Source organism: Phenylobacterium sp. FG114 (assembly GCF_057809855.1).
Window position 1 is genome coordinate 1 of record NZ_JBMDKU010000005.1, and the last position, 110,657, is coordinate 110,657.

113 protein-coding genes and 1 other RNA gene (1 of these 114 running past the window's edge) are annotated in these 110,657 nt (G+C 68.9%); 68 read left to right on the forward strand and 46 right to left on the reverse strand.

The window, feature by feature from the left end; translation table 11 throughout:
• From ACODSY_RS09415 to ACODSY_RS09430, 4 genes are all read right to left on the reverse strand, one after another.
• A partial coding sequence (locus ACODSY_RS09415) for a MotE family protein (protein ID WP_488951463.1) occupies positions 1-893 on the reverse strand: 893 nt, incomplete at its 3' end.
• Complete coding sequence (locus ACODSY_RS09420; protein WP_488951464.1) at positions 890-1,474, reverse strand: DUF6468 domain-containing protein; 585 nt, start codon at positions 1,472-1,474, stop codon at positions 890-892. The genes ACODSY_RS09415 and ACODSY_RS09420, both read right to left, overlap by 4 nt.
• Positions 1,471-2,562 (reverse strand): flagellar motor switch protein FliM, encoded by a 1,092-nt coding sequence (gene fliM / locus ACODSY_RS09425; protein WP_488951465.1) that lies wholly within the window; start codon positions 2,560-2,562, stop codon positions 1,471-1,473. The genes ACODSY_RS09420 and fliM overlap by 4 nt, the downstream gene beginning before the upstream one ends.
• Before the next feature lie 29 nt (positions 2,563-2,591).
• On the reverse strand, positions 2,592-3,212 hold the full coding sequence (locus ACODSY_RS09430) for a flagellar basal body-associated FliL family protein (protein ID WP_488951466.1): 621 nt from the start codon (positions 3,210-3,212) through the stop codon (positions 2,592-2,594).
• 217 nt (positions 3,213-3,429) lie between these two features.
• On the opposite strand from ACODSY_RS09430, the gene flgF reads away from it, so the two are divergent.
• From flgF to ACODSY_RS09465, 7 genes are read left to right on the forward strand one after another with little or no spacing between them, the layout of a single operon-like run.
• A complete protein-coding gene (flgF, locus tag ACODSY_RS09435) occupies positions 3,430-4,167 on the forward strand; it encodes a flagellar basal-body rod protein FlgF (protein WP_488951467.1) in 738 nt (245 codons plus the stop codon).
• Between the two features lie 30 nt (positions 4,168-4,197).
• A complete protein-coding gene (gene flgG / locus ACODSY_RS09440; protein ID WP_488951468.1) occupies positions 4,198-4,986 on the forward strand; it encodes a flagellar basal-body rod protein FlgG in 789 nt (262 codons plus the stop codon).
• Positions 4,987-4,990: 4 nt separating this feature from the next.
• Positions 4,991-5,740, forward strand: coding sequence for a flagellar basal body P-ring formation chaperone FlgA (gene flgA, locus ACODSY_RS09445; protein ID WP_488951469.1), 750 nt, complete (start codon positions 4,991-4,993; stop codon positions 5,738-5,740).
• Positions 5,741-5,751: 11 nt separating this feature from the next.
• Positions 5,752-6,492, forward strand: coding sequence for a flagellar basal body L-ring protein FlgH (gene flgH, locus ACODSY_RS09450; protein WP_488951470.1), 741 nt, complete (start codon positions 5,752-5,754; stop codon positions 6,490-6,492).
• Positions 6,493-6,519: 27 nt separating this feature from the next.
• Positions 6,520-6,945 (forward strand): hypothetical protein, encoded by a 426-nt coding sequence (locus ACODSY_RS09455; RefSeq protein WP_488951471.1) that lies wholly within the window; start codon positions 6,520-6,522, stop codon positions 6,943-6,945.
• Positions 6,946-7,003: 58 nt separating this feature from the next.
• Positions 7,004-8,239: a hypothetical protein gene (locus tag ACODSY_RS09460; RefSeq protein WP_488951472.1), complete on the forward strand. Its 1,236-nt coding sequence runs from the start codon at positions 7,004-7,006 to the stop codon at positions 8,237-8,239.
• Positions 8,240-8,270: 31 nt separating this feature from the next.
• A complete protein-coding gene (locus tag ACODSY_RS09465) occupies positions 8,271-10,295 on the forward strand; it encodes a YgiQ family radical SAM protein (protein WP_488951473.1) in 2,025 nt (674 codons plus the stop codon).
• 34 nt (positions 10,296-10,329) lie between these two features.
• On the opposite strand, the gene ACODSY_RS09470 is transcribed toward ACODSY_RS09465, so the two are convergent.
• From ACODSY_RS09470 to ACODSY_RS09505, 8 genes are all read right to left on the reverse strand, one after another.
• Entirely contained in the window at positions 10,330-11,040 is a 711-nt protein-coding gene (locus tag ACODSY_RS09470) for a tetratricopeptide repeat protein (RefSeq protein ID WP_488951474.1), read from the reverse strand.
• Between the two features lie 45 nt (positions 11,041-11,085).
• Positions 11,086-11,595, reverse strand: a complete 510-nt coding sequence (locus tag ACODSY_RS09475) for a hypothetical protein (protein ID WP_488951475.1) — start codon at positions 11,593-11,595, stop codon at positions 11,086-11,088.
• 46 nt (positions 11,596-11,641) lie between these two features.
• Positions 11,642-12,994: an RsmB/NOP family class I SAM-dependent RNA methyltransferase gene (locus ACODSY_RS09480; protein ID WP_488951476.1), complete on the reverse strand. Its 1,353-nt coding sequence runs from the start codon at positions 12,992-12,994 to the stop codon at positions 11,642-11,644.
• A 19-nt stretch (positions 12,995-13,013) separates the two neighbouring features.
• Positions 13,014-14,930 (reverse strand): 1-deoxy-D-xylulose-5-phosphate synthase, encoded by a 1,917-nt coding sequence (gene dxs / locus ACODSY_RS09485; protein ID WP_488951477.1) that lies wholly within the window; start codon positions 14,928-14,930, stop codon positions 13,014-13,016.
• 17 nt (positions 14,931-14,947) lie between these two features.
• The gene (locus ACODSY_RS09490; RefSeq protein ID WP_488951849.1) at positions 14,948-15,829 is read right to left on the reverse strand and encodes a polyprenyl synthetase family protein; all 882 of its coding nucleotides are present in this window, start codon (positions 15,827-15,829) and stop codon (positions 14,948-14,950) included.
• Positions 15,826-16,068 (reverse strand): exodeoxyribonuclease VII small subunit, encoded by a 243-nt coding sequence (locus ACODSY_RS09495; RefSeq protein ID WP_488951478.1) that lies wholly within the window; start codon positions 16,066-16,068, stop codon positions 15,826-15,828. The genes ACODSY_RS09490 and ACODSY_RS09495 overlap by 4 nt, the downstream gene beginning before the upstream one ends.
• 66 nt (positions 16,069-16,134) lie before the next feature.
• Positions 16,135-16,746, reverse strand: coding sequence for a histidine phosphatase family protein (locus tag ACODSY_RS09500; protein WP_488951479.1), 612 nt, complete (start codon positions 16,744-16,746; stop codon positions 16,135-16,137).
• A gap of 30 nt (positions 16,747-16,776) precedes the next feature.
• Positions 16,777-17,703 (reverse strand): histone deacetylase family protein, encoded by a 927-nt coding sequence (locus tag ACODSY_RS09505; protein ID WP_488951480.1) that lies wholly within the window; start codon positions 17,701-17,703, stop codon positions 16,777-16,779.
• Positions 17,704-17,748: 45 nt separating this feature from the next.
• Between ACODSY_RS09505 and ACODSY_RS09510 the strand changes: the two genes are divergently transcribed.
• Positions 17,749-18,321 carry a GNAT family N-acetyltransferase gene (locus ACODSY_RS09510; RefSeq protein WP_488951481.1) on the forward strand — a complete coding sequence of 191 codons (573 nt, stop codon included), beginning with the start codon at positions 17,749-17,751 and terminating at the stop codon, positions 18,319-18,321.
• 122 nt (positions 18,322-18,443) lie between these two features.
• On the forward strand, positions 18,444-18,938 hold the full coding sequence (locus ACODSY_RS09515) for a recombinase family protein (protein ID WP_488951482.1): 495 nt from the start codon (positions 18,444-18,446) through the stop codon (positions 18,936-18,938).
• A 48-nt stretch (positions 18,939-18,986) separates the two neighbouring features.
• Here the strand turns inward: ACODSY_RS09515 and ACODSY_RS09520 are convergent, their stop codons facing one another.
• Positions 18,987-19,880 carry a LysR family transcriptional regulator gene (locus ACODSY_RS09520; protein ID WP_488951483.1) on the reverse strand — a complete coding sequence of 298 codons (894 nt, stop codon included), beginning with the start codon at positions 19,878-19,880 and terminating at the stop codon, positions 18,987-18,989.
• A gap of 95 nt (positions 19,881-19,975) precedes the next feature.
• On the opposite strand from ACODSY_RS09520, the gene ACODSY_RS09525 reads away from it, so the two are divergent.
• Positions 19,976-20,968 (forward strand): aldo/keto reductase, encoded by a 993-nt coding sequence (locus tag ACODSY_RS09525; RefSeq protein ID WP_488951484.1) that lies wholly within the window; start codon positions 19,976-19,978, stop codon positions 20,966-20,968.
• Between the two features lie 74 nt (positions 20,969-21,042).
• Here ACODSY_RS09525 and ACODSY_RS09530 read toward each other — a convergent pair whose 3' ends face one another.
• The 3 genes from ACODSY_RS09530 to ACODSY_RS09540 all read right to left on the reverse strand — a co-directional run bounded on the left by ACODSY_RS09530 (position 21,043) and on the right by ACODSY_RS09540 (position 24,293).
• On the reverse strand, positions 21,043-21,489 hold the full coding sequence (locus ACODSY_RS09530) for a hypothetical protein (RefSeq protein WP_488951485.1): 447 nt from the start codon (positions 21,487-21,489) through the stop codon (positions 21,043-21,045).
• A complete protein-coding gene (locus tag ACODSY_RS09535; protein WP_488951486.1) occupies positions 21,486-22,835 on the reverse strand; it encodes a hypothetical protein in 1,350 nt (449 codons plus the stop codon). The genes ACODSY_RS09530 and ACODSY_RS09535 overlap by 4 nt, the downstream gene beginning before the upstream one ends.
• A gap of 186 nt (positions 22,836-23,021) precedes the next feature.
• Positions 23,022-24,293, reverse strand: coding sequence for a PepSY-associated TM helix domain-containing protein (locus tag ACODSY_RS09540; RefSeq protein ID WP_488951487.1), 1,272 nt, complete (start codon positions 24,291-24,293; stop codon positions 23,022-23,024).
• 507 nt (positions 24,294-24,800) lie between these two features.
• Here ACODSY_RS09540 and ACODSY_RS09545 point away from each other — a divergent pair.
• From ACODSY_RS09545 to ACODSY_RS09555, 3 genes are read left to right on the forward strand one after another with little or no spacing between them, the layout of a single operon-like run.
• Positions 24,801-25,979: a vWA domain-containing protein gene (locus tag ACODSY_RS09545; protein ID WP_488951488.1), complete on the forward strand. Its 1,179-nt coding sequence runs from the start codon at positions 24,801-24,803 to the stop codon at positions 25,977-25,979.
• A 43-nt stretch (positions 25,980-26,022) separates the two neighbouring features.
• Entirely contained in the window at positions 26,023-26,682 is a 660-nt protein-coding gene (locus ACODSY_RS09550) for a TetR/AcrR family transcriptional regulator (RefSeq protein WP_488951489.1), read from the forward strand.
• Entirely contained in the window at positions 26,683-27,846 is a 1,164-nt protein-coding gene (locus ACODSY_RS09555; protein ID WP_488951490.1) for an MFS transporter, read from the forward strand. It abuts the gene before it with no gap.
• A 19-nt stretch (positions 27,847-27,865) separates the two neighbouring features.
• Here the strand turns inward: ACODSY_RS09555 and ACODSY_RS09560 are convergent, their stop codons facing one another.
• Together ACODSY_RS09560 and ACODSY_RS09565 are read right to left on the reverse strand one after the other, a co-directional pair.
• Positions 27,866-29,302 carry a UdgX family uracil-DNA binding protein gene (locus ACODSY_RS09560; protein ID WP_488951491.1) on the reverse strand — a complete coding sequence of 479 codons (1,437 nt, stop codon included), beginning with the start codon at positions 29,300-29,302 and terminating at the stop codon, positions 27,866-27,868.
• Positions 29,302-30,525, reverse strand: coding sequence for a putative DNA modification/repair radical SAM protein (locus ACODSY_RS09565; protein WP_488951492.1), 1,224 nt, complete (start codon positions 30,523-30,525; stop codon positions 29,302-29,304). Before ACODSY_RS09565 ends, ACODSY_RS09560 begins: the two co-directional genes overlap by 1 nt.
• A 375-nt stretch (positions 30,526-30,900) precedes the next feature.
• On the opposite strand from ACODSY_RS09565, the gene ACODSY_RS09570 reads away from it, so the two are divergent.
• The 7 genes from ACODSY_RS09570 (at position 30,901) to ACODSY_RS09600 (ending at position 36,979) form a co-directional block, all read left to right on the forward strand.
• Positions 30,901-31,263, forward strand: a complete 363-nt coding sequence (locus ACODSY_RS09570; protein ID WP_488951493.1) for a GntR family transcriptional regulator — start codon at positions 30,901-30,903, stop codon at positions 31,261-31,263.
• A gap of 4 nt (positions 31,264-31,267) precedes the next feature.
• A complete protein-coding gene (locus ACODSY_RS09575; protein ID WP_488951494.1) occupies positions 31,268-32,119 on the forward strand; it encodes an ABC transporter ATP-binding protein in 852 nt (283 codons plus the stop codon).
• Complete coding sequence (locus ACODSY_RS09580) at positions 32,116-33,012, forward strand: hypothetical protein (RefSeq protein ID WP_488951495.1); 897 nt, start codon at positions 32,116-32,118, stop codon at positions 33,010-33,012. Before ACODSY_RS09575 ends, ACODSY_RS09580 begins: the two co-directional genes overlap by 4 nt.
• Before the next feature lie 27 nt (positions 33,013-33,039).
• Entirely contained in the window at positions 33,040-33,885 is an 846-nt protein-coding gene (locus tag ACODSY_RS09585) for a DUF2306 domain-containing protein (RefSeq protein ID WP_488951496.1), read from the forward strand.
• 11 nt (positions 33,886-33,896) lie between these two features.
• Complete coding sequence (locus ACODSY_RS09590) at positions 33,897-34,613, forward strand: DUF2306 domain-containing protein (RefSeq protein WP_488951497.1); 717 nt, start codon at positions 33,897-33,899, stop codon at positions 34,611-34,613.
• Positions 34,614-34,671: 58 nt separating this feature from the next.
• Positions 34,672-36,198 carry a M20/M25/M40 family metallo-hydrolase gene (locus ACODSY_RS09595; RefSeq protein ID WP_488951498.1) on the forward strand — a complete coding sequence of 509 codons (1,527 nt, stop codon included), beginning with the start codon at positions 34,672-34,674 and terminating at the stop codon, positions 36,196-36,198.
• Positions 36,199-36,367: 169 nt separating this feature from the next.
• Positions 36,368-36,979 (forward strand): PEPxxWA-CTERM sorting domain-containing protein, encoded by a 612-nt coding sequence (locus tag ACODSY_RS09600; protein ID WP_488951499.1) that lies wholly within the window; start codon positions 36,368-36,370, stop codon positions 36,977-36,979.
• Here ACODSY_RS09600 and ACODSY_RS09605 read toward each other — a convergent pair.
• The gene (locus ACODSY_RS09605) at positions 36,959-37,921 is read right to left on the reverse strand and encodes an AraC family transcriptional regulator (protein ID WP_488951500.1); all 963 of its coding nucleotides are present in this window, start codon (positions 37,919-37,921) and stop codon (positions 36,959-36,961) included. The genes ACODSY_RS09600 and ACODSY_RS09605 overlap by 21 nt on opposite strands.
• 278 nt (positions 37,922-38,199) lie before the next feature.
• Between ACODSY_RS09605 and ACODSY_RS09610 the strand changes: the two genes are divergently transcribed.
• On the forward strand, positions 38,200-39,330 hold the full coding sequence (locus ACODSY_RS09610; RefSeq protein WP_488951501.1) for a hypothetical protein: 1,131 nt from the start codon (positions 38,200-38,202) through the stop codon (positions 39,328-39,330).
• Positions 39,331-39,454: 124 nt separating this feature from the next.
• On the opposite strand, the gene ACODSY_RS09615 is transcribed toward ACODSY_RS09610, so the two are convergent.
• Positions 39,455-41,047 carry a phytoene desaturase family protein gene (locus ACODSY_RS09615; RefSeq protein WP_488951502.1) on the reverse strand — a complete coding sequence of 531 codons (1,593 nt, stop codon included), beginning with the start codon at positions 41,045-41,047 and terminating at the stop codon, positions 39,455-39,457.
• 74 nt (positions 41,048-41,121) lie between these two features.
• Between ACODSY_RS09615 and ACODSY_RS09620 the strand changes: the two genes are divergently transcribed.
• The 3 genes from ACODSY_RS09620 to ACODSY_RS09630 are packed head-to-tail and all read left to right on the forward strand — an operon-like array spanning position 41,122 to position 42,839.
• Complete coding sequence (locus ACODSY_RS09620) at positions 41,122-42,000, forward strand: transglutaminase family protein (protein ID WP_488951503.1); 879 nt, start codon at positions 41,122-41,124, stop codon at positions 41,998-42,000.
• Positions 42,001-42,034: 34 nt separating this feature from the next.
• Positions 42,035-42,181, forward strand: a complete 147-nt coding sequence (locus tag ACODSY_RS09625) for a hypothetical protein (protein ID WP_488951504.1) — start codon at positions 42,035-42,037, stop codon at positions 42,179-42,181.
• A gap of 55 nt (positions 42,182-42,236) precedes the next feature.
• Complete coding sequence (locus ACODSY_RS09630) at positions 42,237-42,839, forward strand: DUF6134 family protein (RefSeq protein ID WP_488951505.1); 603 nt, start codon at positions 42,237-42,239, stop codon at positions 42,837-42,839.
• A gap of 12 nt (positions 42,840-42,851) precedes the next feature.
• Here the strand turns inward: ACODSY_RS09630 and ACODSY_RS09635 are convergent, their stop codons facing one another.
• The 3 genes from ACODSY_RS09635 to ACODSY_RS09645 all read right to left on the reverse strand — a co-directional run bounded on the left by ACODSY_RS09635 (position 42,852) and on the right by ACODSY_RS09645 (position 47,053).
• Entirely contained in the window at positions 42,852-44,204 is a 1,353-nt protein-coding gene (locus ACODSY_RS09635) for a spinster family MFS transporter (protein ID WP_488951506.1), read from the reverse strand.
• Entirely contained in the window at positions 44,205-46,409 is a 2,205-nt protein-coding gene (locus tag ACODSY_RS09640; RefSeq protein ID WP_488951507.1) for a TonB-dependent receptor, read from the reverse strand.
• Positions 46,410-46,594: 185 nt separating this feature from the next.
• On the reverse strand, positions 46,595-47,053 hold the full coding sequence (locus ACODSY_RS09645; protein WP_488951508.1) for a MarR family winged helix-turn-helix transcriptional regulator: 459 nt from the start codon (positions 47,051-47,053) through the stop codon (positions 46,595-46,597).
• A 171-nt stretch (positions 47,054-47,224) separates the two neighbouring features.
• On the opposite strand from ACODSY_RS09645, the gene ACODSY_RS09650 reads away from it, so the two are divergent.
• From ACODSY_RS09650 to ACODSY_RS09695, 10 genes are all read left to right on the forward strand, one after another.
• Complete coding sequence (locus tag ACODSY_RS09650; protein ID WP_488951509.1) at positions 47,225-47,749, forward strand: VOC family protein; 525 nt, start codon at positions 47,225-47,227, stop codon at positions 47,747-47,749.
• Between the two features lie 148 nt (positions 47,750-47,897).
• Positions 47,898-49,049, forward strand: coding sequence for a hypothetical protein (locus ACODSY_RS09655; RefSeq protein ID WP_488951510.1), 1,152 nt, complete (start codon positions 47,898-47,900; stop codon positions 49,047-49,049).
• Positions 49,050-49,212: 163 nt separating this feature from the next.
• Positions 49,213-50,547, forward strand: a complete 1,335-nt coding sequence (locus ACODSY_RS09660) for an MFS transporter (RefSeq protein ID WP_488951511.1) — start codon at positions 49,213-49,215, stop codon at positions 50,545-50,547.
• Between the two features lie 89 nt (positions 50,548-50,636).
• Positions 50,637-52,139 (forward strand): ATPase domain-containing protein, encoded by a 1,503-nt coding sequence (locus ACODSY_RS09665; protein ID WP_488951512.1) that lies wholly within the window; start codon positions 50,637-50,639, stop codon positions 52,137-52,139.
• The gene (locus ACODSY_RS09670) at positions 52,136-53,299 is read left to right on the forward strand and encodes a sensor histidine kinase (RefSeq protein ID WP_488951513.1); all 1,164 of its coding nucleotides are present in this window, start codon (positions 52,136-52,138) and stop codon (positions 53,297-53,299) included. The genes ACODSY_RS09665 and ACODSY_RS09670 overlap by 4 nt, the downstream gene beginning before the upstream one ends.
• A gap of 219 nt (positions 53,300-53,518) precedes the next feature.
• Positions 53,519-54,088, forward strand: a complete 570-nt coding sequence (locus ACODSY_RS09675) for a GNAT family N-acetyltransferase (RefSeq protein ID WP_488951514.1) — start codon at positions 53,519-53,521, stop codon at positions 54,086-54,088.
• Positions 54,089-54,276: 188 nt separating this feature from the next.
• Positions 54,277-55,575, forward strand: coding sequence for an ammonium transporter (locus ACODSY_RS09680; protein WP_488951515.1), 1,299 nt, complete (start codon positions 54,277-54,279; stop codon positions 55,573-55,575).
• A gap of 39 nt (positions 55,576-55,614) precedes the next feature.
• Entirely contained in the window at positions 55,615-56,382 is a 768-nt protein-coding gene (locus ACODSY_RS09685) for a prolipoprotein diacylglyceryl transferase family protein (protein WP_488951516.1), read from the forward strand.
• Complete coding sequence (locus ACODSY_RS09690; protein ID WP_488951517.1) at positions 56,330-57,727, forward strand: radical SAM protein; 1,398 nt, start codon at positions 56,330-56,332, stop codon at positions 57,725-57,727. The genes ACODSY_RS09685 and ACODSY_RS09690 overlap by 53 nt, the downstream gene beginning before the upstream one ends.
• Positions 57,724-58,026 carry a hypothetical protein gene (locus ACODSY_RS09695; RefSeq protein WP_488951518.1) on the forward strand — a complete coding sequence of 101 codons (303 nt, stop codon included), beginning with the start codon at positions 57,724-57,726 and terminating at the stop codon, positions 58,024-58,026. Before ACODSY_RS09690 ends, ACODSY_RS09695 begins: the two co-directional genes overlap by 4 nt.
• Here the strand turns inward: ACODSY_RS09695 and ACODSY_RS09700 are convergent.
• From ACODSY_RS09700 to ACODSY_RS09710, 3 genes are read right to left on the reverse strand one after another with little or no spacing between them, the layout of a single operon-like run.
• Positions 58,023-59,099 carry a Glu/Leu/Phe/Val dehydrogenase dimerization domain-containing protein gene (locus tag ACODSY_RS09700; protein WP_488951519.1) on the reverse strand — a complete coding sequence of 359 codons (1,077 nt, stop codon included), beginning with the start codon at positions 59,097-59,099 and terminating at the stop codon, positions 58,023-58,025. The two genes, ACODSY_RS09695 and ACODSY_RS09700, sit on opposite strands and share 4 nt — an antisense overlap.
• A 60-nt stretch (positions 59,100-59,159) precedes the next feature.
• Entirely contained in the window at positions 59,160-60,188 is a 1,029-nt protein-coding gene (locus ACODSY_RS09705) for an alpha/beta fold hydrolase (protein WP_488951520.1), read from the reverse strand.
• A 51-nt stretch (positions 60,189-60,239) separates the two neighbouring features.
• On the reverse strand, positions 60,240-60,497 hold the full coding sequence (locus ACODSY_RS09710; protein ID WP_488951521.1) for a DUF3253 domain-containing protein: 258 nt from the start codon (positions 60,495-60,497) through the stop codon (positions 60,240-60,242).
• A 199-nt stretch (positions 60,498-60,696) separates the two neighbouring features.
• Between ACODSY_RS09710 and ACODSY_RS09715 the strand changes: the two genes are divergently transcribed.
• Positions 60,697-61,380, forward strand: a complete 684-nt coding sequence (locus ACODSY_RS09715) for a DUF642 domain-containing protein (RefSeq protein WP_488951522.1) — start codon at positions 60,697-60,699, stop codon at positions 61,378-61,380.
• Between the two features lie 60 nt (positions 61,381-61,440).
• Here the strand turns inward: ACODSY_RS09715 and ACODSY_RS09720 are convergent, their stop codons facing one another.
• The 3 genes from ACODSY_RS09720 to pcaF are packed head-to-tail and all read right to left on the reverse strand — an operon-like array spanning position 61,441 to position 64,466.
• Positions 61,441-62,589 carry an acyl-CoA dehydrogenase family protein gene (locus ACODSY_RS09720; RefSeq protein WP_488951523.1) on the reverse strand — a complete coding sequence of 383 codons (1,149 nt, stop codon included), beginning with the start codon at positions 62,587-62,589 and terminating at the stop codon, positions 61,441-61,443.
• A gap of 27 nt (positions 62,590-62,616) precedes the next feature.
• Positions 62,617-63,252 (reverse strand): hypothetical protein, encoded by a 636-nt coding sequence (locus tag ACODSY_RS09725; protein WP_488951524.1) that lies wholly within the window; start codon positions 63,250-63,252, stop codon positions 62,617-62,619.
• Between the two features lie 5 nt (positions 63,253-63,257).
• The gene (pcaF, locus tag ACODSY_RS09730; RefSeq protein ID WP_488951525.1) at positions 63,258-64,466 is read right to left on the reverse strand and encodes a 3-oxoadipyl-CoA thiolase; all 1,209 of its coding nucleotides are present in this window, start codon (positions 64,464-64,466) and stop codon (positions 63,258-63,260) included.
• Positions 64,467-64,616: 150 nt separating this feature from the next.
• Here pcaF and ACODSY_RS09735 point away from each other — a divergent pair, with 150 nt between their 5' ends.
• The 4 genes from ACODSY_RS09735 to ACODSY_RS09750 all read left to right on the forward strand — a co-directional run bounded on the left by ACODSY_RS09735 (position 64,617) and on the right by ACODSY_RS09750 (position 66,580).
• Positions 64,617-65,090, forward strand: a complete 474-nt coding sequence (locus ACODSY_RS09735; protein WP_488951526.1) for a PaaI family thioesterase — start codon at positions 64,617-64,619, stop codon at positions 65,088-65,090.
• 16 nt (positions 65,091-65,106) lie between these two features.
• Entirely contained in the window at positions 65,107-65,577 is a 471-nt protein-coding gene (locus tag ACODSY_RS09740; RefSeq protein ID WP_488951527.1) for a GFA family protein, read from the forward strand.
• 73 nt (positions 65,578-65,650) lie between these two features.
• Positions 65,651-66,079, forward strand: coding sequence for a DUF2147 domain-containing protein (locus ACODSY_RS09745; RefSeq protein ID WP_488951528.1), 429 nt, complete (start codon positions 65,651-65,653; stop codon positions 66,077-66,079).
• A gap of 51 nt (positions 66,080-66,130) precedes the next feature.
• The gene (locus ACODSY_RS09750) at positions 66,131-66,580 is read left to right on the forward strand and encodes a GNAT family N-acetyltransferase (RefSeq protein WP_488951529.1); all 450 of its coding nucleotides are present in this window, start codon (positions 66,131-66,133) and stop codon (positions 66,578-66,580) included.
• 29 nt (positions 66,581-66,609) lie between these two features.
• Here ACODSY_RS09750 and ACODSY_RS09755 read toward each other — a convergent pair whose 3' ends face one another.
• Genes ACODSY_RS09755 through ACODSY_RS09765 form a run of 3 tightly spaced genes read right to left on the reverse strand, consistent with a single transcriptional unit; the run spans position 66,610 to position 68,314 of the window.
• Positions 66,610-66,867 carry a hypothetical protein gene (locus ACODSY_RS09755; RefSeq protein ID WP_488951530.1) on the reverse strand — a complete coding sequence of 86 codons (258 nt, stop codon included), beginning with the start codon at positions 66,865-66,867 and terminating at the stop codon, positions 66,610-66,612.
• Entirely contained in the window at positions 66,867-67,679 is an 813-nt protein-coding gene (locus ACODSY_RS09760; RefSeq protein ID WP_488951531.1) for a hypothetical protein, read from the reverse strand. The genes ACODSY_RS09755 and ACODSY_RS09760 overlap by 1 nt, the downstream gene beginning before the upstream one ends.
• Positions 67,679-68,314 carry a glutathione S-transferase family protein gene (locus tag ACODSY_RS09765; protein ID WP_488951532.1) on the reverse strand — a complete coding sequence of 212 codons (636 nt, stop codon included), beginning with the start codon at positions 68,312-68,314 and terminating at the stop codon, positions 67,679-67,681. Before ACODSY_RS09765 ends, ACODSY_RS09760 begins: the two co-directional genes overlap by 1 nt.
• A 122-nt stretch (positions 68,315-68,436) precedes the next feature.
• Here ACODSY_RS09765 and ACODSY_RS09770 point away from each other — a divergent pair, with 122 nt between their 5' ends.
• A complete protein-coding gene (locus ACODSY_RS09770; protein WP_488951533.1) occupies positions 68,437-69,198 on the forward strand; it encodes a class I SAM-dependent methyltransferase in 762 nt (253 codons plus the stop codon).
• Here ACODSY_RS09770 and ACODSY_RS09775 read toward each other — a convergent pair.
• Positions 69,195-70,475, reverse strand: coding sequence for a NupC/NupG family nucleoside CNT transporter (locus tag ACODSY_RS09775; RefSeq protein WP_488951534.1), 1,281 nt, complete (start codon positions 70,473-70,475; stop codon positions 69,195-69,197). The genes ACODSY_RS09770 and ACODSY_RS09775 overlap by 4 nt on opposite strands.
• A gap of 99 nt (positions 70,476-70,574) precedes the next feature.
• Positions 70,575-71,567 carry an aldo/keto reductase gene (locus ACODSY_RS09780; RefSeq protein ID WP_488951535.1) on the reverse strand — a complete coding sequence of 331 codons (993 nt, stop codon included), beginning with the start codon at positions 71,565-71,567 and terminating at the stop codon, positions 70,575-70,577.
• Positions 71,568-71,667: 100 nt separating this feature from the next.
• On the opposite strand from ACODSY_RS09780, the gene ACODSY_RS09785 reads away from it, so the two are divergent.
• Complete coding sequence (locus tag ACODSY_RS09785) at positions 71,668-72,576, forward strand: LysR family transcriptional regulator (RefSeq protein WP_488951536.1); 909 nt, start codon at positions 71,668-71,670, stop codon at positions 72,574-72,576.
• Here ACODSY_RS09785 and ACODSY_RS09790 read toward each other — a convergent pair.
• Positions 72,573-73,286 carry a hypothetical protein gene (locus ACODSY_RS09790; protein WP_488951537.1) on the reverse strand — a complete coding sequence of 238 codons (714 nt, stop codon included), beginning with the start codon at positions 73,284-73,286 and terminating at the stop codon, positions 72,573-72,575. The two genes, ACODSY_RS09785 and ACODSY_RS09790, sit on opposite strands and share 4 nt — an antisense overlap.
• A gap of 357 nt (positions 73,287-73,643) precedes the next feature.
• Between ACODSY_RS09790 and ACODSY_RS09795 the strand changes: the two genes are divergently transcribed.
• The 7 genes from ACODSY_RS09795 (at position 73,644) to ACODSY_RS09825 (ending at position 82,466) form a co-directional block, all read left to right on the forward strand.
• On the forward strand, positions 73,644-74,786 hold the full coding sequence (locus ACODSY_RS09795; protein ID WP_488951538.1) for an ABC transporter permease: 1,143 nt from the start codon (positions 73,644-73,646) through the stop codon (positions 74,784-74,786).
• On the forward strand, positions 74,783-75,541 hold the full coding sequence (locus tag ACODSY_RS09800) for an ABC transporter ATP-binding protein (protein ID WP_488951539.1): 759 nt from the start codon (positions 74,783-74,785) through the stop codon (positions 75,539-75,541). The genes ACODSY_RS09795 and ACODSY_RS09800 overlap by 4 nt, the downstream gene beginning before the upstream one ends.
• A 5-nt stretch (positions 75,542-75,546) precedes the next feature.
• The gene (locus tag ACODSY_RS09805) at positions 75,547-76,518 is read left to right on the forward strand and encodes an efflux RND transporter periplasmic adaptor subunit (RefSeq protein WP_488951540.1); all 972 of its coding nucleotides are present in this window, start codon (positions 75,547-75,549) and stop codon (positions 76,516-76,518) included.
• A 125-nt stretch (positions 76,519-76,643) separates the two neighbouring features.
• Complete coding sequence (locus tag ACODSY_RS09810; RefSeq protein ID WP_488951541.1) at positions 76,644-78,401, forward strand: ATP-binding protein; 1,758 nt, start codon at positions 76,644-76,646, stop codon at positions 78,399-78,401.
• 87 nt (positions 78,402-78,488) lie between these two features.
• Complete coding sequence (locus tag ACODSY_RS09815) at positions 78,489-79,394, forward strand: SDR family NAD(P)-dependent oxidoreductase (protein WP_488951542.1); 906 nt, start codon at positions 78,489-78,491, stop codon at positions 79,392-79,394.
• Between the two features lie 205 nt (positions 79,395-79,599).
• Positions 79,600-80,982: an MFS transporter gene (locus tag ACODSY_RS09820; RefSeq protein WP_488951543.1), complete on the forward strand. Its 1,383-nt coding sequence runs from the start codon at positions 79,600-79,602 to the stop codon at positions 80,980-80,982.
• A 65-nt stretch (positions 80,983-81,047) separates the two neighbouring features.
• Positions 81,048-82,466 carry an MFS transporter gene (locus ACODSY_RS09825; RefSeq protein WP_488951544.1) on the forward strand — a complete coding sequence of 473 codons (1,419 nt, stop codon included), beginning with the start codon at positions 81,048-81,050 and terminating at the stop codon, positions 82,464-82,466.
• On the opposite strand, the gene ACODSY_RS09830 is transcribed toward ACODSY_RS09825, so the two are convergent.
• On the reverse strand, positions 82,463-83,605 hold the full coding sequence (locus ACODSY_RS09830; protein ID WP_488951545.1) for an Mrp/NBP35 family ATP-binding protein: 1,143 nt from the start codon (positions 83,603-83,605) through the stop codon (positions 82,463-82,465). The two genes, ACODSY_RS09825 and ACODSY_RS09830, sit on opposite strands and share 4 nt — an antisense overlap.
• Before the next feature lie 84 nt (positions 83,606-83,689).
• Here ACODSY_RS09830 and hflK point away from each other — a divergent pair, with 84 nt between their 5' ends.
• From hflK to ACODSY_RS09845, 3 genes are all read left to right on the forward strand, one after another.
• On the forward strand, positions 83,690-84,892 hold the full coding sequence (gene hflK, locus ACODSY_RS09835) for an FtsH protease activity modulator HflK (protein WP_488951546.1): 1,203 nt from the start codon (positions 83,690-83,692) through the stop codon (positions 84,890-84,892).
• Positions 84,889-85,779, forward strand: a complete 891-nt coding sequence (gene hflC, locus ACODSY_RS09840; RefSeq protein ID WP_488951547.1) for a protease modulator HflC — start codon at positions 84,889-84,891, stop codon at positions 85,777-85,779. The genes hflK and hflC overlap by 4 nt, the downstream gene beginning before the upstream one ends.
• Before the next feature lie 96 nt (positions 85,780-85,875).
• A complete protein-coding gene (locus ACODSY_RS09845; protein WP_488951548.1) occupies positions 85,876-86,223 on the forward strand; it encodes a UrcA family protein in 348 nt (115 codons plus the stop codon).
• 47 nt (positions 86,224-86,270) lie between these two features.
• Here ACODSY_RS09845 and ACODSY_RS09850 read toward each other — a convergent pair whose 3' ends face one another.
• Together ACODSY_RS09850 and serB are read right to left on the reverse strand one after the other, a co-directional pair.
• Positions 86,271-86,933: an HAD family hydrolase gene (locus ACODSY_RS09850; protein WP_488951549.1), complete on the reverse strand. Its 663-nt coding sequence runs from the start codon at positions 86,931-86,933 to the stop codon at positions 86,271-86,273.
• A complete protein-coding gene (gene serB / locus ACODSY_RS09855) occupies positions 86,933-87,835 on the reverse strand; it encodes a phosphoserine phosphatase SerB (RefSeq protein ID WP_488951550.1) in 903 nt (300 codons plus the stop codon). Before serB ends, ACODSY_RS09850 begins: the two co-directional genes overlap by 1 nt.
• On the opposite strand from serB, the gene miaA reads away from it, so the two are divergent.
• The 3 genes from miaA to ACODSY_RS09870 all read left to right on the forward strand — a co-directional run bounded on the left by miaA (position 87,822) and on the right by ACODSY_RS09870 (position 91,135).
• The gene (gene miaA, locus ACODSY_RS09860; protein ID WP_488951551.1) at positions 87,822-88,751 is read left to right on the forward strand and encodes a tRNA (adenosine(37)-N6)-dimethylallyltransferase MiaA; all 930 of its coding nucleotides are present in this window, start codon (positions 87,822-87,824) and stop codon (positions 88,749-88,751) included. The two genes, serB and miaA, sit on opposite strands and share 14 nt — an antisense overlap.
• A gap of 183 nt (positions 88,752-88,934) precedes the next feature.
• A complete protein-coding gene (locus ACODSY_RS09865; RefSeq protein WP_488951552.1) occupies positions 88,935-90,725 on the forward strand; it encodes an acetolactate synthase 3 large subunit in 1,791 nt (596 codons plus the stop codon).
• Between the two features lie 2 nt (positions 90,726-90,727).
• The gene (locus ACODSY_RS09870; protein WP_488951553.1) at positions 90,728-91,135 is read left to right on the forward strand and encodes a GFA family protein; all 408 of its coding nucleotides are present in this window, start codon (positions 90,728-90,730) and stop codon (positions 91,133-91,135) included.
• A gap of 15 nt (positions 91,136-91,150) precedes the next feature.
• Here ACODSY_RS09870 and ACODSY_RS09875 read toward each other — a convergent pair whose 3' ends face one another.
• Together ACODSY_RS09875 and ACODSY_RS09880 are read right to left on the reverse strand one after the other, a co-directional pair.
• Entirely contained in the window at positions 91,151-93,304 is a 2,154-nt protein-coding gene (locus ACODSY_RS09875; RefSeq protein WP_488951554.1) for a histidine kinase dimerization/phosphoacceptor domain -containing protein, read from the reverse strand.
• Complete coding sequence (locus tag ACODSY_RS09880; RefSeq protein WP_488951555.1) at positions 93,297-93,866, reverse strand: biliverdin-producing heme oxygenase; 570 nt, start codon at positions 93,864-93,866, stop codon at positions 93,297-93,299. The genes ACODSY_RS09875 and ACODSY_RS09880 overlap by 8 nt, the downstream gene beginning before the upstream one ends.
• A 104-nt stretch (positions 93,867-93,970) precedes the next feature.
• Between ACODSY_RS09880 and ybaK the strand changes: the two genes are divergently transcribed.
• Complete coding sequence (ybaK, locus tag ACODSY_RS09885; protein ID WP_488951556.1) at positions 93,971-94,441, forward strand: Cys-tRNA(Pro) deacylase; 471 nt, start codon at positions 93,971-93,973, stop codon at positions 94,439-94,441.
• Here the strand turns inward: ybaK and ACODSY_RS09890 are convergent.
• The 5 genes from ACODSY_RS09890 to ACODSY_RS09910 all read right to left on the reverse strand — a co-directional run bounded on the left by ACODSY_RS09890 (position 94,438) and on the right by ACODSY_RS09910 (position 97,472).
• Complete coding sequence (locus tag ACODSY_RS09890; RefSeq protein WP_488951557.1) at positions 94,438-94,767, reverse strand: DUF6665 family protein; 330 nt, start codon at positions 94,765-94,767, stop codon at positions 94,438-94,440. The genes ybaK and ACODSY_RS09890 overlap by 4 nt on opposite strands.
• A gap of 87 nt (positions 94,768-94,854) precedes the next feature.
• Complete coding sequence (locus tag ACODSY_RS09895; protein WP_488951558.1) at positions 94,855-95,376, reverse strand: DUF1993 domain-containing protein; 522 nt, start codon at positions 95,374-95,376, stop codon at positions 94,855-94,857.
• A gap of 66 nt (positions 95,377-95,442) precedes the next feature.
• Positions 95,443-95,757, reverse strand: coding sequence for a DUF6665 family protein (locus ACODSY_RS09900; RefSeq protein WP_488951559.1), 315 nt, complete (start codon positions 95,755-95,757; stop codon positions 95,443-95,445).
• A gap of 60 nt (positions 95,758-95,817) precedes the next feature.
• Positions 95,818-96,837, reverse strand: a complete 1,020-nt coding sequence (locus tag ACODSY_RS09905) for a hypothetical protein (protein WP_488951560.1) — start codon at positions 96,835-96,837, stop codon at positions 95,818-95,820.
• A gap of 281 nt (positions 96,838-97,118) precedes the next feature.
• The gene (locus ACODSY_RS09910) at positions 97,119-97,472 is read right to left on the reverse strand and encodes a SnoaL-like domain-containing protein (protein ID WP_488951561.1); all 354 of its coding nucleotides are present in this window, start codon (positions 97,470-97,472) and stop codon (positions 97,119-97,121) included.
• Between the two features lie 124 nt (positions 97,473-97,596).
• Between ACODSY_RS09910 and ilvN the strand changes: the two genes are divergently transcribed.
• A complete protein-coding gene (gene ilvN, locus ACODSY_RS09915; RefSeq protein WP_488951562.1) occupies positions 97,597-98,145 on the forward strand; it encodes an acetolactate synthase small subunit in 549 nt (182 codons plus the stop codon).
• Between the two features lie 40 nt (positions 98,146-98,185).
• A complete protein-coding gene (locus ACODSY_RS09920; protein ID WP_488951563.1) occupies positions 98,186-99,220 on the forward strand; it encodes a hypothetical protein in 1,035 nt (344 codons plus the stop codon).
• On the opposite strand, the gene ACODSY_RS09925 is transcribed toward ACODSY_RS09920, so the two are convergent.
• The gene (locus ACODSY_RS09925; RefSeq protein ID WP_488951564.1) at positions 99,114-99,728 is read right to left on the reverse strand and encodes an inner membrane-spanning protein YciB; all 615 of its coding nucleotides are present in this window, start codon (positions 99,726-99,728) and stop codon (positions 99,114-99,116) included. The two genes, ACODSY_RS09920 and ACODSY_RS09925, sit on opposite strands and share 107 nt — an antisense overlap.
• Before the next feature lie 144 nt (positions 99,729-99,872).
• Here ACODSY_RS09925 and ssrA point away from each other — a divergent pair.
• From ssrA to flhA, 11 genes are all read left to right on the forward strand, one after another.
• Positions 99,873-100,251: a transfer-messenger RNA gene (gene ssrA, locus ACODSY_RS09930) on the forward strand.
• Positions 100,252-100,504: 253 nt separating this feature from the next.
• Positions 100,505-100,969 (forward strand): SspB family protein, encoded by a 465-nt coding sequence (locus tag ACODSY_RS09935; protein WP_488951850.1) that lies wholly within the window; start codon positions 100,505-100,507, stop codon positions 100,967-100,969.
• Between the two features lie 4 nt (positions 100,970-100,973).
• Positions 100,974-101,459 carry a PaaI family thioesterase gene (locus ACODSY_RS09940; RefSeq protein ID WP_488951565.1) on the forward strand — a complete coding sequence of 162 codons (486 nt, stop codon included), beginning with the start codon at positions 100,974-100,976 and terminating at the stop codon, positions 101,457-101,459.
• 9 nt (positions 101,460-101,468) lie between these two features.
• Positions 101,469-102,236: a C13 family peptidase gene (locus ACODSY_RS09945; protein WP_488951566.1), complete on the forward strand. Its 768-nt coding sequence runs from the start codon at positions 101,469-101,471 to the stop codon at positions 102,234-102,236.
• Positions 102,237-102,322: 86 nt separating this feature from the next.
• Positions 102,323-104,434 carry a serine hydrolase domain-containing protein gene (locus ACODSY_RS09950; RefSeq protein ID WP_488951567.1) on the forward strand — a complete coding sequence of 704 codons (2,112 nt, stop codon included), beginning with the start codon at positions 102,323-102,325 and terminating at the stop codon, positions 104,432-104,434.
• Between the two features lie 146 nt (positions 104,435-104,580).
• A complete protein-coding gene (gene fliF, locus ACODSY_RS09955) occupies positions 104,581-106,242 on the forward strand; it encodes a flagellar basal-body MS-ring/collar protein FliF (RefSeq protein ID WP_488951568.1) in 1,662 nt (553 codons plus the stop codon).
• A complete protein-coding gene (gene fliG, locus ACODSY_RS09960; RefSeq protein ID WP_488951569.1) occupies positions 106,242-107,276 on the forward strand; it encodes a flagellar motor switch protein FliG in 1,035 nt (344 codons plus the stop codon). The genes fliF and fliG overlap by 1 nt, the downstream gene beginning before the upstream one ends.
• Positions 107,276-107,923 (forward strand): FliH/SctL family protein, encoded by a 648-nt coding sequence (locus ACODSY_RS09965; protein WP_488951570.1) that lies wholly within the window; start codon positions 107,276-107,278, stop codon positions 107,921-107,923. The genes fliG and ACODSY_RS09965 overlap by 1 nt, the downstream gene beginning before the upstream one ends.
• 4 nt (positions 107,924-107,927) lie before the next feature.
• Positions 107,928-108,269, forward strand: coding sequence for a flagellar motor switch protein FliN (gene fliN, locus ACODSY_RS09970; RefSeq protein WP_488951571.1), 342 nt, complete (start codon positions 107,928-107,930; stop codon positions 108,267-108,269).
• A gap of 28 nt (positions 108,270-108,297) precedes the next feature.
• Positions 108,298-109,665 carry a sigma-54-dependent transcriptional regulator FlbD gene (flbD, locus tag ACODSY_RS09975; RefSeq protein ID WP_488951572.1) on the forward strand — a complete coding sequence of 456 codons (1,368 nt, stop codon included), beginning with the start codon at positions 108,298-108,300 and terminating at the stop codon, positions 109,663-109,665.
• 147 nt (positions 109,666-109,812) lie between these two features.
• Positions 109,813-110,657 carry the 5' end (the start) of a flagellar biosynthesis protein FlhA gene (flhA, locus tag ACODSY_RS09980; RefSeq protein WP_488951573.1) on the forward strand. 1,249 nt of this gene lie beyond the right edge of the window, so 845 of the gene's 2,094 nt are visible here — the first part of the coding sequence; the start codon lies at positions 109,813-109,815; its stop codon lies beyond the right edge, outside the window.

Consider the following 110,657-nt stretch of genomic DNA (forward strand, 5'->3'; position numbering starts at 1 on the left):
GCGGCGGCCGGCGGCGCGGCGGCGGGCGTGGCGGGCGGTTTTGCGGCCGCCTGCTGGGCCGGCGGGGCCTTCTTGCGCGGCGGAGCCTTCTTCGGCGGCGTGGCGGCGGCCTGCTTCTTCGGCGCGGCCTCGGTCTGCGGCGCGGGAGCCTGCTCTGCGGTGGCGACCTTCTCGGCGGCGGCCTTGGCCTCGGAGAAGCGGCGGGCCAGCTTCTCGGTCAGCTCCTTGGCCTGAGCGGCCGGCATCTGGGCGACGATGGCCGAGAGCGAGCGCTCCTTCATCTTGGCCGCGATCGGGATGCGGACGTTGTCGTCCAGCGCGGCCAGGCGCGGCGCGGCGTCCTTGGCCTTCATGCCCTCAAACACCTTCACCAGCCGGTCGATCTCGGCGGCTTCCTTGGCGTTGGACTGCGTCAGCAGGCCGTTCACCTCGGCCTTCAGGCCGTTCAGCGCCTTGATCTTGGCGTCCAGCTTGGCCTCGGCCGCGGCCATCAGAGCCAGCTGCGTGTTCAGGTCGTTTTCGCGGGCGTCGAGCTGGCCGCGGCGCGCGCCCAGGCTCTGCAGCACCTGCAGCTCGGCTGGCGACAGGCCCGCCTGCTTGGCCAACTCGGCGGCGGTCGGCGCGCAGACGGCTTTCGGCGCGATCGCGGCGGCGGGCAGCGCGAGGGCGGCGTCGGTCGCCGACGCGGCGGCGTCCTTGGCGTCCTTCCCGGCCTCGGACTTATCCGCCTTGGCGGGCTTCTCGGCCTTGCCGCCCTTGGTCGCCTCCTCGGCGAACGCCTGGGCGCCGGTGAGCAGGCCTTGGAGGTCCTTCGCGCCCGTCAGGGCGTTGACGGCCAGGACGCCGCCGATGGCGACGCCGACCAGCGGCAGGATGCGGGGAACGGATTTCAACGGCGCGCTCCCGAAAAGCGATCTTGGGCGAAGCGGTCGAGCGGGGCGGGCGCGTCCTCGAACAGGTCGTCGTCGACCATCGAGGCGATGCGGCGGCCCGGCAGCGGGGCGCGGCCGACCAGCGGTTCCGGCGCGGGAGCCACACGCTCGTCGTCGATCATGCCCTCGGCCTGCAACCGCGAGCGGGCCATGGCCAGGAGCTTGCCGAGGCGGTCTTCCGTCGTGCCCTCGCGAGCAGGCGGGACGACCGACGGCATCGGGCGCGGCGCGCGCTCGGCGGCCACGGCGCGGGGCAGTTCCGGCGCCGAGCTCACCAGCTTCTCCAGCTTGGCGGCCAGGGCGCGGCCCTTCTCGATGCGGTCCGACAGGAGGTCGGTGGCCTCGTCGGTGGCGGCGCGCAGGTCGGCCAGGCCCTGTTCGGCGCGGACCGCCGCCAGGTTCAGCTCGCGCACGGCGATCTCGAAGCCCGCGTGGCTGTCCTTCAGCGCCTTCAGGCGGCGGTTCAGGCGAATGCCCACGACCATGGCGGCGACCAGCAGGCCGGCCAGCAGCAGGTTCATGCCGACGGCGATGATGCTCATGAGATCCTCTGGACGGCTTGGCGCGCGGCGGGTGAAAGCGGGGCTTCCACGCGCACGGCGATGTGGGCGTTGCGGCGGCCCATGCGGCCGCGGGTGAGTGGGATGGACCCGGCCCGCAGCTCGATCAGGCTGTCGGGCGTGGCGTTCAGCATCAGGGTGTCGCCGACCTTGAGGTCGAGCACGCGCTTCAGGCTGATCTGCTGTTCGTCGAGCACGGCGCGGACGTCCATGTTGGTCGTCCAGAGCTCGGTGGCGAGGTGGCTTTCCCAGATGTTGTCGCGGCCGAACTTCTCACCCATGAACTGCTGCAGCAGCATTTTCCGGATAGGCTCGAGCGTCGCGTAGGGCAGCAGCAGCTCGATGCGGCCGCCGCGGTCTTCCATGTCGATCCGCAGCTTCACCAGGATCGCGGCGTTGGCCGGCCGGGCGATGGCGGCGAAGCGCGGGTTGGTCTCCAGGCGGTCCAGGGTGAAGTTGACCGGGGTCAGCGGCTCGAACGCCTCCTTGGCGTCGGCCAGCACCACCTCGACCATCCGCTGCACCAGCACGCGTTCGATGGTGGTGTACGGCCGGCCCTCGATGCGCATCGCCGCGGTGCCGCGCCGGCCGCCCAGCAGCACGTCCACGATCGAGTAGATGAGGTTCGAGTCGACCGTCAGCAGGCCGTAGTTGTTCAGCTCCTCGGCGCGGAACACCGAGAGTATGGCCGGCAGCGGGATCGAGTTCAGGTAGTCGCCGAACCGGATCGAGCTGATGTTGTCGAGGCTGACCTCGACGTTGTCCGAGGTGAAGTTCCGCAGGGAGGTGGTCATCAACCGCACCAGGCGGTCGAAGACGATCTCCAGCATCGGCAGGCGCTCGTAGCTGACCAGCGCCGAATTGATGATCGCGCGGATGCCCGTGCGTTCCGAGATCTCGTCGTCCGACAGGTCGAAGCCCAGCAGGCTGTCGATCTCGTCCTGGTTCAGGATCCGCTCGGCCGAGTTGGCCTCGGCCGCCGCGGCCGCGGCCCAGTCGGTCTCGCCGCTGGCGTCCGCCTCGAAGGAGGTCGCCTCGGTCTCGGTGGTGTTTTCGGTTTCGTCGGCCATGGCTCTGGGATGCAACTCGCGCGCGGGCGCTAGTTGATCAGCATCTCCTCGATCAGGACGGCGTTGGCCTTACCCGGCGCGATCACCAGGTTCACGCGGCGCAGGATCTCCATGCGCAACTGGTAGCTGCCCTGGCTTCCGGACAGGTCCTCGGGGCGCAGCTCGCGCAGGAAGGTCTGAAACATGTCCTGCAGCCTCGGCATGTTCGGGTCGAGCTCTTCGACCATGCTCTCGTCGGGCAGTTCCAAGGTGAGCTTGAGCTTCAGGAAGGTCGGCCGGCCGTCGGCGGTCTGCATGTTCACGACCACATCGGGCATCGTGTAGAAGACCACGCCGTCAGGGCCCTCCCGGACGACCGCAGCGCCCTTCTCGCCCTCCTTGCCTTCCTTCTTCTTCTCGTCCTTCTTCTTGTCTTTCTTCTTGTCCTTGGCCTCTTTGCCGTGCTCGCCGGCGGCCGCCTCGGGCTTCGGCTTCAGGAACATGAACGCGGCCGTGCCGCCGCCGCCCAGCACCACGAGGGCGCCGACGCCGCCGATGATCAGCAGCTTGAGCGGCAGCTTCTTCTTGCCGGAGGCTTCGCCCTCGGCGCCTTCGGCGCCCTCAGGCGCTTCCGCCTCGGCCTCCTTCGGCTTTTTTTCCTTCTTCGCCACGCGCGCGCTTCCTTGGATGTCCGCGACCCAACGAATGGCGGTCTTTGGTTAAGAAGCGGTTTTTAACACCTCTTAACGGGCTCGATTCCTGCCCGGCAGTTTCGGCCGCGCGGCCGGCGTTAACTTTCTTGTTCTTTGATTTCATTGGCGTTTCAAACTGGCACGGAGGTTGCATCCCGAAGAGCCAGAAAGTCGCAGCCCGCCAAGGCCCGGATTAATGGACAACACCCTCTACGTCGGCCTGTCTCGCCAGATGGTGCTTCGTCGCGAGATGGACATCATCGCGAACAACATCGCCAACGTCGACACCACCGGCTTCAAGGTGGAGTCGCTGATGCAGAAGACCGATCCGGGCGAGCCGGCCCGGACGATCCCCGGCCCGCGCCCGGTGAAGTTCGTCGCCGCCGACGCGGTGGCCCGCGATTTCGGCCAGGGCGCGCTCAACAAGACCGGCGCCTCGCTGGACATGGCCATCGAGGGCGAGGGCCTGTTCCAGGTGCAGACCCCGAACGGCCCGCGCTTCACCCGCGACGGCCGCTTCACCACCGATCCCGCCGGCCGCCTCGTCACCCAGCAGGGCTTCCCCGTCCTGAGCGACGGCGGTGGCGAGATCGTCATCGACGCGGAGAAGGGCGAAGTTTCCATCGGCGCCGACGGCACGATGAGCCAGGGCAACGAGCTGGTCGGCAAGGTCGGCATGTTCTCGTTCGCCAACCAGTCCGCCCTGGAGAAGGCGGGCGACAACAGCTTCCGCAACAGCTCGAATCTGCAGCCGCAGCCCGCCGAGACGGCCAAGCTGCGCCAGGGCTTCCTCGAGAACTCCAACGTCAAGCCGGTCCTGGAGATCACCCGCATGGTCGAGGTGAGCCGGGCCTACGAATCCACCGCCCGCATGATCGACAACGCGGCCGACCTCTCGCGACGCTCCGTCGAGCGCCTGGGTCGCACGCAGTAGTCGCCGGGCAACTTAGAAGGATAACCAACGATGCAAGCGCTCCGCACCGCCGCCACCGGGATGGCCGCCCAGCAGCTCAACGTGGAAGTCATCTCCCACAACATCGCCAACATGAACACGGTCGGGTTCAAGCGCGAACGGGCCGAGTTCCAGGACCTGCTCTACCAGACGTTCCAGGCGGCCGGCGTCCAGTCGTCCGACCAGGGCACCATCGTCCCCACGGGCGTGCAGGTCGGCGCCGGCGTGAAGGCCAGCGCGGTCTACCGCGTCGGCACCCAGGGCACGATGACCAAGACCGACAACCAGTACGACGTGGCCATCAATGGCCGCGGCTACCTGCAGGTCCTGATGCCCTCGGGTGAGAACGCCTACACCCGCGCCGGCAATCTGGCGGTCAACGACCAGGGACAGCTCGTCACCCAGGACGGCTACCAGATCCAACCGGCCATCACGATCCCGCAGGACGCCGTCTCGGTCTCGATCTCCAAGTCAGGCCAGGTCGAGGTCCAGCAGGCGGGCCAGACCGGCACCAACGTCGTCGGCGTCATCGAGCTCGCCACCTTCGTCAACGACGGCGGCCTCGAGGCCCTGGGCGGCAACCTCCTGAAGGAAACCGCGGCGTCGGGGGCCCCCACCACCGGCACGCCCGGCTCGGTCGGCATCGGCACCCTGCAGCAGGGCTACACCGAGGCCTCCAACGTCGACGCGGTCGCCGAAATCTCGGCCCTGATCGTCGCCCAGCGCGCCTACGAGATGAACTCCAAGGTCATCTCCACGGCCGACAACATGCTCGCCACCGCCAACCAGCTGAAGTCGTAAGCCGATGAAAGCGTTCGTGTTGCTGGCGGCGCTGGCCGCCGCCTCCCCCGCCCTGGCCGCCACCCCGGTGACGCTGAAGCCCAACGCTTTCGACGCCGACGGCGTGGTCACCCTGGGCGACATCTTCAACGGCGCGGGCGCCGCAGCCGGCACACCGATCGCCGCCCGCACGGGTTCGAGCGTGATGCTGAACGCCGCCGCCGTCCGCGGCGCGGCCTACCGCGCCGGCCTCGACTGGCCGAACGCCGAGGGCCTGCGGCAGATCGTGATCAGCGGCGCGGCGTCCGGAAGCGCGACGGCCGGCCCGGCAACTGTTGCCGCCCGCGGCAATGTAGACGTGCTGACCTGGGCCCGCTCGATCAACGCCGGCGAGATCGTGCAGCCGTCCGACCTCGTCTGGGGCAAGGTCGCCGCCGCCCCCGCGGACGCGCCGGCCGACGCCGACGCCATCATCGGTCTGGCCGCCAGACGCCCCCTCCGCGCCGGCGCCGCCGTCGCCAGCCGCGACGTCTCGGCTCCGCTGGTGATCAAGGCAAACGAGATCGTAACCCTGACCTACGACAACCAGGGTGTCTCCCTCGCCCTTCAGGCCAAGGCCCTGTCCAGCGGCGCGGTGGGCGAGACCATCAACGTGCAGAACGTCACGTCGAAGAAGACCGTCCAGGCCGTGGTCACCGGACCGGGCCAGGCAGCGGTCGGACCCGCGGCGGAACAGCTGAAGCTGAACCGCTCCACACGTTACGCCTCGCGTTGAAGGAAGCTCACATGCGCCTGCGCCTCGTCGCCCTCGCCGTCCTGCTGGCCCCGCTGGCCGCCTGCTCCACCGTCTCCGAGGCGGTGAGGGGTCCGGAGCTGGCCCCCGTCGGCTACCCGGCCGCCCTGGTCCCGCGCGAACAGGCCGTCATGCCGCTGGTCTCGGCCCGCGAGCCCGGCCCGCAGCCGGCCAGCGCCAACTCGCTGTGGCGCACCGGCGCCCGCGCTTTCTTCAACGATCAGCGCGCCAGCCGCGTCGGCGACATCGTCACCGTCAACATCGACATCGACGACAGCGCCAAGACCACCAACGCCACCAACAGCTCGCGCACCTCGGGCGCCACGGCCGGCGTGCCGCACCTGCTGGGCCTGGAATCCACCCTGGGCAAGATCCTGCCCGGCGGCTTCGACCCGGCCAACGCCATCGAGACCAGCTCGACCACCTCCAACGCCGGCGCGGGCCAGGTGAACCGCTCCGAGAAGATCAGCCTGACCATCGCCGCGGTGGTCACCGGCATCCTGCCCAACGGCAACATGATGATCCAGGGGACCCAGGAGGTGCGCACCAACACCGACCTGCGCCAGCTCACGGTGGCCGGCATCGTGCGACCCGAGGACATCTCCTCGGCCAACACCATCCGCCACACCCAGATCGCGGAGGCCCGCATCAGCTACGGCGGCCGCGGCGACATCAGCCGGGTCCAGAAGACCCCGGCCGGCCAGTCGCTGCTGGAACGCTTCTCGCCGTTCTGAGCCTTGCGCCGGCTTCTGATCACCAGCTTGACCGCAGCCGTCCTCCTGGGCGGCTGCATGTCGTTTGGGCCGGCCGAACCCGCCTTCGCCTGGCGGCCCGACGACACCGACGAGGCCGCGCGCCTGGTCCTGGCCGGGCCGGCAAAGGTGACGCTCTCCTGCCAGCGCGCCTCGGGCGCCGTCGACCTCGCCCTGGTCGGCCGCCGCGCTGACGGCGCCATGATCGAGCTCCACGCCGGCGAGACCTGGAATCGCTACCTCGGCGCCGGCGTCACCACCGACGGCCCTGACGCCCCGCTCCAGATCCAGGTCCGTCTCAACGCCGCCGACCCCGTCCTCGCCCGCTTCGCCGACACCGGCGAACTCACCCTGGTCCAGGGCGAGGTGACGATCCCCACCGCGGGTTCCTTCGCCCGGGCCCACGACTTCCTCGCCCTCTGCCGCGCGCCTTAGCGCCCCTTCCCTCCCGGGACCGCCCCGTCATAATCGCCGGGAGCTGGGGAGACTTGCGATGCGTATCGTGGCGGCGGCGATCATGGCCTTGGCGATGGCGGGGGCCGGCGGGCCGGCGCACGCGGCCGACCCGCCCGCCCGGCCGGGACCGCAGGAGGCCAACGGCTACACCCGCTACGAGCTGCTGGCGCCCGGGTCCGGTCGCTTCCGCATCCTCTACGACATCACCGCGATCCGGCCCGGCGCGACGGCCTTCTTCAACCCCATCCGCAAGGGCTCCATCGCCACCGACGAGAGCGTCACCGACCGGGCGACCGGCGCGCCGCTCAAATTCCGCGTGGTCTCGGGCGAGGAGGCCAGGACCACGGGCCTGCCGGACGCCGACCCTGCCTCGGACTACATCCGGGTCGAATTGGCCCGTCCCGTTCCCGCCGGAGGCGGCGAGGCCCGCATGCTGATCGACAAGACCTATGAGGACGCGAAGAGCTATTTCGTCGAGGGCCAGGAACTGGTCTTCGACCGGCCGCTGGGCATCAAGCGCAACGCCGTCGTCCTGCCGCCGGGCTACGTGCTCGTCGCCTGCAACTACCCCTCCCAGGTGGCGCAGGAGCCCGACGGCCGCATCCGCATCAGTTTCCTGAACATCACGCCCGCGCAGGCGCCGCTGAAGCTGCGCGCCGCGCCCGGCAAGATCGGCTCGGGCCCCTCCAGCGTGGAGGCCCGCCGCCTAGCCGAGCGGGCGATCCAGACGCGCGACATCGTCTACTTTCTGCAGCCGCCCGAGACCCACGCCTTCGACCTCTACCACGACTACACCGAGACCCGCGCCGGCGTGGGGCGGTACGTCAACGTCGTGCGGCCGGGCAGCACCGCCACCAATCCCTCGGCGCAGAACCTCGACACGGGCGAGGCGATCCCCGCGCGGCGGCTCAAGGGCGCCGCCATCACCGCGGCCGGCGTCACCGACCCTGGCTTGGAGACCGTGACCGCCGAGAGCGAGGTCGTGGTGTTCGACTTCACGCCGCTGAAGGCCGGCCAGTCGATCCGCCTGCGCATGCGCGAGACCTATACTGACCCCGGCCGCTACCGCCTGGCCGGCGACGAACTGGTGTTCGACCGCACCTTCGGTCGCCCCGCCAACGCCGTGGTGCTGCCCAAGGGGTGGGCGCTCACCAACTCGACCGTACCCGCCGTCGTCACCCGCCTGGAGGACGGCCGCATCCGCCTCGACCTGCAGAACCCGCGCAACGACGAGCTGCAAGTGGTGATCACGGCGCGGCGTTTGGCCGGTTGAATTCAGGGCCTCGCAACCCTATTCCCTTCGGATGGACAATCAGGCCCCCGCTGAAACGCCCCTGATTTCCAGGGTTTGCCGCAAGACGGGCGCCGGCGGCGCCGCGCCGTTCCTACCGATGAGCCGGGCCGAGATGGACGCGCTCGGCTGGGACGCCTGCGATATCGTCCTGGTGACCGGCGACGCCTATGTCGACCATCCCAGCTTCGGCATGGCGATCATCGGACGCCTGCTGGAGGCCCAGGGCTTCCGCGTCGGCATCATTTCGCAACCGGATTGGCAGTCCGCCGAGCCTTTCAAGGCGCTGGGCAAGCCGCGCCTGTTCTTCGGCGTCACCGGCGGCAACATGGACTCCATGGTCAACCGCTACACGTCGGATCGCCGCATCCGCAGCGACGACGCCTATACGCCGGGCGGCGAAGGCGGGAAGCGGCCCGACCGCTGCACGCTCGTCTATTCGCAGCGCTGCCGCGAAGCCTACAAGGACGTCCCCATCATCCTGGGCGGCATCGAGGCGTCGCTGCGCCGGATCGCCCATTTCGACTACTGGTCCGAGAAGATCCGCCGCTCGGTGCTGGCCGACGCCAAGGCCGACCTGCTGCTCTATGGCAACGCCGAGCGCGCCGTGGTCGAGGTGGCCAACCGGATCGCCGCCGGCGAGGCGCCGCGCGACCTCGACGACGTCCGAGGCGTGGCGCTGTTCCGCAAGGTCCCCGCGCACTACACCGAGCTCCCGGCCGACGACCTCGACTCCGCCGACGAGGGCGCCGCGCGCAAGCCCGGCGATGTGGTCGTGCGCCTGCCCTCCTACGAGCAGGTCGAGCAGGACAGCGAAGCCTACGCGCGCGCCTCGCGCGTGCTGCATCGCGAGAGCAATCCCGGCAACGCGCGCCCTCTCGTCCAAAGGCATGGCGACCGCGACCTGTGGCTGAACCCGCCGCCCATCCCGCTCACCACCGAGGAGATGGACGCGGTCTACGACCTGCCCTACGCGCGGGCGCCGCACCCATCGTACGGCGACGCCAAGATCCCCGCGTGGGACATGATCCGGTTCTCTGTGACCATCATGCGCGGCTGCTTCGGCGGCTGCACCTTCTGCTCGATCACCGAGCACGAGGGCCGGATCATCCAGAGCCGCTCGGAAGCCTCGATCCTGCAGGAGATCGAGCAGATCCGCGACAAGACGCCGGGCTTCACCGGGGTGATCTCCGACATCGGCGGCCCCACCGCCAACATGTACCGGATGGCCTGCAAGGACCCGAAGATCGAGAAGGCCTGCCGCCTGCCCTCGTGCGTGTTCCCGGACATCTGCCCGAACCTCAACACCAGCCACGACGACCTCATCCGCCTCTATCGCAAGGTGCGCGAGGTGAAGGGGGTCAAGAAGGCGCTGGTGGCCTCCGGCGTGCGCTACGACCTGGCGGTGAAGAGCCCCGAATACGTCGAGGAACTGGTCACCCACCACGTCGGCGGCCTGCTCAAGATCGCGCCCGAGCACACTGAGGAAGGCCCCCTCGACAAGATGATGAAGCCGGGGATCGGGACCTACGATCGCTTTAAGGAGATGTTCGACGCCGCCGCCCAGAAGGCCGGCAAGAAGTACCACCTGATCCCGTACTTCATCGCCGCCCACCCGGGCACGACCGACGAGGACATGATGAACCTCGCGATCTGGCTGAAGAAGAACAACTTCCGCGCCGATCAGGTGCAGACCTTCCTGCCCTCGCCGATGGCCACGGCCACGGCCATGTACCACTCCGGCGTCAACCCGCTGAAGGGCGTGCGCCACGGCGCCAGCGAGAAGGTCGAGACGGTGAAGGGCCTGCGTCAGCGCCGCCTGCACAAGGCCTTCCTGCGCTACCACGACCCCGAGAACTGGCCCGTCCTGCGCGAGGCGCTGAAGGCCATGGGCCGCGCCGACCTGATCGGCCCCAGACCGGATCAGCTCATCCCGGCGCACCAGCCGGGCGGGGGCGGCAGGCCTTCCGGCACGGCGCGGCCGAAGCGCCACCCAGGGACCAAATTCACGACGAAGGGCGTGCCGCTGAGAAAGTAGGCGGCGGTGCCACGGCCGCTTTCGAGCGTGGCAGCTAGTAACTCAGGCCGAGGCGCCTATAGCGTGCGCGGGTCCCGCGCTCGATTTTCAATGCCGCGATGAGGTCCTCTTGCGCCGCTGAGCTGCCTTGCTGAGCCTTGATCCAGCCGCGAGTGAAATAGGCGTCGGCCGATGTCTTGTCGGCAGCGACCGCAGCTTCCGCGTCGGCAAGCGCGCCGGAAGCATCGCCTAGCCGCTGACGAGCCAGAGCACGTGTACTCAGCTGGTCGGCTGAGGGATCCATGCGAACCGCCCTATCGCAGTCGGCCATCCGGGCGGACACCTGATTGTCGTGAATCGCTGCGATGAAGCAGCGGACACTCCAGACGTCCGCCGATGTTGGGTCTGCGCGTTCGGCGCGGTCTAACGAGCGGTAGGCAGCGTTGTCATCCCCCATATGGCTCTGAACCAGCGCGAGCCCCACCAAAGCCGAGACATCCTTCGGCCTTTTTCGAAGGACGGCCTGGTAGTCAGCGAGCGCGGCCGGCAGATCCCCGGCGCGTCGGCGTAGGTACGCGCGCTGATGTTGCGCGTCCGGCATCCTTGGGTCCAACTCGATCGAGCGGTCCAAGTAGCGCAGCGCTTCGTCCTCGCGGTCGAGTTCGCTCAAGATGAGGGAAATGTTGAACGCAATGACCGGCGAGCGCGGGTCAAGCCGCTCGGCGAGACGATAGCTTTCAAGCGCGGCCGCGACGTCGCCCTTCAACTGCTGCGAGACACCACGCGTGACATACGGCGGTGAGAATGTCGGCTAGGCCTTGATCGCGAGGTCGGCCTCCGCGACCGCCTCGTCGTAGCGCTTCAGGTCCTGCATGATGCGCGAGCGGGTGTAGTGCCCGTCGTAAGTCAGGCCATATGGCAGCGCCTTGTCGATCTCCTCGAGCGCGATGTCGTATTGTTTGAGGCGGCGCGAGATCGAGGCCCTCACTTCGTACCCGCCTGGCTCGGTCAGCCGCAGCGCGGTCGAAGCCTGCGCAGCCTGCCAAGCGCCCTTGTAGTCGGCTGCTTCGATAAGCGCCCAGCCCAACGCGGCTTGCAGGCGCGCCGCCTCCGGCGGACTTGGCTTAGCAGCCAGCAACCGCCGACACGCCGCGACGGCTTCCTTGGCCTTGACCGGGTTTGCGTACATTGGCGTGCCGATGCGAACGAATGCGCACGTGTCGGGATCAGTGACGCGCGCTGACTGGGCCGGCCAGGCAATTGCTAGGCTCAGGAAGACACCGGCGACCGCACCCACGCCGAATCCGTTTGCCACGTTCATGCTGCTCGCCCCCACGTGCGCAACAATGCACGGTCCGCAACCGGCGTCATCTGCTGCCAATGTGATCTTCCGGGCAGCATGGTTCAGGCGGCGGTTGCGCCACCCCGCGCCGCATCACCGCCGCGAAGAACCCATCCGTGCCGTGCCGCGCGGGCGTCAGGGACAGGTAGTCCGGGTGCGCCGACTCCGTCAGCTGCGGCGCGGCTTCGCTCAGCGGGACGACGCGAAAGTCCAAATGCGTCGCAAGGAAGGCCTCCACCTGCGCCTCGTTCTCCTCGGGCAGCAGCGAGCAGGTCGCGTAGACCAGCCGCCCGCCTGGCTTCACCAGCCGCGCGGCGCTGTCGAGGATGCCGGCCTGAAGCGGCAACAGGGCCTCGAAGCCGGCGTGTTCGGCGCGCCAGCGGGCGTCGGGATTGCGCCGCCAGGTGCCGGTCCCGCTGCACGGCACGTCGACCAGCACGCGGTCGAAGCCGCCCTTGTGGCGCTTCACCCACTTGTCCCGCTCGCTGCTCAGCAGCCGGGTCTGGATGTTGTGCAGGCCCGCGCGGCGGAAGCGTTCGGCGCCGCGCTTAAGCCGGTTCTCCAGCACGTCGCAGGCGATGACGACGCCCTTGTTCGCCATCTGCGCGGCGATCGCCAGCGTCTTGCCGCCGGCGCCGGCGCAGAAGTCGACCACCCGCTCGCCGGGCCTGGCGTCGACGAGCATGGCGACCAGCTGCGAGCCCTCGTCCTGGATCTCGGCCTCGCCGGTCTTCAGCATCGGCAAGCGGGCCAGATTGGGCCGCTCGTGGACGCGGATGCCCAGGGGCGCCATGCGGCACGCCTCGGCCGGAAGTCGCAGGCTTCGCAGCGCACCCAACATGGTCTCGCGGTCGCTCCTGAGCGGATTGACGCGCAGGTCGAGCGGAGGCGGCGTCAGCATCGCGGCCATCTCGCGCTCGAAGTCGCCCCCGAACCGGCGGCGCAACACCGCCAGCGCCCATTCGGGACACTCGCTGCGCACCTCCTCGGGCATGGCGGGGTGATCGATCGAGCCGCCCTGAAGGCGTTTCAGCAGGCCGCGCTCGTCCTCGTCCAGGGCGGCCGGTGCGAACCGACCGCCGCTGAAGAGCCGTTGGATCTGTTCGCGGGTCTTCCCTTCGCCGAGCGCCAGCCACGCCAACAGCCGGTTTCGGGGAGTGTCGGGGCGACCGTGCTTCGCCAGGTGCCAGCCCAGCCGGGCGTGGTGGCGCAGCAGCGCATAGAACAGGTCGAAGATCGCCGCGCGGTCTTGCTCGCGAAGGTCACGGCGCGTCCGGAACCAGGCCGAGATCGCGGCGTCGGCCGGACGCTGGGCCCTTTCGGCCTCGTCGACCAGTTCGAGGGTGGCCTGCAGGCAGGCGGCGGTCGTCAAGCTCACCATTCGGACAGGCCTGGCGTCAGGCCCGCCGCCCCTTCGCAGACGCATTGTCGACGCCCAGGGCGCCCAGCGCCGTGCGGACAATGCCGTCGGCGTCCAGGCCGGCCAGGGCATACATGGCCTCGGGCTTGTCGTGGTCCTGGAAGATGTCGGGCAGGGTGAGCGTGCGCACCTTCAGGCCGCGGTCCAGCGCGCCTTGCTCGGCCAGGGCGTGCAGGACGAAGGCGCCGAAGCCGCCGACCGAGCCCTCCTCCACGGTGATCAGCGCCTCGTGCTCGCGGGCCAGCCGCAGCAGCAGGTCGAGGTCCAGCGGCTTGGCGAAGCGCGCGTCGGCGACGGTGGCCGAGAGGCCACGGGCGGCGAGCTGGTCGGCGGCCTTTAGGGCCTCGCCCAGCCGCGTGCCGAACGACAGGATGGCCACGGCCGTCCCCTCGCGAATGATGCGGCCCTTGCCGATCTCCAGCGGGGCGGCCAGCAGCGGGATCTGGGCTCCCACGCCCTCTCCCCGCGGATAGCGGAACGCAGAGGGGCGGTCGTCGATGGCCACGGCGGTGGCCACGGCATGGGCCAGTTCGGCCTCGTCGGACGGCGCCATCAGCACCATGCCCGGCAGGGCGCCCAGGTAGCCGATGTCGAAAGAACCGGCGTGCGTCGCCCCGTCGGCGCCGACCAGCCCCGCACGGTCGATGGCGAAGCGGACCGGCAGGCCCTGGATCGCCACGTCGTGCACTACCTGGTCGTAGCCGCGCTGCAGGAAGGTCGAATAGATCGTGCAGAACGGCTTCATGCCGTCGGCGGCCAGGCCGGCGGCGAAGGTCACCGCATGCTGCTCGGCGATGCCCACGTCGAACGTGCGCTCGGGGAATTTCTGGCCGAACAGGTCCAGGCCGGTGCCCGACGGCATGGCTGCGGTGATCGCCACGATCTTCGGGTCGCGCTCGGCGTGCTTGATCAGCTCCTGGGCGTAGACCTTGGTGTACTGCGGCGCGGCGCTGGCGCCCTTGGCCTGCTGGCCGGTGACCACGTCGAACTTGACCACGCCGTGGTACTTGTCGGCCGCGTTCTCGGCGGGGCCGTAGCCCTTGCCCTTCTGCGTGACCACGTGGACCAGGACCGGCTTGTCCTCGATCCGCCGCGCGTTCTGCAGCACGTGGACCAGGGCGTCCATGTCGTGCCCGTCGATCGGCCCGACATAGTAGAAGCCCAGCTCTTCGAAGAACGTCCCGCCCGTCACCATGCCGCGGGCGTATTCCTCGGCCTTGCGGGCGGCCTCACGCATCGGGCGCGGGAAGGCCTTGGAGACCGCCTTGCCCAGGTTGCGCAGCGACTGGTAGCCGCCGCCTGAGACCAGCCTGGCGAAATAGGCGCTCATCCCGCCCACCGGGGGCGCGATCGACATGTCGTTGTCGTTGAGGATGACGGTGAGCTGCTTGCTGGTGGCGCAGGCGTTGTTCATGGCCTCATAGGCCATGCCGGCGCTCATCGAGCCGTCGCCGATGACCGCCACCACCTTGTTGTCGCGCCCCTCGGCGTCGCGCGCCGCGGCGAAGCCCAAGGCCGCGCTGATCGAGGTGGCCGCATGGGCCGCGCCGAACGGGTCGTATTCGCTCTCCGAGCGCTTGGTGAAGCCCGAAAGGCCGCCACCCTGGCGCAGGGTGCGGATGCGGTCGCGACGGCCGGTCAGGATCTTGTGCGGATAGGCCTGGTGGCCCACGTCCCAGATCAAGATGTCCTCGGGCGTCTCGAAGACGTGGTGCAGCGCCACGGTCAGCTCGACCACGCCCAGACCGGCGCCCAGGTGCCCGCCGGTCTGCGACACCGCGTCGATCGTCTCGGCGCGCAGTTCGTCCGCCAGCTGCTTCAGCTGCGGGATCGAGAGGCTCCGGGTATCGGCGGGCGAGGAGACTGTGTCGAGCAGAGGGGTTTCAGGCGGCAACGCGGGCAGTCCTCGAACTATTGGCGGCGCTCTAGCACGAAATCGACGCTGGCCCGCAGGAATTCGGCCCGGGCGCCGAACGCATCCAGGTGGGATTTCGTCTGGGTTTTCAGCAGACCCAGGCGCTCTTTCGCCGCATCCACGCCCAGCAGGGTGACGAAGGTGGTCTTGCCGGCCTGGGCGTCCTTGCCCACCGCCTTGCCCATCTCGCCGGCGTCGCCCTCGGCGTCCAGCAGGTCGTCCACGATCTGGTAGGCCAGGCCCAGGTCGTGGGCGAAGGCCATCAGGGCGTGGCGCTCGCCGTCCTGCGCGCGGGCGATCACCAGCGGCAGCTCGAAGGCGCAGGCGATCAGCGCCCCGGTCTTCAGCCGCTGCATGCGCGCGACCCCGCCCAGGTCCTCGCGCACGCCAAGCATGTCGATCATCTGGCCGCCCACCATGCCCCGCGCGCCGGCCGCCAGCGCCAGCCGCGTCACCAGCTCGGCGCGGACGTTGCCGTCGGGATGGGTGTCGGGATGCGCCAGGATCTCGAAGGCGGCGGCCTGCAGCGCGTCGCCCGCCAGGACGGCGGTCATCTCGTCATAGGCCACGTGGACGGTCGGCTGGCCGCGCCGCATGTCGTCGTCGTCCATGCAGGGCAGGTCGTCATGCACCAGGCTGTAGGCGTGGATGCACTCCAGTGCGCAGGCCGAGCGCAGCACATACCGCTCGTCCAGGTCGAACATCCGCCCGGTCTCGAGGGCGAAGAAGGTCCGCAGCCGCTTGCCCGAGCCCAGGGCCGCGTAGCGCATCGCCTCGGTCAGCCGGCTCTCGGGCCCCTCGCCGCGCGGCAGCAGTTCGTCCAGCGCCACGGTGACGAGGTCCGCGGCCTCGGCCACGCGTCGCGCCAGCTCCATCAGCTGAACTCGGCCGGTTCCGTGGCGGGCGCGCCGCCGGCGCCCATCACGATCTTTTCCACCCGCAGCCGCGCCGCCTCCAGCCGCGTCTCGCAGTGCGCCTTCAGCGCCGCGCCGCGCTCGTACATGCGGATCGAATCCTCGAGCGGCGCCTGCCCCGACTCCAGCCGCGAGACGATCTGCTCGAGCTCCGCCAGCGCGGTCTCGAAGGTCATGGCGGCGATGTCGGCGGGTTCGGACATGGTTCGATCTTTAGTGGCGACGAACCGCGGAATCCACCCTCCCCATGACGGGGCGGGAAAACGGCCTTAGCCCCGCTCGAACCGCCGCATGGACCAGTACTTGTAGCCTTCGCTCTCCACGAGCCTCCAGCCCAGCTTCTTCAGCGACCGGCCGATCAGGTGGTTGAAGAAGCCGTGCGCCAGCACGACCACGTTCTCGCCGCCGGCCGCCAGACCGATCAGCAGGGCCGCGGCCTTGTCGGCCCGCGCCTCGGCCTCGGCGCGGCTCTCCTCGCCCGCGTGGTGGTTGAAGAACCACCACCAGACGCGCGCCACGAACCCCCAGATCCGCGGCGACAGTCGGAACCACGAGGGAAAATTGGGCGGCGGCAGCGGCGCCTCGATCAGGATCTCATGGTGCGGGAACTCGCGCTCGCCCACCATGGTCCGGGCGCTCTCGATGGCGCGCCGCCGCGTCGACGAGACCAGCGCCCCGCAGCCCTCCACGAAGTCGCGCAGGCGATCCGGCGGCGTCTGGCCGGGCAGGATGCCGCCGATCTCGTAGCTGGCCCAGAAGGTCCGGTACTCGGCCGCCGTCAGCATCACCTTGCGCGACAGCGCCGGCTCGCCGTGGCGCGCCAGGATGATGGCGCCGTGGCGCAGAGCTGCGGATTTTGAGGGCGCGGACTGGTCGCTCACGTCGCTGGCCATCGATCCCGGGAACGCACCCTACCCCTGCCCAAGGGCCCTGACGTGCGCGAGCGCCGAACGGCCCAGAGCTTCGAGGTCGTAACCGCCCTCGAGCGAGGACACAACCCGACCCTTGCTATGCAGGTTGGCCACCGAGGCGATGGCGCGGGTGGCCCAGGCGAAGTCGGCCTCCTCCAGGCTCTGGCCCGCGCCGCCGATCGGGTCGCGCCGGTGGGCGTCGAATCCGGCCGAGACCAGGATCAGGTCCGGGCCGAAGGCGTCCACCTTTTCCATCAGCCCCTCGAAGGCGCGGCGCCACACCTCCACCGGCGCCCCCTCGGGCGAGACCGCGTTGACGATATTGTCCGGCGCCGGCTGATCCGGATGTCCCGTGCCCGGCCACATCGGCCACTGTTGGATCGAGGCGAAGAAGGTGTCGGGCCGCCCGCCCAGCGCCGCCTGGGTGCCGTTGCCGTGGTGGATGTCGAAGTCCACCACCGCCACCCGGCGCAGCCCCGCCTGCTGCGCCGCCAGCGCCGCCACCGCCACGTTGGAGAAGATGCAGAAGCCCATCGGCAGGCCCGGCTCGGCGTGATGCCCCGGCGGCCGCACCGCGCAGAACGCCCGCTCGGCCTGCCCGGCCGCCACGTCGCGCACCGCCTGCACCGTAGCCCCCGCCGCCCGGCGCGCCGCCAGCAGGCTGCCGCCCGACATGTAGGTGTCGGAGTCCAGGATCCTGAGGCCGCCTTCCGCCGGGGCCGCGCGCTCGATCATCGCCACATAGCCGGCGTCGTGGGCCAACCGCAGGTCGGCCTCCGCCACCACCGGCGCCTCGTGCGGCTCCAGGTCGAGGCCGGAGTCCTCCAGCGCGTCCAGCACCGCGCGCAGCCGCTCGGGACGCTCGGGGTGGCCCTCGCCCGGATGGTGGCCGAACATGTCGCGATGGGTGTAGAGCGCGATGGTCATGGTTCATCCTAGCGCAACTTCCCGCTTCGCCCATCCGGCCGCCGCATGACCGCCCCCCTGATCCGCCGGGCCACGCCCACCGACGCGCACACGCTCGCCGAGTTGGGCGCCCGCACCTTCTGCGAGACCTTCGCGCACCTCTACGACCCCGAAGACCTGCGCGTCTTCCTGGCCGAGGCCTACGACCTGGACCGCACCCGCGCCGACCTGGCCGATCCCGCCAAGGCCTCCTGGCTCGTGGAGGCCGACGGCCTGGCCATCGGCTACGCCACGGCCGGCCCGTGCGGCCTGCCGCATGCGCAGGTCACGCCCGACTGCGGCGAGCTGAAGCGCATCTATTTCCTCAAGGACCACCAGGGCGGTGGCCTCGGGAAGGCGCTGTTCGCTGAGGTGATCGCCTGGCTGCAGTCGGCCGGGCCGCGGACGGTCTGGATCGGCGTCTGGTCCGAGAACTACGGCGCCCAACGGTTCTATGAGCGCCACGGCTTCGAGAAGGTCGGCGAGTATGGCTTCGCCGTCGGCAAGACCATCGACCGCGAGTTCATACTTCGACGATCCGCGGAGAGTTTTTCCAAGGACGCGTCACAATTGGCGGAAAGCCGACACAATTTCGCCTAAGTGAACCCGGTTCGCCGGCCTTTCATTGCTTCGATTTAACATCAGCCCGTCTTGGCGCGGGCGCCGCCTTTTGGGAACCTCGGCCATCGAAGGTTGAGCACGTCCAAGGATCGGCGGTGGGGATGCTGAAGATCGGCTACGTTCGGTTGCGCGACGCCAGCGCGAACGAAGACACGGCCTCGCTGAAGGCCGCGGGCTGCCAGGTCGTGCGCGCCGAGGAGATGGACGTGGGCGGCGCCACCCTCGACTCGATCCTGGATTTCATCGGCGCCGGCGACCAGCTCGTCGTCACCCGCCTCGACCGGCTGGCGCTCGGCGGTCGCGGCCTGCTCGAGGCGCTCGACCGACTCGAGGCGCGCGGCGCCGGCCTGATGGTGCTCGAGCCGCGCCTGACCAGCCAGGGCCCGAGCGGCCAGGCGCTGCGCGCGGTGCTGGAAGCGGTGGCCGGCCTGGAGCCCGCCGGCGCGGGTCGCCGCCGTCGCCCCGCGGCCGCCGTCCACGAGATCTTCGCCCTCCAGCGCGCCGGCGTCGGCCCCGTCGAGATCGCCCGACGCCTCGGCGTCTCCCGCATGACCGTCTGGCGCAAGCTCAAGGCGGTGGAGACAGCGGACGCCTAGTCTCTCCTCTCCCAAGCGTGGAAGCGCCGTGGGAGAGGAGAACTCATCCTACCGCTGACGCGCCTGGACGAAGTCGACGAACGCCCGGAGCGGCGACGGCATGGTCCGCCGGCTCGGGTAGTAGAGGAATGGCCCGGGGAAGACCTCGGACCATTCCGGCAGCACCTCCACTAGCCGCCCTGCGTCCAGGTGCGGCCGCGCCGCTTCCTCGAACGGCGTGCCGAACCCCACCCCGTCCAGCATCGCCTGCATCAGCAGCGCCGGGCTGGTCGAAACCACCGAGGCCGGCGGCGAGATCCGCAGAGGCTCGCCTTCCTTCTCGAACTCCCACGCCGGCTCGGCCCCGCTCGGGAAGCGCACCCGCACGCAGGGGAGGTCCAGCAGGTCGCGCGGATGATTCGGCGTACCCACCCGTTGGATCAGCGACGGCGCCGCCACCAGCGCGAACCGCTGGGGCGGCCCCAGCGACACGGCCACCATGTCCTGCGCCAGGCTCTCGCCCCAGCGCACGCCCGCGTCGAACCCGCCGGCCACGATGTCGACCAGCGCCGTCTCGCTGGTCACCTCCAGCCGCACCTGCGGATAGGCGCGCACAAACGCCCCGACCATTGGCGCCAGCACATGCTCGATGGCCGGCTCGGGTGCGTTGATCCGCAGCGCTCCCTGCGGCTGGGCCTGGGCCGAGCGCGCCTCGGCCACCGCCTCGCCGATCTCCGCCAGCGCCGGCTGCAGCCGGTCCAGCAGGGCCGCGCCCGCGTCGGTCAACGCCACGCTGCGCGTTGTGCGGTTCAGCAGTCGCACGCCCATCCGCGCCTCCAGGTCGCGCAGCGTCTGGCTGAGGGTCGAGGCCGAGACCCCGCGCTCCACCGCCGCCCGCCGGAAGTTTCGATGCCGCGCCACCGCCGCGAAGCTGTCGAGGGCGTAGAGGTCCGGCCGATCCATTGTTCGATTTTCCGCACAGTTCGTGTGGGACAATGCCGATTATCTCGAAGAATGCCCAGCGCTAGATAGTCGCCATCAGACAACAGGAGGCGCAGATGCAGACGCGCAAACTCGGAAAGAACGGCCCCACCGTCTCGGCCATCGGCCTGGGCGCCATGGGGATGTCCGGCATGTACGGCCCGGCCGACCGCGCCGAGAGCCTGGCCACGATCCACGCGGCCCTCGAAGCCGGGATCGACCTGATCGACACCGGCGACTTCTACGGCATGGGCCACAACGAGATGCTGATCGGGGAGGCCCTGAAGGACCACCGCCGCGAGGATGTGGTGATCAGCGTCAAGTTCGGCGCCCAGCGCACGCCCGCCGGCGGCTGGATCGGCTTCGACGCCAGCCCGAACGCGCTGAAGACCGCCCTCTGCTACACGCTGCAGCGGCTGGGCGTGGACTACATCGACATCTACCGTCCCGCCCGCCTCGACCCGAAGGTCCCCATCGAGGACACGGTCGGCGCCATCGCCGAGATGGTCCAGGCCGGCTTCGTCCGCCACATCGGCCTGTCGGAGGTCGGTTCCGAGACGATCCGCCGGGCGGCGGCCGTGCACCCGATCGTCGATCTCCAGATCGAGTACAGCCTGATGAGCCGCGGCATCGAGGCCGGCGTGCTGCAGACCACCCGTGAGCTCGGCATCGGGATCACCGCCTATGGCGTGCTGAGCCGCGGCCTGATCGGCGGCAACACCACCAACTTCGGCGCCCAGGGCGACTTCCGCGCGCACAGTCCCCGCTTCCAAGGCGAGAACCTGACGAAGAACCTCGCCCTGGCCGAACGCCTGCGCGGCGTCGCCGAAGCCGCCGGCCTCACCCCGGCCCAGGCCGCCATCGCCTGGGTGGCCGCCAAGGGCGACGACATCGTCCCCCTGGTCGGCGCCCGCCGCCGCGACCGCCTGGCCGAGGCCCTGGGCGCCCTCGCTAGGCCGCTCTCGCCGGAAACGGTCGCGGCCCTGGAGACGGCCCTGCCCAAGGACGCCGTCGTGGGCGACCGCTACGCCGCGCCCCAGATGGCTTCGCTGGACTCCGAGCGGGGTTAGCGGCGGGGCGTCTTCTTTGTGATCAAGCCGGCGGCCAAGACTCTGGCCGCCGGCCATGGGGAGAGCCCTCCGGCTCAGCGTGACGGGTCGATCTCCCAGGGTATCGCCGCGCCGGGAAGGTTTTCCGACAGCTCGCGACGCGTGAACCATCTGATATTCGAGAAGCGCTCGTCGCTCGCGAGTGCTCGCGACGTCCCCAGCAGCAGTGCGAGATACGCCACCGGCTTGCGGCCGAGTAAGCTGCCGATCCAGGACGGCTTCGAAAACGTCAGGAAGTAGTCGTCCACCAAGTTCAGCCCGATGCCGAAGCTACGGCCCTTCCCCTTGACACCGAAAGTCCAGACGAACTCACCATCAGGTTCCGGGCCTGAATAGACCTCGAACCCGAGTTCCTTGAAGATCACCGCGAGGGCGTCGGCGACGCTCCTGCCGGGCGGCTGCACGAAGTCGCGGCCATCCTCGGTTTCGATGATGTCCTCCGGCAGGGTGGAGCGGAAACAGGCGACGTTTCTGACGATCACTGGCGCACCTCGCCATCGAATTCGTCGACTGTCGTCCCACCGAAAAGGACCGGCCCGACGACGGCCTTGGTATAGGGCGATGTCCCATAGTTCAGCCGGTCGAGCGGACCATATCTAGTCCAGCCTAAATCTCGCTCCGCGCTCCAACGCGTCCCCCCATACTTCGCGCCCACCTTGCCCCCACTGTAGTGGGGATCGACGCCCACATGGTTTCTATAAACGTCCCGCGTCGTCATCCCCTTGTATCGGATCTTGTTGAAATCGCTCTCCGCGAGCCAACTTGGCAGCTTGGCGCGCACGGGGAGAATGTGATGGCTCTTCCCACGATAGGGTTCATTCCACCGCAGGGCTAAGCCTGGATTGTCCGCCAAAAACGCCAGCTCCTTCACAGTCGCCCCTTTTGCGAGCTTGCCGATGCCCGCCGCGCCTCGCATGAACTCGCCTCCCACGGCGAGCGAGCCCAGGTCGGACGCCAATTCTCCGTTGTTCATGCCAACGTTGAACGCGCGATGGTATTCTCCAAGCAGCGTGTCCGCGGCGGGCGTCGCGAACACGTTCTGCTTCAGATTGAAGTCGTGAAGCCCCGAGGCGATGTCGGCGCGCACCATCGAAGGATCGTCTATCCCGCGCATGACGTAATCGCCAATATCACCCGCGCGGGTGACAAGCTGTTCGCGAGCCGACTGGCCGGGAAGGCTGCGAAGTGGATCTAAGGGATCGGTCAGGCGGTAAACAAAGTAGGCGCCTTCTCCCGCCCCTTTGATGGTGTTCAGTCCGCCGCGGACGACGCCCGGCACAAGCCCTAGCCCCCAGCCCAGTCCTCCCACGACAGCCTTCGCCGTCGGATCGTCGTCGAGCCTGCTGCGGCGCGAGCCGGCTTCTTTGGAAGGCCCTGCCGGCAGCCCCGGTCGCACCATCGTCGGCTCGCCGGTCCAAATGTTGCGTCCCTGGCGAAATAGCTCCGCTTGCCTTGACTGCCTCGCCCTCTGGTCGGCGAGCGCCTGGAGCCGAGCATTGTCCGTACCGAGCAGCGTATGCCCGGCTTTCGCTTCTCCGCTTGTTGCGTCATCCCAGTGATTCGGAACGATGTAGCTGCGTCCCGCCCTTAGGGTGGACTCGGCGCCGTCCATGCCGTTGAGCGCGAGGAACTTCCCGATCGCGCGCGGGTCGCTTGAGCCCAATAGCCCTGAGATACTGTCGCCGGGTCGCGCCGATTGGAACCGAAGCCCAAGGTCCATCGCCTGCGGCGCACCGGTGTCCGGCCCAGCCCCCGGTTCGATGGCTTGGTCCGCCGGCGGCTTCGATCCAGAGTCGCGTCGCTCCAAATCGGCCCAACGCCCCGCCATCCAACCTATAATATCGCCAGGCGACTCCGCCTCGCGTGACCCCATCTCGGTCCGCCGCATCCGCACCCTCATTGCTTCTTGATCGCGACGGGCATTCCCATGCCTGCGCAACCTTGACTGTACGGGAGACGGCGCGAAAGGTCAAGAACAAAACAAGAACATAAATCGATCGGCGATCCCCGCCCCCTACTCGGCCGGATGCGCCACGCCTACCGGCTCTGGCGCTCCGGCCGAGGCGTGTCGCCGGCGCAGCACGCGGGCCTGGCGCTTGCGCTGCCAGATCACCACGCCGGTGATGCTGAGGGCCGCCACCACCACGCCCATGAACGAGATCAGGATGCGGCCCGGCAGGCCCAGGATGCGCCCGGAGTGCAGGGGAAACTGCGCCTGGACGAAGATGTCGGCGGCCGTCCCCTTCCAGGGCTCGCGCTGGCCCAACAGGCGCCCGTCGATCCCGTCATAGTAGAGGTAGGGCGGCCCCACGCCCGCCGCGCCATGGTCACCCGCCGGGGTGTGGAAGCCCACGCCGTAGATGCCGTACTCCGGCGTATAGAAGGCGCTGCCCGCGGGCGCGTCCCAGCCTCGGCGGGCCGCCTCCGCCTCCGCCTTCGCGATCACCGGGCCGTACGCGATCTTCGGCACGATCGGGTTGTCGTGGTCGCGCGGCGCGCGCAGGTCGAACGGCCCCGGCGTCACCTGCGAGACCTTTGACATCATCGGATAGAAGACCTCGCTGTAGAGGTTCAGCGAGAAGGCGGTGAAGGCCACCGTCAGCAGCACGCCCCAAAGCCACAGGCTGAACGCCCGGTGGATGTCGAAGTTGATCCGGTAGGCGCTGCCCGAGGTCTTGATCTTCCACGCCGGCTTCCAGCTGCGCCAGAACCCTTGCCGCTCGGCCGCCTTGCGCGCCGGCAGCGTCAGGTAGGCGCCCACGAAGCAGTCCAGCGTCCAGAGCAGCGCGATGCCGCCCATCAGCCAGACGCCCCAGCGGTCGATGCCCCACATCTCCGGGATGTGCAGGCTGTAGTGGAAGACATAGAGGAACGAGACGAAGGTCTCGGGGGTGATCGGCCACACCGCGCCCCAGTCGCGCCGCCCCAGCTCTTCGCCGGTCACGGGGTCGAGGAACACCTGGTTGTAGCCCGGCTCGAACGGCTTGCCCGTCGCGGGGTCGACCTTTCCCGTGACCCCGAACGCCAGGGAGTCGCCCGGATCGGCGGCGAGGGGGACGAAGGTCACCGCCACCCGCGGGTCGCGCGCCTCGATCTGCGCCGCCAGCTTCAGCGGGTCGACGGCCGCGCCCTTCCCCTCGGCGTGCATCAGGTGGGGGTTGAGCAGGTCGTCCAGCTCGTGGTCCCACGAGATCACCGCCCCGGTCACGCCCGAGACGAACAGGAACCCGGCGATCAACAGGCCGACCCAGCGATGCAGGAAGCCGAAATAGGGACGCAGACTCATCGGGACCGGCCTCGGGGATCCAGGACAGGGCCGACACCGTAGCAATTTTTAGATGCACTTGCGAGGCATTTGCATTCTGATCCGAGCACGGCGACCCGCGAGAGCCGACGCGGGGATGCATGGCTAAGTCGAAGCGGCGTTGCTCGCTGAGGCGGCCAGCCTTGCTGGAACCTCCGAGGAGGGTGTGGGGTCGGGAACCGCCCCACACCCTTTTCTGCTCGTCATCCTCGGGCTTGTCCCGGGGATCCATCCCCGGCGGCACGGTCGTGGGAGCGGATTGCGCTGGCAATCCGCCGCGGATCCTTGCGGCGGCTGCACCATGGATCCCCCGGACAAGTGTTCAGACCAGGGACATCCGTGCTGGTGCTGTGGGTCCGTCGTTCCGCGAGAAGCGCGCCGCCTTGGCCGCCGCCAACGCCGCACCCGCCGCGCCCGCACTGGACATCGGGAACCCGCGGCCCCATCCTCCGCGTTCAAACGACCGTTCGACACAAGGGCCCCTGCCCCATGTTCATGCGCTTCTTCACCGAGCTTCGCGAGGCCAAGGTCCCCGTGACGCTGAAGGAATACCTCGCCCTCATGGAGGCGATGGACAAGCAGGTCATCGACCGCTCGGTCGACGACTTCTACTACCTGTCGCGCGCCGCCCTGGTGAAGGACGAGAAGAACCTCGACAAGTTCGACAAGGTCTTCGGCCACGTCTTTAAAGGCCTGGAAGCGCTGGAAGGCGAAGGGATCACCGCCGACATCCCGGCCGAGTGGTTGAAGAAGATCTCCGAGAAGTTCCTCACCGAGGAGGAGAAGGCCCAGATCGAGGCCATGGGCGGCTTCGACAAGCTGATGGAAGCCCTCGCCGAGCGCATCAAGGAGCAGAAGGAGCGCCACGAGGGCGGCAACAAGGCCATCGGCACCGGCGGCACCTCGCCCTTCGGCGCCAACGGCTATCACCCCGAGGGCGTGCGGATCGGCCAGGACAAGGGCCGCCACGGCCGGGCGATCAAGGTCTGGGACAAGCGCGAGTACAAGAACCTCGACGACAGCGTCGAACTCGGCACCCGCAACATCAAGGTAGCGCTGCGCCGCCTGCGCAAATGGGTGCGCGAGGGTTCGCCCGACGAGCTGGACCTGGGCGGCACCATCAAGGGAACGGCCGAGAAGGGTTACCTCGACATCCAGATGCGCGCCGAGCGCCGCAACAAGATCAGCGTCCTGCTGTTCCTCGACGTCGGCGGCTCGATGGATAGCCATATCAAGGTCTGCGAGGAGCTGTTCAGCGCCGCGCGCACCGAGTTCAAGAACATGGAGTTCTTCTACTTCCACAACTGCCTCTACGAGGGCGTCTGGAAGGACAATAGGCGCCGTCACACCGAGAAGATGAACACCTGGGACGTGCTGCATAAGTACCCGCACGACTACAAGGTGATCTTCGTCGGCGACGCGACCATGAGCCCCTACGAGATCACCTATCCAGGCGGTTCCGTGGAGCACTGGAATGAGGAGGCCGGCGCCATCTGGATGGACCGCGTCGCCCAGATCTACGAGCACATGGTCTGGCTCAACCCAACCGCCGAGCGCCACTGGGACTACACGCCCTCGATCGGCGTGATGAAGCAGCTGGTGGGCGACCGGATGTTCCCGCTGACCATCGACGGGTTGGAGAAGGCGATGCGGGAGTTGTCGCGCTGAATGCGCGATAGGCCTAGGCTCCGGTAACGCTTAAGGGATTCGCATGACCGATCCCCTGATTCAGGACCCGCCGGAAACGGACGAGGCGCAGGCCGCGACCAAGGCCGCCGTGTTCAACGCCGCCGAGCGCCTGTTCGCGCTGCACGGCTTCCAGAACGTTTCGGTGCGCGACATCACCGCCGAGGCCGGGGTGAACCTGGCCAGCGTGAACTATCACTTCGGCTCCAAGGACGCCTTGCTGTTCGAGATCTTCCGGCGGCGCACGTCGGAACTCAACCGCGAGCGGGCCCGGCTGCTGCATGAGGCCGCCGCCCGGCACGACGGCAAGCCGCCGGTGCGCGAGATCCTCGAGGCCTACTTCGCCCCGCCGCTGCGCTGGGCGGCGCCCGACAACAGCCGACGCATCTCGGTCCAGTTCATCATCCGCGCCCGGTCCGAGGGCACTGCCGAGATGCGCGAGGTGCTGCGCAACGACGTCAGCCACCTCGAGCGGTTCGCCGGCGCCCTGATGGCGGCGCGGCCCGACCTGCCCAAGGAAGACGTCTACTGGCGCCTGCACTTCGTCCTGGGCATGGTGCACAATAACCGTTTTGCAGAGTTCGACCGGCTGCACCACCTCTCCGGCGGCCTCACCCGCGAGGGCGACGTCGAGGCGCTGCTGAAGCGCATGCTGGACTTCGCCGAAGCCGGGTTCGCGGCCTAGGTGCGGAGACTTCTGCTCAGCGCCTGCGCGCTGAGGTTCTTCGACACCTTCTTGCTGATCGTCCCCTTCTACACGGTGATGTTCGCCGAGAAGGGCCTGTCGCCGGCCCAGATCGGCCTGGTGCTCGGGGCGTGGTCGGCCGTCGGCGTCGTGCTGGAGGTGCCATGCGGGGTGCTGGCCGACCGCATGTCGCGCCGCTGGCTGCTGGCGATCTCCCAGCTCCTGCGGGCCAGCGGCTTCCTCGTCTGGCTGGCCTTCCCCAGCTTCTGGGGCTTCCTGGCGGGTCTGATGCTCTGGGGCATGAAGAGCGCCACCATGAACGGCGCCTTCGAGGCCCTGGTTTACGACGAGCTCAAGGCCCTGGGGCGCGAGGCAGAGTACGCCAAGGTGTTCGGCCGCGCCAAGGCCGCCCGCGGCGTGGGTCTGGTCGCCGCGTCCCTGACCGCAGCGCTCGCCGCCCCGCTAGGCTACGGCCCGCTGATCGTGGCCAGCGCCGTGGCGGGCGTGACCGCCGCGCTCGCCGCGCTCAGCCTCCCCTCGGCGCCGCGCATCGCCCACGCCGTCGACTGGAGCTACTTCGGCCACCTAGCCCGCGGCGCCCGCCAGGCGCTCACCCTGCCCGGCGTGCCGGCGCTGATCGCCTTCATCGCCGGCGTGCAGGCCGTGGCCTACGCCACCGCCGACTACTGGCAGCTCTTCGGACGCGACATCGGCCTCCCCAAGCCCGCCATCGCCGTGTTCATCGCCGCCATCGCCTGCGCCGAGGTCGCCGGCAGCATCCTGTCGCACCGCGTGCGCCGGCCCGACCCCCGCTGGCTGTACGGCGCCGCCACCCTGGCGGGACTCGCGATCGTGACGGCGGCGGCGATTCACCAGCCATGGGCCGTGGCCTTCCCGCTCCTCTACATGGGCCTCTACAGCCTGGTCGACGTCAGCGCCGACGCGCGTTTCCAGCACGCCCTGAAGGTCGAGACCCGCGCCACCGTCGCGTCGGTTAAGGGCTTCGTCACCCAGTGCGCCAACGGCGTCCTGATCCTGGGCTTCGGCCTGATCGCCCAGGCCGGCTCGTACCGCGCCTCGTTCCTGGCCTACGGTGCGGCGCTCATGCTGCTGGGCCTCGCCTACGCCACAACAAGTTTGGTCCGCGGGCCACGTCGGGCTTAGAGTTGTTGGATCGCGAACCTCACGCGGCGAGGCGCCAGGCGAACTTCAGGTCCTCGACAAACATGGCGTAGGCCTTCGCTTTTGCCTCGGCGTCCGGGACGCGGAGCAGGTAGGACGGGTGGTAGGTCACGACGCCCTGGGCCTGGTCAGGGAGCTGCAGCGCCTGGCCGCGGAACTTGCCGATCGGGGTGGGCTTGCCGAACACCGCCAACCCCGCCGTCGCGCCCAGCGAGACGATCACGCGAGGCCGGATGATCCGCCGCTCGGCGTCCAGCCACCAGCGGCAGGCAGTGACCTCGCCCGTCTCGGGCGTCTTGTGGATGCGCCGCTTGCCACGCAGCTCGTGCTTGAAGTGCTTCACCGCGTTAGTGACGTAGGTCTCGGTCCGCGGCACCCCGGCCTCGGCCAGCGCCTTGTTGAACACCTGGCCGGCGGGTCCGACGAACGGCTTTCCGGCCAGGTCTTCCTGATCGCCTGGCTGCTCCCCTACGAACAGCAGCCTCGCCTTGCCGGGTCCTTCGCCCGCCACGCCCTGGGTCGCGTCGCGCCAGAGGTCGCAGCGCCGGCAGTGATCGACCCCGGCCGCCACCTCCTCGAGCGAGGTCGGCGCCTGGCCGTCCCACGGCGCATCGCGGCTGTTGCGCACGGCCGCCTTGACCACGCGGCGGTTGGGTTCGGAAGGGGCCTGGCGGACCATGGCGTCGGTACGGCCTTGGGCTTGGGCGATGAGTTCGGGAATGAGCGCGGCCTCGGGCAGGTTCCGCCAATAGCGCTTGGGCATCTCCTTCTGCATGGCGCCCACCTTCAGTCGGGCCGGGTTGAAGATGGAGGCGTAATAGGTGCGCCAGTATTCCTCGAGAGCATCCTCCGACGGCGCGTCTGCGGGATCGGCGCCCGGCGTGAAGGTCAACTCCGACATGTCCCAGTGCACGCAGGCGTCCGGCGTCAGGATCGAAAAGCGCATGTTGGCGAAGCGGCGCGCGAAGAACGGCGCCGTCGCCTCGGCCACGCGATGCGCCGGCTCGAACCAGGCGACATAGGCCTCGCCGTTTTCGTCCGACGCCAGGCGGAAGCGGACGAAAGCCTTCATCTTGTGCGCCGCGCGGTTGACCTCCTTGGCGAAGTGGTTCGCCTGGCCGACCTCCGGATCCGAGCTGATATGCATCAGGTTCGGCTCGTCTTGCAGCCGCCAGAGCAGGCGATAGAGCAAGGCGAAGCGTTCGTCCGACCGGTGCAGGATCACCCGCGCGGCCAGATCCACGAACGCCTTCGGCGCCGTGAACGTGGCCTTTGCGTCGCGGCTCGGCAGGGGGGCCCGAAGGCCGTCGAAGAGCGTCGCCGCGCCGTCCACCGTCCAAAGCGCCGCCTCGGGTGGAACCCTGCCGCTGCGCAGGCCGCGCGCCGCGCGCCGCCAACCGTCGAAGTCGGTCTCGTGGGCCAGGCGGACCACCTGCATCAGAAGAGGCCCAGTTGTACGGGTTCGACGCGCTGGCGCAGGTCTGCGCGGTCGGTGAGGCCGCCGGGGCTCCAGTCTGCGCAGATCAGGAACGGCTTCAGCTTCTCGATACCCCGTGACAGCCGCTTCACATCGGCGAGTTCAAGGCGCTTGAACCGGCGGACGTCGAGGATGCGGTCGACCGCTCGGACGCCCAGGCCTGGCACACGCAGCAGGCGCTCGCGGTCGGCCGTATTCACGTCCACCGGGAAGTCTCCGCGGTTCCGGAGCGCCCACGCCAGCTTGGGATCGATGGCCAGGTCCAGGTCCTCCGTCTCGCCGATGATCTCGGCGCGCTGGAAGCCGTAGAACCTCATCAGCCAGTCGGCCTGGTAGAGGCGATGCTCGCGGATCAGCGGCGGGCGTTGCAGCGGCAGCCGCGAGGTCGAGTCCGGGATCGGCGAGAAGGCGGAATAGTAGACCCGCCGCAGGCGGTACGCGCCGTAGAGGCTCTCCGACCGCTTCAGGATCGCGCCATCCGTCGCGGCGTCGGCGCCGACGATCATCTGGGTGGACTGACCGGCGGGCGCGAACTTCGGCGGCTTGGCCTTGCGTCCCTTTTCCTTCGAAGCGTCCTCAGAGACACGAACCGCGCCCATGGCCTTCTTGATGCCGACCACGTCCTTCTCGGGCGCGAAGGCGGCGAGGCTCTCGTCCTTTGGCAACTCGATGTTGATCGACACCCGGTCGGCATAGAGGCCCGCCTCGTTGACCAGCGCCGGCGACGCCTCGGGGATCACCTTGAGATGGATGTAGCCGCGGAAGTCGTGGACCTCGCGCAGGGTGCGGGCCACCCGCACGATCTCCTCCATGGTGTAGTCCGCTGAGCGGATGATGCCGGAGGAGAGAAACAGGCCCTCGATATAGTTGCGCTTGTAGAAGCCGAGCGTCAGGTCGACGACCTCGTCCACGCTGAAGCGGGCCCTGGGCGTGTTGGAGCTGACGCGGTTCACGCAGTAGGCGCAGTCGTAGACGCAGAAGTTGGTCAGCAGGATCTTCAGGAGGCTGATGCAGCGACCGTCAGGCGCATACGCGTGGCAGATGCCCATCCCGCCGTCGGTGGAGCCGACGCCCTTCCCGCCGCGAGAGTCGCGCTTGACCGATCCCGACGAGGCGCAGGACGCGTCGTACTTTGCGGCGTCGGAGAGGATTGCGAGCTTGCGCTTGAGATCGAGGGTGGGCACCTCGAAAAGGTATTGTTCTATCTTTGTTCACGCAAGCGTGGCCGTACGGGAATTTTCGCGCGATTTTCGGAAGGACCCGGTTGCGGCTCCCCCAACGTGGGGGCGTTCGGGCGGGGGAGCCGCGTTCAGGAGTGCTTCGGGGCGGTCGGTCCGGGGGGAGAGATGGACCGGCGTCCCTCAAGCCCGGACACCATCGCCCCACGGCTTGGCCGCAGTAGGGCGGGTTCGTGTCAGCGCTGTATAGTTTCGCGGCCGATACAAGGCAGTTGCGCCCTAAGTGTTATAGTCATATATAACACCAGATCAGATGGCGGATGATGAAGACTCACCGTCACGGTCGCCTCCGCGGGACGGGGAGGCGGTTCGGACGAGGCGATGGACCCCGAGTGGAACGACAGTCAGCCGATCTACCGCCAGATCCGCGATCGCGTGGTCGCGATGATCCTCGATGGCCTGCTCAAGGAGGGCGACCCGCTGCCCTCGGTGCGCAACGTCGCGGCGGAAAGCCGGGTCAACCCGCTGACTGTTCTGAAGGCCTACCAACAGCTCACCGACGAGGGCTTGGTGGAGAAGCGTCGCGGGCTGGGGATGTTCGTCAACACCGGAGCTCGCGCGCTGCTGCTTTCGGCCGAACGCGAGAAGTTCCTGGACGAGCAGTGGCCCGAGGTGCTGGCCACCATCCAGCGGTTGGGCCTGACTGGCGATCTGCTGGGCAAGCCGCCAAAGGGCGAGGGCTGAACCGATGGCCTGCATAGACGCCCGCGGCCTCCGCAAGGCCTACAAGACCACCATCGCCCTGGACGGCGTGGACCTCACCGTCGAGGAAGGTCGCATCGTTGGCCTGATCGGCCCCAACGGCGCCGGCAAGAGCACCGCGCTGCAGGCGATCCTGGGGCTTACGCCCTACGAGGGCGGACTGCGGGTCATGGGCCGCGATCCCTGGGTCGCGCGCGACGAACTGATGCGCGACGTCTGCTTCATCGCCGACGTGGCGGTGCTGCCCCGCTGGATGCGGGTCTGGCAGGCGCTGGACTACGTCGAGGGCGTGCATCCGCGCTTCGACCGGGCCAAGGCCGAGGGCTTCCTGGCCAAGACGCAGATCCAGAAGAAGAGCCGGGTTCGCGAGCTGTCCAAGGGGATGGTGACCCAGCTGCATCTCGCCCTGGTGATGGCGATCGACGCGCGCCTACTGGTGCTGGACGAGCCGACGCTGGGCCTGGACCTGCTGTATCGCAAGGCCTTCTACGACAGCCTGCTGAACGACTATTTCGACGGGAGCCGCACGATCCTGGTCACCACCCATCAGGTGGAGGAGGTGCAGCACATCCTCACCGACGTCGTGTTCCTGAACCGCGGCCGTGTGGTGCTGGACTCGACGATGGAGGCGTTCGAACAGCGCTACGTCGAACTGTTGGCGGCGCCGGACGGGCTGGCCGAGGCGCGCACCTTCGGCCCGATTCACGAGCGGCAGCTGTTCGGCCGCAGCCTGCTGATCTTCGATGGCGTCGACCGACAGCGGCTGTCGGGCCTGGGCGATGTGCGGACGCCCAGCCTGGCCGACATCTTCGTGGCCGTGATCGGGGGCGCCCAATGACGGCGGTCCACGATACGCCCCCTGCCGCTCTGCCGTGGCGGCGCGTCCTGTACTGGCAGGTCCGCCGCGAGCTCTGGGAGAACCGCGCGATCATACTCGCGCCGGCCGCGACCGCGACGATAGGCTTCCTTGGCTTTGTCATCAGCGCTTTCGGCCTGCCCGAGGCGCTGCGCGCGGTGGCGGCGGGCGGCAAGCGTCCCGCCCTGCTCCTCGGGCCCTATAGCTTCGTGGCCTTGGCTGTGCTGGCGACCGGCCTGCTGGTCGGCCTGTTCTATGCAGCCGGCGCGCTGCAAGGCGAGCGGCGGGACCGTAGCCTCCTGTTCTGGAAATCGATGCCGGTGTCCGATCGGATGACGGTGCTGTCCAAGGTGGTCGTGCCGGTTCTGGTGATCCCCCTGGTGACGCTGGCCATCACCCTTGGAACCCAGGCGTTGATGCTGGCGTGGAGCACCCTCGCGGCCCTCGCGAACGGCATCAGCCCACTGCTGCTCTGGCGGCACGTGAACCTGACGACCATGTGGGTGGTCCTGCCCTACGGCCTGCTGGTCAACGTTCTCTGGATGGCGCCCGTCTGGAGCTGGCTGCTGCTCGTCTCGGCGTGGGCGCGGCGTATGCCGATCCTCTGGGCGCTCGGGCCCTTCGCGGCGCCCGCGATCGTCGAGGGCATCGCCTTCCGCACGTCGCATGTCGCCCAGTTCGTCGGCGAGCGGCTCCTCGGCGGCTACGCCATGGCTTTCAGCGTCGGAGGCAAGGCCGAGCAGGCCATCGACAGCCCCCGCCAGCTCGACCCTTTCCACGTCCTCGCCCAGCCGGACCTCTGGATCGGACTGCTATTCGCCGCCGCGTTCCTGGCGGCCGCGATCTGGCTCCGACGACGACGCGAGCCGGCCTGACCTAGCCCCTCCCCTCCGGAGATACCCATGACCACTGCAATCCTCACGCCCGGCGGGTCCGCCCGGGCGACGGCGGAACGCGCCCTGAATGCCGCCGCAGCCTTCTGGTTCGCCGTCGCGGTGATCGGCCAGGCCCTGTTCGCCATCTACATCCTGGCCGTCTACGCCCCGACCTCGCTCAGCGGAAACTTCGCGGCGTGGAATGAGAACAAGATGCTCATCAAGGGCTATGTGCCCGGCGACAACGTGGGCAACCTGGCCTTCGCCGCGCACGTGCTGATGGCGGCGGTCGTGACCTTCGGCGGAACGCTCCAGCTCGTGCCGCAGATCCGCGCTCGGGCGCCCGCCGTCCACCGGTGGATCGGCCGCGCCTTCATGACCACGGCCATGCTGGCCAGCGTCGTAGGCCTCTGGATGACCTGGGGGCGGCCCACCTGGTCAGGCCTGCCCAGCGCCATCGCCATCAGCCTGGACGCCGCCCTGATCCTGGCGTTCGGCGGACTCGCCTGGCGCACCGCCGCGATCCGCGACTTCGCGGCCCACCGCCGCTGGGCCATTCGCACCTTCCTGGTCGCCAATGGTGTCTGGTTCCTGCGGCTTGGCATGGCGACCTACGGCATGGCCTACACGCTGACAGGCAAGGTCCTGCCCGGTCCGAGCGCCTTCTTCGACCTGTGGAGCTTCGGGAGCTACCTCGTTCCCCTCCTGATCCTCGAACTCTACCTGCGCGCCAAGGCGGGGGGCGGGCCAGCGCTACGCGTGGCCGCGGCCGGCGCGATCGCGCTCGGCGCGCTTCTCATGGCCATCGGCATCTTCGGCACGTGGATGGGCATGTTCTGGCTGGTCCTGACCAACGTCCTCGCCAGGCTCTGAAAGACATCGTCATGACGCTCGAAGCCCCCGAGGGTTCGCCCTGGATCCTGCATTTCGCCGCCACCCTGCTGCTGGTGCTTCATATAGCCGGCGGCGCCATGGGCATCCTCTCCGGCGGTGTCGCGATGTTCGCCCGCAAGGGCGGCCGCCAGCACGCCTTGGCCGGAACGGTCTTCTTCGTGGCCATGCTGACCATGACCGGCGTCGCCGCCGTCACGGCTCCGTTTCTCGCCGACGGGCGCTGGACGAATACCACGGCGGCGGTCTTCACCCTCTATCTCGTCGTTACAGCCTGGGCGACGGTGCGCCGGAGGCCCGGCAGCATAGGCGGCTTCGAGCGTTGGGTCGTCGCTGTCCCCATCGCCATTGCCGTCATGGGCCTGGCCCTCGTGCCCTTCGGGGCGGCCGCCGGGCGGATGGAAGGCTTCGCGACCGTGTACGTTTTCGCCCTGGTCTCAACCCTTGCGGCGGCCAGCGATATCGCTGTGATCCGACGCGGCGGCGTGGTCGGCCGCGACCGGCTGGTTCGTCACCTCTGGCGAATGGGGGCGGCGCTGTTCGTCGCGAGCGGCTCGTTCTTCTTCGGCCAGCAGGACCGCATCCCAGCGGCGATCCTCGGTACGCCGCTGCCATCGCTCCTTGGGCTCTCGCCCTTGCCGCTGATGGCGTTCTGGTGGATCCGCACACGCTTTCCGCAACTGTTCCGCTGGCGCCGCGCCGAAGCCTGACCGCCCTCGCCATCCAGCGCCAGCGCGGTACAAGTGCCTGGCACAGGGAGTTGAGCGTATGGCGTTTCGGGGCGTGATGGCGGGACTGGGTCTGGCGCTGGCTCTGGCAGGGACGGCCCAGGCGGCCAGCCCGACGGCCCAGGTGCGGGCGTGGCGGCAGGCGAACGAAAAGGTGATCGTCGGCGACTTCATCAAGCTGCTGTCGATGCCGAACGTCGCCACCACCGTGTCCGACGTGGAAGCCAACGCCGCCTACCTGCAGGACCAGCTGAGGGCCCGCGGGTTCGAGACCCGGCTGCTGACCGCGGAGCCCGGCACACCGCCATCGGTGTTCGGCGAGCTGAAGACGCCGGGGACGAAGCGGACGGTGGTGTTCTACGCGCACTACGATGGCCAGCCGATCGGCCAGAAGGGCTGGATGACGCCGCCGTTCCAGCCGTCGATGCGCACCGCCCTGCCCGAGGCCAAGCCTGTGGACTGGCAAGGCGCCGCCGGTCCCCTCGACCCGGCATGGCGGCTGTTCGCGCGCTCGACCGGCGACGACAAGGCCTCGGTTCAGGCCATGCTCAGCGCGCTCGACGCGCTGAAGTCGGTGGGCCGCAAGCCATCGGTGAACATCAAGATCCTTTGGGAGGGCGAGGAGGAACAGGGCTCGCCCCACTTCGAGGCGCTGGTCACCCGGCACAAGGCGCTGCTGAAGGGCGATCTGCTGATCATGGGCGACGGGCCGATGCATCAGTCAGGCAAGCAGATCATCAACTTCGGCAACCGCGGCATCGCGGGCTTCAAGGCGACCGTTTACGGTCCGACCCGGCCTCTGCACGACGGCCACTACGGCAGCTGGGCGCCCAGCCCCACGGTGATGATCGCGGGGCTGGTCATGAGCCTGCGCGACGACGAGGGGCGCATCCTGGTCCCCGGCTTCGCCGACGACGTGACGCCGGTGTCGGCGGCGGACAAGGCGGCGCTGGCGGGACTGCCCGATGTCGAGACCGACCTGAAGAAGAACCTGGGCCTGGGCCGCAACGTCGGCGGGCCGCGTCTGGCCGACGGCTATCTGGCGCCGACCTTCAACGTGCGGGCGATCCATGGTGGCGACACCGGCCCCGACGCCGCCAACGCCATCGCCACCGAGGCCGAAGCCTCGTTCGACATCCGTCTGGCCCCTGGCATGACGCCACAGAGGGCGCGCGAGAAGACCGAGGCCTACCTGACCTCGCAGGGCTGGAAGATCGTCCGCGACACGCCTGACGCCGCGACCCGGCTCGCGAACCCGAAGGTGGTGCGGATCAACTGGGAGGACGGCGAGAGCGAGGCCACCAAGACCCCGATGGACGGGCCCGCGGCAGCGGCCGTCTCGGCCTCGATCGGGCGGACGGTCGGCTATCCGGTCCTGCGGCTGCCGATCGTGGGCGCGAGCTCCGGCATGGCCAAGATCGTCAATGCGCTGGAGGTCCCGATGGTGGGCGTCAGCATCGCCAACTACGACAACAACCAGCACTCGGTGAACGAGAACATCACCCTGCAGGCGCTGTGGGGCGGGATCGAGGTCTACGCAGGACTGCTGTCGGACCTGAGCTGGTAGACGCGCCGCAGCGAACGGCGCCCAAGTCGCGGTTCTTCTCGGGCAAACCGTCCGCGTGAGACGATCTGACCGCATTTGATACACTGCGTCCTCTCGGACCCACCGGCATCAGCGCAAGCTGACCGCGCCGGCTCACCGTGTCGGTTCGCCAGACCGCATGGAGAGACCGATGAGTTTTCTGAAGACGCTGGCCCTTGGCGCCGCGACCCTCGGCGCAGCCGTGGCGCTTGCTGGATCCGCTGCGGCGACAACCACCCTGACCTATGTCGGCAACGATTTTATCTACCGCGTCGGGCCTTACCAATTCGGCGATAGGGTCACCGGGACCGTCGAACTGGAGGATCCGCTGGGCGCCAACTTCTTCGGCGAGGCGACCCCCCTGTCGATGACGCTGACGGTGGGTGGTATGGCGCTCAGCACGCCCAATCTCAGCCGCGCGAGGTTCGCCACCAACGCGGCAGGCGAGATCGTCAACTGGCAAGTCAGCATCTATGCGCTGATTGGCGATGACTACTTCTCGTTCACCACCTCCAACACCGCAGTCAATCAATTCGGAGTCTACGGCGGGGTTCTGGACTACGCATCGTTGGACTCCGTTTCACAATCCGCACCGTCGTCCGGCGCCAGCAACACCTTCGCGCCCGGCGTGTGGACCATGACCACAAGCACCGACCCCACCGTTGTGCCCGAGCCCGCCACCTGGGCGATGATGCTGAGCGGCTTTGCGCTGACCGGCGGCCTGCTGCGCCGGCGGCGGGCGCTACCCGACGCTGTCGTCTGAGCCGTCCGCGCTCTGAAAATCGCGGGGCGACAGGCCGTAGGCGTTCTTGAACAGCCGCCGCGCCGTCCGCGCGTCGTTCAGGCCGCATTGGGCGGCGGCGGCGGCGATGCTCGTGGGGCGTCCGCGCCGCAGCGCCTCGCGGAAGCGGCCCAGCCGGATATCTCGGATCGCGGCTCCCACCGTGAGATCGCGCTCGGCGAAGGCGCGATAGAGGGTCGCCCGCGAGCAGCCGAGAGCTTGAGCGATCCGGGCGGCGTCGAGGTCGCGTTCCGACAGATGGATGTCGATGTAGCGCCGCGCCGCCGCGAGCAGCGCGGTGTCGCCCGACCCGGCGGCCTCGGCCACGGCGGATCGACCGCTGCGCAGGCCGGTCAGGATCAGGTCGATGACGCCGCCCAGCGCGGTCTCGGCCTCCAGGTCGTTGAAGTGCGGCGCCTGGCGCGCCAGCAGGCGGAACTGGGCGGTGACGAGAGGGGCCAGCGCGCTGCGCGACAGGGCGCCCAACAGAACGGTCGGCGGCGGGATGTCTGCGCCGAAGATCTCGTTGAGGGCGCCGCGGGGGATCATCACGTTCACGCCCCGATGCCGGCGAGGCCAGGCGACCTTGGCGTCCTGATCCGGGTCGTAGGCATAGAGATCGCCAGCCTGGGCGATGTGCGGGCGATCGCGGCCTGACTGGCTGCGTCGTTGACCGCTGAGGACCAGGCCCAGGTGCAGCGCGCCGCCGCGGTCGCCGGGCGGCGGCTGGGCCCGGCCGCCGGACGTCGCATCGGACTCGAACAGCACGAGTGTGCGCGCGCCGCAGAACAGCCCCTGCGCCCGAGCGCGAAAGTCTCGCCGCTGGGCCGCCGTGGGCGCGTCGCCGTCCCAATCCGGCCAGACGATGCTGCGCCAGAACTCGTATCGCTCGGCCGGCGGGACGAGGTCGGTGTCGACGCTCATGCGCGCGTACCTGGGCGCGGTGCTGAGACGGTGGCCGAGAGGCTCCCGCGAAGGAGTCCAACTCCACTCGTGAGGTCCCCAGGACCACGACGCCCCGGCCTCGCTGTCCCGGTCGCGACGGGCCCACTCGCTCCGCGGCTGGTTCACCGTGTGGGCCCTCTGACTGATGACCAAGCATATCCAGCGAGGTGGGTGTTTGGAAGCACGCCTCCGGCGCAAGTTGGCTATAGTGACGTTATCGCGCCGGGGGGCGCAGGGGGTTCGAAAAGGGGCGGGGCATGACAGCGGCCGGAGCACAGGCGCCCGTCGAGGGGCCAGAGGAGCGGCATGGCCTGTTCCAGGATGCCCTGGCCGACTGGACCAACGACGACGTCCTGCTGACCAAGGAGGCCCGCGGCGCGTTGGGAGCCCGGCACCCGACCGGCCTGCGCGTGCTCGACTGGCCCGAGTTGCGGGCGCTGTTCGCCAAGTATGATCCGCCCGCGACGCGCCACGGGCGTCGCGACCGGCGCTATGGCGTGCTTTCGGTGGCGCTGGCCGGCCTGGGGCTGGTCCTGGCCGTCCTTGCCCCGCTGGCGGTGGGCTTCGAGCGCTACATGGAAATGGCCGCCGCGGCCGTGACGATCACAGCCCTGGGCCTGATCGCGCTCCACGAGTTCGGCGAGAATTCGAAGGCGCGTTGGCTGGGTCAGCGCTTCGGCGCCGAGCGTGTGCGGGCGCTGTACTTCCAGTCGGTGACCAACAACCTGGACCTCGTGGCGCGCGCGATGAGCAACGATGCGGCGCTGGGGGAATGGAAGGTCGCCCGGGCCCGGATGCTCTCCTACCTGCCCAACCCTCAGGATCTGCCGGGGCAGGTGCCCAAGCTCGCCGGCCCGGCGAGCGACGACGAGACCTGGGTGGTTCCGGACTGGACGGCGCCGCCCTCCCCGCCAGCGCCCGCCGCGGAGCTGAACCTCCTGTTGTCCCTGCTGCGGGGCCAGCGGCTCAACTCACAGCTCGACTATGTGGAGCGCAAATTGAGCGATTCCCTCGGAGCGCCGGGACGGCGGGCGGCCACGGTTCGCACCCTGGGCAAGCTGCTGCTGGCCGCCGGCGTGGTGACAGGCGTGGTCGCGGGCGTGCTGCTGGCGACGGGCAAGACCCCGCAGGACACCGACGTGAAGCTGGCGCTGGAGGTGATGGTCGGCGCGATCGTGGCCGCCCTGGCGCTCAGGGTGATCAACGACGACCGGTTGCTGAGCGGCGACGCCGGCCGCTACGCCGCCTATGCCGCGGCCGTGCGCAAGGCGCGCGACCGCTTCGACGCCGGTGGCCTGCCCGAGAAGCTGGCCGCCCTGCGCGAGATGGAGGTCGTGGCCTACCGCGACCTGCGCGAGTTCGTGGCGGCGCACTGGCGGGCGCGCTAGAGCCTGTCGGGTTCAGATGAAATCATCTGAACCCGATAAACAGGCTCGATCTCTTTGATTTAGAGCGCGTTTTAGGGGCGAAGCCGGCTTCCACTTTCGCCCAACGCGCTCCAGCGCCCCGGGGTCAGATGCGCCGACGCCGGGCGTCCTTGAGCACCTCGTGGGCCGCGTTGTGGCCGGGCGCGCCGGTGACGCCGCCGCCCGGATGCGTGCCCGCGCCGCACTGGTAGAGGCCCTTCACCGGTGTGCGGTAGTCCCCGGCGCCCAGCAGCGGCCGCGCCGAGAACAGCTGATCCAGGCTGAGCCGGCCGTGCATGATGTCGCCATTCACGAGTCCGAACGTACGCTCGAGGTCCAGCGGCGACAGCACCTGCCGGCCCACCACCGACTTGGCGAAGCCCGGCGCATGCTTCTCCACCGTGGCGATCATCAGGTCGGCCACCTCCTCGCGATGGTCGTCCCACGAGCGGCCATTCGGCAGCTGTGGCGCCACGTGCTGGCAGAACAGACTGGCCACGTGCTGGCCGGGGGGCGCCAGGCTGTCGTCCAGCGTGGACGGGATCAGCGCCTCGACGATCGGTTCCTTCGACCAGCCGTGGGCGCGGCAGTCATCGTAGGCGCGTTCCATATAGGCCATGGTCGGGGCGATGATGATGCCCCCGGTCATGTGGTCGCCAGGACCGGGCGCGACCGTGAAACTGGGCAGCTCGGACAGGGCCACGTTCATGCGGAAGGTCGCCGAGCCCGAACGGTAACGGTCGATCCGCTCCAAGAAGTCCTTGGGCTGCACGGCAGCGTCGACCAGCTTCTGGAACAGCAGCTGCGGGTGCAGGTTCGAGACGACCGCGCGCGCCTTCAGGGTCTCGCCGGCGGCCGTGACCACGCCGGTCGCGCGACCCTTCTCGGTCAGCACCTCGGCCACCGTCACGTCGGTGCGGATCTCCACGCCGCGCTCACGGCAGCAGGCGGCCATGGCCTGGGTGATCGCGCCCATGCCGCCGATGGCGTGGCCCCACGCGCCCTTCTTGCCGTTCACCTCGCCGAACACGTGGTGCAGGAGCACGTAGGCCGAGCCGGGCGTGTAGGGGCTGGCGTAGTTGCCCACGACGCCGTCGAAGCCGTAGGCGGCCTTGATCGGGTCGCTCTCGAACCAGCCGTCCAGCCAGTCGCCGGCCGACTGGGAGAACAGCGCCAGCAGGTCCCGCTTGGCGGTAAGGTCCAGCTTCGAAAGCTTGCGGCCGATGACCGCGCTCTTGATCAGCTCGGGGATGGCCTCCTTGAGCCCACCCTCGACGAGGTTGGGCGGCGTCTGGATCACCAGCTCGCGCAGGACGTCGGCGATGGCGTCCAGGCGATCCCAGTAGGCGGGCAGCCGCTCGGCGTCCTTCTGCGAGAACCGCGCGGTCTCGGCCTGGGTACGGCCGTCGCCGACGAAGAAATGGTCACCGTCCAACGGCAGGAAGTTGGCCATCTTCCGTTCGACCACCTGCAAGCCATGCCGGTGAAGCTCCAGGTCGCGTATGACTTTCGGGTTCAGCAGCGAGACGGTGTAGCTGGCCACCGAGTTGCGGAAACCGGGGTGGAATTCCTCGGTCACCGCCGCGCCGCCCACGACGCCGCGCCGCTCCAGCACCGTCACCTTCAGACCGCTCGCCGCCAGGTACGCCGCGCAAGTCAGGCCGTTATGCCCGCCGCCGATGATGATCACGTCGCTCATGGCCTGTGCTCGCACACCGACAGGCTGCACCGCAACCGCGCGGAACCGGAGCCTTCGCGAACGGTTCCGCCCGCATGACCCGCCTGCGCATCCGCCACGAGACGTTCTACCGTTACGAGCGGCCGGTCTCGTTCGCCCAGCATCGCCTGCTGCTGCGACCGCGCGATAGCCACGCCATCCGGGTTGTAGACGCCGTGCTCACCGTCTCACCGCCGGGCGAGACGCGCTGGATCTACGACGCCCTGGGCAATTCGGTGTGCTGCTTCACGCCGCGCGGGGACTCGACGGCGCTGTCCATCACCAGCGAGCTGGTGATCGAGCGCTACCCGGCCGACCTCTCGGACCTGAAGGTGGACGACCCGCAGACCGCGACGCCCATCGTCTATTCCCCCTGCGACCGCGCGGTGCTGGCCCCGTTCATAGAGCCGGCGACGGAGGACGCCGACAGCGATCTGTTGAAATGGCTGCGTGGCCACGTGGGCAGTCCGCACGAACCCGCGCTCGACTTCGTGCTGCGGCTCAACCAGACGATCCACGACGAGTTCGACTATCAGCCTCGCGACCTGGGCGCGGCCCAAGAGCCCTCGCACACCGTGAAGTTGGGCGCCGGGACCTGCCGTGATTTCGCCTGGCTGCTGGTCGAGGCGCTGCGGCGGCTGGGCTACGCGGCGCGGTTCGTCACCGGCTACCTGTATTCCCCCGGCCATGGGGACATACGCGGCGCGGGCGCCACCCATGCCTGGTGCGAGGTGTTCCTGCCCGAGCTGGGCTGGACCGAGTTCGACCCCACGAACGCCCTGGCCGAGAGCGGCGACCTGATCCCCGTGGCCGTGGCGCGAACCCCGCTGGAGGCCGCCCCGATCTCGGGCTCCATCTACGGCGACCCGGGCGCCACGAGCCTGAGCGTTCACGTGGATGTGCGTCCGGCCGATTCGCTTCAGGAGGCGGCATGAGTCATCAATCCCGGCTGGACAGGAGGACCTGTCGATGACGCACGGCTTCCAGCAACAGGACAGGGCCCAGGCCTCTCCTTTCATGAAATCGGCGGCGACGCCGCAGCACGGCCAGAAGCCGCCCGAGAAGCCGCTGCCCGTCCGCGCGCCCCGCAGCTATAAGCCGCGTCCGGGGCACTAGCGGCGCGCGTATAGGCCACTAGATTTGCCCGCGTGGGCGTAGAGGAACTTTCGAGATGAGCCTGATGGTGCGTCGGCGCGAGCTGATCATGGGCGGCGCCGGCCTGATAGTCCCGGGCATGGCGCTGGCAGCGCCGGCTAAGCTCGCCTTCCAGGTCTTCCGCAATGGCACGAAGGTCGGCGAGCACCAGATGACCTTCGCGGGCGACGAAGGCGCCCAGACCGTCACGACCGACGTCGACATGGTGGTGAAGGTCGGGCCGGTGCCGGTCTACAAATACAGGCACGATGCGGTCGAGCGCTGGGCGAGCGGCAAGTTCGTCAGCATCGACGCCACGACCAACGGCAATGGCAAGATCCAGAAGACCTCGGCGCGCGCGATGCCGGGTTATGTGCAGATCACTGGGCCCAAGGGCGCGGTGCGCGGGCCGGCCGACGCCGTGCCGCTCAGCCACTGGAACCAGGCCAGCTTCGGCAAACCGCTGTTCAACCAGCAGGAAGCCAAGATGCTGAAGGTGGTCTGCGCCAAGGTAAAGCCCGGCCACTGGCAGATCCGCGGCGAGGCCGAGATCGACGACTTCTATGACGGCTCCGGGAACTGGCTGGCCCTGAAGGGCAAGCTGGAGGACGGTTCGAAGATGGAATACCGGCGGATCTAGCCGGCCAAGGCCTCAGCGCGACGCGAGTTCGGTGCGAAGAGTCCGCGCCGCCAGCAGGTAGTGCAGCGACGCCCACCAGAAGAGCGTCACGATCGCGACCAGGGCATTGCGGATCCCGACGGCGGAGGCCGAGCGGCAGGCGTCGGCGACGTCGGCCGCGGGCGCCTTGCAGGCTGTCGCGTAATCGCCCACCGCGAAGGCGTTGGCGGCGAACAGATCGCTCAGCCAACCTGTGACCACCGGCCCCGTGGTCATGCCGACCAGGCTCATCACCACCGACAAGAGCGCCGTCGCGGAGGCGCGCATCCGGGGCTCGACCAGATTGTGGGTCACCGCGAAGGTCGGCCCGAAGTAGATGCCGGAGAACAGCCCCGGGAGGATGAGCACCAGGATGGCGGCGATCCATTGGGTCTGGACGAAGCCCAGAATGTAGGCGGGCGCGGCCAGGGCCATGCCGATCGCCGGCGCCCAGGCGTACCAGCGCACATCGCTCTTCACGAGCCGGTCGGTGATCAGGCCGCCCATCAGGTAGCCGCCGGCGAGCGAGATCGAGTTGACGATCACGAAGGCGAGGGCGGCGGTCGTGTAGTCCACGTTGAAGGTCCGCACCATGAACGGGTGCAGGAAGCTCATGCCGCTGAAGCCGACGAAGTTCACGATCACCGCGGCGACCAGAATGTGGCGAAAGGCGCGGCTGCCGCCCAGGCGCTGCAGCACCGACGACAACGGCGGCGGCGGATCGAGGTCGCGCCGTCCCTCGGAGAAGCCGCGCGGCGGCTCCTTCACCGTGAGCCAGGCCAGCAGCGCGATGAGCAGGCCGGGCAGGCCGACGATGAGGAAGGCCGCGCGCCAGCCGAACTGCTGCGCCACGACCGCGCCGCCCAGGCCGCCCAGCACGATGCCCAGCGGCGTCGCCAGGCCCAGGATGCTGAAGGCGGAGGCGCGTTTCTCGGGCGGGTAGTAGTCCGACAGGAGAGACTGGGAGGGCGCCCCGGCGCCCGCCTCTCCGACACCCACGCCGATGCGGGCGAGCAATAGGTGCGCGAAAGTTCCGGCGAAACCGCTCAGCGCCGTCATGGCCGACCAGACCGCCACGGCCAGGCTGATGATCGCCACCCGGCTCCGGTGCTCGGCCCAGCGGGCCACGGGGATGGCCAGCAGGCCGTGCAGCACGGCAAAGGCCGCGCCGCCCAGAAGCCCCAGCTGAAGGTCGGAGACCTTCAGGTCGTCCTTGATCGCCTGCCCGACGGTGTTGAGGATCGAACGGTCGATGAAGGCCACGGTGGAGATGGCCAGCAGGACGACGAGCGCCCACCGCCGGTCCGCGGCGGTGGGCTCCCGAACGGCGCGAGGCTCGCGCGCCACCTAGAACCTGTAGCCGACGTCGAGGCCCCAGGTGCGCGGCGGCTGGTAGATGCGCAGGTTCCCCAGCGCGCCCAGACCGAAGGTGTTGTTGATCACCTTCTTGTCCGAGAGGTTCTTGCCCCACAGCGCGACGCGCAGACCGTTCTCCGTCTCGATCGCCAGGGTGGCGTCGAACAGGGTATTCTCCGGGCGCACCTGGACGTCGGACGTTCGGTTGAGCACGCCACCCGAAGTGTAGATGTCGTCCATGTAGACGGCGTTGGCCGCGAAGGTGAGAGCGCCGAACGACAGGTCGCGGGTGTAGTTCACTCCGAGGCTGCCCGACCATTCCGGCGCATAGCTGAGCGGCAGGTCGCTGTTGTCGGTGGGGTTGTTGATGCCGTCGCTGGTGAAGTCGGTGAAGTTCGAGACGAAGCGGGCGTCCAGGTAGGAGACGTTGGCGTTGATCCGCCAGCCGCCGCCCACCACCCACAGGGCTTCGGCCTCGACGCCGTCGAACTTGGCCTTGCCCGCGTTGGTGACGATCGACTCGTAGACACCGCCACTGGTGAGACCCTGCGTGCCGACCTGCATGTCCTTGTAGGTCGAGTGGAACACCGCCCCGTTCAGGCGCAGGCGGCGCTCGAACAGCTCGGTCTTCACGCCGGCCTCAAAGCTGCTGACCGTCTCGGCGTCGTAGGGGCCGGCCGAGGTGAAGGACGCGGCGCGGCCGTTGTAACCGCCGCTGCGGAAGCCCTTGGACCAGCTCGCGTAGCCCATCACCGTGTCGCTGAACTTGTAGTTCAGGCCGACCTTCGGGGAGAAATTGTCCCAGTGGTCCTTGTAGGTGCGGCTGGTCGGGAAGAAGAGCGGCTGGTTGGTGAAGGTCTTCTTCTCGTAGCTGTAGCGACCGCCGGCGGTCACGGTCAGGGCCTCGGTGGCGTGGAAGTCGACCTGCCCGAACAGCGCGTAGGCCGTGTTCTTCTGGCTGGCGATCTGGGCCGGCGTGGCCGTGCCGTAGATGGCGCCGCCCTGGGCGTTGGTGATGTCGTAGCTCTGGTCGAGGTAGTACGCGCCCAGGACGTAGTCGACCTTGCCGCCGCCGTCCGACGCCAGCCGGAGTTCCTGGCTGAACTGATCGTGCGTCTGGTCGCGCAGGGCGTAGAAGAAGTTGACCGGGCTGGCGTCGTAGTCGCTCTGCACCCGGTCGTCGAACTCGCGGTAGCCGGCGACGCTGGTCACGGTGCCGATCGCCGTATGCCAGTTGGCGGTCAGCGCCAGGCCCCAGGTGTCGACGTCGGCGAAGATCGGGGTGTTCCCGTAGACCGTATAGGGGTCCTTCGGGTTCGAACCGTTGGCGGGGAACAGCGGGGTCGCCGTGCCGGTGTCCGGGCTGAAGTTGTAGTAGACGTTGCCGGGCAGGGCGGCATTGCGGAATGGCGCGCCCGAGCCTCGCTCGCGGTCGCCGTCCACGACCAGCGAGGCATCGAAGCTGTCGCTGGGCTTGAAGCTGAGGGTGAGGCGGCCCGACAGGGTCTCGTTGTCGCCCTGCTTCTCGTTCCGCGTCACGTTGCGGGTGAAGCCGTCGTAGTTCTTGTAGAGGCCCGACACGCGGACGGCGAACACCTCGCCCAACGGGATGTTGAGCGCTGCGCGCGCCTCGCGCCGGCCGTGGTCGCCTACGGTGCCCTGGACCTCACCGCTGAAGGCGTCGCCCGGCCGGGCCTGTTTCGTGCGGACGCTGACCACGCCGCCGATGGTGTTGCGGCCGTAGAGCGTGCCCTGCGGCCCGCGCAGGATCTCGACGGACTCGATGTCGAAGAAGTCCTGCAGGGCTCCGCTGTTGCGGGCCAGGTAGACGCCATTCATCTCGACGCCAACCGCAGGCTCGAAGGTCGACTCCACGTCGGCGAAACCCAGGCCACGGATGTAGAAGGCGGACGCGTAGGGATAGGCCCCCACGGGCGCGAGGACGACGTTGGGCGCCTTGGCCGAGAGGTCCGTCAGGCTCTGGACCGACTGGGCCTCCAACTGCTCCGTCCCGAACGCCGAGACCGCCAGCGGCACATCCTGCAGCTTCTGCTCGCGCTTCTGGGCTGTGACGACCACCTCGCCCACCTGGGCGGCTTCGGCCCCGTCGGCCGCGAAGGCCGGGGCGGCGATCCCGGCGCAAAGGGCCAGGGCTGCGGCGGACGCAAAGAGTGTGTGGGTCGCCTTGCGGCTCATGGTCAGTCCTCCCGAAAGTCTTGTCGCTTGGCCGTCGAGGGCCTTGCGCCCTGGGTCCGGCCACGGCTGTTTTTTGTCAATCCAGTTGACAACTTTAGGTACTACTTCGTCATCTAAGCTGACAAACTTGCCACAGATGACGCTACGGCGCCGGACGCGCCGGCTTGGCGTCGGGCCCTTTGATCTCAGGCGCTCTTGGGCGTCGCCATCGGCCAGGTCGTGGGCGCCACGCCCCACTCCTCGCGGAAGGCCTTGATCAGGTTGTCGACGTTGCGCGAGCCGATCCGACGGCGCAGCTCGGCGGTCAGCGCGGCGATCGCGTCGTCGGCGTCGCGGCCCATGGCCCGGCCCTTCTCGCTGACCGTCACCACCCAGGCGCGGCCGTCCTCTGGGTCATGGTTCAGTTCGACCATGCCCAGCTTGACCATCTGCATGATCGTGGTGTGCACCGACTGGCGGCTGAGGCCGAGGTTGCGCGCGATGTCGGACGGCTTGCTCACCCCCACGACCACGTTCGCCATCACCATCGACTGCGAGCGCGTGACCTGGTTCCAGCCCTGGGCCTGGAGGTAGCTCTGCAGGCCGTCGTCGAACCAAAGGAACGCGTTCATCAGGGGGACCAGGAGGGTCTCGGCGGCGATCATGGGATTCGGCTGTCTCGGATGGCGAAGGGTGTCACAGTAGGTGTGACGCGGGCCCCGTCAACGCGGTTCGCCGCTCGGCGGCCGTAGCTGATTTTATCAGTTTGGTTGACGAATTTGGCGCGCCCCTCCAGCCTTGGGCGGGATCGGAAACGCTAGGGCCGGAGAGCCAGAATGAAAACCACGGGCATCAACCACATGGCCCTCGTCTGCCGCGACATGGCGGAAACGGTGAAGTTCTACACCGAGGTGCTGGAGATGCCCCTCTTCAAGACCGTCGCCCTGCCCGACGGCGGCCAGCACTTCTTCTTCGACTGCGGCGGGGGGGCGTCAGTGGCCTTCTTCTGGTGGCCGGAAACGCCGGCGGCCGCGCCGGGCATCGCCTCGGTGAAGAAATTCCCCGAGGAGTCAAAGACCGCCGTGGGCTCGATGAACCACCTGGCGTTCAACGTGGCCGAAGGTGAGTTGTCGGCCTGCCTGACGCGGCTGCAGGAGCACGGCGTTCCGCACATCCCGGTGGTCGTGAACCACGACGACAGCCCCATGGGCGTGGCCGGCGAGATGCACGAGGGCGTCTTCGTCCGCTCGGTCTATTTCACGGATCCCAACGGCATCATGATGGAGTTCGCCGCGACGACGAAGGTGTTCGGTGAAGGCGACATCGCCCACGCGCCGCGGGGCGCGACCGTCGAGGTCTGAGGACGCCGTTGCGCCGGCTCGCCGGCCGTGCGCAACTTCCAACATGTGTACAGAACGCACGCGCGACTGACGTAAGTCCCGCCCCGCCCGGGCTCCGCCGCCATCGCGCGGACGCGAGCCCCCATGCGCATCTGTCCACGGATCTTCCATGAGCTTCTTCGGCAACGCGGCGATCAATCGCCTCAATCTGCATTCCGGCGTCCAGGCGCTGGCCCAGGGCGCGGGCGGCGTCTTCGTCCTGGTCTTCCTGCTCAATGCGGGCGTGCCCGCGCCGCTGGTGCTTGTCGCCATGGCGGCGATGAATGCGGGCCGGTTCCTGCTGCGCCCCTTCATCCTGCCCCTGGCCCGCCGCATCGGCCTGCGCGCCACCCTTGTCTGGGGCACGGTGCTGGAGGCGGCGAGCTTCCCGGTCCTGCCCCTGGTCCAGGGGGTCGATCTGGCGCTTCTGGCCGTCGTGCTGATCGGGCCGGTGGGCAGCGTCCTCTACTGGACCAGCTACCACGCCTATTTCGCCAGCGTCGGGGACGATGAGCACCGGGGCGGTCAGGTGGGCGCGCGCGAAGCGATCACTCTGGTCGTCGGTATCGTCGCCCCGCTGCTGGGCGGCTGGGTCCTGGCGGCGGAAGGACCGTGGGTGGCGTTCCCAGGCGTCGCCGTGATCCAGGCGGCCGCCGCCCTGCCGCTGATCGGCGGACCGCAGGTGACGGTGGCCCCAGAAGCGCCGGGAGGTCTCAAATTCGCCTGGGCGGGCATGGGGCTGATGGCCTGCGACGGGCTCTTCGCCGGTGGCTACTACTTTGTTTGGGAGCTCGCCCTGTTCACCTCCCTGGGCGAAAGCTTCACGGCCTATGGCGGCGCGCTGGCCCTCGCCGCCTTGGTCGGAGCCGCCTTCAGCCTGGCGATCGGCCGTCACATCGACGCGGGCAAGGGCCGCACCGCCGCCACGATCGCCTTCGCCGTGGCCGTCGGCGTGCTCGGACTGCGCGCGGCCAGCGTGGGATCGCCGTGGCTGGCGGTGACGGCCAACGCCATGGGCGCCCTGGTCGCGGCCCTGTGGGTCCCGGCTCTGATGACCCCGGTCTACAACCTGGCCAAGGCCTCGCCTTGCCCGCTCCGCTTTAGTGTCGCCACCGAGGCGGGCTGGGACCTGGGTTGCGGTCTGGCCTGCCTCCTCGGCGCGGCGATCGTCGCCGCGGGCCACACAATGGCTGCGCCGATCCTCGTCGGGCTAGTCGGAATCGTCGCGGCCTTCGTGTTGCTGTGGCGCCGCTACGGGCTGGCTGAGCCGCAGCCAGCGTAACGCAGGCGCGCGGTGCGGGCCGGCCACGATAGGCCGTTGCGCCTCCAGCAAATCCTCCTAGCATTGGCGAGGGCGGGCGTTTTCAGACCCGACCTTCGAAAATTCCACTGCGCGAGGGAGCCGTGGGACGCGGGCGTCAAAGACCCGCGCCGCGGGCTGAGGTTTGGACGCCAAGCTGGACGAGACCGAAGAGGAGACGCTGGTCGCGGCGGCCCGGGACAGCGGGGGCGACCTCGCCGCGCGCGAGGCGGCCTATGAGAAGTTCGTCTGGGACAACCTGAAGCGGAACTACCTCGGCAACTATCTGCACGGCATGCTGGGCATGACCGGCTTCCGGCTGGTCAACGCCCCGACCTTCCTGCCGGCCTACCTGCTGGCCGTCTCGGGCTCGAACGTGATCGTGGGCCTTGGCCTGGCCCTGCAGCAGTTGGGCGGCGTGATCTCGCCGATCTTCGGCGCGACGAAGGTCGAGCACCGCACCAAGGTGATGCCCGCCGCGATCTGGATGGGCAGCCTGGGCCGGCTCGCGATCCTGGGCATGGCGCTGGCCGGCTGGTTCCTGTCGGGCCAGCCGCTGGTCTGGGCGCTGCTGTTCTTCATCCTGATGTTCGGCATCTTCATGGGCGCGCAGCGGGTGGTGTTCAGCCTGCTGATGTCCAAGGTCATTCCGATCAGCCGGCGCGGGCGCCTGCAGGCCTGGCGCAACGCCACCGGCGGCCTGATCGCCGCGATCCTGGCCTGGGTGGCGGGCAAGTACTTCATCGGCGCGAACCTGTTCGGAAACGGCTATTCGACGACGTTCGTCTTCGCCTTCCTGCTGACCAGCGCCGGCCTATGGGCCCTGCAGATCCTGTTGAAAGAGCCCGAGCCGCCGACCACGCGGCCGCAGGCCAGGTTCCGGGACCGCCTTCGCGACTTCCCCGCCCTGATCGCCCAGGACAGGGCCTACGGCTTCTTCCTGGTCGTGCAGATGCTGGCCACCTCGGCGCGGATCGCGACCCCCTTCTACATTCTCTACGTGGGCAAGGTGCTGGGACATGACGGGGCCACGCTGGGGCTGCTGTCGTTCGCCTTCCTCGGCGCCGACACGGTCTCGAACCTGCTGTGGGGTTACATGGGCGACAAGGTCGGCTTCCGAGCCGTGCTTGTCGCCTCGATCGCCGGCTGGGTGGGAGCCACGATCATGCTGCTCAACATGCATTCGCCCATGCCGATCTTCGCGGCCTTCGCCCTGCTGGGAGCCTCGCTTAGCGGCTACATGATGGCGTCCCAAACCATGATCCTCGAATTTGGCGACCGCGACGACCTGCCGATGCGCATCGCCGTGTCGGCCACCGCTGAGAGCATCACCGCCACGGCCGGGCCTTTGATCGGCGGCTTAGTCGCCGAGGCGTTCGGCTACGACGTGGTGTTCCTGGCCTCGCTCGGCTTCCTGGCGGCGGCGTTCGTCATCCTCATGCTGGCGGTGCGCGACCCCCGACGACGCCTGCCGTCTTAACAAGCGAAATGGGAACCTGGCGCGGCCCGAGGCATTAGCCTGCGGGGGTGGAGCGGCTTGGCCGCGACGCGAAGCATCGACGAGGAGCGATGGACCAGATTCCGGCGGCAACGCATGCCGACGATGCAGCTACGGGAATCGCTGGCCTTGACGACATCCTTGGCGGTGGACTCAAGCGCGACCGAGTCTACCTGTTTGAAGGCAGCCCCGGCACCGGCAAGACGACGGCCGCGCTCAGCTTCCTGATGGCGGGCGCTGCGCGCGGGGAGCGGACGCTCTACGTGACGCTGTCCGAGACCGAAGAGGAACTGCGAGACACTGCGGCCTCGCACGGCTGGTCCCTGGACGGGATCGACATCTTCGAACTGGCGCCTCCCGAGAACCTGCTCGATGAGACCCATCAGCAGAGCCTGCTGTATTCGTCGGACCTCGAGCTCGGGGAAACCACCCGAATGATCCTCGAAGCCGTCGAGCGGGTGCGACCGAGCCGCGTCGTCATCGACAGCCTGTCCGAAATCCGCCTGCTGGCGCAGGGGTCGCTGCGCTATCGGCGGCAGGTGCTGTCCCTGAAGCACTACTTCGCCAAGCACGGGGCCACCGTGGTCCTGCTCGACGACCTGACCGCGGAGATTTCCGACAAGACCGTCCACAGCGTGGCGCATGGCGTCGTGCGGCTGGAAGAGCTGGCGCCGGAGTACGGCGCGGAGCGGCGGCGCGTGCGCGTCACCAAGTACCGCGGCCGCAAGTTCCGGGGCGGCTACCACGACTTCACCATCAAGACCGGCGGACTCGAAGTGTACCCGCGCCTGGTCTCCAGCGAACATCGCACGGACTTCGGGCGCACACCCCTGCCCAGCGGCATCCCCGGCCTCGACGAGCTTCTGGGCGGAGGCATTGAGCGCGGCACCGCCTGCCTGGTGCTGGGTCCCGCCGGGACCGGGAAGTCGCTGTTGAGCCTCCAGTTCGCCGTCGCGGCGATCAAGCGGGGCGAGAAGGCCGCGCTGTTCATCTTCGACGAGGAACTCGGACTGCTCATCGAGCGGACCCGCACGTTCGGCCTCGACCTGGAAGCGTTGCAGGAGAGCGGCCAGCTGCTGATCGAGCAAGTGGACGCCGCCGAGATGTCGCCCGGCGAGTTCACCGCCCGCGTTCGCGAATGCGTGGCCAGTTCCGGGGCGCGAACCGTCGTGATCGACAGCCTCAATGGCTACCAGGCCGCCATGCCTCAGGAACACTACCTGCTGCTGCACATCCACGAGCTGCTGCAGTTCCTAAACCGCCAGGGCGCCACGACCTTCCTGACGGTCGCGCAGCACGGACTGGTGGGCGAGATGAAGTCGCCCGTGGATGTCACCTACTTGGCAGACACCGTCCTGTTGCTTCGCTACTTCGAGGCCATGGGCAAGGTCCGGCGCGCCATCTCTGTCGTCAAGAAGCGTGCGGGCGAGCACGAACGGACCATCCGTGAGTACGACATCGACGAACATGGCGTCACGCTCGGCGCGCCGCTCACCCAGTTCCAGGGCGTGCTGCGCGGCGTGCCTCACTTCGTTGGCGAGCAGTCCGGCCTGATGGGCGGCCCGCCGAAATGACCGAAGGCGCCGCTTCCGGCTCCGAACGGGCGCTGATCCTGGCCCCGTACGGACGCGACGCGTCCGTCGCCGCCACCGTCCTGCGGCAGGCGGAGCTTGCCGCCAGCATCTGCACCGACCTGCCCGGCGTGCGGCGGGAGTGCGAGGATGGCGCCGGCGTGGTGCTGATCGTCGAGGAGGTGCTGCAGGACGAGGACTACAGCCCCCTCGCCCGCTGGGTCGAAGGGCAGCCGCCGTGGTCCGACCTGCCCATCATCATCCTCGCCCAGCGCGGCGGCGGTCTCGAACGCAACCCGGCGGCCGAACGCTACAGCCGCGCCCTGGGGAACGTGACGTTCCTTGAACGGCCGTTCCACCCGACGACCCTGGTCAGCGTCGTCCAGACCGCGCTGCGAGGGCGACGCCGGCAGTATGAGGCGCGGGAACGCCTTGAGACGCTTCGCGCCGCCGTCGCCCGGCAGCAGCGGGATCAGTCGCACCTGCGCCTGCTGATCAACGAACTGAACCACCGCGTGAAGAACACGCTCGCCACGGTCCAGTCGATCACGACGCAGACGCTGCGGAGCGGCGGGGCGCCGCTGTCGACGCGGGACACCCTCACGGCGCGGATCGTGGCGCTCAGCAAGGCCCACGACGTCTTGACCAACGAGCAATGGTCGGGGGCCGACCTGGACGAGATCGTCGCCCAGGCGCTGCAGCCGTTCCGTCTCGGCCTCGGCGAAAGCCGTATCCGCACCCAGGGACCAAAGGTGCGCCTCGAGCCCAAGACCGCTATCGCGATCGCGCTCGCGCTGCATGAGCTCGCCACCAACGCCGTCAAGTACGGGGCCCTCTCGACGTCCGACGGCCACATCGATTTCACCTGGAATCTCCTGAAGGGCCGCGGGGCGCGGGAATTGACGGCCACGTGGCGGGAGATCGACGGCCCGCGCGTCTCCCCGCCCAGCCGCGCCGGTTTCGGCACGCGGCTGATCGAGCGAGGGCTGGCGGCGGACCTGAACGGCGAGGTGCGCATCGACTATCCGATCGACGGCGTCGTCTGCACCATCCGCGCGCGGCTGCACGACGGCGGCGACGCCGAGCCGCTGGAACCGCCGAAGTCGTCGCGCCGCCGGCCGGCGACGGCCGAGCCGGGGATGGACCTCTCCCCGCCGGCCTAGACCTGGGCGACGCCGCGCGACCGTGCTACAGCGCGCCCATGGTTCGCCAGAAGGCCAACAATCCGTCGGGTATGACCGCCGCCCCCGTGGGGCGTCGGGACGGTGTTGCTCGCGCTGACGCGGCCTAGCCTTCCCAGACGAGCCCCGCCGGACCGGCCGGGCTCCACGATCTGACAGGAAGGCGCGCCCGGCCTCCGGCATTTCCCAAGGAAACCGGAGATGATCTTTCGACAACCCCTGCCGCCGACGCCCGTGCTGGAGACAGCGCGGCTGGTGCTGCGGCCCTATGCCGAGCGCGACATCGACGCCGTTCAGCGGCTCTTCCCCCAGTGGGAGGTGGTCCGCTGGCTGCACGCCGGCATCCCATGGCCCTACCCCGCCGACGGCGCGGCGACCAACATGGCCGACAGCCTGGAGAAGCGCGCCAAAGGCGAACGGTTCTACTGGGCGATCACGCTGAAGGGCGACGACACCCTTCGCGGCCGCATCGACCTGTGGCCCTTCGACGGCGAGACGCGCGACATGCGGGGTTTCTGGCTCGATCCGGAGCTCCATGGCCAGGGCCTGATGAGCGAGGCCGCCCAGGCGGTGACGGCCTATGCGTTCCGGGTGCTGGAATGGCCCTTCCTGTATCTCACCAACGCCGTCGCCAACCGCGCGTCGGCCCGCGTGAAGGAGAAGCAGGGCGCCAGGCTCGTCGACGTCGAACGGCGTGAGTACGTCAGCGGCCCGGCCGACGGCCAGGTCTGGCGGCTGGATCGGGACGCCTGGCTGGCTGATCGGGGCTAGGTCGTTTGCGCAGTATTTCGGCGCCGCTTGCCCATAATTTCGGCGAAACCTCGGATGGACGCCGCGCCCCCACGGCGCCCATCCGATAGGCCGTTGTCGCGCATCTTGCCCGCTGCCTATGCAGACCATGCACGGCGCGTAGGCAAATCGCGGAAAATCGCGAAGCGCGCCGGCCGGGGGATGGACGCATGGGCCGCGCACGAGTGCTCGCCGCTTCGGCAATCGGGATGGGTCTGGCGGCGTTCGGGGGACCTGCGCTGGCACAGGCGGCGGCGCCTGTCGCGGATCCGTCGAACACGGCCTGGATCCTGGCGGCGACGGCCCTGGTGCTGTTCATGACCCTGCCCGGGCTCGCCCTGTTCTACGCCGGCCTGGTGCGCGCCAAGAACGCGCTGTCGGTGATGATGCACTGCGTCGCCATCGCCTGCGTCGCCTCGGTGATCTGGCTGCTGGGCGGCTACAGCCTGGCCTTTTCCGGCGCCGCGCCGTTGATCGGCGACCTCGCCAAGTTCGGCCTGCCCGATGCGCGGGCCGGCGTGGTGGGGACCCTGCCCGAGACGGTGTTCTTCGCCTTCCAGATGACCTTCGCGATCATCACGCCGGCCCTGATCGTTGGCGCCTATGTGGAGCGGATCCGGTTCGGCGCGGTGCTGCTGTTCTCGGCCCTCTGGCTGCTGCTCGTCTATGCGCCGGTCTGCCACTGGATCTGGGGCGGCGGCTGGCTGGCCCAGATGAAGGTCATGGACTACGCGGGCGGCTTGGTCGTCCACGCCACGGCGGGCGTCTCGTCGCTGGTCGCGGTGGCGATGCTGGGCGCGCGGGACGGCTACCCCAAGGACCTGCATCCGCCGCACAACCCGGGCATGACCATGATGGGCGCCGGCATGCTGTGGGTGGGCTGGTACGGCTTCAACGCCGGCAGCGCCCTGGCCGCCGACGCCTCGGCCGGCTCGGCGCTGGTGGCCACCCACCTGTCGGCGGCGACCGCCGGCCTGGTCTGGGCCCTCATCGAGAAGCTCAAGTTCAAGCGCGCCAGCATGATTGGCGTCGTCACCGGCGTGGTCGCGGGCCTGGCCACCGTCACGCCCGCCTCCGGCTTCATCGGGCCGGTGGGCGGCGTGGTGCTGGGCGCCCTGGGCAGCCTCGTCTGCTTCCACTGCGTCGATCTGGTGAAGCACCGCCTGAAGCTGGATGACAGCCTGGACGTCTTTGCCGTGCACGGCGTCGGCGGCCTGCTGGGGACGCTGCTGGTGGCGTTCCTGGCGACGACCTCGCTGGGCGGCGCCGGCTACGGCGAAGGCATGGACGCCGGCCGCCAGTTCGGCGTGCAGGCGCTGGGCGCCCTGGTGGTCTGCGGCTGGTCGGCCTTGGCCTCGGCCGCCATCCTGTTCCTCTGCAAGGTCACCGTCGGCCTGCGCGCCACGCCGGAAGCCATCGAGGACGGCCTCGACATGCACAGCCACGGCGAGCGCGCCTACCAGAGCTGACCTTGAGCGCGGGCGAATCCGCGCGCCTGATCCTCCGGCATGATCCACGTCCCCACCGCGACCTGGGCGCACATCGCCTTCGACCTCGCCGCCTGGGGCGGCGGACTGGCGCTCAGCATCGGCCTCTATCGCTGGCGGCTCAGGGGCCTGACCGAGCAGGTCGCCGGCAGGGTGGGGGGCGGCTATTTCGCGGCGCTCGTAGCTGGCGCCCTGCCCGGGGCCTGGCTCGCGGGATCGCTGAACAGCCTGCAGCAAGCCCAGCCCGCGCTGTCGCACAGCATCGTCGGCGCTCTGGTCGGCGCGATCGTCGGGGTCGAAGTCTACAAGGCCCTGCGCGGCGTGAAGGGCTCCACCGGCGGCGTCTTCGTGGGCCCCTTCGCCCTAGGGGTGGTCATCGGCCGTTGGGGCTGCCTCTTCGCCGGACTGCCGGACGGGACCTATGGCTCACCCACCGCCTTGCCCTGGGCCGTCGATCTCGGCGACGGTATCGGGCGGCATCCCGTGCAGGCCTACGAGAGCCTCGCGATGGCCGTCTTCCTGGCGGCGTACCTCGAGGGGCTGGCGCGGCGCCGGCCCTGGGCGATGCGACGCGGCTTCTATGCCCTTTGCCTCTGGTACGGCGCGACCCGCTTCGGTTGGGAATTCTTCAAGCCCTATCCGCCGTTGATCGGGCCGCTTAACCTGTTCCACCTGCTGTGCGGAGCCCTCGTCGCCTATGGATGGATCTTCTACCGCGGAAGCCTCCGCCGCGACCTTGCGCAAGACCGCGCCGTACCTGTTCCTGGGCCAGACCACGAGCCTGTGTGAGACCTGCCTGGAACTGGTCCCCGCCAAGGTGATCGGCGAAGGCGAAGCCGTCTTCTACCTCAAGCGCTGCCGCGACCACGGCGTGCAGAAGACCCTGATCGCCGACGACATCGGCTACTGGAAGTCGCAGCGCGACTGGCTGAAGCCCGGCGACCGGCCGCTTGCGGTGGCGACGCGCACCGACCATGGCTGCCCATACGACTGCGGCCTCTGCCCCGACCATGAGCAGCACTCCTGCCTGGCGATCATCGAGGTTAACGAGGCCTGCAACCTGTCCTGCCCCGTCTGCTTCGCGGACAGTTCGGTGAAGCGCGATGCGCACCGGCCGCTGGCCGAGATCGAGCGGATGCTGGATGTGATCGTCGAGGCCGAGGGCGAGCCCGATCTTGTGCAGATCTCCGGCGGCGAGCCCACGATCCACCCTCAGTTCTGGGAAATCCTGGACGCGGCCAAGGCGCGGCCGATCCGCCACCTGATGATCAACACCAACGGCCTGCGTATCGCCCGCGAAGTCGGGTTCGCCGAGCGGCTGGCCGGTTATATGCCGGGGTTCGAGGTCTACCTGCAGTTCGACAGCCTGAAGCGCGACGCCCTGATGGAGTTGCGTGGCGCCGACCTGACTCGCGTGCGAATCGAGGCGCTGGAGGCGCTGGAGCGCGCCGGCATCTCCACGACCCTCGTCGTCACTCTGAAGAAGGGCGTGAACGACGACGAGATCGCCGACATCGTCCGCTTCGCCCTGGAGTGGCGCTGCGTGCGGGGCGTGACGTTCCAGCCCATCCAGGACGCAGGCCGCAACGACGGCTTCGACGCCAAGCGCCACCGGATCGTGCTGACCGAGGTGCGCCGCGCGATCGCCGAGGCCGGCGTCTTCGCCCTGGACGACCTGATCCCCCTGCCCTGCAATCCGGACCAGATCTGCATCGGCTACGGCCTGCGGAACGGGACCCAGGTGCAGCCGGTGACGGCGATGCTGCCCCGCGACCTGTTCGTCGCCGCTGCGCCCAACACCGTGACCTTCGAGAGCTATCCTGAACTGCGCAAGCAGGTGTTCGAGCTGCTGTCGCTGTCGACCGCCCAGGGCGACACCTCGGAGAAGCTGGCCAGCCTGCTCTGCTGCCTGCCCGAGGCCGCCGTGCCGCAGGAGGTGGCCTACGAGAACACCTTCCGCGTGGTGGTCAGCCAGTTCCTCGACCGCTTCAACTTCGACCTGGGCGCGGTGAAGCGCTCCTGCGTCCACTTCGTCCAGCCGGACGGGACGATCATCCCGTTCGACACCTTCAACACCTTCTACCGGCCCGGCGCTGCGGGCGCCGGAGCCTTGCGGCGGGGGCAAGCGCGATGAGCGAACCGAATGCGGTCCAGAGGTTTTTCGGCGCCGCCCTGATCGGGGTGGGCGCCCTGATGATGGCGCTTTGCGGAGGCTGCGGCGCCCTGTTCTTCATCGGCTTCCTGATCAGCGGCCTGACGTCTTCGAACAGCGAGGACCTGGCGTTCGTGATCATGCCGGTCATCCTGGGCGGCGTGCCGGCGCTGGTCGGCTTCGGCCTCTTCGCCGGCGGCCGGGCGCTGCGGCGCGCGCCGGCTCCGATCGTCGGCGCGACCAACCTGTCGGAAGACGCGGAGCGCCCGGACGGCCCCTAGGCGGCCGCGCGAGTCTTCGCTGCGCCGACGATGCGCGCCCGAGCGATTTCGTTGGCGACTTCGTGGGTCGGACGACGCTCGGACTGGGCCTGTTCGAGGACCTCCTCCAGCGTCAGCGCCAGGCGGTCGAGCTTGGCGTCCACCCATGCGGGATCGAAGGCCTCGCCCAGCTCCAGGGCGCGGATCTCGCCGGCGACATTGATGATGCCGCCGCCGTTGATGACGTAGTCGGGGGCATACAGGATGCCGCGGTTGAACAGCTCGCGGCCGGCTTCGACGTCGGCGAGCTGGTTGTTGGCGCCGCCGGCGATGATCCGGGCGCGGATACGCGGCAGGGTATCGAGGCTGATGGCGCCGCCCAGGGCGCATGGGGCGAAGACGTCGACGTCGGCGTCGAAGATGGCGCTGGGCGCCACGATCTCGGCGTCGGTCGCGGCCGCCACGCGGCGCAGGGTTTCGGCGTTCACATCGGTCAGCACCAGCTTGGCGCCCGCGGCGTGCAGCTTCTGGGCGAGGTAGCCGCCGACGTTCCCGACGCCCTGGATCGCTACGCGGACGCCCTGCAGGTCGCGCTTGAGGGCGCGCTGAACGCAGAGGCGTACGCCGCGGAACACGCCTTCGGCGGTCACCGGGCTGGGGTCGCCAGAGGCGGCGTCGTGACCTTCGAGGCCGGCGACGTAGCGGGTGTGCTTGCGGGCGTGGGTCAGGTCGGCCACCGAGACGCCGACGTCCTCGGCCGTCCAATACTTCCCGCCGAGGTCCTCGACCGCCCGGCCGAAGGCCTCGAACAGCGCCGGCGTCTTCTGGGTGCGGCTGTCGCCGATGATCACGCTCTTGCCGCCGCCCAGCTCAAGGTCGGCCATGGCGTTCTTGTAGGACATGGCCCGCGACAGCTTCAGCGCGTCGGTGAGCGCATCCTCGGCCGTGGGATAGGGCCACATGCGGCAACCGCCCGCGGCGGGGCCCCGAGCGGTGGAGTGCACGGCGATGATCGCCTTCAGGCCGGTCTTCTCGTCCGAGAAAGCGTGGACGCCTTCATGTCCCTCGAAGGCCGGAGAATCGAACAAGGTCATGCCGTGAACTCTATGTCCTGGGGGAGGAATTTGGCGGGGAATACGCGCGTATGGGGCATATCACAACCCTCCTGAGCGACGTGTCTCATCCGCTTGCCCGGCATATTTCACGCCGGCGCCCGGGATCGGCGGCGCGGTCGAGGGCAGCGGGCCTTCGGGATCGCGGATGAAGGCCAGGACGTCGGCGATCACAACTGCGCGCTGCTTGTCGCGGGTCAGCAGGTGGTGACCGGCGGCGTAGTAGGCGGAGCGATCGCCCGGACGCAGGCGCTTCACCGCCTTGAACGCGGCGTTCTTGGGAATGATCTGGTCGTTAGCGCCGTACAGATAGAACGTCGGCACCCGATCCTCGCCCACGTCCTTGGCGGCCCGGTCCATGAGGCGCACCAGGCCGTACAAAGTGTCGGAGCGGGCGCCCCAGATCATCAGCCGGTCGCGTCCCATCGCGATCAGCTCGTCGCGATTGTCGGTGGGGTAGATGCGGTCGGTGACCCAGCGGGGCGGCGTATAGACCTTCGAGGCCGTGAAGTTGGCGGCCAGCCACAGCAGGGTCTTGTTGGGAAGGGGTTGCGACTTGAAGCCCCAGACGCCGGGCGACAGCAGCACCAACCGGTCGGCGGCGGGGGGATTGTCGGTGGCGAACGCGGCGGCCGCGACAGAGCCGCCCATGCTCTCGCCCACCACGGTGATGACGGCTTTGGGGTACTTCGCCCGCGCCAGCGCCGTCACCGTGCGCAGATCCTCGATCATCAGGTCATCGCCGGCCCAGATCCCGCGGCCCGGCGAGCGGCCGAAGCCGCGCTGGTCGTAGGCGATCGTCGTGACACCCTGCTTCGCCCAGTCCTCGGCGGCGAAATGGAAAGCGTTGGCGTAGTCGTTCATGCCGTGCGCGGCCACGACCACGGCCCAGGGCTCGCCCTGTGCGTCCCAGCGGGTAAGGCCGAGGCGCGCACCGTCAAAGCTGACGACCGAGTCCGGCTCGAAATGCGCGCCCTGGAATCCGGCTGGAGGCGTGCCCGCCTGCTGCACCAGCAAGGGGGTGCAGGCGGAAAGGGCGAACAGCAGGAAGACGAGGGCGAGGCGCTTCATGTCGGGAAGAGACTATAGCCGTGGGCGATTAACCCTAGGAAAAGACCGCAATCAGGCGGCGTCGCCGTCTTGCGGCAACCGCATGCGCCAGACGCCGCGGAACGTGTCGGGATCGGCCGGCTTGTTGTGGCGCAGGATGACCACCTTGCCCTGGCGCGCCAGGCCAACGGCGGTTCCCCTCACCCGGCCGAGCTGGCGTCGCCAGCCCTCGGCGTCGATGGCCCGCGCCACGTCCTCCGGCGCGATGGACTTGCCCGCCGGGACCTTGGCCAGGAGGTCGAAGATGGCCGTTTCGATCGGATCACTCACGCGCGCTAACTCCCACCAACGCGAGGCGGGGTCCACGGTTTTCGCTCCCCCGACTGGCGAACGCTCCGCGGAAACTCCCGCGACAGGCGAACCCGAACCGCGTTCGTCTCCCCGCGGCCCGACTTCGTCGCGTGACGGGTTCATCCAGAGCCGCGCGCCGGGCTAGCCCCACCGGGTTCGCAACAAGGACCTGAAAAACATGAGGCGCATCCTCCTCCCGGCCATCGTGGCCGCCACCTTCGTCGCCGCCAATCCGGCAGCGGCGGCCAGCTTGCTGAAGAATGGGGGTTTCGAGACCCCCGTCGACACCAGCGGAGCCTCAGTCGTCATCTATGCCGGGCAGGAGCCGGCCGGTTTCGGCTGGACTGTCACCGAGGGTTCCGTCGACGTTCACAACACCAACGGCCCCTTCGGCGGCCAACCTGACCCCGCCGGGGCCGGGGTGGGCGCCCTCGACCTCATCGGCGTCGGGAGCCGCGGCGGAATCGCCCAGTCGTTCGCAACGGTCATCGGCGCGAAATACGTTCTGGCGTTCGACTACGCGAACAACCCCTTCATCCCGTCGGCCGCCATGATGTTCGGCGTCCGCGGCGCGGGTGGCGACCTGTTCCAGGACACCGTCACCCACGCCGGTTCGGTGCTCGGCAACATGAACTGGACCAACTACGCGTTCGAGTTCACCGCCACGGAATCGATGAGCACCCTGTTCTTCACGAACATCGCCGGTGGCTCGGCCGCGGGCGTCTATCTCGACAACATCAGCGTCATCGGGCCAGAGGCCGGGGCCGTGCCCGAGCCCACCACTTGGGCCCTGATGATCTCCGGGTTCGGCCTGGCGGGAACGGCGCTCCGCCGTCGCCGCCTGGTCGGCGCGGCCGCCTGACAACCCCGAACTGTCCGCGCAGCCGAGGGCCCCGGGAGAAATTCCGGGGCCTTTCCGCGCCTAGCCGCCCCGCTTCAGCGTCTCGCGCGCGATGATCACCTGCTGGATCTGGCTGGTGCCTTCGTAGATCCGGAAGATGCGCACGTCGCGGTAGAAGCGTTCGATGCCGTAGTCGGCGATGTAGCCGGCGCCGCCGAAGATCTGCACCGCCCGGTCGGCGACGCGGCCGACCATCTCGGAAGCGAAGTACTTTGCGGCCGCCGCCTCCATGGTGACGTTCTGGCCGGCGTCGCGCTTGCGCGCGGTCTCCATGGTCAGCGCCTTGGCGGCCAGGGCCTCGGTCTTGCTGTCGGCGATCATTCCCTGCAGCAGCTGGAAAGAGGACAGGGGCTGGCCGAACTGCTTGCGTTCGGACGCATAGGCGACGCAATCGGCGATCAGCCGCTCGGCCACGCCGATGCAGACCGACGAGATGTGCAGGCGGCCGCGGTCCAGCACCTGCATCGCCACCTTGAAGCCCTCGCCCTCGGCCCCGATCCGGTTCTCGGCCGGCACGCGGACGTTGTCGAAGAACACCTCCGACACGTGCGCGCCTTGCTGGCCCATCTTCTTCTCGGACTTGCCGACGGTGAGGCCGGGGCTGTCACGCTCGACCAGGAAGGCCGAGACCCCGCCCCCGCCCGGCTTGGACGGATCGGTCCGCGCCATCACCGTGAAGAGGTGGGCCTTGTTGGCGTTGGTGATGAACCGCTTCGCGCCGTTCAGGACGTAATGGTCGCCCTCCCGCACCGCCCGGGTCTGCACGTTGGCCGAGTCAGAACCGGCCTCCGGCTCGGTCAGGGCGAACGAGGTGACGATCGCGCCCGAAGCGATCCCGGGCAGGAATTTCTTCTTCTGGGCCTCGGTGCCGAACATCACCAGCGCCTGGCTTCCGATGCCGACATTGGTGCCGAAGGCCGAGCGGAACGCCGGGCTGGTCCGGCCCAGCTCGACGCCGACCAGGCATTCGTCCTCCATGGACAGGTCCAGGCCGCCGTATTCTTCGGGGATCGACAGGCCGAAGAGGCCCAGGCCCTTCATCTCCTCGACGACGTCGTCGGGCATGGCGTCGTCTTCCGCCACCTTGGCCTCTAGGGGCCGCAGGCGCTCGGTCACGAAGCGGCGGACGGTGTCGATCAGCTGATCGCGGGTCTCGGCGTCGAGCGCCATGTGGCATCCCCCTTCGAATTCGGTCTGTCAGTTTTGCGGGCAAGGTTTGATGGCGTCGACCGGCCGGAAGCGGACCAGGCCAATCGCCAGGACGGGGCGGGGCCAGATCTCGGTGCGCAGCGAGCCGGCCGACACGCCACAAACAGGCGCCGGCACGGGCACGATCTGCCCCTGCTGCGGGATCAGGGCGATCGCGCCGTAGTCGAGCCCCTTGGGCGTGATGTTCCAGATCTTGAGCACGGTGGCGCGCTTCTCGGCGGAACCGTCCAGGGCGATGGCGAGCTGGCCGTCCGCGGGCGCCTCGAACGTCTCGACGACCTCGCCCGGAGGATGGGCTTCGGCGAGCTTGCCGGTCTCGACCCGGTCGAGAACCGGTCGGCCCTTGTCATCGAGGTGGAAAACGGCGCGCTGGCCGAGCACGACCTGCAGCGTGTCGCCCTCCACCATCGTCCGGGGCTCGATGGTGACCGTCTTGGCCGGCGCGGCCTTGGCCTCGTCCATCGGTTTCGCCGGAGGTGGAATGTCGAGGCGCTTCTCATCGAGTCCCGGCAGGGGGATCTCGCTGGCGGAGCGCTCCCGGGGCGCGGTCTGCAGCGGGCCGTCGTCATCGGGCGGCGCCGATTGGGCGGCCAGCGCCATCGCGGCCAGGACGGTCGCGAGCATCGGACCTAAGCCTTGGCCAGCGCCAGAGCCGAACCCTGCCCGACGCCGACGCACATGGTGGCCAGCGCCCGCGAGCCGCCGCGTTCCTGCATCGCGCGGGCCGCGGTGAGCGCGATCCGAGCGCCCGAGGCGCCCAGCGGATGGCCGATGGCGATGGCGCCGCCGTGCGGGTTCACATGTTCGGCGTCGTCGGCCAGGCCCCAGGCGCGGGTGCAGGCCAGGGCCTGGGCCGCGAAGGCCTCATTCAGCTCGACCACGTCGAAATCGCGCGGCGTGATCCCCAGACGGGTGGTCAGCTTGTCGACCGCCGGCACGGGCCCGACGCCCATCACGCGCGGCGCGACTCCGCCCGAGGCGCCGCTCTCGATGCGGGCGATCGGCTCCAGGCCGTACTTCTTCACCATCGCTTCGGAGGCAAGGATCAGGGCCGCGGCGCCGTCGTTGACCCCCGACGCATTGCCGGCGGTGACCGTGCCGTCCTCGCGGACGATGGGCCTCAGCGCCTTCAGCGCCTCGAGCGTCGTGTCGGGACGCGGATGCTCGTCCTGGGACACGACGATGTCGCCCTTTCGGTCCTTGATCGTCACGGGTGCGATCTCGCCATCGAAGAAGCCGCGGTCGCGGGCCTTGCCCACGCGCTGCTGCGAGCGGAAGGCGAAGGCGTCCTGATCGTCGCGGGCGATCTGGTAGTCGGTAGCCACGTTCTCAGCCGTCTCGGGCATCGCGTGCGTGCCGTATTGCTTCTGCATCTGCGGGTTCACGAAGCGCCAGCCGATGGTCGTGTCGAACAGTTCGGCGCTGCGCGAGAAGGCGCTGTCGGCCTTGCCCATCACGAAGGGCGAGCGGGTCATGCTCTCGACGCCGCCGGTGATGACGAGGTCGTTCTCGCCCGTGGCTATGGAGCGGGCGCCGGTGATCGTGGCGTCGAGGCCCGACGCGCAGAGCCGGTTCACCGTCAGGCCGGGCACCGACTCGGGCAGGCCCGCCAGCAGCAGCGCCATGCGGGCGACGTTGCGGTTGTCCTCGCCGGCTTGGTTCACACAGCCATAGACCACCTCGTCGACCTCGGCCCAGTCGATCTGCGGGAAGCGGGCCATCAGCGTCTTCAGGGGATGGGCGGCGAGGTCGTCCGCGCGGACCTTGGCCAGCGCGCCGCCGTAGCGGCCGATCGGGGTCCGGACGCCGGCGCAGAGATAGACGGGGCGGCCTTGCATGGATGGGTCCTTGGATCGGCTGGAAGCGGGCCGGCAAACTAGTGTTTGAACGAGCGGTCGGCAAACCCTTAGGCGCTGGCGCGGTGCGCCGCCCTTCCCCATCGGGCGAGCACATGCTTAGACGCCCCCAGGCAAGAACGAGGGGATGGAATGGACGGCGGCGACACCAGTGAGAGCAGTTACGTCTCCAAGCTGACCACGGTCACCGAGGGCGAATGGGCCGGGTGGCAATGGTATCCCGGCGGCGATCCGTTCGAGGACCTGGCGGGCCCATTCTATTTTCGCATCGACGACCAGGGTCCCGTCTGCGCCTTCAAGGTCGAGAAGAAGCACCTGAACGGCGGCGCCTTCCTGCACGGCGGCTGCTTCATGACGTTCGCCGACTTCAGCCTGTTCGTGATCGGCCGCGAAGCGCTGCAGGACCAGCACGCCGTGACCGCAACCTTCAACTGCGAACTGGTCGGCGCGGCCTATGAAGGCCAGGTGATCGAATGTCGCGGCGACGTCGTGAAGAACACGCGCAGCATGGTGTTCATTCGCGGATTGATGAAGGTGGGGGGCGAGACGATCATGAGCTTCTCGTCCGTCCTCAAGAAGCGCGGCCCACGGCGTCCGCAAGCCTGAGCGCAAGGAGACGGCGATGACCGACTGGAAGCTGCCATGGACCGGAGCCTGTCGCTGCGGGCAGGTGAAGCTTAAGGTCGGCGCGCCGCCGCTGCTGACCATGGCCTGCCACTGCACCGGCTGCCAGCGGATGACCGCCAGCGCCTTCTCGCTCAGCGTAGCCGTTCCGGCCGAGGCCTTCGAGGTCACCGAAGGCGAGCCGGTGATCGGCGGGCTGCACGGTGAGGACGTCCACCACTACTTCTGCCCACACTGCATGAGCTGGCTCTTTACGAAGCCGCCGGCGATGAGCTGGTTCGTGAACGTCCGTTCGACGATGCTGGACGGCGGGCCCGCCTCGACGCCGTTCATCGAGACTTACACCTGCGAGAAGCTCGACTGGGCCGAGACGCCCGCGGTCCACAGCTTCGAGAAGTTTCCGGCGCAGGAGGCCTATCCCGGCTTGGTCGCTGCGTTCGCCGAACGGCATGCTAAATCCGCGACATAGAATCCCCCTGCCCTAGCTTCGCCCCACATTTCGACTACATGGGCGAACTCAGGGACGCGCCCCAAGGACACGCATGAAGATCTTCTCCGCCCTCGCTGGCCTGGCCACCGTCGCCGGCCTGGCCCTGGCTCCCGCCGCGCACGCGCAACCCGCGTCCGGCGTCGAGGGCGTGTGGCGCAATCCCAAGAACTCGGTGCATGTGAACATCAAGCCGTGCGGCCAGAAGCTGTGCGGCTACGTGGTTTGGGCCAACGCCGACGCGCAGGAAGACGCGCGCAAGGGCGGCACCGACAACCTTATCGGCCTGCAGCTGCTCCGCGACTTCGGGCCGGAGAAGCCGGGAGTCTGGAAGGGCAAGGTGTTCGTCCCCGACCTGAAGGCGACTTTCTCAGGCCGCGCCGAGCTGGTCGACACCAACACGCTGAAGGCCAAGGGCTGTCTGGTCGCCGGCGTGTTCTGCAAGGCGCAGACGTGGCGCAGGATCGGCGCCGCTGCCGACTGAACCATAAGCAGGGCCTTGCGCCCTGCGCGCCGCTGCACGAAGTCTGTGGCGATGGAACTCTCGCCTCTCACGCCCGCCGACATCGCCGAGGTGATGCGCATCGAGCGCATGCCCGGGTATGACGCCGTGGTCGGCCGGTTCGAGGCCGACGAGCACGCCGCCCAGATGGCTTCGCGCGAGGTTCGCTACGTCGGCATCCGCGAGGGCGACGGCTTGGCCGGCTTCGTCATCCTGCAAGAGTTCAACGAACCCACGGTGCTGCTGCGGCGGGTCGCGGTGAGTTCGGTGGATCAGGGCGTCGGCACGCGCCTGGTGCGCGGCGTCATGGACTGGGTGTTCGAAACCACGCCCGCGGTCGCGATGAAGCTGGACGTGGCCCTGGGCAATCCCCGGGCGAAGCACGTCTACGAGCGTGAGGGTTTTCGCCAGTACGACGAGGACGCCGTCCACTACTTCATGCGCGTGCCACGCGAGCGGTGGGCGGAGCTGTGCGGCCGGTGAGAATTTGCGCTTCGCCGGGCGGCGCGGCGCTAGGCCTTGCGCCGCCGCCCGCGCACCCGGACCAGCAGGATGATGAACGTGAAGCTTAGGGCCAGGGTGACCATCAGCGCCGGCAGCCCCACGACCGCGCCATAGCGGTCGCCCAGCCAACGCGCGCCGAACGCCATGGACGCGCCCGGCGCCGCGGTCACCAGGATCAGGCTCACCCAGCCCTTCCAATGAATCGGCATCGCCTTGAACCGGTGGCGCTCCTGCCAGTACTCGAACCAGACCTCCCGGTCGCTCATCAGTCGGCGGCCTTCCAGACGCCCGCCACCTTGGCGGCGCTGGCGTACTCGCCGGGCCCCAGCATGACGACGGCGGTCTCGCGGCGGATCACCACGCGCTTAGTGGCCTTGAGCCGCGCGACCAGCTTCGGCAGCTCCTTCGCCATCATCTTCCTGAACTCGGGCGGAACGTCGTTCAGTCGCGCCGCGGAGGTCTCGGTCGAGAGGCTGGCCGCGGTCGCGAGATCGCCTTTTGCCATGGCCTCCGCGCGAGCGAGGATCACCTTCACCGGCTCGGATGCCGCCGCCGCCGCCCCCTTGAGGTCGGCCTCGACCGGATTGGTGAACACCGGCGCGCTGAACCTCAATTGCATCTTCTCGCTGGCGTCGGCCTTGAACTCGCCCGCGACCCGCGACGGGCTGGCGTCGAGCCGCGACCAGAGGCCTTCGGAGTGCGACAGGGACAGGGTCGCGAGCGAATAGCCCGGCTCCGGCTTGGTCAGCACGGTGACGACGACGCTGGTGCGGTCGGACGGGTCGAACTTGAGCAAGAGGCCGCGGACCTTGCCCTCCTGGGCCAGGGTCCAGACCGGCGGGAACGACTGGCCGTAGAGCACGGCGGCCGGCAGCTCGCGGTCGGTGAGCAGCACGCGCATCTCCTGCGGCGTGTCGAGCAGGCCCTCGGTGTTGTCCAGCTCCAGCGCGATGGCGTGGGAGAAGCTGAACTCAGCCTCGTCGTCCTTGTAGCGGCCGGATGCGGTTCCGGGATCGATGGCGAGGGCCGGCGTGGCCGCGAACGTGATGCAAGCCGCCAGCACCGCCCGGCGATCCATCAGGCCGGCGCCTTCTGCGGCATGCCGGCAGCGGCGGCGGGACGTTCGCGCATCGCCTGGGCCCACCGCGCGACGTGGGTCAGCTCCTCGGGCGGGCGGAACTTGATCATGCGGCCGAAGTCGATGCCCACGAAAGCCACGATGTCGGCGATGGTCAGGCGATCTGCGGCCAGCCATTCGCTCTCGGCCAGGCGCCGGTCCAGCACCTTGAGCGCCCGCGTGGCGCCCTGGATATTGTGCTCGCCCACCGCCGGCGCCTGTTGTTCCAGCGCGCCCATGGCCGGGTGGGTGTGGCGCACGCCGATCATCATCGGCGTGGCGACCATCATCTCGGCGCGGCGCATCCACATCTCGATGACGGCGATCTCCTCGGGCGTGCGGCCGAACAGGTTGGGTTCGGGATAGCGGCTCTCGAGGTACCGGCAGATGGCGATGCTCTCGGTGACGCACGTCCCGTCGTCCATCTCCAGCATGGGCACGTTCGGCAGGCCGGCCTTGGCCAGGTAATCCGGCGTCTTGTGATGCCCTTCCATGAGGTTGAGCGTGATCACCTCGATGTCGGTGATCCCCTTCTCGGCCATGAACCAGCGCACCCGGCGCGGATTGGGCGCGAGCGGCGTGTCGTAGACTTTCATGGGATCCTCCTGCTCAGCGAACAAGCTAGAGCCATTCCCCCGCCGTCAGGCAAGCGCCGAGGCTGGACACGAACTGGCGCCCAGGACTACCAGTCGTTGAGTTCGGGCGAGGCGCACGCGTCATGGCGAGTTTGGCAGGGGCGGTCCGCAGGGGCCGTCGGCTCATCAACAGGGCGCGCGCCCGCCTGCAGCCGGTGAGCCAGCAGGATCTCAAGGCCATCAACGTCCGGTTCGTGGCGTCGGTGGCGAGCCAGATGCCGCACGACAAGGCCATGGAGTTAGCCATCGGCGGCGGCTTCGAGCTGATCGGCCCCATCGAGGTCGGCCTGCTCCGACACTACGGCCTGCCTCGGGACGGCTACCTAATCGATGTCGGCTGTGGTTCAGGACGGCTCGCCAAGCCGCTCGCGGCCTGGCTTGAGGGCCGCTATCTGGGGATCGACTTGGTGCCGGCGCTGGTGGCCCACGCGAGGAAGGTCGCCGCGCGGCCCGACTGGCGCTTCCAGGTGATCGACCACATCGGCATACCGGAACGGGACGGCCAAGCCGACATGGTCTGCTTCTTCTCGGTGCTGACCCACCTGACGCACGAGCAGAGCTACTGGTACCTGGAGGAGGCCCGCCGTGTGCTGAGGCCGGGCGGCCGGATCGTCTTCTCCTTCCTGGAGTTCCGCGAGCCGACACATATGAAGGTGTTCCTGGACACCGTGGACGCCACCCGTCGCAAGGTCGAGATGCCGATGAACACCTTCATCGATCGCGAGGCCATCGGCTGCTGGGCCCAGGCGCTGGATCTGCAGGTCGTCGAGATCCGAGACGGCGCGGACGCCGTCGTTGCCGAGGGAAATCTCGGCCAATCCGTCTGCGTGCTCCAGAAGGCCTAGCCGAACAGGCTGGGCGGCAGCAGGCCCACGATCGAGGCGGTCAGGCAGGTGGCCAGGAAGCCCGCCATCATCGCCTTCCAGACCATGCCCACGATCTCGTTGCGCCGCTCGGGCACCAGCACCGAGAAGCCGGCCAGGTTGATCCCCACCGAGGCGATGTTGGCGAAGCCGCACAGCGCATAGGTCATCAGCACGCGGGTCCGCGGATCCATGGCGTCCACCGGGATCGCGCCCATCTTGATGAAGGCGGTGAATTCGGTGAGCACCAGCTTGACGCCCAGCAGCGAGCCGGCGGCCGGCGCATCGTGCCAGGGCACCCCGATGGCCCACGCCAGCGGCGCGAACACGACGCCCAGTCCGCGCTCGACCGAGAGCGGCGCACCGGCCACGTCGCCGAAAGCGCCGAGGATATTGTTGACCATGGCCGTCAGCGCCACGAACACGATCAGGGTGGCGCCGACGTTCAGCATGATCTGAAGCCCGTCGGTGGTGCCCTTGATCAGGGCGTCGATCGAGCTGTCGTACTTCTTGGCGGCCAGGGGATCGTAGGCCTGGGCCTGCTCGATGGCGGCGTCGCGCGGCACGATGATGCGCGCCAGCAGCACGCCGGCCGGCGCCGACACGATCGAGGCGGTCAGCACGTGCGCCGCGGCCCCCGGCAGCACGCCGGCCAGGATCGTCGCATAGGCCACCATCGTCGAGCCCGAGACACAGGCCATGCCCACCGCGATCAGCATGAACAGCTCGGACCGCGACAGGCTGGGCAGGTAGCTGCGGATGAAGATCGGGCCTTCGACCTGGCCCATGAAGACCGTGGCGGCGGTGGCCAGCGCCGGCGGGCCGCGCAGGCCCATGGTGCGCTCGAACACGAAGCCGAACCCCTGGGTGATCCAGACCAGGATCTTCCAGTGCCAGAGCAAGGCCGCCAGGGCGCAGACCACCAGGATCACCGGCAGCACGCGGAAGGCGAAGACGAACAGCGAGCCGGCATCGGTCAGCGGATAGGGCTGGTTGGGCGTGCCGGCCAGGAAGCCGAAAACGAAGGCGACGCCGGCCTGGGTCGACGAGGCCAGGCCGTCCACCGCCACGCCCACGCCCTGGAGCCCAGAGCGCAACGCGGGCAGGCCGAACAGGGCCAGCACCAGCAGCCCTTGGACCAGGATCGCGCCGATCGCGAGCTTCCAGGGGAATTTCCCCTTGTTCTCGGAGACCGCCCAGCAGACCAACAGGATGACCGCCACGCCGACGAGGCTCTGGGCGTTTTCCGGACCGAACATGCATCCCCCGATGCGCCGCCGATTCAGCGGCCTGGCCGGCCAATCCACGCCGAAAGCGATCCGGGCGCAAGCGCGGCGTGGCGCCTGCGCCCGACTGTCCTAGAGGTTGACCATCGAAAGGCCCCGCTCGTCGTAGCGGGCGCCTTCCACCGCGGTCTCGGGAACCGCAGCCTCGATCGCGGCCAGCTCCTCGTCCGTCAGCGCGATGTCGGCGGCGGCGACATTCTCTTCAAGACGCTCGATCTTGGTCGTGCCGGGGATCGGGGCGATGTGTTCGCTGCGGCTGAGCAGCCAGGCCAGGGCGAGCTGGGCGGGGGTGCGGCCCTTCTCGGCGGCGAGCGCCGTCAGGGTCTCGACCAGCCCTAGGTTCTTCTGAAGCGCTTCACCCTGGAAACGCGGCATGAAGCGGCGGAAGTCGGCTTCGTTCGGCTGGCCCTTGAAGCCGCCCGCCAGGAAGCCGCGGCCCAGCGGGCTGTAGGGAACGAAGCCGATGCCCAGTTCCCGGCAAGCCGGCAGCACGGCCTTCTCGGGATCGCGCGACCACAGGGAGTATTCGCTCTGCACCGCGCTGACCGGATGGACCGCGTGGGCCTTGCGGATCGTCTCGGCGCTGGCCTCCGACAGGCCGAAGTACTTCACCTTGCCCGCCTTCACGAGCTCGCCCACCGCGCCGGCCACCTCTTCGATCGGTACGTTCGGGTCGACCCGGTGCTGGTAGAAGAGGTCGATCACCTCGACGCCCAGCCGCTTCAGGGAGGCTTCGGCCACCGCCTTGATGTTGTCAGGGCGGCTGTTGGTGCCGGCCGGCCGGCCCATCTTCCGGGCGGTCTCCAGGTCGAAACCGAACTTGGTGGCGATGACGACGCTGTCGAGGAAGGGCTGCAGGCCCTTGCCCACCAGCACCTCGTTGGTCTGCATCCCGTAGATCTCGGCCGTGTCGAAGAAGGTGACCCCCAGTTCCACCGCGCGCCGCAGCACGGCGATCGCCTGGGCCTCCTCGGCGGCCGGCTGGTAGACGCCGGACAGGCCCATGCAACCGAAGCCGATGGCCGAGACCTCGAGACCTTGCGTTCCAAGCTTGCGCATCTGCATGGCGATCCTCCTCATCCTGTGCGGTGACCCCTAGGTGGTCTGGCGCGGCGATCCGGGAAACCGCTTGCAGCGTCATCGGTCCATTGAGAAAATTTCAGCAATGGACCGTCGCTCGATCCCTGATCTCGCCGCCTTTGCCCTCCTGGCCGAGACTCGCAGCTTCCGGCGCGCCGGTGAGCTGATGGGCGTCTCCGCCTCCGCGCTCAGCCACCGGCTGCGGCGGATGGAGACGGCGCTGGGCGTGCGGCTGCTGAACCGCTCCACCCGCGCCGTGGCGCCCACCGAGGCCGGGGAGCGCCTGCTGGCGCGGCTCAGCCCCGCGCTGGCTGACATCGAGGCAGGCCTTATGGAAGTGGCGGCATTCCGTGAGCGTCCTGCCGGGCGGCTGCGCCTCAGCGTGCCGCGATCGGCCGCGCGGCTGGCCATCGCGCCACGCCTGGGCGGCTTCCTAGAGGCCTATCCGGACATCAGGGTCGAGGTGGTCAGCGACAACGCCCTGATCGACATCGTGGCCGGCGGGTTCGACGCTGGCATCCGCCTCGACGAGAACCTACCGTCCGAGATGGTCGCCGTCCGGGTCAGCCAGCCCCTGCGCATGGCGGCCGTGGCGTCGCCGGACTACCTGGCCCGGCACGGCGTCCCCACGGCGCCGGAGGACCTGGCCGGCCACGCCTGCTTCCGACTGCGATGGCCCTCGGGCGCCTTCTACGATTGGGAGCTGGAAAGAGGCGACGACGCGCGGCGCATCGCGGTGAGCGGGCCACTCATCGTCGACGATACGCAGTTGCTGGTGGCGGCCGCCGTGGATGGCGCCGGGATCGCGTTCGTGGCGGAGCCGTCCGTTCGTGACGAACTTGCCCGGGGCGCCCTGGTGCGCTTCCTTGAGGATTGGTGCCCGCCGTTCCCGGGCTACAGCATCTACTACCCCAGCCGCCGCCAGGTTTCTCCCGCGCTGCGGGCCTTCATCGACTGGATGCGCCGGCCCGCTCCCGATGGGGCGCAGGGCTAGGCCTTGATGGAGATCGTCGAACCCTCGCGGTAGGCCGGCGGGGGCGGCGCGGACGCGGGCGACGGCGTCGCGCCGAGGAAAGCCTGCGCCGCCTCGGAGAGCTGGACGGTGTCCCTCGGCGCGGCGGCGCCGAACAACTGCATCACCGACTGGGTCCAGTCGGGCGAGTTGTTGTCGACGCGGAGCGAGAGGCGGAGCGCGGCCGCGAACTTCGGATCCGCGGCGGCCTTTGCCTGGGCGGCCTTCTGGTCGAGCGCGCCATTGGCGCCGACGACGCCCGCGTCCTTCATGAAGCCGACCACCTTGGCCTGAGCGTCGACGTTTGACCGCCAGGCGGCGGCATCCGCGAAGGGCTTGGCTCCCGAACGGCCCGCCACGTTAATCGTCGTTTGGAACAACAGATCCTGGTCGGCGGACGACAGGTTGTCGAAGCTGCTGGCCGCCGCCTGGAGGGCGGCCTGCGGCCCTCCCGCGCGGGTGGCGGCGTTGAGGTTCTGCACGAAGGCCCGCCCGAGGGCCTGCGCCCGCTGGCCGATATCGCTGTCGAAGGTGGCCTGGTCCAGGACCTTGCGGCGACTCTCGTCGAGGCCGGCTAGCTGGCCGCCCGCCGACATCGCCTGCAGGGCCTGGTAAGCCTGGGTCCGGCGGGGATCGTCGGCCTTGCCGCTCGTATCGAGGATCGCCGCCGACAGCTCGTCGAAGCGCGCCATTCGGCCGACGTAATCCGGCGAGCTCGGGCCGGACGCGACGCGCGGTGCGGCCGACGCAATCGGATAGGCGGCGGTGGCGTTAGACGTGGCGTCCATTGGGTCGTGGCAGGTCGGCGTTCGGCGGTGTCGGCCAACCGATAGAACGCAGGCCTTAAGAAATCGTCGGGGCCTCGCCTGAGGGTCCCGGATTACGAAGGTTTAATAGGCCGCTCCGCATCCGCCCAGCGCCTACGGCGCCTCTTGAAGACGAGCGCTCCGATGCGCGTTCGGGCGGCCGGCCTTACCGCGATTTAACTGGCCCGGCAGACCCGAGCGGCGGCGAACTCCGCGCTCGAAGGTTGAGGGCTGTTCGTCACAATGTCTCTGGCGCTTGCAACACTGCTCTACGAGTGGCGGCGGTACACCGCAGCCGTCGTGGCGCTGGCCTTTTCAGGGCTGCTGATCCTGGCCCAGGTCGGCATGTTCACCGGGATCGTGAAGGGCGCCACCGCGACCATCGACCGCAGCCGCGCCGACATCATGATCCTGCCGGCCAAGATGGAGAGCCTGATCAACTCGGGCGGCGGCTCGCTGCCGGCACGGCTCCAGCCGCAGATCTACATGCATCCGGAGGTGGTCGAAGTGGCCGCCATGGACAACGACGGCGGCCGGTGGATCAACCGCCCCACGGACGGGACGAAGGCAGTCACCACATTCGTCAACGTCAACATGGTGGACACGCGGCCGGGCGCCGTAAACCTGCCGACCGACTTCGATGAGGCGACCCGCACCGCACTGCTGGAGCCCTATTCGGTGGCCATCGACGAGAGCCAGCTCAAGCGGCTGGGCGTGAAGCTCGGAGACGAGGCCTCGCTGCGCGGCAAGACCGTGCGCGTGCGGGCCGTCCTCCACGGCTACCCCGACATGAACAACGCCTCGGTGACGATGTCGCGGGATTCGTTCCGGCTGATGGGCATGCTCACCAAGGACGGCAAGACCGGGCCGCTGATGGTGCGGATCAAGGACCCCGCCCGCGCCGAGATCGTCCGCGACCAGCTCAACAAAACCTCCAAGGGGGCGTTCCGCGCCTGGACCCGCCAGGAGCTGTCCGACGCCAACGAAGGCGCGATCATGGGCGAGCAGATCATCGGCCTCTTCGTCGGCTTCTCGGTGTTCCTGGGCTTCCTCATCGGCGTCGGCATCACCTCGCAGACCCTGCGCGGCGCCGTGCTCTCCAGCATCAAGGAGTTCGCCTCGCTGCGCGCGCTTGGGGTCGGCATGGGCTCGCTGCGGATCATCGTGCTGGAGCTCTCGTTCTGGGTCGGCATCGTCGGCCTGATGGCCACCGCGCTCTTCACGTTCGGCGTCTATCTGCTGGCCACCAACGGCGGCGTGCCCATGGGCTTCCCGCCGGCCTGGGTGATCGGCGTTTCCATCCTGCTGCTCTTCATCTCGGGCGTCTCGGGGATCCTGGCCCTGGGCGTCCTGAAGAAGAGCCAACCTGCGGACCTGCTGCGATGAGCACTGGCAAGCCGGCCATCGTGGCCCACGGGATCTACAAGCGCTTCAAGACCGGGCGCAGCCACATCGAGGTGCTGAAGCGCGTCGACTTCGACGCCAACCACGGCGAGGTGACGATGGTCATGGGCCCGTCCGGCTCGGGGAAGTCGACGCTGGTGGCGGCGCTCTCGGGCCTGCTCAAGCCGGACGAGGGCAAGGTCACCTCCCTGGGACAGGACATCTGGAACCTGCGATCCGGCCGGGGGGACAAGTTCCGCCTCGACCACTGCGGGTTCATCTTCCAGGGCTTCAACCTCTTCTCGGCGCTGACCGCGCTGCAGCAGGTCGAGATCATCCTGAAGTACCAGGGCCTACCCAAGCCGGAGGCCCGCCAGCGCGCGGCCAACGCCCTAACGGAGGTGGGTCTGGAGACCCGCATGCACCAGCGGCCGACCGAGCTGTCGGGCGGTGAGAAGCAGCGGGTGGCGATCGCCCGCGCCCTCGCGAAGAACCCACAGCTGCTGTTCGCCGACGAGCCCACCAGCGCGCTCGACGGCGAGAATGGACAGGTCGTGATCAAGCTGCTCCAGCGAGCGGCCAAGCAGCACGGCGCCGCCGTGATCTGCGTGACCCACGACCCGCGCCTGGAAGCCTACGCCGACCGCGTCATCCACCTGGAGGACGGCCGCATCCTGGACGACCGCCGCGTGGACCGCGGCCGCGCACACCCGGGCGCTACGCCGCCCCACAAACAACCCGAGCTCATCGAGGCCTGAAGACCATGCCCGCCCTCCTCCGCAACCGTTTCGTCTGGATCGTCGTGATCCTCGCCCTGCTGGGCGGCGGCGGCTTTATGTTCATGTCCGGCCAGGCCAAGGCGAAGAAGGCCGAGGAGGCCAAGGCGGCCGCAGCCGTGAAGCCCAGCCCTTACGCCGCCATCGCCAACGGCAAGGCCGACGTCGAAGGCGGAATCATCCAGGTCGCCGCGCGACGAGCCGGCGTGATCCGCGACGTGGTGGTCCAGGAGGGCGACGACGTGGTGAAGGGCCAGGTGCTGGCCCGGCTCGAGGACGACGAACTGCGCCTGGCCTCGGAACGCGCCGGCGCCGAGGTCCGCCAGGCACGCGCCGCGCTGGCCCTGCTGGAGGTGCAGAAGTCGGCCGCCCAGCGCGAGCAGCGCCGCCTGGAAGGCCTGGCTCCCAACAACTTCGTCGCGGCCCAGCGGCTGGACCAGGCCCGCGACGCCGTGCGCGAGGCCGACGCCCGGATCATGGCCCAACAGGCCAGCGTCGCCACCGCCCAGGCCCGCGCCAATGAAGCCAACTACGACCGCGAACTGTCGCTGATCCGCGCCCCGTCCGACGGCCGCATCGTGCGCCGCTACGCCAATCCGGGCGCGGGCGCCTCGACCCTGAACGTCTCCAACATGTTCGACCTGGAGCCGCGCGCCGGCCGCATCGTCCGCGCCGAGATCGCGGAAGGCTCCCTTTCGAATGTCTCCATCGGCCAGACCGTTCAGATGTCGCCCGAAAGCGATCCGACCAGGGTCTACCCCGGCAAGGTTCTCCGCCGCGCCGGCGTGTTCGGCGCCCGCAAACTGCAGTCCGACGACCCCACCGAGCGCGCCGACGACCGGGTTGTCGAGGTGGTCGTGGACTCCACGGGCGCACCGTTCCTGGTGGGTCAACGTATCCTGGTGAAGTTCGTACATGGCCAGCAACAGGCCAATGCCTCAGCCAACCCCAGCAGCTGATTTACCAAGCTTCGCCAGCAACTTGGCCCCGAGACTCCGGTTTCGGGGCCTTTTTTCGCCTCAACCATCCCGCGTAAAACTCTCGTTAAGCGAGGGGCCGGCTAGTCTTCCTGCGGGAGACAGTCATGCGCGTGAAAAGGCCTGACGGGGAACGGCCGGCGGCGGGGGACGGAGCGCTCGCGCCGGAGCAGCTGCTGGCTCAGCCGGCCCTCTGGCGCCGCTTCACGATGGCGGGGCTGATCGGCGTGGTGGCGGCGCCCGTGGCGCCGGCGGCGCTCCTCCTCGTGGGTCTCGTCCTCTACATCCTGATCACCGTCGCCGAGCGGTTGATTATCCGTCGCCAAGGCTACATCCGCAGCAATGTCGCGGGCCTCGCCGTCACCTTCGCCCTCTCGGCGCTGCACGCCTGGGCGGCGGCGGTTCTGATCGTGGTCGGCGACGGGGGCTCGCGCCTCTTCGCAGTGGCCTTGATCGGCTTCTCGTGCGTCAACATCCTGCTCCGGCTCTATTCTTCGCCGCGCATGTTCCTGGCGGCGCTGGCGCCCCACGCCCTGGTGCTAGGCTGGGTGAGCTGGGGGATCCTTGCCAAGCATCTGGCGGCCGGTGAGTATCTGAAAGCGCTGACGCCACCGGCCGTCCTGATCACCTACGTGATCCTGCTCGCCCCGACGCGGAAGCAACTCGCCGACGCCTGGAACAGGCTGGCGGACGCCAAGACCGCCGCCGAAGCGGCCAGCCGCGCCAAGTCCGACTTCCTCGCGGTGATGAGCCATGAGATCCGCACCCCGCTGAACGGCATCCTCGGCATGGCCCAGGCGATGCAAAGGGACGGCCTGCCAGACGCGCAGAAGGATCGCCTGCGGATCATCCGCCGCTCGGGCGAGGGCCTGCTCAGCCTGTTGAACGACGCGCTCGACTTCTCGCAGATTGAGGCCGGCAAGCTCACCCTCGAGGTGACCGAATTCGACATGGAGCACCTCACCCGCGGCGCGATGGCCACGTTCCTGCCGCTCGCTGAGCGCAAGGGCCTGTCGTTCGACTTCACGATCGACGGGAAGGCCAAGGGGCGTTTCCGCGGCGATCCCGTGCGGCTGCGCCAGATCCTCTACAACCTGGCCGCCAACGCGGTGAAGTTCACCGATACCGGCCGGGTCGGCGTGGCGGTATCGCGCGATGACGGCCTCGTGAAGATCGAGGTGGCCGACAGCGGCGTGGGCATCCCCGCCGACCGGATCGAGGGCCTGTTCGAGAAGTTTGTGCAGGGCGACGCCTCCGCGACGCGCCGGCACGGCGGTGTCGGCCTGGGCCTGACCGTCTGCCGATCGCTGGCTCAAATGATGGGCGGGCAGATCGAGGTCAGCAGCGTCGAGGGCAAGGGTTCGATCTTCACGGTGCTGCTGCCGCTGGAGCGATTGGCCATGCCGGCGCCCGTCGTCGTCCCCGCGCCGCTCCCGGCCGCCAACGCCGACGCCCCGCCGATCCGTATCCTCGCCGCCGAGGACAACCAGGTGAACCAGCTGGTCCTCAAGACCCTGCTCAGCCAGGCCGGCCTGGAGCCCACCCTGGTGGAGAACGGCGCCGAGGCCATCGAGGCCTGGAAGTCCGCGCCGTGGGACCTGATCCTCATGGACATTCAGATGCCGGTGATGGACGGCGTGACCGCCACCCGCGAGATCCGAGCCTGCGAGGCCGCCGAGGCGCGGGCCAAGACACCGATCATCGCCGTCACCGCCAACGCCATGAGCCATCAGGTCTCGGACTACGAGGCGGCCGGCATGGACATGGTGGTGCCCAAGCCTCTGGACGCCGCCAAACTGTTCGAGGCGATCGAGCGCGCGCTGGAGGCCTGCTCGGCGGGCCAGCCCGAGGCGGCGGCGGCTTAGGCCTTCCCCCTTCGTAAGCTTGACGCCCTCTTCGCCGCGCCGCACAACGCGCGCCGAATTTCGAACACCTGTTCAACGAGGGATCTCATGGCGGACATCCGCTTCGACGGCAAAGTGGCGATCGTGACGGGCGCGGGCGGCGGCCTTGGCCGGCAGCATGCGCTGGAGCTGGCGCGCCGCGGCGCCAAGGTGGTGGTCAACGACCTGGGCGGCTCGATGGACGGCTCGGGCGGCGGCTCCGACGCGGCCAACAAGGTCGTCGAGGAGATCAAGGCGGCCGGCGGCGAAGCCATCGCCAACGGCTCGTCGGTCACCGACGACGCGGGCGTCGCCCGCATGGTCAAGGACGCGATGGACGCCTGGGGCCGGATCGACATCCTGGTCGCGAACGCGGGCATCCTGCGCGACAAGACCTTCGCCAAGATGGAGATCGCGGACTTCGAGATCGTGCTCGACGTCCACCTGATGGGCACGGTGAAGCCGGCCAAGGCGGTCTGGGAGATCATGCGGACCCAGAACTACGGCCGCATCGTCGTCACGACGTCGTCGTCGGGCCTCTACGGCAACTTCGGCCAGTCGAACTACGGCGCGGCGAAGCTGGGCGTCATCGGCTTCATGAACACGCTGAAGCTCGAGGGCCAGAAGAACAACATCCACGTCAACGCCATCAGCCCGGTCGCCGCCACGCGGATGACCGAGAACCTGGGCATGCCGCAGCAGGTCCTGGATCAGCTGAAGCCGGAACTCGTGACTCCCGGCGTCGTCTTCCTCTGCTCGGACGAAGCGCCCACTGGCGCGATCCTGACGGCCGGCGCGGGCGCCTTCGCCCTGTCGCGCATCGTGGAGACTGAAGGCGTGGCCATCGGCCCGAACGCCACGGTCGAGGCGGTCCGTGACAACTGGACCAAGATCACCGACGAGGCCGGGCAGAAGGCCTACGTCAACGGCGGCGAGCAGACGGGGAAATTCTTCCGCAAGCTGCAGGGCGGCTGATCCGATCGTTCCGCATACCGGACTTTCAAGAAGGGCGGCCATATGGCCGCCCTTTTCATTTCTGTAATCGGAAACCGCTTGCGCGGGGGTTCGTGAACGCGCGTAACCTAGCGTCCAACGTCCGGCAGAGACGATTTCGAGGAGCGGTCAGCAGGTGTCAGGCGGTCAGCAGGTGTCACAGGCCAAGTCGTCGACCGCGCCCAACATGAGCATGCCGGCCGTGATGGCGTTCGCCTGCGCCAGCATCCCGATCCAGGCGCTGGTCCTGGCCATCAGCGTCCACATGCCCCGCTACTTCGCCAGCCACGTCGGCTTGGAGCTGGCCGCTGTCGGCGCCGCTTTCGCCATGGTGCGCCTGGTCGACATCCCCATCGACGTGTGGCTCGGCGCCGCCATGGATCGCACCCGCAGCCGGTTCGGGCGCTATCGCATCTGGCTGGCCTTGGGCGCGCCGGTGCTCATGGCGGGCCTCTACTTCGTCCTGATGGCCAACTCGTCGACCAGCCAGATCGGGCTCAGCGGCATCCTGCTGTTCCTCTACATCGGCTACTCGATGGTCTACCTGTCGCACCTCGCCTGGGGCGGGGTGCTCGGACCCTCCTACGAGCAGCGCTCGCGCGTGTTCGGCGCGGTGATCGGCCTGGGCGTCGTGGGCGCCATGGCGGTGCTGATCATCCCCATCGTCATGCAGCAGCTGGGGCACACCGACGGCGAGGGCGTGCGCGCCATGATCTGGTTCATCATCGGGGCGATCCCGGTGACCGTGCTGCTGGTGCTGGCCACCACGCGTGAACCCATCACCAAGGAGACCGGCCAGGCCTTCCGCGCCCGCGACTACATCACCCTCCTGAAGCGCGGGAACGTCATCCGCCTGCTGGCCGCGGACCTCTGCGCCACCCTGGGTCCGGGCTGGATGGCCGCGCTCTATCTCTTCTACTTCAAGGACAGCCGCGGCTTCGACACCACCGCCGCGAACCTGCTGCTCATGATCTACATCGCGGCCGGCTTCGTGGGCGCACCCTTCGCCGCCTGGCTCGCCAACAAGGTCGGCAAGCACCGCGCCCTGATGGTCAGCACGACGATCTACTCCCTGGGCCTGATCATCGTCCCGTTCCTGCCGGCCGGGAACTTCGCCGCCTTCGCGCCCGGCATGTTCCTGGTGGGCGCCATGTCGACCAGCTTCGTGGTGATGATCCGCGCCCTCACCGGCGACATCGCCGACGAAGTGCGCCTGGACACCGGCCGCGAGTGGATGGGACTGATGTACGCGCTGACCATCGGCACCACGAAGATCGCGTCCGGCCTTTCGGCCCTGACCTTCGTGCTGCTCGCGGCCATCGGCTACCAGGCCAAGGCCGGCGCGGTAAACACACCAGAAGCGATCCACGCCCTGGAACTGGTCTACATCGTCGGCCCGATCGTCTTCGTCATGCTCGCCGGCGCCTGCTTCATCGGCTACCGGCTGACGCCCGAGCGCCACGCCGAAATCCGTCGATTGCTCGAGGAACGCGAGGCGATGGCGGATCCGGGCGGTGCGCTCGAGAGCCTGACCGGCGAGGAGATCGCGCCACTGGGACGCCCCTCGTGACCTGATTTGCGCAGAGCTGCGCCACGCGCCCGTCGGAGAGGCGCGGACGCAAAGGGAGGAGCTGTTTGACTGCCGCCACCGGACGGGACGCACGACTCCCGCTCAGCCTCGCGCTGGCCTTCTCGGCCACCAGCCTGCCGATCCAGGCCGCGCTTATCGCCGCCGCGGTTCACCTGCCCGCCTATTTCGCCGCCAACATCGGGGTCGAGCTGGTCGTCGTAGCGGCCGCGTTCGCGACGGTGCGCCTGATCGACGTACCGATCGAGCCGCTGCTCGGCATCGCCATGGACCGCACCCGCACGCGCTGGGGCCGCTACCGCGTCTGGACGGTGGTCGGCGCGCCGCTGCTGATGGCGGGTCTTTACATGCTGCTGGTGGCCGATGACGGGATGGGCACTTCCTATCTCATCGCCTGGCTGCTGGTGATGTACCTGGGCTCCTCGATCCTGATGCTATCGCACCAGGCGTGGGCCGCGACCCTGGCGAAGAGCTACGACGACCGCGCCCGCCTGTTCGGCGTGATGATGGCGGTGGGCGTCACGGGAGCCGTCAGCGTGCTGCTGATCCCCATCGTCATGGAACGCATAGGCAAGGGCGAAGCCGAGGGCATCCAGGCGATGGTCTGGTACCTGATCGCGCTCACGCCCCTGGCCGTGGCGCTGGTCGTCTGGCGGACGCCCGAGACGATTGCGCCCGAGGCCCATGGGCATCGGTTCCGCCTGCGCGACTATCTCGAGCTGATCACCGACCGGAACATGGCCCGCATTCTCCTGGCCGACCTGGCCCTGTCGCTGGGTCCCGGCTGGATGGCCGCGCTCTACATCTTCTACAGCCGCGACCGGATGGAGTTCACCTCCGGCGAGGCCAACATCCTGCTGGCCGTCTACGTCCTGTCGGGCGTAGCCGGCGCACCGGCCCTGGCTTGGCTCGCCACCAAGATCAGCAAGCATCGCACCGTGATGGTGACGGCGGTCTGCTACTCGCTCCTGCTGGTCAGCCTCGCCTTCCTGCCGAAGGGCAATGTCCTGGCCTCGCTGCCCACCCTGTTCTTCACGGGCTTCATGGCCGCGGGTTTCAACGTGCTGACGCGGGCCATGACCGCCGACGTCGCCGACGAGGTCCGCCTCCGGCAGGGGAAGGAACGCAGCGGCCTCCTCTTCGCGCTGACCACCCTGACCACGAAGCTCGCCTCCGGGGTCTCGATCTTCCTCACCTTCAACGTGCTGGCGAAGGTGGGCTACGATCCGAAACTCGGCCGTGAGAACACGCCCGAGGCGATCGACGCGCTGCTGCTGTCGTTCCTCGTCGGGCCGATCGTATTCGTGATGCTGGGCGCCGCCTGCCTCATCGGCTACCGCCTGACGGCCGAGCGCGCGGCGGACGTGCGCCGCCAGCTGGAAGTGCGCGACCGCCTGCCGCCCGACCCCGCCGCGGCGCTCGAGGGGCTGACCGGCGAGGAGCCGATCGCGCCCGCCCGCGGCTAGTCCGACAATTTACGCGCGAGCTCCAGGAACGCCTGGGCCGCGGCGCTTTCAGTATTGGTCGCCACCAGCGGGCGGCCAGCGTCGCAGGCCTCGCGCAGCGGCACCTCGATGGGGATCTCCGCCAGTAGCGGCACGCCCAGCCGTTCCGCTTCGCGCCGCGCCCCACCGGATCCGAAGATCGGCACCTTCACGCCCGAGCTGTCCGCGAAATAGGCCATGTTCTCGACGACGCCCAGGATCGGCGCGCCGGTCTTCTCGAACATCTGGGCCGCCCGCCGCGCATCGATCAGGGCGATCTCCTGCGGCGTCGAGACGATCACCACCCCGTCCATTCTCAGCTTCTGGACCAGGGTGAGTTGGATGTCGCCGGTGCCCGGCGGCAGGTCGATGACCAGCACATCCAGCGGCTCGGCCTCGGTTCCCCAGTTGGAGTTCAGGAGGCTCCGCAGGGCCGAGGAAGCCATGGGACCACGCCAGATGTTGGCCGTGCCCGGCTCGACGATGAAGCCGATGGACATGACCTTCACACCCCAGGCCTCCATCGGATTGAGGCGCTTTTCCTCATCGAAGGTCGGATCGCCGTCGACGCCCAGCATGGTCGGGGCCGAAGGTCCGTAGATGTCGGCGTCCAGAAGGCCTACGCGCTGGCCCAGCACCGCGAAGGCGGCGGCCAGGTTGGTCGAGACGGTGGACTTGCCGACACCGCCCTTGCCGCTCGCGACCGCGATGACCTTCTTCACATGCGCCGGCTTCACGGCGTCGACCATCGGATGGAGTTGCGCCTGTGGGTCTTCGGCGATGCGGGCGCGCCGCGCGGGGCGAGTCTCACCCGGCTGGGGCCGCCTTGGGCTGACCTTGAGCTGCGGCGCCGACGGCGCCTGAAGCTCCGAGGTGAGCACGACCTGAGCCGTCTCGACGCCATCGGCCAGGGCCAACACCTCCTCGGCCCGGTCGCGAACCGGACGGTAGAGGTCGATGTCGCCAGGCGCCACCTCCAGCATGAACGCCGCACGGCCGCTGCGCAGCACCAGGCCGCGCACCAGCCCCGCGCTGGCCAAGCCCTTCCCCGACTTCGGATCGAGGACCTTATCGAGGGCCTGTAGGATCGCCGTCCGGTCCGGACCTGCCGGTTCGCTCATGCCGCTTTGTCTTGCTTTGCCTGGGTGGGGGTCTCATATCCGGCTGACAGCGTCGGTTTACAAGCCCGCCGGGGGCTTTAAGGAGTGACGTTCAAGGGATACATGTATGTCCCGAGGGAGCTCCGCGCGAACCACCTGATGCCCTGGAACGACAACGCCAACCCAGGCCCCTGGGGTTCGCCGAACGGCGGCGACGACAAGCGCGACCAACCACGTCGGCCCTCCGGCGGCGGGCCTCGCCGTCCGGGCGGCCCCGATTTCAACGCCAATTTCGATCGTCTCGGCGAACGCCTGCGCGACTTGATGGGCGGCCCCGGCGGCCGGCCCCGTCGCGGGCTTATCCCTATCGTGATCGGCGGCGCCTTCGGCCTGTGGGCGCTGTCGGGCTTCTACATCGTGCAGCCCAGCGAACAGGCCATCGTGCTGACCTTCGGCGCCTATTCGCGCTCGGAAACGCCGGGCCTGCGCTACCACCTGCCTTCGCCGATCGAGCGCGTGGAGAAGGTGGCGGTCACCGAGCTGAAGCGCACGGACGTGGGCGGGGTGGGCGGCGATGCGGAATCCACCGCCGCCAGCCAGATGCTGACCGGCGACGAGCAGATCATCGATGTCGATTTCAGCGTGACCTGGCGCGTGGCCGACGCCGCCAAATATCTCTTCGCCACCCGCCAGCCCGAGGACGCCGTGAAGGACGTCGCCGAGAGCGCCATGCGCGAGGTGGTCGGCAAGACCCAGTTGCAGCCCATCATCTCCACCGGCCGCGGCCAGGTGCAGCAGCAGACGGCCGAGTTGATGCAGCGAACCCTCGACTCCTGGGGCGCCGGCATCAGCATCGTTGAGGTCCAGATCCGTTCGGCCGGTCCGCCGCCCGAGGTGGTCGCCGCGTTCCGAGAGGTGAACAACGCCCAGCAGGACGCCGACAGCGCCGAGAACGAGGCCAACACCTACCGCAACCGGGTGATCAACGAAGCCAAGGGCGACGCGGCGCGGATTACCCAGGCCGCCCAGGCCTATCGCGAGCAAGCCGTGCGCGAGGCCACCGGCGAAGCCGCGAGGTTCAACCAGATCTACACCGAATACCGCCGCGCCCCCGGCGTGACGCGCGACCGCCTCTACATCGAGACCATGCAGCGCATCCTGCAGAATTCCAACAAGGTGGTGATCGACGCCAAGGGCGCCACCGCCCCGATCATCCTGCCGCCCGACGTGTTCCGGCCGAAGAGCCAGCCCGCGCCGGCGGCGCCGGTCGCGCCCGCCCAACCGCAGGTGAAGGGCGGCGCCCAATGAGCACGCGCAACCTCGTTTACGGCCTGCTGGGGCTTTTCCTGATCGCCCTGGTGTTTCAGACCTTCTACGTCGTCGACCAGCGGCAGCAGGCCATCGTCGTCCAGTTCGGCGACCCCGTGCGCGTGGTGAATGCGCCCGGTCGCAGCCAGGCCGGCCTCAACCTCAAGGTCCCGTTCATCGAGCAGGTCATCAAGCTGGACCGGCGGAACATCGCGATCGAGGCCGACCAGGAGGAGATCATCACCGCGGGCCAGGAGCGCCTCGTGGTGGACGCCTTCATCCGCTACCGCATCTCGGACCCGCTGCAGTTCTACCGGACGCTGCGCGACGAAACCACGGCCGCCGACCGTATCGAGCGGCTCGTGAACTCCTCGTTGCGCCAAGTGCTGGGTTCGGCCACCTCGACCGACATCATCTCGGGCCGCCGGGCCCAGCTGATGCAACAGGCGAAGGTGGATGTGGACCGCCGGGCGCGCGCGTCTCGCCTGGGCATCCAGGTGATCGACCTGCGGATCAAACGCGCCGACCTTCCGGCCCAGAACCGTGAAGCCGTGTTCCGCCGCATGTCCACCTCGCGCCAGCAGGTCGCCGCGCAACTCCGCGCCCAGGGCGAGCAAAAGAAGCGCGAGATCATCGCCCAGGCGGACAAGGAGGTGGCGATCACGCTGGCCACCGCGCGCGAACAGTCGGGTCAGATCACCGGCGAAGGCGACGCCCAGCGCACGCGGATCTTCGCCAACAGCTTCGGCCGGGACGCATCGTTCGCCGCCTTCTTCCGCTCGATGCAGGCGTACGAGGCCAGCCTGGCGGACGGCGACACGACCCTGGTCCTGTCCCCTGACAGCGCCTTCTTCCGCTACTTCGAACGCGGTCCAACCGGGCGCTGATCCCTCTCTACTGACGGCGCGATGCGAGCCCAGGACTGGCTTGACTCGAATTATTACATCTGTAGTAATTTACGCATGTAGCAAACGAGGTCGCTCATGCGTTTCGCTGTCCTGCTTGCCTTCGCCGCCCTCCTCGGGTCACCCGCCGCGGCCGAACCACGGCGCGAGCTGATCTTCACTAGGGTCACGGTCGGCGACCTGGACCTGACGACCGAGGACGGGGCGGCCAAGATGTTTCGGCGCCTGAAGAGCGCGGCGCGGGCCGTCTGCCAACTGCCGCCCTCGCCTCTGTTTCCGGGGTCGGAAGGCCGCGAGTGGCGCTGCCGTCGCGAGGCGCTGGAAACGGCCGTCGAGCGACTGAAGGCGCCCCGCCTGACCCTCGCCTACTCCGAATGGCTCTCCGCGGAGCCGGACCCGCGCGCCCCAAGCCCGCAGGTCCGGTGACTGACGCCCCTCCTCCTTGCCCCCGGCCGGGAGGAGGGGATTTTTCGTCAGGCGGCGGCCAGCCAGCCGCGCACCTCGTGGAGATCGCGTGCGATGCGGACGCAGAGCGTCTCCATCTCTTCGTTCGGATCCAGCATATCGGGCACCATCACGGTCATCATGCCGGCGGCCGCGGCGGCGCGGACGCCGTTGTGGCTGTCCTCCAGCGCGAGGCATTCGGCCGGATCGAGGCCCAGCCGGCTGGCGGCCAGCAGGTAAGGCGCGGGGTCGGGCTTCGGCTTCGGATAGTCGCCGTTGGCGATGATCTGGTGGAAGCGCCCCGAAAGGCCGAAGCGGGCCATGTTGCGGTCCACCTCGGCGCGCTGTGACGAGGTGCAGATGGCGCGCGGCAGCGCCACGGCGTCCAGATGATCCAGGATCTCGACGACGCCGGCCTTCAGCGCGAGCTCCGCGTCGACCAGTTCGTGGAAATAGCGACTGGCCTCGGCGCGAAAGGTCGTGGGATCGAACCCGGAGCCGAAGTGCGCGATCAGCTGGTGCTCGTTGTGGGCCCAGGTCAGGCCGATCATGTCGAGGAAGAGCTGGCGGGGGAATTCCTGCCCGCGGTCGCGCGCGGCGGCCACGATGGCCAGGTGGAACACCCGCTCGGTATCGACGAGCAGGCCGTCCATGTCGAACACCACGGCCTTCGGGATGCGGGGAAGCGCCATCAGTCGACCACGAACTCGGCTTCGGTGTAGCCCTGGAAGTAGAGCAAGGCGGTGAGGTCGGCGTGGTCGACCTTGGCGTGGGCCTGCGCCGCCACGATCGGCTTGGCGCGGTAGGCGACGCCGAGGCCCGAGGCCTCGATCATCGCGAGGTCATTGGCGCCGTCGCCCACGGCGAGAGTGGCCGAGAGCGGGAGCCCGAGGTTCGCCGCCTCTTCCTTCAGCGCCGCCAGCTTCGCCTCGCGGCCCAGGATGGGCTCGCCGACCGTGCCAGCCAGCACGTCGCCCGCCTCGACGAGGGTGTTGGCGCGGTTGGCGTCGAAGCCCGCGGCCCGGGCAACCCGACTGGTGAAGAAGCTGAAGCCGCCCGAGACCAGGAACGCCTTGGCGTCGTGTGCGGTCATGGTCCGCACCAGGGTCCGCGCGCCGGGGTTCAGTTTCACGCGCTCGTCGTAGGCCCGCTGCAGGTCGGCCAGCGGCAGGCCCTTCAGCATGGCGACGCGCTCGCGGAGCGCCGCCTCGAAGTCGAGCTCGCCGCGCATGGCCCGTTCTGTGATCTCGGACACTCGGTCCTTCACGCCCGCGAAGTCGGCCAGTTCGTCGATGCATTCGACGTTGATGATCGTCGAGTCCATGTCGGCGATCAGCAGGCGCTTCTTGCGCCCGGCCGCGGGCTGCAGCGCCCAGTCTACCCGAGCGTCGGCGATCGCGGCCACGGCCCGCGCTTCGGCGTCCGTCGGCGCGCCGATCACCGGCAGGTCCAGGGCGCCAGGACCGAGCGGACGGGGCGGCTTGACGCCCGCGCCCGCGGCTGCGAGCGCTGAGGCCGCGCGATCCGCGGCCGAGGCCGCTTCGGCCGGATCGGGGCTGACGAGGGTGAGGACCAGTTCCATGACGGGCCGCATCTGGCTGATCGCCGGACCGACCGCAAGCGGCAAGTCCGCCCTCGGGCAGAAGCTGGCCCAGGTCGTGGGCGGCGAGATCGTGAACGCGGACTCGATGCAGCTCTATGCCGGGCTCACGGTGATCACCGCCGGGCCGAGCGCCGAGGAGTTGGCGGCCGCGCCGCATCACCTGTTCGGGACCGTGGATCCCGCTGACGGCTGGTCGGTCGGCCGATGGCTGCGGACGGCGTCCGAGGTCATCGCGGGCATCAAGGATCGTGGCCGTGACGCGATCGTCGTGGGCGGCACGGGGCTGTACTTCAGCGCCCTCACCAAGGGCCTTGCCGAGGTCCCCGAGATACCGGCCGACGCGCGCAAGCAGGCTACCGCCGACCTCACCGCCTTGGGCGAGGACGCCTTCCGCGCACGGTTGGCGGATGTCGACCCCGCCGCCGCCGCCCGCATCGCACCCGGCGACCGGCAGCGGCTGGCTCGGGCGTGGGAAGTCCATGCCGCCACCGGCGTCTCCCTGACCGACCACCAGGCCAACGCCTCGGGCGCCCTGCCCGCCGGATCGTGGTCGGCCGTCGCGTTGCAGCCGCCGCGCGAGGCGCTCTACGCCCGTTGCGATGCGCGGCTGGACGCCATGGTCGCCGACGGCGCGCTTGACGAGGTGCGGGCGCTTATGGCCCGCGGCCTCGCGCTCAGCCTCCCGGCCATGAAGGCCGTGGGCGTCCGCGAGTTCGCCGCCCACCTGCGCGGCGTGACCGACCTGCCGACCGCCATCGCGGCCGCCCAGCAGGAGACCCGCCGCTACGCCAAGCGCCAGACGACCTGGATGCGCGGCCAGATGGCGGACTGGCCGCGCATCGACGCCATAGACCCCCGCGACCAATGGAGGCAGTTTCTTGCGCTCCACCCCACCTTGACGGCCTGAGCCGGGCATGCGACATCCCGCATCCTGACTTTCGCGGGAAATCTCGTGCGCAGCATTCTTGTACTCGTAGGGCGGCCGTAACGGACTGACGAACGCGTCAGGACCGATCGGTCGCTTGTCCCAGGCCCCCAGCGGGCCTTTTTTATTGCCCAAATCGTCGCTTCCAGACCCAGAGCCCCTCCCATGACCGCCCACCAGACGATCGAAGCCCAAGCTGACACCATCTCCGGCGCCGAGATGGTGGTGCGCGCCCTCATCGATCAGGGCGTCGAAGTGCTGTTCGGCTATCCGGGCGGCGCGGTGCTCCCGATCTACGACGCGCTGTTCGCCGAGCCGCGGCTGCAGCACGTGCTGGTCCGGCACGAGCAGGGCGCGACCCACGCCGCCGAGGGCTATGCCCGCTCGACCGGCAAGCCGGGCGTTGTCCTGGTCACTTCCGGCCCGGGCGCGACCAACGCGGTCACCGGCATCGTCGACGCCCTGATGGACTCGATCCCGATGATCGTGATCACGGGCCAGGTCGCCACCCACCTGATCGGCACCGACGCCTTCCAGGAATGCGACACCATCGGCATCACCCGGCCGTGCACCAAGCACAACTACCTGGTGAAGGACGTGGCCGACCTGCCGCGCATCATCCACGAGGCCTTCCACATCGCCACGTCCGGCCGCCCCGGCCCGGTGGTCATCGACATCCCCAAGGACGTGCAGTTCGGCAAGGGCGTGTACCAGGGCCCGCGCGAGGTGAAGCACGCCCACAACTACGCGCCTCGCACCAAGGGCGACCCGGGCAAGATCGCCGAGGCGGTCGCCATGATCGCCCGGGCGAAGAAGCCGATCCTCTACACCGGCGGCGGCGTCATCAACGCCGGCCCGCGGGCGGCCGAGCTGCTGCGCGAGTTCGCCGAACTGACCGGCGCGCCGGTGACCTCGACCCTGATGGGCCTGGGCGCCTTTCCGGCGTCGGATCCGAAATGGCTGGGCATGCTGGGCATGCACGGCAGCTTCGAGGCTAACAACGCCATGCATGACTGCGACGTGATGGTGGCCATCGGCGCCCGCTTCGACGACCGGGTGACCGGCCGCCTGGACGCCTTCGCCCCGACCTCGCGGAAGATCCACATCGACGTGGACGCCAGCTCGATCGGCAAGAACGTCCGCGCCGACATCGGCATCGTCGGCGACGCCGGCCAGGTGCTGGAGGACATGATCGCCGCGTGGAAGCAGCGCAACCTCGCCACCGACAAGGCCGCCATCAAGTCCTGGTGGACCGAGATCGACGGCTGGCGCGCGCGCAACTCGTTCGGCTATCGGCCCGACACCAGGCTGATCAAGCCGCAGCACGCCATCCAGCGCCTGTACGAACTGACCAAGGACCGCGACACCTACATCACCACAGAGGTGGGCCAGCACCAGATGTGGGCCGCCCAGTTCTATAGGTTCGAGCAGCCGAACCGCTGGATGACCTCGGGCGGTCTGGGCACCATGGGCTACGGCCTGCCCGCCGCCGTCGGCGTGCAGATGGCGCACCCCGACGCCCTGGTTATCGACATCGGCGGCGACGCCAGCGTCCAGATGACCATGCAGGAGATCTCGACGGCCGTTCAGTACGACCTGCCCATCAAGGTGTTCATCCTCAACAACGAATGGATGGGCATGGTGCGGCAGTGGCAGCAGCTGCTGCACGGCGAGCGCTATTCGCACTCTTACTCTTCGTCCCTGCCCGACTTCGTGAAGCTGGCCGAGGCCTATGGCGGCGTGGGCTTCCGCGCCGAGCACCCCGACGAGCTGGACGACAAGATCCGCGAGATGATCGCGGTGAAGAAGCCGGTGCTGTTCGACTGCCGGGTCACCAAGGAAGAGAACTGCTTCCCGATGATCCCGTCCGGCAAGGCGCACAACGAGATGATCATGGCCGAGGAAGCCCGCGACCTGGGCTCGATCATCGACGACGCCGGCAAGCGGCTGGTCTGATCGTGGCTTCCCGCAGCGGCGGCTGTCTCTGCGGGGCCGTCCGCTTCGAGGTGGACGGCCCGTTGGCCGCGATCCAGCTTTGCCACTGCGGCCAGTGCCACAAGGCTCAGGGCTCGGCCTTTGGCGCGAATATTCCCGTCCGCCGCGCGGCCTTCCGCCTAACCTGCGGCAGCGAGACCCTGCGCGAGTTCCGTGCATCGCCCGCCAAGCGGCGGGTGTTCTGTAGCGCGTGCGGATCACCGATTTTCAGCCAGCGCGACGACGCGCCGGAGACGCTGCGCCTGCGGGTCGGCGTCCTGGACGACGACGACGGCCTGGAGGTTGGCTTGCACATCCAGGCCGCCGACCGCGCGGCCTGGCTCGAACTGGACGACGGGCGGCCCACCTATCCCGGAGCCGGCCCGGGCTAGCGCGAGGGCTCTGGCCTACTCCCCCGCCGGTTGGATCGGCGCCGACACCGGACAGGTGAGGATGGCGCGCAGGCCGGGCTTGTTGTCACCGAAGGCGAGTTCGCCGCGCAGCTGCTTGACCATCGCGGTCATCATGCGGCTGCCAAATCCCTCGGCCAGCGCATGCTTGCCCTTGCCGTGGTCGGCCACGATGACGCGCAGATTGGCCCGATGCTCTTCCAGGCTCACCTCGATCGGTCCCGGCGCGCCCGCGTAGGCGTACTTGTTGGCGTTGATCACCAGCTCGGTGACCACGAGGCCCAGGGTGACGGCCCGGTCGGTGGGGACCAGGACGGGGCTGGCGTCGACGCTGATCTTGCCGGCCCATTCACCGCCCATCGAGGCGTTCATGTCGCCGATCAGGTCCTCGAGGTAACGGGCCATGTCGACCACCTCGATCTGGTCCGCGCGATAGAGGCGCCGGTGGACCAACGCCACGGCCTGCAGCCGCCGCCTCGCCTCCTCGAACGCCTCGTGCAGCTTCGGGTCGCCCATGGCCCGCGACTGCAGGCCCAGGAAGCTGGAGACCAGCTGGAGGCTGTTCTGGATCCGGTGGTTGACCTCCTTGAGCAGCATCTCCTTCTGCTCCAGCAGGCCCTCCTTCTCGTCGAGGGCGTCGCTCAGCCGGCCGTTCAGCTCGTGCAGCCGCCGGTGGCCGCGCGCCTCCAGCAGCGTCTCGCGCAGGCGCGTGGCCGCGTCGACCTCGGCCAGGGTCCATCGGCGAGACCGGCCGTGCACGGTCTGGCGCCAGGCTTCGAACGACGAGCGCGGGGTAAGCTTTTCTCCCGGCCCCAGGGTCACGGCCTTGTGCGGATTTCCCGCCCAGTTGACCACCTCGACCTCCTCGGCGCGGAACCACAGGATGACGAAGGGCTCGTCGGCCGAGACGACAAGGGCCAGCAGCCCGCTCGCTTGGGCCTGGAAGACCTCGGCGTCGGCGAACTCCTCCGAGAGCCGGTCCGTGACGATCGGCTCCTGCCCGCGCTGCAGAGCCCACCGCACCAGGGACAGGACCTGGCTCTCCGAAGGATGGACGCCGTCCATGTACAGGCGGCCGGCGCGAAACGCCGCCACGCCATCGGCGCCCATCATGCGGCGCAGTTCCTGCACGCCTTCGGCCAGGTTGACGTCCAGCCCCCCAGAGCGAACGAACCGCGAGGCGACCTCGTCCTCCAGTCCGCGCAGGCGTAGGCGCTCTCGATAGTTCTCGGCCTCCTCCTTCGCGCGAACCTGCCGCGCCAGACCGCCGGCCAGGGTGCGGGCAGCGGCGCGGATGTCGTACGGCATCAGCTTCGGCGTGCTGTGGTGACAGGCGATCAGGCCCCACAGGAGCCCGTCCTTAACCACCGAGATCGAGGCGGACGCTCCGATGCCCATGTTCCGAAGGTATTGCATGTGCACGGGCGACACCGAGCGCAGGACGCAGTCGCTCATGTCGAGCGGCTCGGCCGAGGACCAGGCCGGCGAGAGAGGTGCGGGCTCATAGCTCACGTCGGGGATGACCCGAACCAGGTTCCGCACATAGAGAGCCCGCGCCTGCGCGGGGATGTCCGAGCCGGGAAAGTGGTGGTTCAGGAACGAGGGCATCCCCTCGGCGACGTCTTCGGCCAGCACCGCGCCGGCGTCGTCGTCGAGGAACCGGTAGATCATCACCCGATCGAAGCCGGTCAGCCGTCGAAACTCGGTGGCGGCGCGCTCGCAGAGCGCCTGCAGGTTCGGAGCCCGCTCGAACGCGGCCCCGGCGCTCTCAAGCTGACCCAGGATCACGCTGGCCGGCAGCGGCTGGCCCAGCGCCGGCTCGATCTCCACGATCAACCAGTCTCGGTCGACGCGGGCCGAAATATCCAGCAGGCGGCCGTTGGCGCCGAAATAGCCCGCATGGCCGCCATGCACGCCCGACTGCGTCACCTGCGCCACCCGTTCCGACAGGGGATCGCCAAGCACGGCGCCCAGCGCCTTGCCGATCCAGGCCTCGACGCCCAACAGGCCCGCCACGTCCCCCGCGGCGTGGGCGACTTCCTGGGTGGTTCGATCGGCGACCAGCATCACCCCGTGCGGCTGGATCGACCCGGGAATATGGATCGGCTCCCGCGCGCAGGCGTCCAGTTCGATCGTCAGCGCCTCAGACATCGGCGTGCTGCCCGCACAGCCGCTGCTCGGCGTGGCGGAAGCCCGCCACGGCGCCGCTCACCATCGCGTCGGTGTCCGCCGGCGAGCGTGCCTGGCCATCGATCACCGCCAGGAACGAACGCCAACGTTCGCCCGCCTGGTCGCGGTAGGGGTCTAAGAAGCTGAGGCCAGCCATGCGCTCCCCGCGCGCTTCGACCGCGCGCCGGATCATCCGCCCACCGAGCGTCGACCCTTCCAGCACATACAGCCGCCCAAGCGCCTCTCGGACGTCCGGAACGACGATGTCGGCGGTCGGCGCCACCGAGGCCTGTCCGCCCACGGCGACCAGATCCCGTTCGAGATGGTCCGAGCGGCGCCGGGCGTCGAAGTCGAGACCGGGCAGGTCGTGAAGCCAAGGAGCCACGGCGGCCTCCGCCTCGGCATGCAGCCGGTAGAAGCGCTCGACCAGCTTGCGGCGGCCTTGCGGCGTCGCGATCTGGGCCAGGATGTCCATCCGGGACTCAAGCCGCTGGTGATCGGACCGCGTGGCGTCACGCAGCCGTCGGTGGGCGTCGCTGATCATCGCGTCTCTTGATAGGGGTCCCAGCCAGCACGATAGAGATCGTTCGCTTTAGTTTCTGTAGGATACCCGACAAAGTCGATCTGGTTTCTCGCTGATGTGACGATATGAGCCGCACGACCCCCGCCACACTCGCCATGGACAAGGCCGGCGTCGCATATTCGCTGGTCACCTACCCATACGATCCCAACGCCGACCGGGTCGGGCTGCAGGCCGCGGCGGCCCTGGGTGTCCCACCCGGCGAGGTGCTGAAGACCCTGATGGTCAAGGCCGACGGCAAGCCGGCCTGCGTGGTGCTGGCGTCGGACCGCGAGGTCAGCATGAAGCGGCTGGCGGCGACGTTGGGCGCGAAGACGGCCGAGATGATGAAGCCGGCGGACGCCGAACGGATCACCGGCTACCGGGTCGGCGGTGTCAGCCCCTTCGGCCAGAAGCGCGTCGTACCGACCGTGATCGACGCGGAGGCCGCGGCCCTGCCCGCCGCCTTCGTCAATGGGGGCCAGCGCGGCCTGCAGGCGCGGCTTGCGCCGGCCGATCTGGTCAGGGTGTTGAATGCGCAGGTCGCCGCGATCAGCTAGTGGGCTGCGCCGATCCGCGCCATCACCTCGGCGGGGATGCGGTAGCGACGGACCAGTTCCGCGTGATCGACGCAGTCGCAGGCCTCGTGCTGGACGACCAGCCTCCAGACCGCCTCGACCGCGGCGTCCAGCAGGGCCTGGCGGTCGTCCGGATCGCGCTGGTCGGCGTCGTGGTCGCGCAAGGCCCTGAGCGTTCGCTCGACGCTGCGCTCGGTATGGCCGACCGCCGCGTCGATCTCCTCCAGCAGCTCGAATTTCAGATGGGCCTCACCGCTGTCGACGTGCGCCGGCTCGGCGAGATGTTGTGGCAGTCTGAGTGCGGACATGCCGCCTCCCGGGTTCTCGATAGCCCCCACGACCTCGACCATAGCATCAACGCGCGAACCCGCCGCCCCGCTCCCGGTTATGTGAACTCAGGCCTTCAGGCGCAGGTGACCCATATAGTCGCGCTTGCCCAGCGACACGCCCTCCTGGCGCAGGATGTCGTAGGCGGTGGTGGCGTGGAAATGCAGGTTGGGCGTCGAGAACGACAGCAGGAAGTTCTCCACGGTGAACGGCATCTCGCGCGGACCGATGCGGAAAACCATGTCCTTGCCCTCGAGGGCCTCGACCTCGTCGCGGGACAACGCCTGCAGCTCGGCGCGCGCCTCGGCGACAAGGTCCTGCAGGCCGGCATAGTCCAGCTCTCCCACGCCCCCCGGCGGCAGGAAGAGGCCGGCCTTGGCGCCCGCCAGAGCGCCCCGCGAATGGTGCGCGACCGACACGAGCTGGAAGCGGAACGGCAGCATGTCGGAGTGCAGGCGCGTCTCGACGATCGACTCCGGATCGCGCCCGGTTGCGCGGCAGTGCGCCAGGCCCTTTTCCAGGAAGCCCTCGACGGCGCCCAACACTTGCAGGAACGACGCGACGCTGCAGTCGTAGAGTGAAATCGCCATGTGGTCCGCCCTTCTTCGAAAGCGGCCACCATGCGCAGGCGCCGCTACGGGCGCCAAGGTCCGGCTTCAGCGCGCCCCGATCCGGACCAGCACCTCCCGCGGGATGCCGTACAGGGCGATGACGGCCGCGCGGTCGCGGAGCCCCATCACCTCGCGCTGGACCAGGAAGCCCCAGACGGCGTCGGCGGCGGCCTTGAGCACCTCGCCTCGCCCGTCGCCCCCCGGATGGTCGCGCAGCGCGGCCAGCGCCGCCTCGACCTTGCGCCCCGCCCGACCCATCGACTGGGCCTGCTCTTCCATCAGTTCGTAGTTGAGGATCGCTTCGCCGGTCTCGAAGCCGAAACGGCGCGCCATGCTGCGGGGCGGACGGAGGGAGGACATCGCACGCCAATGTCGGCGCCCGATGTCCTCGTGGCAAGCGTCAGCGCGGACAGCGCCCGATCAGCCGCCAAACACCTCGACGAGGTCGTCGGCGACAGACGGGAGCCGCCAGCCTCGCCCCACGTCGGGGCAGAGCGCGCGCTCGAGCTGCCAGCCGCTGCGGCCCACGTGAACGCCCATGGCGGTCAGTTCCGCCGTCAGCGAGGTCCGCGAGTCGTGGTCGAGGGCGTCGTTGTTGGGACCCTTCGCCTCCTCCAGGCGCCAGCCGAAGATGGCGTCGCGGCCGATCTCGACGATGGCGCCGGGATTGGCCGTCCACTCATAGTAGGCCGAGAAGCCCCCTACCGCGTGCGTCACCCGGGTGGCGAGGCAGTTGTTGTACCGCCGCGCCGCCTCGCGCAAGGCCGCCTTGGTGGTCAACGGACGCAGCCTCGCCGTGCCCTCGAACGGCGGCGGCGGGGGCTCCGGGTAGAGATCCTCGCGCACCGCGTCGAACAGCGCCGCCTCGGTCTCCGCCTCGGCCCAGCGACGGGCGGCCGCGTCCGCCGCCGCGCCGCCGGACCGGCAGGCGATCGCCTCAGCCGCCTCGGCGACCGCCATCGCCGCGTCGTCCGTGACCAGGCACGAGAGGCCCAGCGCGCCGCGCATGGGCGCGGGCAGCAGCTCGAGGCGCGCCACGGCGGCCGCGTCGATGGCCTCCGCATGCCGCAGCAGCTTGGCGGCCCTGGGCTCGGCCAGCAGCTCGACCAGCCGGCGGTAGGCCCCCGCCGTCCAAGCCGTCTCGCCCAGCCGGCCCAGCGCCCGTTCCAGCCCGGGCGGCGTACGGCCCAGCGCGATGCCGATCGCCGCGCGCAGCCGGCCGCGCAGGATGGTCTCGGCGACGGCCGCCACGTCGCGGCCCAACGCCAGGGCCAGGCACACGAGGTGGCGCCGCGCGGAAGCGGCGGTCAGGAAGGCGGTGTGCGGGTCGGGCCAAAGCCGCGCCACCTCCGGCGCGAAGTCGCCCGCCACGAGCTTCAGGAGGGCGGTGGGTTCGGTCCGCACCGGGACCGGGGCCACGCCCGAGAACAGCTTGAACATCTTGAGGCTCCGAGGGGTGCGCCATGACCCCTTCAGGAGCACGGCGAAGTCAGCGTCGCTTGATTGCCAGCGCGTCCGACCCGGAGCCGGCGCGCACGCGGAGGCCAGCCCGAGGGCGACCCTTTTCCTGCGTGAAGTTGCGCGTCGTCATGAATGGCTCTTCGTTCGTTGAGGCCGGCGGTGTCTCACGGCTCAGCCGCCGCCCGCAAGGCAAAGGTTAACGCGTCACGCGAGACAGCGGGCGGGTGTGGCGGCGACGCCACGCCCCGCTCCAGCCCGGCTCAGTAGAAGAACCGTTCCTCGGCGATCTTGCCGTTCTTGATCGTGTAGACGCCGACCTCGTCCATGGTGACGCGCTGGCCGCCCTTGGGCGTGATGTCCATCTTGAAGCGCACGGCGAACTGGTCGCCGTTCACGTAGGGTCCCTCGATCAGGACGTCGTGGACCTCGTGGTTGGCGGCCCACCATTCGCCCTTGCCGCGGACACCGGCCTTGCCTTCGACGCGGGCCATGTCGCCCTCGCCGGCTTCCAGGCTGACGACGTCCTCGGCCCAGTACTTCTCACCCGAGGCGTCGAACTCGCCCCGCTTGCACATGGCGACCAGATCTTCGGCGATCTCCTTGACGGTGGGCATCGGGTTCTCCTTGCGTTGCCGGGAGACAGATTGCGCGCCGATGGTGACAGCGTGCTGGCAGCAGTCGGTTGCGGCCTCGACGATCCTGTGACACCTCCTGCCGCGACCGCTCAGGAACCGCACGATGACCGACGCCCAGCCCGCCTCCGTCTACGACCTCGCCCACGCCGAGCAGGAGGAGAGCCGCGCCACGTTCGCGGTGCTGGTGGACAACGAACCGGGCGTGCTGCACCGCGTGGTCGGCCTGTTCGCGGCGCGCGGCTACAACATCGACAGCCTGACGGTGGCCGAGACCGACGCCAACGTACACACCAGCCGGATCACCATCGTGACCCGCGGCACACCGCAGGTGCTGGCCCAGATCGAAGCGCAGCTGCAGAAGATGGTCTCGACCCGCCACGTGCAGGATGTGACGCGCGATCCGAACGGCATCGAGCGCGAGCTCGCCCTGGTGAAGGTGCGCGGATCGGGCGTGGAGCGCGTGGAAGCGCTACGCGTGTCGGACATCTTTCGCGCCAAGGTGGTCGACACCACCCACGAGAGCTTCGTCTTCGAGCTGACCGGCGCGTCGTCCAAGATCGACAAGTTCGTCGACCTGATGAAGCCGTTGGGCCTAGTGGAGGTGTCGCGCACCGGCGTACTCTCGCTGCAGCGGGGCGTCGAGGTCTTCTGAGACGGCGGGAACCAGCGCCCGCCCCGACTTCTTTCATGGCGTGTCTGTACGCGCCGTCATCGTCTGCCTGATCGCGCTGAGCGCGGCTGCGCCCGCTTCGGCCCAGATCCCGCTGATCCTGCCCATCCCCGGCAGGAAGGCTCCGCCGACGGTCATCGGGCCGCCGCCCAGCGCGACGCCGGCCGAGGCGGAGGTCTGGCCCTTCCCGGCTCCGGATCCGAAGAGCTGGTGGGACGACAAGCGCCTGAAGCCGTCCGAGGCGTCCGACCCGCTGGGCGGCCGGCGCATCCGCAGGGGCGAGCTGCAGGCCGCGCCTGATAACGGGATAGCACCCTCCACCTATCGGCTCTGGGGCATCATGCCGCTGCAGTGGCAACTCGTGCGCGACGGGGAGATGATCCTCGAAGTCTGGACGCGCCCCTCCAACAGCGTGCGCCAGACAGTCACGCGGGTGACGGTGCGCAGCGACGGCCACGCCTTCGTCCAGGCGCGCGCTGGCCTGGCCTGCTGCGAGGCGGTGATCGGGCGGCGCATGGGCTTCGACGAGGAACTGCCGCCCGGATCGGCCGCGCGGTTCTTGGCCCTGCGCGACCTGCCGCTCTGGAAATCGCCCCGCGACGTTCGGGTGGTGGAGCCCGGGGCCGCCGACGCGCTCTGCCTCGTCGGGACGTCCTACGACATCACCCTGGTCACGCCGGGGCGCGCGGTCACGGTGCATCGCGCCTGCGACCCCGCCGAGGTGGGCGAGGCCGCCGATGTGCTGGAAGCGGTGCTCGGCGCGGCCCTGGGCCACGACCCGCGGTTCGACGTGGTGTTCCCCGGCGGCGCCAACTTCGCCAATGCGCGCGGCGCCTATCGCGACCTCGTCCAAGGGGGCGGCCGGCTCAAGGTGAACCCCGACGCGCGCCTGCCGCCGCCCGGCGCCGAGCCCGCGCCCCAGGCCGAACCCGAGGCGCCGACCCCGGAGGTCACGCCGCCTCCGTCTGCGCCGACATCTGCGTCATCCGCGCCTGGATCTGTTCCTGCGTCGCTCCCGACGCCCGCGCCGCGCGGATCGAGCACCAGCGAACGGTGACGTACTGGATCGCGAACAGGGCGATCTTCGAGACCAGCGGGAAGACCGCCAGGAAGGCCGGCCACAGCGCCGGAAGCGCCAGCGCGAACACCAGGTTTGCGATCCCGCTGACGAACATCAGGCCCGCCCAGACATAGCCGAAGGCGATCATGGCCGGCTCGCCGTAGCCCCGGGCGACCGGCGGCATGTAGCGGAGCATCCAGCCGCGCTGGAGCATCACCACGCCGACGATGGCGTAGACAATGGTCGGCTTGGCCATCAGGAACCGCGGGTCGTGCGCCAGGATGCTGGCCGTGCCGAACGTCAGCACCAGCGCCAGGCTCGCCCACTGGAGGCGGGAGATGTCGCGGCTGGCGATCTTCATGAACGCGATCTGCGCCACGCCCACGGCGATCGAGGCGCCCGTGGCGACCACCACGTCGACTTTGAGAGCCACGAGCGCGGCGAAGACCAGGGTGGGCAGCAAATCGGTCGCGAGGGCGCGGCCGGCATAGACGAGGTTGTTCACAGGAGGCTCCGAGAGGGATGAATTCGATGCCCGCGAGCGTATCGGCCCGCCGCCGCCGGTCGTGAGTCCGCCCACGAAGGCCACGCGGTCATCCACGAAAATCGACCCCACCGCCCACGCTTCGCGAACGGCGGACCGCCTTAAGTCCTTCAAATCCTGAGATGGAGCGCCTATATGTGGGCTGTCGGGTTCGCCCGACTATGGAGATAAACGCGCGAGTAATAAACGGACTGGACCCGGGTGCGATTCCCGGCGGCTCCACCAATCTTCCCCCGGGTTATCGCCGGAAAGTGAGTTTTCGCAGGGGAAGCACGGGGCCGATCAGCATCGACAGACGTGTAAAGGCGTTGCTTTCTCTCGGCCTGACCCACCGTTCCGGGTTTTAAACTAAATGCGAACGATAACTTCGCTGAGGAAGTTCGCCTGGCTGCGTAATGCGGTCCGGTAACATCCGAACCAAGTCCTAGGGGTTCAGATCCTTAGGCGGGGCCCGGGAGGCGCCTGCCAACAGAAGCCTCCCACCTAATTTGCAGGCGCTTCCGGTCTTAGAAGCACGGGCGCCAGGCCCCTGCCGACGGAGGCCTCTAACCTCCCCTAAGCCAGCGGCCAACCGCATCCCCGGCTCATCACGGGTAGCTGCGTATGTGCGGTGGGCGACAGAAGCGCATGAGCCGCACCCTTCTAGCCTTGCGCGCGGGCCGGCAGTCGCTACCTTCCGACAGTTCGCTTTGTTTCGGAGTTTTGGTTTGGCCCAGGATCCGCCGGTCCAGGATCTCATGAACTATGAAGCCCTCGCGCAGGACGCCCTGCGCGGCGTCGCCAAGGCTGCGCTGAAGCGCGCCGCGGCGCCAGAGGGCCTGCCGGGCTCGCACCACTTCTACATCACCTTCAAGACCGACGCGGCCGGGGTCTCCGGCCCGGTGGATCTGCTGTCGAAATATCCTGACGAGATGACCATCGTCCTGCAGCACCAGTACTGGGACCTGGCGCCGGGCGAGACCTTCTTTTCGGTGACCCTGCAGTTCGGCGGCCAGCCCAAGCGCCTGTCGATCCCCTACGCCGCCATCACCCGGTTCTACGACCCCTCGGTGCAGTTCCTGCTGCAGTTCGAGCCGCCGCCCGCCGCGCCGCCGGAAGCCAAGGCCGCGCCCGATGCGAAGGCCGACGCGAAGCCGGAAGAGCCCGCGCCTAAGGCGTCGGAAGCGACGATCGTCTCCCTCGACCAGTTCCGGAAGAAATGACCGCATGAGCGATGTCGCCGCGCCCGAGCCGTCTCAGGCCGATGACGGGGCCATGACCGACGAAGCGATCCTCCAGCGGTTCCTGCGCACCAAGAACCAGCCGACCGGCTCGCAGACCCTGGGCTTCCGCATGGTGTCCGTCAGCCAGGCGACGAAATCGGTGGAAGTCGAGTTCGACGCCAAGGCCGAACTGCTGCTCAATCCGATGAAGCAGATCCAGGGCGGCTATCTCTGCGCCATGCTGGACGAGGCCATGAGCGTGGCCTGCATGGTCGCCTCGGGCATGACGGCGGTGGCCCCGACCCTTGAGATGAAGACCAGCTTCTTCCGCCCGGGCCAGCCCGGGAAGATCAAGGGGATCGGCCGGGTGGTGAAGTGGGGCCGCCAGGTCGCCTTCACCGAGGGCGAGCTCTACGATCCCGACGGTCGTCTCCTGGCCAAGGCGACGGGCACCGCGATCCCCACCCCCTTCAGCAACTACAAGAAGTAGGCGCACCGGATGGCCCGCCTCCTCGCCTTCATCGCAAGCCTCTGGCTCGCGGCGGCGGCGGGCGGGGCACAGGCGGCTTCCGCGTTCGCGGACTGGTCGGCGGTGGTGGTGGCCGGCGACTGGCATGCCCACGACGGCGCGCCGTCCGAGGGCTTCGACAATGCGCGGCGCGACGTGAGCGCCGCCCTGACCCGGGCCGGCTTCCAGGCGCAAAATATTCGCCAGTTTTCCGTACGCCCCGAGCGCTACAAGGACACGCGCCCGGAGAAGAGCGAGCTGCGCGGCATCTACAACGCCCTCGCCGAACTGTCGGGCCGCACCACGGGCGGCTGCATCTTCTACATGACCTCGCACGGCGCGCCCGAGGGGGCCCAGCTCGACCAGGGACTGCTGCGCCCCGGGGTCCTGGCGACGATGCTGGACCGCACATGTGGGAAACGCCCGACGGTCGTGGTGATCTCGGCCTGCTTCTCGGGCGTCTTCGTGCCGACCCTGGCGCAGCCCAACCGGATGGTCGTCACCGCGGCCCGCCCCGACCGCACGTCGTTCGGCTGCGGACAGGATATCAAGTATCCCTATTTCGACGACTGCCTGCTGTCGTCGATGCCCGGCGCGCGAGACTTCGGCGGCCTGGCCAGCGCGACGCGAGAGTGCGTGCGGGCGCGCGAAGTCGCCGAGAAGCTGACGCCGCCTTCCGAACCGCAGATCTGGGTGGGGCCGCAGCTCAGGCCGGTCCTGCCACTCTACGCCTTCGAGAGCGTGGTCAAGACAGACTAGCCCCCCCGGAGCCATGGGGCGAGACGCACGCCGCGACTCAACCGAGGTGATAGGCTTGGCGACGGCTGGTGGAGTGATCCTGGGCGATGCAAAGGCTCGGCAAGGCGATGCTGGCGGCGGCGATGCTCCTTCTGGGCGCGCCGGCGGCTGCGCAGGACACCCCTTCGGCGCCGGCCACAAGCTTGCCCAGGGAGCCCGTGCCCTACACGAAGGTTCGCCCCGCTCGCGCAACGCCGCCCCGGCCCGCCGCCGCCCCGGCGCCCGTCGCAACGCCGGCGGAGGCCCTACCGCCTCGCCACCCCAGCGGCGCACGGCTGGGAGCCGGTCAGCCGATCGATCCCGTTCAGCTCGAGGCCTTCGTCGACGGCTGGGTCGCGGACGCCCTGGCCCGTGAGCACGTGGCCGGCGCCACCGTGTCGGTCGTGCAGAACGGCCAGGTCGTGCTGAAGAAGGGTTATGGCTTCGCCGATCTGTCGCCGCGGCGCGCGGTCGACCCCGACAAGACGCTGTTCCGCATCGGATCGATCTCGAAGACCTTCACCTGGATCCTCCTGATGAAGGAGGTCGAGGCGGGCCGGATCCGCCTGGACCGCCCCATCAACCTCTACCTTCCGGAGAAGGTGCGCCTGCCCGGCCATGCGCGCGACGTCACCGTGGCCTCGCTGCTCAACCACACTTCGGGGTTCGAGGACCGTGCGCTGGGCCAACTGTTCGAGAACGACCCGCGCCGCATCCGTCCGCTGGACCTCTACCTTCGGCAGGAGCGCCCCAGCCGCGAGCGCCGCAACGGCGCCATCTCCAGCTATTCGAACTACGGCGCGGCGCTGGCTGGCGCCGCCGTGGCGTTCGTGGGGCGCAAGACGTTCGAACGGCGGGTGGAAGACGAGATCGCCGTACCGTTGGGCATGACGAGCACCACGTTCCGCGAACCCCGGCCCGAGCGGCGCGGTCTGCCCGCCGCCATGCCCGAGCGCCTGCGCGACGATGTGGCGATCGGCTATGGGTGGCGCGAGTCCGGGTTCGTTCCGGACGAGTATGAGTACATCGGACAGATCGCGCCGGCAGGTTCGGCCTCGTCCACGGCGAGCGACATGTCGCGCTACATGTTGATGCTGCTGAACAACGGCAGCTGGAACGGCGCCACCGTGTTCGGTCCCCGCGCGGCGCGCGCCTTCCGCTCTCCCATGCGCATGACCCCGGAAGGGATCAACGGCTGGGCGCACGGCTTCATGACCTTCGACCTGCCGGGCGGCTACCGCGGCTTCGGCCACCTGGGCGACACCCTGGCGTTCCACTCGGCCATGGTCCTGATCCCCGAGCTGCACCTGGGCGTGTTCATCAGCACCAACGGGGAAGCCGGCGGGAAGGTCGCCGCCTTCTTGCCATCCGCCCTGGTGCGACAGTTTTACGCGCCACCGGGGATCTTCCCACGGGCCGGCTCGCGCGAGCTCGCGGCGGCGGCCGACGTCTTCGGCGGCGACTATCTCTCCACGCGGCGCGCCTATGGCGGTCTCGAAGGCTTCGTCGGCCTGATGGCCGGGGGCTCGAGCGTCACCGTGACGCCCGGCGGGAGACTGCTGACCAGCCGCATGGGCGAGACCCGCGCCTGGGCCCCGGAAGGGCCGGTCAGCGAGGGCCGCTTCATCTCGGCGACGGGCGACCGGCGGCTGGCCTTCCACATGGTCGACGGCGCGGCCGTCAGCTTCCGTGAGGATACGAACGCCGAGACCCTGCAGCGCACGCCCTTTACCCAGCGGCGCTCCACGCTGGCGACGCTGGCGGGCCTGACCGCCGTCACTTCGGTGATCACGCTCATCGGGCTCATGCTCCGCAGCCGGCGCGAGCTGCGTCAGAACCAGATCCAGGCCCGGGCCGCCCTCATCCAAAACATCCAGGCGGGGCTCTGGCTCGCCGCGTTCGGCCTGTTCGGCGCATGGGCTGGCGGGGTCTCGAACCTGGCCGGGATCATGTACGGCTGGCCGGGCCCGTTGATCGTGACCGCTTCGACCTGCGCCTTGGTCGCCGCAGCGCTCAGCCTGCTCACCATCGCCGCGGTGCCGGCCATCTGGCAGGGCGGCCGGCGGGTGGATTCCTGGAGCGCGACGCGGAAGGTGTTCTTCACGATGACCGTGCTGATCTATACGGCCTTCTCGGTGCTGCTCGCGATGAACGGCGCCCTGGAGCCCTGGAGCCGGTAGGAAAAAGGCGCCGCCTGCGACAGCCTGTCCCGTCGCCCTACGGCCCCGCTTAAACGGCCCCTTAACCAAGGACTGGGTAAATCCTGCCTACCTGAGGGGGAGGACCGCTTTCGAGCGCCCCTTCGTGATGGGAAGGGACGACGGGGTTGAACCAGTTCGTTGGCATGCTGCAGAGGTTCGGGATCGGCCGGCTGGCCGCCATCCTGGGCGTCGGCGCCGGCCTCGCCGCCGTGCTGGCGGCCGTGTTCATGAACCTGGGTCAGCCCAAGGCCCTGCTCTATTCCAACCTGGACCTGAAGGAAGCCGGCTCGATCACCGCCGCGCTCGACCAGGGGGGCATCAAGTATGAGGTCAAGGGCGACGGCTCGACCATCTTGGTGCCGCGCGATCAGGTCGCCTCCACCCGCCTGATGCTGTCGTCCAAGGGGCTGCCGACCGCCGGCTCGGTCGGCTACGAGATCTTCGACGAAGCCAACGCCCTGGGACAGACCGACTTCGTCCAGCAGCTGAACCGCCAGCGCGCCCTGGAAGGCGAGCTCTCGCGCACCATTCTCAGCCTCGACGGCATCCAGTCGGCCCGCGTGCACCTGGTGCTGCCCAAGCGCCAACTCTTCGAGGAAGAGGCGGAGCAACCCTCCGCCTCGGTGACCATCGGCGTGGGCGGCCGCGAGCCCAGCGCCGAGCAGGTCCGCGCCATGCAGAACCTTGTGGCCGGCGCCGTGCCGAACATGCGCCCCGACCGCGTCACCGTTGTCGATCAGCACGCCAAGACCCTGTCGGGCGGCGAGACCGGCATGGCCGCCGAGGCCGACAGCCGCAAGTCCGAGGTCGAGCAGCGCATCGCCAAGCAGGTGAAGACGATGATCGAGGGCGTGGTGGGCGCGGGCAAGGCGCGCGTCAACGTCACGGCCGACCTCGACCTGGCCCGCGTGACCACCCAGGAAGAGCGCTTCGATCCCGACGGCCAGGTGATCCGCTCGGAGTCGACGCAGGAAGAGAATTCCCGCGAGAACGACCAGTCTGGCTCGGGCCAGGCGTCGGTCGCGGCCAACATCCCCGGCGGCCCCGGCGGCGACCAGAACGCCAACACCAGCCAGAGCGGCCGCACCGACTCCACGACCAACTACGAGATCTCCAAGACCGTCACGACGAAGGTCGAGGAGCCCGGCACGGTGAAGCGCCTGTCCGTGGCGGTCGCCGTCGACGGGGTCACCGCGGCCGGCAAGGACGGCAAGCCCGGCGCCTACACGCCTCGCTCGGCGGAGGAGATGCAACGGATCGAGACGCTGGTCCGCACCGCGGTGGGCTTCAACCAGGAGCGGGGCGACCAGGTCAGCGTGATCAACGTCAAGTTCCCCACCGCCGACGACGGCGAAGGCGTGGTGGCCTCGAGCCCGCTGATGGGCTTCGACAAGAACGACATCATGCGCGCCGCCGAACTGGGCGTCCTGGCGCTGGTCGGCATCCTGATGATCTTCTTCGTGGCGCGCCCGCTGCTGGGCGGCGGCAAGAATGCCGGCGCGATCGGTCGAGCGGGCGGCGGTGGCGGCAACCCCCTGATCGCCCCCGCCGGCCAGGTGGCCCGCGTGATGGTCACGCCCGACGGCCAGGCGATGCAGCTCGGCGCCGACGGCTCGCAGCTCGCCCTGCCCGGCCCGGGCGGCGACGACGCCAACGCCCGTATCGACATGGCCCGCGTCGACGGTCAGGTCCGGGTCAGCGCCGTGAAGAAGGTGTCCGAATTCGTGGAACGCCACCCCGACGAGTCGGTCGCGATCCTCCGCTCCTGGCTGCATGAGACGAACTGATGGCGGCCGCGCGCGCATCCTCGAAGAGCATCGTCGACCCCTCCCGCCTGAACGGCGCGGAGAAGTGCGCGGTCATCCTGCTGGCGCTGGGCGAGGAACATGCCCAGGTCTGGCAGGCGCTGGACGAGGAGGAGATCAAGGAGATCTCCCAGGCGATGGCCAGCCTCGGCAACGTGACCGCCGGCGTGGTCGAGGACCTGCTGGTCGAGTTCGTGGCCGGCGCGGCCGGCACGGGCGCGATCATGGGCTCGTTCGAACAGACCCAAAAGCTGCTGACCTCGATCATGCCGCCCGACAAGGTCGACGCGCTGATGGAGGAGATCCGCGGTCCGGCCGGCCGGACCATGTGGGACAAGCTCGGCAACGTGAACGAGGCCGTGCTCGCCAACTACCTGAAGAACGAATACCCGCAGACCGTCGCGGTGGTGCTCTCGAAGATCAAGTCCGAGCACGCCGCGCGGGTGTTGGCGGCGCTGCCGGAGGACTTCGCCCTGGAGTGCGTCATGCGCATGCTGCGCATGGAGCCGGTGCAGCGCGAGATCCTCGACAAGATCGAACAGACCCTGCGCAACGAATTCATGTCGAACCTGGCGCGGACGTCCAAACGCGACAGCCACGAGATGATGGCCGACATCTTCAACGCGTTCGACCGCCAGACCGAGACCCGCTTCATCACCGCCCTGGAAGAACGCAACCGCGAGGCGGCCGAGCGCATCCGGGCGCTGATGTTCGTGTTCGAGGACCTGTCGAAACTGGATCCGGGCGGCGTGCAGACCCTGCTGCGCGGCGTCGAGAAGGACCAGCTGGCCCTGGGCCTCAAGGGCGCCTCGGACAGCCTGCGCGAGATGTTCTTCTCCAACATGTCGGAGCGCGCCGCCAAGATCATGCGCGAAGACATGGAGACCATGGGTCCCGTCCGTCTGCGCGACGTCGACCAGGCCCAGATGGCCATCGTCCAGGTCGCCAAGGACCTCGCCAACAAGGGCGAGATCATGCTGGCGGGCTCGGGCTCCGACGATGAGCTGATCTACTGATGTCCGAAGCCTTCCAGAAATTCAGCTTCGACACCGAGTTCGACGGCAAGGGCGGCATCGCCTTCCAGGCGCAGCGCCCGAAGCGGCTGTTCCCGGCCGAAGAGGTCGAACAGATCCGCGCCCAGGCCTATGCCGAGGGCGAGCGCGCCGCCATGGCCAGCATCGCCGCCCAGCATGCCAATGCGCTCAGCCAGATCGCCGCGGCCTGCGCCCAGGCCCTGCCGCGCCTCGCGGAAGTGGCTCACGAGCACCGCCAGGGTTCGGCGGCGCTGTCGCTGGCCTGCGCCAAGGCCGTCGCCGACGCCGCGCTCGAGAAATTCCCACAGGCGCCTGTGCTGGCGGCGCTCGAGGCGTTGGCCCGCGAGATCGACGCCCAGCCCAGGTTGGTGGTTTCCGCCGACCCGACGCTGGCCGAGGGCCTGCAGGAGGTGCTGGAAGGCGCCGCGCGCGGCATGGGCTTCGAAGGCGCGGTCGTGGTGAAGCCCGACGGCGCGTTCGGGCGGCATGCCTTCACCCTCGATTTCGGCGACGGCCAGGCGGCGTTCGATCCCGCCCAGGCCGCCGGCCGTGTCACCCTGGCGCTGGAGGCCGCGCTCGCCGCGGAAGGCCTCCACGCCGAACCCCTGATCCCCGGCTCAGAAAGCTAGACCCATGTCGGAAGACGATCTGAAACTCGACGAGTTCGCGCCGGACAGCGACGCCGACAACACCCTGGCCGCCCTGCTGGGTGAGGAGCGCACCGCCGGCGACCTGGCGCCCGTGTTCGACGTGCCGGTGGCGATCTCTGCTGTGCTGGGGCGCTCGTCCATGTCGGTGGCCCAGCTGCTGCAGCTGTCGCAGGGCTCGGTCCTGGAGTTGGACCGCAAGGTCGGCGAGGCGATCGACATCTATGTGAACAACCGCCTGGTGGCGCGCGGCGAGGTCGTGATCGTCGACGAGCGCCTGGGCGTGACCATGACCGAAATCATCAAGGACGGCGACGCGCAGGCTTGAGGCCGGCTGCGTCTGAAGGAGCAGGGAAATGAGACTTCTGGTCGTCGGAAAACTGAGCGGGCAGCTCTCCACCGCCGTGAAGATGGCGATGAGCGCGGGCGCCAAGGTCAGCCACGTGGAGACCATCGAGGCCGCGACCCACGCGTTGCGGGCCGGCCAGGGCGCCGACCTGCTGATGGTCGACTACGATCTCGACATCGCGGGCCTGATCGCGGCGAACGAGGCCGAGCGGATCCGGGCGCCGGTGGTGGCCTGCGGCATCGCCGCCGACCCGAAGCGGGCAGCCGACGCCATCCGCGCGGGGGCTAAGGAGTTCATCCCGCTGCCGCCGGATGCGACGTTGATCGCCGCGGTGCTGTCGGCCGTCAGCGACGACAACCGTCCGATGGTGGTGCGCGACCCGAACATGCAGTCGGTGATCCAGCTGGCCGACCAAGTCGCGCCGTCCGAGGCCTCCATCCTGATCACCGGCGAGAGCGGTTCGGGTAAGGAAGTCATCGCCCGCTACGTCCACCAGAAGTCGCGCCGCTCGAACAAGACGTTCATCTCCGTCAACTGCGCCGCGATCCCCGAGAACCTGCTGGAAAGCGAGCTGTTCGGCCATGAGAAGGGCGCCTTCACCGGCGCGCTCGCCCGCCGCATCGGCAAGTTCGAGGAAGCCAACGGCGGCACTCTGCTGCTGGACGAAATCAGCGAGATGGACGCGCGCCTGCAGGCCAAGCTGCTGCGCGCGATCCAGGAGCGCGAGATCGACCGCGTGGGCGGCTCCAAGCCGGTCAAGGTCGACATCCGCATCCTCGCCACTTCGAACCGCGACCTGGCCCAGGCGGTGAAGGACGGCACATTCCGCGAGGACCTGCTCTACCGCCTCAACGTCGTGAACCTGCGCCTGCCGCCGCTGCGCGAGCGCCCGGGCGACGTGATCGCTATGGCCGAGTTCTTCGTGAAGAAGTACGCCGCCGCGAACGGCATGCCGGAGAAGCCGCTCTCGGGCGAAGCCAAGCGCCGCCTCGCCGCCCATCGCTGGCCCGGCAACGTGCGCGAGCTCGAGAACGCCATGCACCGCGCCGTGCTGCTGGCCGTGGGTCCTGAGATCGACGAGAACGCCATCCGCCTGCCCGACGGCCAGCCGCTGGCGCCGGCCGACGCCCACGCCCGCACGGCCCAGGCCGCCGCCTCCACCGCCGAAACCGTCAGCCGCTCGTTCGTCGGCCAGACGGTGTCGGAGATGGAGCAGACGCTGATCATCGAGACGCTGGAGCACTGCTTCGGCAACCGCACCCACGCGGCTAACATTCTGGGCATCTCGATCCGCACGCTGCGCAACAAGCTCAAGGAATACACCGAGGCCGGCGTCGCGGTGCCGGCGCCCCAGATGGGCGCCAGCGCGGCCTGAGGTGAAATCCCGGCGGTCTCCGCTGCGACGTCCTGCCCGACGTCGCCAGGGCCGCCGGTCACCTCTGTTAACCATATCGGCGCCCGCGAGCGCCGATAACGATTCCAGGGTCCCGCTTCCGGGCCCCAACCTGGAGCGTCACGGCTGATGGCCGACACCGGCGTCACTTCGCGTCTGTCCAACGCCCCCTCCGGCAAGGAGGTCATGGGGTGGATCCTGCGCGGCGACGTCGCGCTGGCGCTGGGCGTGATCGGCGTCGTCGTCCTGATGATCCTGCCGATCCCGGCGTTCATGCTGGACGTGTTCCTCTCGATCTCGATCGCCATGTCGATCCTGATCCTGATGACCGCGATCTTGATGAAGCGGATCCTCGACTTCACGGCCTTCCCGACCGTGCTGCTGGTCGCGACGCTTTACCGTCTCGCGCTCAACATCACGACCACCCGCCTGATCTTGAGCCACGGCCACGAGGGCGCCCACGGCGCCGGCCACGTCATCGAGACGTTCGGCAAGCTGATGATGGGCGGCAACTTCATCATCGGCGTGATCGTCTTCGCGATCCTGGTCGTGGTGAACTTCGTCGTCATCACCAAGGGTTCGGGCCGGATCGCCGAGGTGGCCGCCCGCTTCACCCTCGACTCGATGCCTGGCAAGCAGATGGCCATCGACGCCGACCTGTCGAGCGGCCTGATCGACCAGGACGAGGCCAAGAAGCGCCGGAAGGAGCTGGAGGCCGAGAGCACCTTCTTCGGCGCCATGGACGGCGCCTCGAAGTTCGTCCGCGGCGACGCCGTGGCCGGCCTGGTCATCCTGGCGATCAACGTCATCGGGGGCATTCTGATCGGCGTGCTCCAGCACAAGGTGCCGATCGGCCAGGCGTTCTCGACCTACACCATCATGTCGATCGGCGACGGCCTGGTGTCCCAGATCCCGGCGCTGATCATCTCGATCGCCGCCGGCTTCCTGGTGTCGAAGGCGGGCGTCGAGGGCTC

Bases quoted from the DNA above. Each gene is read 5' to 3' on its own strand.
- ACODSY_RS09420 (WP_488951464.1), bottom strand. From the start codon at position 1,474: ATGAGCATCATCGCCGTCGGCATGAACCTGCTGCTGGCCGGCCTGCTG.
- fliM (WP_488951465.1), bottom strand. From the start codon at position 2,562: ATGGCCGACGAAACCGAAAACACCACCGAGACCGAGGCGACCTCCTTC.
- flgF (WP_488951467.1), top strand. From the start codon at position 3,430: ATGGACAACACCCTCTACGTCGGCCTGTCTCGCCAGATGGTGCTTCGT.
- flgG (WP_488951468.1), top strand. From the start codon at position 4,198: ATGCAAGCGCTCCGCACCGCCGCCACCGGGATGGCCGCCCAGCAGCTC.
- flgA (WP_488951469.1), top strand. From the start codon at position 4,991: ATGAAAGCGTTCGTGTTGCTGGCGGCGCTGGCCGCCGCCTCCCCCGCC.
- flgH (WP_488951470.1), top strand. From the start codon at position 5,752: ATGCGCCTGCGCCTCGTCGCCCTCGCCGTCCTGCTGGCCCCGCTGGCC.
- ACODSY_RS09460 (WP_488951472.1), top strand. From the start codon at position 7,004: ATGCGTATCGTGGCGGCGGCGATCATGGCCTTGGCGATGGCGGGGGCC.
- ACODSY_RS09465 (WP_488951473.1), top strand. From the start codon at position 8,271: ATGGACAATCAGGCCCCCGCTGAAACGCCCCTGATTTCCAGGGTTTGC.
- ACODSY_RS09475 (WP_488951475.1), bottom strand. From the start codon at position 11,595: ATGAACGTGGCAAACGGATTCGGCGTGGGTGCGGTCGCCGGTGTCTTC.
- ACODSY_RS09495 (WP_488951478.1), bottom strand. From the start codon at position 16,068: ATGTCCGAACCCGCCGACATCGCCGCCATGACCTTCGAGACCGCGCTG.
- ACODSY_RS09505 (WP_488951480.1), bottom strand. From the start codon at position 17,703: ATGACCATCGCGCTCTACACCCATCGCGACATGTTCGGCCACCATCCG.
- ACODSY_RS09510 (WP_488951481.1), top strand. From the start codon at position 17,749: ATGACCGCCCCCCTGATCCGCCGGGCCACGCCCACCGACGCGCACACG.
- ACODSY_RS09515 (WP_488951482.1), top strand. From the start codon at position 18,444: ATGCTGAAGATCGGCTACGTTCGGTTGCGCGACGCCAGCGCGAACGAA.
- ACODSY_RS09520 (WP_488951483.1), bottom strand. From the start codon at position 19,880: ATGGATCGGCCGGACCTCTACGCCCTCGACAGCTTCGCGGCGGTGGCG.
- ACODSY_RS09525 (WP_488951484.1), top strand. From the start codon at position 19,976: ATGCAGACGCGCAAACTCGGAAAGAACGGCCCCACCGTCTCGGCCATC.
- ACODSY_RS09535 (WP_488951486.1), bottom strand. From the start codon at position 22,835: ATGGCGGGGCGTTGGGCCGATTTGGAGCGACGCGACTCTGGATCGAAG.
- ACODSY_RS09540 (WP_488951487.1), bottom strand. From the start codon at position 24,293: ATGAGTCTGCGTCCCTATTTCGGCTTCCTGCATCGCTGGGTCGGCCTG.
- ACODSY_RS09545 (WP_488951488.1), top strand. From the start codon at position 24,801: ATGTTCATGCGCTTCTTCACCGAGCTTCGCGAGGCCAAGGTCCCCGTG.
- ACODSY_RS09550 (WP_488951489.1), top strand. From the start codon at position 26,023: ATGACCGATCCCCTGATTCAGGACCCGCCGGAAACGGACGAGGCGCAG.
- ACODSY_RS09560 (WP_488951491.1), bottom strand. From the start codon at position 29,302: ATGCAGGTGGTCCGCCTGGCCCACGAGACCGACTTCGACGGTTGGCGG.
- ACODSY_RS09570 (WP_488951493.1), top strand. From the start codon at position 30,901: ATGGACCCCGAGTGGAACGACAGTCAGCCGATCTACCGCCAGATCCGC.
- ACODSY_RS09575 (WP_488951494.1), top strand. From the start codon at position 31,268: ATGGCCTGCATAGACGCCCGCGGCCTCCGCAAGGCCTACAAGACCACC.
- ACODSY_RS09580 (WP_488951495.1), top strand. From the start codon at position 32,116: ATGACGGCGGTCCACGATACGCCCCCTGCCGCTCTGCCGTGGCGGCGC.
- ACODSY_RS09585 (WP_488951496.1), top strand. From the start codon at position 33,040: ATGACCACTGCAATCCTCACGCCCGGCGGGTCCGCCCGGGCGACGGCG.
- ACODSY_RS09590 (WP_488951497.1), top strand. From the start codon at position 33,897: ATGACGCTCGAAGCCCCCGAGGGTTCGCCCTGGATCCTGCATTTCGCC.
- ACODSY_RS09595 (WP_488951498.1), top strand. From the start codon at position 34,672: ATGGCGTTTCGGGGCGTGATGGCGGGACTGGGTCTGGCGCTGGCTCTG.
- ACODSY_RS09600 (WP_488951499.1), top strand. From the start codon at position 36,368: ATGAGTTTTCTGAAGACGCTGGCCCTTGGCGCCGCGACCCTCGGCGCA.
- ACODSY_RS09605 (WP_488951500.1), bottom strand. From the start codon at position 37,921: ATGAGCGTCGACACCGACCTCGTCCCGCCGGCCGAGCGATACGAGTTC.
- ACODSY_RS09610 (WP_488951501.1), top strand. From the start codon at position 38,200: ATGACAGCGGCCGGAGCACAGGCGCCCGTCGAGGGGCCAGAGGAGCGG.
- ACODSY_RS09615 (WP_488951502.1), bottom strand. From the start codon at position 41,047: ATGAGCGACGTGATCATCATCGGCGGCGGGCATAACGGCCTGACTTGC.
- ACODSY_RS09620 (WP_488951503.1), top strand. From the start codon at position 41,122: ATGACCCGCCTGCGCATCCGCCACGAGACGTTCTACCGTTACGAGCGG.
- ACODSY_RS09625 (WP_488951504.1), top strand. From the start codon at position 42,035: ATGACGCACGGCTTCCAGCAACAGGACAGGGCCCAGGCCTCTCCTTTC.
- ACODSY_RS09630 (WP_488951505.1), top strand. From the start codon at position 42,237: ATGAGCCTGATGGTGCGTCGGCGCGAGCTGATCATGGGCGGCGCCGGC.
- ACODSY_RS09640 (WP_488951507.1), bottom strand. From the start codon at position 46,409: ATGAGCCGCAAGGCGACCCACACACTCTTTGCGTCCGCCGCAGCCCTG.
- ACODSY_RS09645 (WP_488951508.1), bottom strand. From the start codon at position 47,053: ATGATCGCCGCCGAGACCCTCCTGGTCCCCCTGATGAACGCGTTCCTT.
- ACODSY_RS09650 (WP_488951509.1), top strand. From the start codon at position 47,225: ATGAAAACCACGGGCATCAACCACATGGCCCTCGTCTGCCGCGACATG.
- ACODSY_RS09655 (WP_488951510.1), top strand. From the start codon at position 47,898: ATGAGCTTCTTCGGCAACGCGGCGATCAATCGCCTCAATCTGCATTCC.
- ACODSY_RS09665 (WP_488951512.1), top strand. From the start codon at position 50,637: ATGGACCAGATTCCGGCGGCAACGCATGCCGACGATGCAGCTACGGGA.
- ACODSY_RS09670 (WP_488951513.1), top strand. From the start codon at position 52,136: ATGACCGAAGGCGCCGCTTCCGGCTCCGAACGGGCGCTGATCCTGGCC.
- ACODSY_RS09675 (WP_488951514.1), top strand. From the start codon at position 53,519: ATGATCTTTCGACAACCCCTGCCGCCGACGCCCGTGCTGGAGACAGCG.
- ACODSY_RS09680 (WP_488951515.1), top strand. From the start codon at position 54,277: ATGGGCCGCGCACGAGTGCTCGCCGCTTCGGCAATCGGGATGGGTCTG.
- ACODSY_RS09685 (WP_488951516.1), top strand. From the start codon at position 55,615: ATGATCCACGTCCCCACCGCGACCTGGGCGCACATCGCCTTCGACCTC.
- ACODSY_RS09695 (WP_488951518.1), top strand. From the start codon at position 57,724: ATGAGCGAACCGAATGCGGTCCAGAGGTTTTTCGGCGCCGCCCTGATC.
- ACODSY_RS09700 (WP_488951519.1), bottom strand. From the start codon at position 59,099: ATGACCTTGTTCGATTCTCCGGCCTTCGAGGGACATGAAGGCGTCCAC.
- ACODSY_RS09705 (WP_488951520.1), bottom strand. From the start codon at position 60,188: ATGAAGCGCCTCGCCCTCGTCTTCCTGCTGTTCGCCCTTTCCGCCTGC.
- ACODSY_RS09715 (WP_488951522.1), top strand. From the start codon at position 60,697: ATGAGGCGCATCCTCCTCCCGGCCATCGTGGCCGCCACCTTCGTCGCC.
- ACODSY_RS09720 (WP_488951523.1), bottom strand. From the start codon at position 62,589: ATGGCGCTCGACGCCGAGACCCGCGATCAGCTGATCGACACCGTCCGC.
- ACODSY_RS09725 (WP_488951524.1), bottom strand. From the start codon at position 63,252: ATGCTCGCGACCGTCCTGGCCGCGATGGCGCTGGCCGCCCAATCGGCG.
- pcaF (WP_488951525.1), bottom strand. From the start codon at position 64,466: ATGCAAGGCCGCCCCGTCTATCTCTGCGCCGGCGTCCGGACCCCGATC.
- ACODSY_RS09735 (WP_488951526.1), top strand. From the start codon at position 64,617: ATGGACGGCGGCGACACCAGTGAGAGCAGTTACGTCTCCAAGCTGACC.
- ACODSY_RS09740 (WP_488951527.1), top strand. From the start codon at position 65,107: ATGACCGACTGGAAGCTGCCATGGACCGGAGCCTGTCGCTGCGGGCAG.
- ACODSY_RS09745 (WP_488951528.1), top strand. From the start codon at position 65,651: ATGAAGATCTTCTCCGCCCTCGCTGGCCTGGCCACCGTCGCCGGCCTG.
- ACODSY_RS09750 (WP_488951529.1), top strand. From the start codon at position 66,131: ATGGAACTCTCGCCTCTCACGCCCGCCGACATCGCCGAGGTGATGCGC.
- ACODSY_RS09755 (WP_488951530.1), bottom strand. From the start codon at position 66,867: ATGAGCGACCGGGAGGTCTGGTTCGAGTACTGGCAGGAGCGCCACCGG.
- ACODSY_RS09760 (WP_488951531.1), bottom strand. From the start codon at position 67,679: ATGGATCGCCGGGCGGTGCTGGCGGCTTGCATCACGTTCGCGGCCACG.
- ACODSY_RS09765 (WP_488951532.1), bottom strand. From the start codon at position 68,314: ATGAAAGTCTACGACACGCCGCTCGCGCCCAATCCGCGCCGGGTGCGC.
- ACODSY_RS09770 (WP_488951533.1), top strand. From the start codon at position 68,437: ATGGCGAGTTTGGCAGGGGCGGTCCGCAGGGGCCGTCGGCTCATCAAC.
- ACODSY_RS09775 (WP_488951534.1), bottom strand. From the start codon at position 70,475: ATGTTCGGTCCGGAAAACGCCCAGAGCCTCGTCGGCGTGGCGGTCATC.
- ACODSY_RS09780 (WP_488951535.1), bottom strand. From the start codon at position 71,567: ATGCAGATGCGCAAGCTTGGAACGCAAGGTCTCGAGGTCTCGGCCATC.
- ACODSY_RS09785 (WP_488951536.1), top strand. From the start codon at position 71,668: ATGGACCGTCGCTCGATCCCTGATCTCGCCGCCTTTGCCCTCCTGGCC.
- ACODSY_RS09790 (WP_488951537.1), bottom strand. From the start codon at position 73,286: ATGGCGCGCTTCGACGAGCTGTCGGCGGCGATCCTCGATACGAGCGGC.
- ACODSY_RS09795 (WP_488951538.1), top strand. From the start codon at position 73,644: ATGTCTCTGGCGCTTGCAACACTGCTCTACGAGTGGCGGCGGTACACC.
- ACODSY_RS09800 (WP_488951539.1), top strand. From the start codon at position 74,783: ATGAGCACTGGCAAGCCGGCCATCGTGGCCCACGGGATCTACAAGCGC.
- ACODSY_RS09805 (WP_488951540.1), top strand. From the start codon at position 75,547: ATGCCCGCCCTCCTCCGCAACCGTTTCGTCTGGATCGTCGTGATCCTC.
- ACODSY_RS09810 (WP_488951541.1), top strand. From the start codon at position 76,644: ATGCGCGTGAAAAGGCCTGACGGGGAACGGCCGGCGGCGGGGGACGGA.
- ACODSY_RS09815 (WP_488951542.1), top strand. From the start codon at position 78,489: ATGGCGGACATCCGCTTCGACGGCAAAGTGGCGATCGTGACGGGCGCG.
- ACODSY_RS09820 (WP_488951543.1), top strand. From the start codon at position 79,600: ATGAGCATGCCGGCCGTGATGGCGTTCGCCTGCGCCAGCATCCCGATC.
- ACODSY_RS09830 (WP_488951545.1), bottom strand. From the start codon at position 83,605: ATGAGCGAACCGGCAGGTCCGGACCGGACGGCGATCCTACAGGCCCTC.
- hflC (WP_488951547.1), top strand. From the start codon at position 84,889: ATGAGCACGCGCAACCTCGTTTACGGCCTGCTGGGGCTTTTCCTGATC.
- ACODSY_RS09845 (WP_488951548.1), top strand. From the start codon at position 85,876: ATGCGTTTCGCTGTCCTGCTTGCCTTCGCCGCCCTCCTCGGGTCACCC.
- ACODSY_RS09850 (WP_488951549.1), bottom strand. From the start codon at position 86,933: ATGGCGCTTCCCCGCATCCCGAAGGCCGTGGTGTTCGACATGGACGGC.
- miaA (WP_488951551.1), top strand. From the start codon at position 87,822: ATGACGGGCCGCATCTGGCTGATCGCCGGACCGACCGCAAGCGGCAAG.
- serB (WP_488951550.1), bottom strand. From the start codon at position 87,835: ATGCGGCCCGTCATGGAACTGGTCCTCACCCTCGTCAGCCCCGATCCG.
- ACODSY_RS09865 (WP_488951552.1), top strand. From the start codon at position 88,935: ATGACCGCCCACCAGACGATCGAAGCCCAAGCTGACACCATCTCCGGC.
- ACODSY_RS09875 (WP_488951554.1), bottom strand. From the start codon at position 93,304: ATGTCTGAGGCGCTGACGATCGAACTGGACGCCTGCGCGCGGGAGCCG.
- ACODSY_RS09880 (WP_488951555.1), bottom strand. From the start codon at position 93,866: ATGATCAGCGACGCCCACCGACGGCTGCGTGACGCCACGCGGTCCGAT.
- ybaK (WP_488951556.1), top strand. From the start codon at position 93,971: ATGAGCCGCACGACCCCCGCCACACTCGCCATGGACAAGGCCGGCGTC.
- ACODSY_RS09890 (WP_488951557.1), bottom strand. From the start codon at position 94,767: ATGTCCGCACTCAGACTGCCACAACATCTCGCCGAGCCGGCGCACGTC.
- ACODSY_RS09895 (WP_488951558.1), bottom strand. From the start codon at position 95,376: ATGGCGATTTCACTCTACGACTGCAGCGTCGCGTCGTTCCTGCAAGTG.
- ACODSY_RS09900 (WP_488951559.1), bottom strand. From the start codon at position 95,757: ATGTCCTCCCTCCGTCCGCCCCGCAGCATGGCGCGCCGTTTCGGCTTC.
- ACODSY_RS09905 (WP_488951560.1), bottom strand. From the start codon at position 96,837: ATGTTCAAGCTGTTCTCGGGCGTGGCCCCGGTCCCGGTGCGGACCGAA.
- ACODSY_RS09910 (WP_488951561.1), bottom strand. From the start codon at position 97,472: ATGCCCACCGTCAAGGAGATCGCCGAAGATCTGGTCGCCATGTGCAAG.
- ilvN (WP_488951562.1), top strand. From the start codon at position 97,597: ATGACCGACGCCCAGCCCGCCTCCGTCTACGACCTCGCCCACGCCGAG.
- ACODSY_RS09935 (WP_488951850.1), top strand. From the start codon at position 100,505: ATGAACTATGAAGCCCTCGCGCAGGACGCCCTGCGCGGCGTCGCCAAG.
- ACODSY_RS09940 (WP_488951565.1), top strand. From the start codon at position 100,974: ATGAGCGATGTCGCCGCGCCCGAGCCGTCTCAGGCCGATGACGGGGCC.
- ACODSY_RS09945 (WP_488951566.1), top strand. From the start codon at position 101,469: ATGGCCCGCCTCCTCGCCTTCATCGCAAGCCTCTGGCTCGCGGCGGCG.
- ACODSY_RS09950 (WP_488951567.1), top strand. From the start codon at position 102,323: ATGCAAAGGCTCGGCAAGGCGATGCTGGCGGCGGCGATGCTCCTTCTG.
- fliG (WP_488951569.1), top strand. From the start codon at position 106,242: ATGGCGGCCGCGCGCGCATCCTCGAAGAGCATCGTCGACCCCTCCCGC.
- ACODSY_RS09965 (WP_488951570.1), top strand. From the start codon at position 107,276: ATGTCCGAAGCCTTCCAGAAATTCAGCTTCGACACCGAGTTCGACGGC.
- fliN (WP_488951571.1), top strand. From the start codon at position 107,928: ATGTCGGAAGACGATCTGAAACTCGACGAGTTCGCGCCGGACAGCGAC.
- flbD (WP_488951572.1), top strand. From the start codon at position 108,298: ATGAGACTTCTGGTCGTCGGAAAACTGAGCGGGCAGCTCTCCACCGCC.